At 59.4% G+C, this 115343-nt stretch carries 101 protein-coding genes (1 of these 101 running past the window's edge); 53 read left to right on the top strand and 48 right to left on the bottom strand.

The window, feature by feature from the left end; all coding sequences use genetic code 11:
* Positions 1-975, bottom strand: the 5' portion of a protein-coding gene (locus AB6803_RS02020) for an MFS transporter (RefSeq protein ID WP_371107287.1). 333 nt of this gene lie to the left of the window's left edge; the window shows 975 of its 1308 coding nt (coding positions 1-975); it begins with the start codon at positions 973-975; the stop codon falls past the left edge of the window.
* A 579-nt stretch (positions 976-1554) separates the two neighbouring features.
* Between AB6803_RS02020 and AB6803_RS02015 the strand changes: the two genes are divergently transcribed.
* The 4 genes from AB6803_RS02015 to AB6803_RS02000 all read left to right on the top strand — a co-directional run bounded on the left by AB6803_RS02015 (position 1555) and on the right by AB6803_RS02000 (position 6617).
* Positions 1555-2691 (top strand): acyltransferase family protein, encoded by a 1137-nt coding sequence (locus AB6803_RS02015; protein WP_371107286.1) that lies wholly within the window; start codon positions 1555-1557, stop codon positions 2689-2691.
* Positions 2691-3794: a glycosyltransferase family 2 protein gene (locus tag AB6803_RS02010; protein ID WP_371107285.1), complete on the top strand. Its 1104-nt coding sequence runs from the start codon at positions 2691-2693 to the stop codon at positions 3792-3794. The genes AB6803_RS02015 and AB6803_RS02010 overlap by 1 nt, the downstream gene beginning before the upstream one ends.
* Before the next feature lie 85 nt (positions 3795-3879).
* A complete protein-coding gene (locus AB6803_RS02005; RefSeq protein WP_371107284.1) occupies positions 3880-4821 on the top strand; it encodes a glycosyltransferase family 2 protein in 942 nt (313 codons plus the stop codon).
* An 8-nt stretch (positions 4822-4829) separates the two neighbouring features.
* Entirely contained in the window at positions 4830-6617 is a 1788-nt protein-coding gene (locus AB6803_RS02000) for an ABC transporter ATP-binding protein (protein ID WP_371107283.1), read from the top strand.
* Positions 6618-6684: 67 nt separating this feature from the next.
* Here the strand turns inward: AB6803_RS02000 and AB6803_RS01995 are convergent, their stop codons facing one another.
* The 8 genes from AB6803_RS01995 to AB6803_RS01960 form a co-directional block, all read right to left on the bottom strand.
* The gene (locus tag AB6803_RS01995) at positions 6685-8382 is read right to left on the bottom strand and encodes a dipeptide ABC transporter ATP-binding protein (protein ID WP_371107282.1); all 1698 of its coding nucleotides are present in this window, start codon (positions 8380-8382) and stop codon (positions 6685-6687) included.
* On the bottom strand, positions 8379-9254 hold the full coding sequence (locus AB6803_RS01990; RefSeq protein ID WP_371107281.1) for an ABC transporter permease: 876 nt from the start codon (positions 9252-9254) through the stop codon (positions 8379-8381). Before AB6803_RS01990 ends, AB6803_RS01995 begins: the two co-directional genes overlap by 4 nt.
* Positions 9251-10204 (bottom strand): ABC transporter permease, encoded by a 954-nt coding sequence (locus tag AB6803_RS01985; RefSeq protein ID WP_371107280.1) that lies wholly within the window; start codon positions 10202-10204, stop codon positions 9251-9253. The genes AB6803_RS01990 and AB6803_RS01985 overlap by 4 nt, the downstream gene beginning before the upstream one ends.
* The gene (locus tag AB6803_RS01980) at positions 10182-11807 is read right to left on the bottom strand and encodes an ABC transporter substrate-binding protein (RefSeq protein ID WP_371107279.1); all 1626 of its coding nucleotides are present in this window, start codon (positions 11805-11807) and stop codon (positions 10182-10184) included. Before AB6803_RS01980 ends, AB6803_RS01985 begins: the two co-directional genes overlap by 23 nt.
* A 255-nt stretch (positions 11808-12062) precedes the next feature.
* Entirely contained in the window at positions 12063-12269 is a 207-nt protein-coding gene (locus tag AB6803_RS01975; RefSeq protein WP_371107693.1) for a KTSC domain-containing protein, read from the bottom strand.
* Between the two features lie 165 nt (positions 12270-12434).
* Complete coding sequence (locus AB6803_RS01970; protein ID WP_371107278.1) at positions 12435-13619, bottom strand: MFS transporter; 1185 nt, start codon at positions 13617-13619, stop codon at positions 12435-12437.
* Positions 13616-14212 (bottom strand): N-acetyltransferase family protein, encoded by a 597-nt coding sequence (locus tag AB6803_RS01965; RefSeq protein ID WP_371107277.1) that lies wholly within the window; start codon positions 14210-14212, stop codon positions 13616-13618. Before AB6803_RS01965 ends, AB6803_RS01970 begins: the two co-directional genes overlap by 4 nt.
* 111 nt (positions 14213-14323) lie before the next feature.
* Positions 14324-14452, bottom strand: coding sequence for a helix-turn-helix domain-containing protein (locus tag AB6803_RS01960; protein ID WP_371107276.1), 129 nt, complete (start codon positions 14450-14452; stop codon positions 14324-14326).
* A 279-nt stretch (positions 14453-14731) separates the two neighbouring features.
* Here AB6803_RS01960 and ugpB point away from each other — a divergent pair, with 279 nt between their 5' ends.
* From ugpB to AB6803_RS01885, 15 genes are all read left to right on the top strand, one after another.
* Positions 14732-16042 (top strand): sn-glycerol-3-phosphate ABC transporter substrate-binding protein UgpB, encoded by a 1311-nt coding sequence (ugpB, locus tag AB6803_RS01955; protein ID WP_371107275.1) that lies wholly within the window; start codon positions 14732-14734, stop codon positions 16040-16042.
* A gap of 67 nt (positions 16043-16109) precedes the next feature.
* On the top strand, positions 16110-16991 hold the full coding sequence (gene ugpA, locus AB6803_RS01950; protein ID WP_371107274.1) for a sn-glycerol-3-phosphate ABC transporter permease UgpA: 882 nt from the start codon (positions 16110-16112) through the stop codon (positions 16989-16991).
* A gap of 9 nt (positions 16992-17000) precedes the next feature.
* On the top strand, positions 17001-17849 hold the full coding sequence (ugpE, locus tag AB6803_RS01945) for a sn-glycerol-3-phosphate ABC transporter permease UgpE (protein WP_371107273.1): 849 nt from the start codon (positions 17001-17003) through the stop codon (positions 17847-17849).
* Complete coding sequence (locus AB6803_RS01940) at positions 17849-18901, top strand: sn-glycerol-3-phosphate import ATP-binding protein UgpC (protein WP_371107272.1); 1053 nt, start codon at positions 17849-17851, stop codon at positions 18899-18901. The genes ugpE and AB6803_RS01940 overlap by 1 nt, the downstream gene beginning before the upstream one ends.
* A gap of 141 nt (positions 18902-19042) precedes the next feature.
* Entirely contained in the window at positions 19043-19660 is a 618-nt protein-coding gene (locus AB6803_RS01935; RefSeq protein WP_371107692.1) for a DUF47 family protein, read from the top strand.
* Positions 19660-20664 (top strand): anion permease, encoded by a 1005-nt coding sequence (locus AB6803_RS01930; RefSeq protein WP_371107271.1) that lies wholly within the window; start codon positions 19660-19662, stop codon positions 20662-20664. Before AB6803_RS01935 ends, AB6803_RS01930 begins: the two co-directional genes overlap by 1 nt.
* Positions 20665-21142: 478 nt before the next feature.
* A complete protein-coding gene (locus AB6803_RS01925) occupies positions 21143-22690 on the top strand; it encodes an ABC transporter substrate-binding protein (protein ID WP_371107270.1) in 1548 nt (515 codons plus the stop codon).
* Positions 22691-22757: 67 nt separating this feature from the next.
* Complete coding sequence (locus AB6803_RS01920) at positions 22758-23729, top strand: ABC transporter permease (RefSeq protein WP_371107269.1); 972 nt, start codon at positions 22758-22760, stop codon at positions 23727-23729.
* The gene (locus AB6803_RS01915) at positions 23726-24565 is read left to right on the top strand and encodes an ABC transporter permease (protein ID WP_371107268.1); all 840 of its coding nucleotides are present in this window, start codon (positions 23726-23728) and stop codon (positions 24563-24565) included. The genes AB6803_RS01920 and AB6803_RS01915 overlap by 4 nt, the downstream gene beginning before the upstream one ends.
* A gap of 6 nt (positions 24566-24571) precedes the next feature.
* On the top strand, positions 24572-26251 hold the full coding sequence (locus AB6803_RS01910) for an ABC transporter ATP-binding protein (protein WP_371107267.1): 1680 nt from the start codon (positions 24572-24574) through the stop codon (positions 26249-26251).
* A 40-nt stretch (positions 26252-26291) separates the two neighbouring features.
* On the top strand, positions 26292-27644 hold the full coding sequence (locus tag AB6803_RS01905; protein WP_371107266.1) for an aspartate aminotransferase family protein: 1353 nt from the start codon (positions 26292-26294) through the stop codon (positions 27642-27644).
* A 16-nt stretch (positions 27645-27660) separates the two neighbouring features.
* On the top strand, positions 27661-29088 hold the full coding sequence (locus AB6803_RS01900) for an amidase (protein ID WP_371107265.1): 1428 nt from the start codon (positions 27661-27663) through the stop codon (positions 29086-29088).
* Positions 29089-29202: 114 nt separating this feature from the next.
* Positions 29203-30279, top strand: coding sequence for a phosphotransferase (locus AB6803_RS01895; protein ID WP_371107264.1), 1077 nt, complete (start codon positions 29203-29205; stop codon positions 30277-30279).
* Positions 30276-31625: an aspartate aminotransferase family protein gene (locus AB6803_RS01890; RefSeq protein ID WP_371107263.1), complete on the top strand. Its 1350-nt coding sequence runs from the start codon at positions 30276-30278 to the stop codon at positions 31623-31625. Before AB6803_RS01895 ends, AB6803_RS01890 begins: the two co-directional genes overlap by 4 nt.
* A gap of 58 nt (positions 31626-31683) precedes the next feature.
* Positions 31684-32430 carry a GntR family transcriptional regulator gene (locus AB6803_RS01885; RefSeq protein WP_371107262.1) on the top strand — a complete coding sequence of 249 codons (747 nt, stop codon included), beginning with the start codon at positions 31684-31686 and terminating at the stop codon, positions 32428-32430.
* A 39-nt stretch (positions 32431-32469) separates the two neighbouring features.
* On the opposite strand, the gene AB6803_RS01880 is transcribed toward AB6803_RS01885, so the two are convergent.
* The 3 genes from AB6803_RS01880 to AB6803_RS01870 form a co-directional block, all read right to left on the bottom strand.
* Positions 32470-33390 (bottom strand): ABC transporter permease, encoded by a 921-nt coding sequence (locus AB6803_RS01880; protein WP_371107261.1) that lies wholly within the window; start codon positions 33388-33390, stop codon positions 32470-32472.
* Complete coding sequence (locus AB6803_RS01875) at positions 33383-34393, bottom strand: ABC transporter permease (RefSeq protein WP_371107260.1); 1011 nt, start codon at positions 34391-34393, stop codon at positions 33383-33385. The genes AB6803_RS01880 and AB6803_RS01875 overlap by 8 nt, the downstream gene beginning before the upstream one ends.
* A gap of 74 nt (positions 34394-34467) precedes the next feature.
* On the bottom strand, positions 34468-36174 hold the full coding sequence (locus tag AB6803_RS01870) for a peptide ABC transporter substrate-binding protein (protein ID WP_371107259.1): 1707 nt from the start codon (positions 36172-36174) through the stop codon (positions 34468-34470).
* A gap of 622 nt (positions 36175-36796) precedes the next feature.
* On the opposite strand from AB6803_RS01870, the gene AB6803_RS01865 reads away from it, so the two are divergent.
* The gene (locus AB6803_RS01865) at positions 36797-37960 is read left to right on the top strand and encodes a M20 aminoacylase family protein (RefSeq protein ID WP_371107258.1); all 1164 of its coding nucleotides are present in this window, start codon (positions 36797-36799) and stop codon (positions 37958-37960) included.
* Between the two features lie 52 nt (positions 37961-38012).
* Here AB6803_RS01865 and AB6803_RS01860 read toward each other — a convergent pair whose 3' ends face one another.
* The 4 genes from AB6803_RS01860 to AB6803_RS01845 form a co-directional block, all read right to left on the bottom strand.
* Positions 38013-38597, bottom strand: coding sequence for a TadE/TadG family type IV pilus assembly protein (locus AB6803_RS01860; RefSeq protein WP_371107691.1), 585 nt, complete (start codon positions 38595-38597; stop codon positions 38013-38015).
* Positions 38594-39124 carry a TadE/TadG family type IV pilus assembly protein gene (locus AB6803_RS01855; protein WP_371107257.1) on the bottom strand — a complete coding sequence of 177 codons (531 nt, stop codon included), beginning with the start codon at positions 39122-39124 and terminating at the stop codon, positions 38594-38596. Before AB6803_RS01855 ends, AB6803_RS01860 begins: the two co-directional genes overlap by 4 nt.
* Positions 39121-40476 carry a TadE/TadG family type IV pilus assembly protein gene (locus tag AB6803_RS01850; RefSeq protein ID WP_371107256.1) on the bottom strand — a complete coding sequence of 452 codons (1356 nt, stop codon included), beginning with the start codon at positions 40474-40476 and terminating at the stop codon, positions 39121-39123. The genes AB6803_RS01855 and AB6803_RS01850 overlap by 4 nt, the downstream gene beginning before the upstream one ends.
* 235 nt (positions 40477-40711) lie before the next feature.
* Positions 40712-41686 (bottom strand): hydrogen peroxide-inducible genes activator, encoded by a 975-nt coding sequence (locus tag AB6803_RS01845; RefSeq protein ID WP_371107255.1) that lies wholly within the window; start codon positions 41684-41686, stop codon positions 40712-40714.
* Between the two features lie 247 nt (positions 41687-41933).
* Between AB6803_RS01845 and katG the strand changes: the two genes are divergently transcribed.
* The gene (gene katG / locus AB6803_RS01840; RefSeq protein ID WP_371107254.1) at positions 41934-44132 is read left to right on the top strand and encodes a catalase/peroxidase HPI; all 2199 of its coding nucleotides are present in this window, start codon (positions 41934-41936) and stop codon (positions 44130-44132) included.
* Positions 44133-44198: 66 nt separating this feature from the next.
* Here the strand turns inward: katG and AB6803_RS01835 are convergent, their stop codons facing one another.
* Positions 44199-45275: an alpha/beta hydrolase gene (locus AB6803_RS01835; RefSeq protein ID WP_371107690.1), complete on the bottom strand. Its 1077-nt coding sequence runs from the start codon at positions 45273-45275 to the stop codon at positions 44199-44201.
* A gap of 369 nt (positions 45276-45644) precedes the next feature.
* Between AB6803_RS01835 and AB6803_RS01830 the strand changes: the two genes are divergently transcribed.
* On the top strand, positions 45645-46799 hold the full coding sequence (locus AB6803_RS01830) for a glycosyltransferase (protein ID WP_371107253.1): 1155 nt from the start codon (positions 45645-45647) through the stop codon (positions 46797-46799).
* Between the two features lie 49 nt (positions 46800-46848).
* On the opposite strand, the gene AB6803_RS01825 is transcribed toward AB6803_RS01830, so the two are convergent.
* From AB6803_RS01825 to AB6803_RS01815, 3 genes are all read right to left on the bottom strand, one after another.
* A complete protein-coding gene (locus tag AB6803_RS01825; protein WP_371107252.1) occupies positions 46849-47781 on the bottom strand; it encodes a 1,3-beta-glucanase in 933 nt (310 codons plus the stop codon).
* Between the two features lie 49 nt (positions 47782-47830).
* Complete coding sequence (locus AB6803_RS01820; protein ID WP_371107251.1) at positions 47831-48913, bottom strand: glycosyltransferase family 4 protein; 1083 nt, start codon at positions 48911-48913, stop codon at positions 47831-47833.
* Between the two features lie 169 nt (positions 48914-49082).
* Positions 49083-50423: an FAD-dependent oxidoreductase gene (locus AB6803_RS01815; RefSeq protein ID WP_371107250.1), complete on the bottom strand. Its 1341-nt coding sequence runs from the start codon at positions 50421-50423 to the stop codon at positions 49083-49085.
* Between the two features lie 322 nt (positions 50424-50745).
* Here AB6803_RS01815 and AB6803_RS01810 point away from each other — a divergent pair, with 322 nt between their 5' ends.
* Together AB6803_RS01810 and AB6803_RS01805 are read left to right on the top strand one after the other, a co-directional pair.
* Complete coding sequence (locus AB6803_RS01810) at positions 50746-52713, top strand: hydrolase (protein WP_371107249.1); 1968 nt, start codon at positions 50746-50748, stop codon at positions 52711-52713.
* Between the two features lie 250 nt (positions 52714-52963).
* Positions 52964-54406, top strand: a complete 1443-nt coding sequence (locus tag AB6803_RS01805) for a lipopolysaccharide biosynthesis protein (protein ID WP_371107248.1) — start codon at positions 52964-52966, stop codon at positions 54404-54406.
* Positions 54407-54444: 38 nt separating this feature from the next.
* On the opposite strand, the gene AB6803_RS01800 is transcribed toward AB6803_RS01805, so the two are convergent.
* The 6 genes from AB6803_RS01800 to AB6803_RS01775 all read right to left on the bottom strand — a co-directional run bounded on the left by AB6803_RS01800 (position 54445) and on the right by AB6803_RS01775 (position 62345).
* Entirely contained in the window at positions 54445-55446 is a 1002-nt protein-coding gene (locus tag AB6803_RS01800) for a glycosyltransferase family 2 protein (RefSeq protein ID WP_371107247.1), read from the bottom strand.
* A 5-nt stretch (positions 55447-55451) separates the two neighbouring features.
* Positions 55452-57188, bottom strand: a complete 1737-nt coding sequence (locus AB6803_RS01795; RefSeq protein ID WP_371107246.1) for an exopolysaccharide biosynthesis protein — start codon at positions 57186-57188, stop codon at positions 55452-55454.
* Complete coding sequence (locus tag AB6803_RS01790) at positions 57185-59224, bottom strand: glycosyltransferase (protein ID WP_371107245.1); 2040 nt, start codon at positions 59222-59224, stop codon at positions 57185-57187. Before AB6803_RS01790 ends, AB6803_RS01795 begins: the two co-directional genes overlap by 4 nt.
* Positions 59221-60621, bottom strand: coding sequence for a hypothetical protein (locus tag AB6803_RS01785; RefSeq protein ID WP_371107244.1), 1401 nt, complete (start codon positions 60619-60621; stop codon positions 59221-59223). Before AB6803_RS01785 ends, AB6803_RS01790 begins: the two co-directional genes overlap by 4 nt.
* Before the next feature lie 125 nt (positions 60622-60746).
* Positions 60747-61439, bottom strand: coding sequence for a class I SAM-dependent methyltransferase (locus tag AB6803_RS01780; protein WP_371107243.1), 693 nt, complete (start codon positions 61437-61439; stop codon positions 60747-60749).
* Between the two features lie 180 nt (positions 61440-61619).
* On the bottom strand, positions 61620-62345 hold the full coding sequence (locus AB6803_RS01775; RefSeq protein ID WP_371107242.1) for a sugar transferase: 726 nt from the start codon (positions 62343-62345) through the stop codon (positions 61620-61622).
* Positions 62346-62613: 268 nt separating this feature from the next.
* Here AB6803_RS01775 and AB6803_RS01770 point away from each other — a divergent pair, with 268 nt between their 5' ends.
* From AB6803_RS01770 to AB6803_RS01755, 4 genes are all read left to right on the top strand, one after another.
* Positions 62614-63714: an IS630 family transposase gene (locus tag AB6803_RS01770; RefSeq protein ID WP_371107241.1), complete on the top strand. Its 1101-nt coding sequence runs from the start codon at positions 62614-62616 to the stop codon at positions 63712-63714.
* A gap of 88 nt (positions 63715-63802) precedes the next feature.
* Positions 63803-64918, top strand: a complete 1116-nt coding sequence (locus AB6803_RS01765; protein ID WP_371107240.1) for a glycosyltransferase — start codon at positions 63803-63805, stop codon at positions 64916-64918.
* A gap of 36 nt (positions 64919-64954) precedes the next feature.
* On the top strand, positions 64955-66325 hold the full coding sequence (locus tag AB6803_RS01760; protein ID WP_371107239.1) for a polysaccharide biosynthesis/export family protein: 1371 nt from the start codon (positions 64955-64957) through the stop codon (positions 66323-66325).
* A gap of 289 nt (positions 66326-66614) precedes the next feature.
* Positions 66615-66995 (top strand): hypothetical protein, encoded by a 381-nt coding sequence (locus AB6803_RS01755; protein ID WP_371107238.1) that lies wholly within the window; start codon positions 66615-66617, stop codon positions 66993-66995.
* A gap of 253 nt (positions 66996-67248) precedes the next feature.
* Here the strand turns inward: AB6803_RS01755 and AB6803_RS01750 are convergent, their stop codons facing one another.
* Positions 67249-67620, bottom strand: coding sequence for a hypothetical protein (locus AB6803_RS01750; protein WP_371107237.1), 372 nt, complete (start codon positions 67618-67620; stop codon positions 67249-67251).
* 321 nt (positions 67621-67941) lie between these two features.
* Here AB6803_RS01750 and AB6803_RS01745 point away from each other — a divergent pair, with 321 nt between their 5' ends.
* Complete coding sequence (locus tag AB6803_RS01745) at positions 67942-68961, top strand: sensor histidine kinase (protein ID WP_371107236.1); 1020 nt, start codon at positions 67942-67944, stop codon at positions 68959-68961.
* A 521-nt stretch (positions 68962-69482) separates the two neighbouring features.
* Here the strand turns inward: AB6803_RS01745 and AB6803_RS01740 are convergent.
* Complete coding sequence (locus tag AB6803_RS01740; RefSeq protein ID WP_371107235.1) at positions 69483-69674, bottom strand: hypothetical protein; 192 nt, start codon at positions 69672-69674, stop codon at positions 69483-69485.
* 26 nt (positions 69675-69700) lie between these two features.
* A complete protein-coding gene (locus AB6803_RS01735; RefSeq protein ID WP_371107234.1) occupies positions 69701-70291 on the bottom strand; it encodes a hypothetical protein in 591 nt (196 codons plus the stop codon).
* A gap of 423 nt (positions 70292-70714) precedes the next feature.
* Between AB6803_RS01735 and AB6803_RS01730 the strand changes: the two genes are divergently transcribed.
* Positions 70715-71137, top strand: a complete 423-nt coding sequence (locus AB6803_RS01730) for a helix-turn-helix domain-containing protein (RefSeq protein WP_371107233.1) — start codon at positions 70715-70717, stop codon at positions 71135-71137.
* 249 nt (positions 71138-71386) lie between these two features.
* Positions 71387-72415 (top strand): NADP-dependent oxidoreductase, encoded by a 1029-nt coding sequence (locus AB6803_RS01725; protein ID WP_371107232.1) that lies wholly within the window; start codon positions 71387-71389, stop codon positions 72413-72415.
* A gap of 29 nt (positions 72416-72444) precedes the next feature.
* Here AB6803_RS01725 and AB6803_RS01720 read toward each other — a convergent pair whose 3' ends face one another.
* From AB6803_RS01720 to AB6803_RS01710, 3 genes are read right to left on the bottom strand one after another with little or no spacing between them, the layout of a single operon-like run.
* Entirely contained in the window at positions 72445-73842 is a 1398-nt protein-coding gene (locus AB6803_RS01720) for an ATP-binding protein (RefSeq protein ID WP_371107231.1), read from the bottom strand.
* A complete protein-coding gene (locus AB6803_RS01715) occupies positions 73839-74510 on the bottom strand; it encodes a response regulator transcription factor (RefSeq protein WP_371107230.1) in 672 nt (223 codons plus the stop codon). The genes AB6803_RS01720 and AB6803_RS01715 overlap by 4 nt, the downstream gene beginning before the upstream one ends.
* Positions 74511-74512: 2 nt before the next feature.
* Positions 74513-74836, bottom strand: coding sequence for a PepSY domain-containing protein (locus AB6803_RS01710; RefSeq protein ID WP_371107229.1), 324 nt, complete (start codon positions 74834-74836; stop codon positions 74513-74515).
* A 171-nt stretch (positions 74837-75007) separates the two neighbouring features.
* On the opposite strand from AB6803_RS01710, the gene AB6803_RS01705 reads away from it, so the two are divergent.
* Entirely contained in the window at positions 75008-79051 is a 4044-nt protein-coding gene (locus AB6803_RS01705; RefSeq protein ID WP_371107228.1) for a Pls/PosA family non-ribosomal peptide synthetase, read from the top strand.
* Positions 79052-79172: 121 nt separating this feature from the next.
* Here AB6803_RS01705 and AB6803_RS01700 read toward each other — a convergent pair whose 3' ends face one another.
* A complete protein-coding gene (locus AB6803_RS01700; protein ID WP_371107227.1) occupies positions 79173-80051 on the bottom strand; it encodes a glycerophosphodiester phosphodiesterase in 879 nt (292 codons plus the stop codon).
* A gap of 292 nt (positions 80052-80343) precedes the next feature.
* Between AB6803_RS01700 and AB6803_RS01695 the strand changes: the two genes are divergently transcribed.
* Positions 80344-80814 carry a hypothetical protein gene (locus AB6803_RS01695; protein WP_371107226.1) on the top strand — a complete coding sequence of 157 codons (471 nt, stop codon included), beginning with the start codon at positions 80344-80346 and terminating at the stop codon, positions 80812-80814.
* Positions 80815-80859: 45 nt separating this feature from the next.
* Here the strand turns inward: AB6803_RS01695 and AB6803_RS01690 are convergent, their stop codons facing one another.
* Complete coding sequence (locus tag AB6803_RS01690) at positions 80860-82311, bottom strand: hypothetical protein (protein ID WP_371107225.1); 1452 nt, start codon at positions 82309-82311, stop codon at positions 80860-80862.
* Positions 82312-82730: 419 nt separating this feature from the next.
* Here AB6803_RS01690 and AB6803_RS01685 point away from each other — a divergent pair, with 419 nt between their 5' ends.
* The 4 genes from AB6803_RS01685 (at position 82731) to AB6803_RS01670 (ending at position 86054) form a co-directional block, all read left to right on the top strand.
* A complete protein-coding gene (locus AB6803_RS01685) occupies positions 82731-82940 on the top strand; it encodes a cold-shock protein (protein WP_003548109.1) in 210 nt (69 codons plus the stop codon).
* A gap of 234 nt (positions 82941-83174) precedes the next feature.
* Positions 83175-83399, top strand: a complete 225-nt coding sequence (locus tag AB6803_RS01680; RefSeq protein ID WP_371107224.1) for a hypothetical protein — start codon at positions 83175-83177, stop codon at positions 83397-83399.
* A 36-nt stretch (positions 83400-83435) separates the two neighbouring features.
* Positions 83436-83816: a DUF6481 family protein gene (locus tag AB6803_RS01675; RefSeq protein ID WP_371107223.1), complete on the top strand. Its 381-nt coding sequence runs from the start codon at positions 83436-83438 to the stop codon at positions 83814-83816.
* 381 nt (positions 83817-84197) lie between these two features.
* Positions 84198-86054, top strand: a complete 1857-nt coding sequence (locus AB6803_RS01670) for a radical SAM protein (protein ID WP_371107222.1) — start codon at positions 84198-84200, stop codon at positions 86052-86054.
* 62 nt (positions 86055-86116) lie between these two features.
* Here the strand turns inward: AB6803_RS01670 and AB6803_RS01665 are convergent, their stop codons facing one another.
* Positions 86117-87040 (bottom strand): LysR family transcriptional regulator, encoded by a 924-nt coding sequence (locus tag AB6803_RS01665; RefSeq protein ID WP_371107221.1) that lies wholly within the window; start codon positions 87038-87040, stop codon positions 86117-86119.
* Between the two features lie 107 nt (positions 87041-87147).
* Here AB6803_RS01665 and AB6803_RS01660 point away from each other — a divergent pair, with 107 nt between their 5' ends.
* From AB6803_RS01660 to AB6803_RS01650, 3 genes are all read left to right on the top strand, one after another.
* Entirely contained in the window at positions 87148-87714 is a 567-nt protein-coding gene (locus AB6803_RS01660) for a chromate transporter (RefSeq protein WP_371107220.1), read from the top strand.
* The gene (locus AB6803_RS01655) at positions 87711-88241 is read left to right on the top strand and encodes a chromate transporter (RefSeq protein ID WP_371107219.1); all 531 of its coding nucleotides are present in this window, start codon (positions 87711-87713) and stop codon (positions 88239-88241) included. Before AB6803_RS01660 ends, AB6803_RS01655 begins: the two co-directional genes overlap by 4 nt.
* A 402-nt stretch (positions 88242-88643) precedes the next feature.
* On the top strand, positions 88644-89423 hold the full coding sequence (locus AB6803_RS01650; protein ID WP_371107218.1) for a class I SAM-dependent methyltransferase: 780 nt from the start codon (positions 88644-88646) through the stop codon (positions 89421-89423).
* 63 nt (positions 89424-89486) lie between these two features.
* On the opposite strand, the gene AB6803_RS01645 is transcribed toward AB6803_RS01650, so the two are convergent.
* Positions 89487-90383 (bottom strand): sugar phosphate isomerase/epimerase family protein, encoded by an 897-nt coding sequence (locus AB6803_RS01645; protein ID WP_371107217.1) that lies wholly within the window; start codon positions 90381-90383, stop codon positions 89487-89489.
* 162 nt (positions 90384-90545) lie between these two features.
* Here AB6803_RS01645 and AB6803_RS01640 point away from each other — a divergent pair, with 162 nt between their 5' ends.
* The 7 genes from AB6803_RS01640 to AB6803_RS01610 all read left to right on the top strand — a co-directional run bounded on the left by AB6803_RS01640 (position 90546) and on the right by AB6803_RS01610 (position 98306).
* On the top strand, positions 90546-91562 hold the full coding sequence (locus AB6803_RS01640; protein ID WP_371107216.1) for a LacI family DNA-binding transcriptional regulator: 1017 nt from the start codon (positions 90546-90548) through the stop codon (positions 91560-91562).
* Between the two features lie 45 nt (positions 91563-91607).
* Positions 91608-92597 (top strand): substrate-binding domain-containing protein, encoded by a 990-nt coding sequence (locus AB6803_RS01635; RefSeq protein WP_371107689.1) that lies wholly within the window; start codon positions 91608-91610, stop codon positions 92595-92597.
* A gap of 100 nt (positions 92598-92697) precedes the next feature.
* A complete protein-coding gene (locus AB6803_RS01630; RefSeq protein WP_371107215.1) occupies positions 92698-94191 on the top strand; it encodes a sugar ABC transporter ATP-binding protein in 1494 nt (497 codons plus the stop codon).
* Complete coding sequence (locus AB6803_RS01625) at positions 94184-95197, top strand: ABC transporter permease (protein ID WP_371107214.1); 1014 nt, start codon at positions 94184-94186, stop codon at positions 95195-95197. Before AB6803_RS01630 ends, AB6803_RS01625 begins: the two co-directional genes overlap by 8 nt.
* A complete protein-coding gene (locus tag AB6803_RS01620; protein WP_371107213.1) occupies positions 95190-96236 on the top strand; it encodes an ABC transporter permease in 1047 nt (348 codons plus the stop codon). The genes AB6803_RS01625 and AB6803_RS01620 overlap by 8 nt, the downstream gene beginning before the upstream one ends.
* Positions 96233-97624 (top strand): FGGY family carbohydrate kinase, encoded by a 1392-nt coding sequence (locus tag AB6803_RS01615; RefSeq protein ID WP_371107212.1) that lies wholly within the window; start codon positions 96233-96235, stop codon positions 97622-97624. Before AB6803_RS01620 ends, AB6803_RS01615 begins: the two co-directional genes overlap by 4 nt.
* Positions 97614-98306, top strand: coding sequence for a class II aldolase/adducin family protein (locus AB6803_RS01610; RefSeq protein WP_371107688.1), 693 nt, complete (start codon positions 97614-97616; stop codon positions 98304-98306). The genes AB6803_RS01615 and AB6803_RS01610 overlap by 11 nt, the downstream gene beginning before the upstream one ends.
* 56 nt (positions 98307-98362) lie before the next feature.
* Here AB6803_RS01610 and AB6803_RS01605 read toward each other — a convergent pair whose 3' ends face one another.
* The 8 genes from AB6803_RS01605 to AB6803_RS01570 form a co-directional block, all read right to left on the bottom strand.
* On the bottom strand, positions 98363-98977 hold the full coding sequence (locus tag AB6803_RS01605) for a hypothetical protein (RefSeq protein ID WP_371107211.1): 615 nt from the start codon (positions 98975-98977) through the stop codon (positions 98363-98365).
* A gap of 134 nt (positions 98978-99111) precedes the next feature.
* Positions 99112-99927, bottom strand: a complete 816-nt coding sequence (locus AB6803_RS01600; RefSeq protein WP_371107210.1) for an IclR family transcriptional regulator — start codon at positions 99925-99927, stop codon at positions 99112-99114.
* A 57-nt stretch (positions 99928-99984) separates the two neighbouring features.
* Positions 99985-100374 carry a RidA family protein gene (locus tag AB6803_RS01595; protein WP_371107209.1) on the bottom strand — a complete coding sequence of 130 codons (390 nt, stop codon included), beginning with the start codon at positions 100372-100374 and terminating at the stop codon, positions 99985-99987.
* Between the two features lie 62 nt (positions 100375-100436).
* Entirely contained in the window at positions 100437-101207 is a 771-nt protein-coding gene (locus AB6803_RS01590) for an amino acid ABC transporter ATP-binding protein (RefSeq protein WP_007691718.1), read from the bottom strand.
* A gap of 13 nt (positions 101208-101220) precedes the next feature.
* Positions 101221-101886 carry an amino acid ABC transporter permease gene (locus tag AB6803_RS01585; RefSeq protein WP_150192279.1) on the bottom strand — a complete coding sequence of 222 codons (666 nt, stop codon included), beginning with the start codon at positions 101884-101886 and terminating at the stop codon, positions 101221-101223.
* A 4-nt stretch (positions 101887-101890) separates the two neighbouring features.
* Positions 101891-102553 (bottom strand): amino acid ABC transporter permease, encoded by a 663-nt coding sequence (locus AB6803_RS01580; protein ID WP_047464269.1) that lies wholly within the window; start codon positions 102551-102553, stop codon positions 101891-101893.
* Between the two features lie 62 nt (positions 102554-102615).
* On the bottom strand, positions 102616-103464 hold the full coding sequence (locus AB6803_RS01575; RefSeq protein ID WP_371107208.1) for a transporter substrate-binding domain-containing protein: 849 nt from the start codon (positions 103462-103464) through the stop codon (positions 102616-102618).
* 259 nt (positions 103465-103723) lie between these two features.
* Positions 103724-104722 carry a LacI family DNA-binding transcriptional regulator gene (locus AB6803_RS01570; protein WP_371107207.1) on the bottom strand — a complete coding sequence of 333 codons (999 nt, stop codon included), beginning with the start codon at positions 104720-104722 and terminating at the stop codon, positions 103724-103726.
* Positions 104723-104956: 234 nt separating this feature from the next.
* Here AB6803_RS01570 and AB6803_RS01565 point away from each other — a divergent pair, with 234 nt between their 5' ends.
* The 6 genes from AB6803_RS01565 (at position 104957) to AB6803_RS01540 (ending at position 110513) form a co-directional block, all read left to right on the top strand.
* A complete protein-coding gene (locus AB6803_RS01565) occupies positions 104957-106273 on the top strand; it encodes an MFS transporter (protein ID WP_371107206.1) in 1317 nt (438 codons plus the stop codon).
* A gap of 68 nt (positions 106274-106341) precedes the next feature.
* Positions 106342-107265, top strand: coding sequence for an L-threonate dehydrogenase (gene ltnD, locus AB6803_RS01560; protein WP_371107205.1), 924 nt, complete (start codon positions 106342-106344; stop codon positions 107263-107265).
* Positions 107266-107303: 38 nt separating this feature from the next.
* A complete protein-coding gene (otnI, locus tag AB6803_RS01555; protein WP_371107204.1) occupies positions 107304-108086 on the top strand; it encodes a 2-oxo-tetronate isomerase in 783 nt (260 codons plus the stop codon).
* Positions 108083-109363 (top strand): 3-oxo-tetronate kinase, encoded by a 1281-nt coding sequence (otnK, locus tag AB6803_RS01550; protein WP_371107203.1) that lies wholly within the window; start codon positions 108083-108085, stop codon positions 109361-109363. Before otnI ends, otnK begins: the two co-directional genes overlap by 4 nt.
* 20 nt (positions 109364-109383) lie before the next feature.
* Complete coding sequence (otnC, locus tag AB6803_RS01545; RefSeq protein WP_371107202.1) at positions 109384-110022, top strand: 3-oxo-tetronate 4-phosphate decarboxylase; 639 nt, start codon at positions 109384-109386, stop codon at positions 110020-110022.
* Positions 110023-110174: 152 nt separating this feature from the next.
* The gene (locus AB6803_RS01540) at positions 110175-110513 is read left to right on the top strand and encodes a hypothetical protein (RefSeq protein WP_371107687.1); all 339 of its coding nucleotides are present in this window, start codon (positions 110175-110177) and stop codon (positions 110511-110513) included.
* Positions 110514-110588: 75 nt separating this feature from the next.
* On the opposite strand, the gene AB6803_RS01535 is transcribed toward AB6803_RS01540, so the two are convergent.
* Genes AB6803_RS01535 through AB6803_RS01520 form a run of 4 tightly spaced genes read right to left on the bottom strand, consistent with a single transcriptional unit; the run spans position 110589 to position 115151 of the window.
* Positions 110589-111065: a response regulator gene (locus tag AB6803_RS01535; protein WP_174164988.1), complete on the bottom strand. Its 477-nt coding sequence runs from the start codon at positions 111063-111065 to the stop codon at positions 110589-110591.
* The gene (locus AB6803_RS01530) at positions 111062-113395 is read right to left on the bottom strand and encodes a PAS domain S-box protein (protein WP_371107201.1); all 2334 of its coding nucleotides are present in this window, start codon (positions 113393-113395) and stop codon (positions 111062-111064) included. Before AB6803_RS01530 ends, AB6803_RS01535 begins: the two co-directional genes overlap by 4 nt.
* An 11-nt stretch (positions 113396-113406) precedes the next feature.
* Positions 113407-114060, bottom strand: a complete 654-nt coding sequence (locus tag AB6803_RS01525; protein ID WP_371107200.1) for a response regulator — start codon at positions 114058-114060, stop codon at positions 113407-113409.
* Complete coding sequence (locus AB6803_RS01520) at positions 114057-115151, bottom strand: sensor histidine kinase (RefSeq protein ID WP_371107199.1); 1095 nt, start codon at positions 115149-115151, stop codon at positions 114057-114059. The genes AB6803_RS01525 and AB6803_RS01520 overlap by 4 nt, the downstream gene beginning before the upstream one ends.
* Positions 115152-115343: the final 192 nt, after the last annotated feature.

Here is a 115343-nt window from a genome sequence, read left to right as displayed (position 1 = left end):
GGGAATGACCGCCGAGAGCACCAGGCACACGGCGCCTGTCAGTGCGGAGATGATGATGTAGGGCGTCTTGGATTCAGCCTTGTCCGCCATGGACGGAACAATGTAGAGGGCGATCGCGACGAGAACCCAGGGAATGATGTTCAGGAACCCGTTGGTGGTGTTGCTGACCCCAAAACCCTTGACGATGGTCGGAAGCCAGTAGCTGAGGCCATAGGCGGCCAGCGGAAAGCCGACATAGCAAATCGCCATCAGCAGAACGCGCGGATTGATCAGAGCTTTGAAGCCGTCCGACGCATGCTGTTCCATGCCTGCATTTTCAGCGGCAAGCCGATCCTTGAGCCACTTCTTTTCCTCAGTACTGAGAAAGGCTGCCTTCTCCGGCAGGTCGGACAGATAGAAGAAGGTCACGAAACCCGCGATAATGGCGGGAATACCCGTGACGATGAAGACCCATTGCCATCCGGCATGACCATAGAGGCCGTCCAGATCCAGCAGAACGCCACCGATAGGCGCCCCGATGGCATTGGCCACGGCGCTGAAAATCATGAACACTCCGACCATCCGGCCTCGATAGACGGAGGGATACCAGAGGGTCAGGAGATAGAGGACACCCGGAAAGAACCCCGCTTCGCAGGCACCGAGCAGGAAGCGCAGAATATAGAACATGGTCGGGTTCTGGGTATAGGCCAGCGCCACCGTAACGATACCCCACGACACCAGGATACGCGCAAACCACTTGCTCGCGCCGAACCTGTCAAGAAGCAGGTTGCTTGGAACTTCAAACAGGAAATAACCGATGAAAAAGAGCGAGGCGCCCAAACCATAGGCATATTCACTCATCCCCAGAGCATCAACCATCTGCAGTTTCGCATAGCTGACATTCTGACGATCGATATAGGCGATAAGATAGAGAATACCCAGAAAGGGCATGAGCCTCCAAGTGATCTTGGAGATAAGCTGTTTTTCATCAACCACGTCGTTTCCTCCCTAAAAACTGCGCTGTACCACGTACATAGCGCAACCCGGCGTTTATCAATCCAAACGTGATGGAAAAAACAAGATGCCCGCGCGAGTCCTACAGCGCCATCCACCGGCAATAGAGAAAGGTGCGACAGGTCACGAAACGCACCATCGGCGACCATTAGACCACAGTGTCTCTGGCGCGGTGCCATACAGGTTGAAAACCATGGTCGTGGGTTGACCCAGAAGGATTGAGACAAGCAAGATGGTTGTGGCACTCTATTTCGCCGCGGCGTCTGAGCCGGCGAATATGGAAGGCAGACCGCCAGGCATTCGACGCGCCGCAGAGCAAAAATAACCCCGAGTGCCAAGAGGATGTTCGTATGTTTCAAACACGTGATTACCCACTCGCTAATTCAGTGGAAGTTGTCACAGTTTGGCCGGATTCGCTCCTAAACGCTCGGGAGCTTGTTTAGCGCCTCATCAATCGCACGGGGCTAAAAAGAAGGGTAAGACGCAAACAACAAGAACAGTAGTGGGGAGTTGGCGCCGTCAAGGAAGGTCTCCGACAAAGGCTGAAAGCCGGGGGTGTCTATGTCGAATACACGCGACCGCCAATTGGACGGGCTGAGAACTTTTGCCGTCGCAATGGTTCTATACGCGCATTTCGTCGCGGCGGACGGAAACTTTTGGGGGCACCTCGGTGTCCGTCTCTTCTTTGTGATCAGTGGATTCCTGATTACACGACTGTTGCTGGACGCGCGCTCCGCCGTTCAATATGAGCCGTCCGCCGCGCTGAAATCATTCTACATCCGCCGCGCGTTGCGTATATTTCCTCCCTATTTCGCGATGCTGGGCTTCGTTTGGTTCGTCAACCTCGAGGGCGCCCGCGGCAGCCTGAAATGGCACGCGCTTTATCTATCGAACTACTGGTATGCCATTCGCGATCAATGGACGCCCTGGGTTCTATGCCACACCTGGAGCCTCAGCATAGAGGAGCAATTCTATATCGTCTGGCCGCTGGTGATGCTGCTGGCTCCACGCCGGATGATCGAACGGATCTGCGTTGCCGTCATTGTATGCTCAATCGCCTACCGCCTCTGTTGGCCGCTGACGGGAACCCCTTCGCTCATGCGCGATCTGCTTCCCTCCGCGTCGATGGACGCACTGGCCGCGGGCGCGCTGCTCGCGGCCTATCGCGGCAGGACCGATGCCTGGCCGCAATGGATGCGGCTGAGCTGGATGCCGCTTACGGTCGCGGCCGTCATCACACTATGGCTGAGATCAGAACCAACGACGCCGCTGCTTGACTGGACAGTCTGGATCGGCAGCGAAGTTTTCCCGCTCGTACCGCTTGTCATGCTGGTCGGATGCTGTTCGTCAGGCCTTGGAGGCCCTATTGGCCGGCTGCTCGAGCTCCCACCTATAATGACTATCGGACGCATCAGTTACGGCATCTACCTTTTCCATCCGATCGTCCTGTCCTTGATCGTCAAGGCTCAGCCCTGGATCCCGGTGAATGTCTCAGAACAGGGACCTGCCCGCTTCGTCATCGGCAGCACGGCCACCTTGATACTCGCCTCGATTTCCTGGGCGTTCTTTGAAAAGCCGCTCAATAGTCTCAAGCGCTATTTCCCTTACGTAGTCTCGAAAAACCATGTCCCTGCTCCGTCATCCGCAACCGTGGGCGGCCCAGATCTCCAATCTCCAATAAGCATGCGAGCCGAATAATGTCCGTACCACTGGTCTCCGTTCTGCTGCCTGTCTACAATGGTGAACTTTATCTTGCCGCGGCGATCGAAAGTATCCTGCGCCAGGATTATGAGCGCCTCGACGTCGTCGCCATCGACGACGGCTCCACCGATCGATCGCTGGATATCTTGCAACGGTATCAAAAGGCCGATGATCGCGTCCGCATCGTCTCGCGGGAGAACCGTGGCCTTATCGCAACCTTGAACGAAGGCATGACCCTGGTGAAAGGGGATCTTGTCGCCAGGATGGATGCCGACGACATTTCCTATTCGACGCGCTTCTCGCGACAGGTTTCCTTGTTCGCGCAGCAGCCCGAACTTGCGATCAGTGGCACGGGCATCGATCGGCTCATCGGCGACCGCGTCGTGCGGGGCACGCAAAACCCGATCCATCTTTCCGCGGACTGGCATGTACTGTCGATGTTCTACACCGTCTTCATGCACTCGACCGTGATGTACAACCGTAATGTCGTTCCTCAAGACATGCTGATGTATGACGCAAGCTATGTACATGCGGAAGACTTCGATCTGTTCCGACGGATTACGCGAGAGTTTCCGGCCGCCATGATCGACGAGAGCCTGGTTGCATACCGCATTCACGACGAGAGCGTCACCAACAAGCATAAACGGCAAATGCGCCGTACCCATCTGAAAATCGCCGCCGAGAACCTTCTGAAAGAATCCCTGATCGACGATCCTGACGCTCTTCATGACATCGGTGTGGTGGTGACACCGGACACGGTTGGCCGCGTCGCCGACTGTCTTGTCTCCATGGAAGAGAAAATCGCGGCTCGCAGCGAGGCATCGTCGTCAAGCTATGAAGATGGCGCTTTGTGCTTCTTCTACTTCCTCTACCAGCTCATCGCTGACGAGAAGCAACCACAACTGACGCACGCATTCCTGACGCGCACTGGAAAATGGCACCTTATCCGGCGCCGGGAACGATACGGCCTTCGCGCCGGCGCCTATGCGCCATGGTGCAGCCGCATCTGGAGCGAGGCAAGCACCCAGCTGGACGCGCTGGCACGGTATCGACAATCAGTGCCTATCAAAGCGGTGCCGCCGCTTCAGGGTCTCGCATAGCATGGCCGGGGGGCGCACCGACATAGTGCGAGAGCACGAGCGGGAAGCAGTCAAGGTTCCATCCTCTTGCGGAGGCCACGATCCCGTGGCGAGCTTTATCGTCTGCACCCGCAACCGCGCCGCAGCGCTCGAAGCCTGCATCCGGTCGATCGAGGTCGCCTGCCGCTCGCATGCGACGATGGCGAGCGAACTTGTGGTGGTCGACAATGGCTCGACCGACGATACCGCCGAGCGTCTGGCCCATATCGCTGCAACCTCGAGCATGACGATCATACCCGTAACGGAATCGCGCCGCGGTTTAGCGGCCGCCCGCAATACGGGGATGGAGCAGTCGCGAGGCCAGATCTTGATTTTCATCGACGATGACTGCGAGATCGACGACCGCTATTTGCAAGACCTGGAGCGGCACTATGTAACCGGCGAGCAATATATCATTCGGGGCGGCCGCGTCGAACTCGGCAGCACCCGGGATCTGCCCTTCACGATCAAGCGATCGCCGGAGCGCGCATTTTTCAGCCCGGACGTCCATCCCGGCGGCTTCATACTGGGTTGCAACATGACCATGCCCCGCGAAGTCGCCATGCACGTCGGTCTCTTTGATGAGCGGTTCGGCGCCGGCGCCGCCCTGCAATCCGCCGAGGATACCGATTATCTGGTCCGCGCCTTCCAACTCGGCATCCCGATCGAATATGTGCCCGACATGACTGTTTTCCATTATCATGGGCGGGATACACGCGACGCGATCGAGCGGCTTCATCGAAGCTACAGCCTTGGAAACGGAGGGCTTTGCCTGAAGCACATGTTCAAGGCACCGTGGTTGCTTCGTCACTTTTGCTGGACCCTTCGGTCGGCATGGCAGGAGCTGTTGGGTGGATCTCGTTTTGACCCGGAAGTCTCTCTATCGCACTGGCCGATCATATTCATGAATTTGCTGGGCGCCGCCGAATTCGTGCGTCTCACTGTGACCGGCCGGCGGGAGCAGCCAGACGTAAACCAGATCAAACAGGCAGCTCGTTCGCTGAGGTGATATCCGCCATGCTGAAATTCTTCCTGCCAGGCCTGCAGCTATTGCGCCACGCATTGGGTCGGCAAACACGCCTGCTTCCGATCGTGATCATTTTGGGGCTAAGCAGCGCGGTGCTGGAAGGCGCAGGCATCGGCCTGATTATTCCCATGCTCGGCATCATAGGCGGCCAGAAGGATCCGTCTGGAATGGGTGGCCTCTCCGCCGCATTCCAACAGGTGGGATCCAGCCTGGATGATCGGCAAAGGTTGCTGGTCATCGCGACTGCCGTGCTTGCACTGATCACCCTGAAGAATGTTCTGGCCTTCGCAAATACCGTGCTGACCAATTTCATCTACGGCAAAGCCGGTCATGCGATCCGAAGCGCACTCGCAGACCAGCTTTTGAAGATCGGATACCCGTTCTTCCTGCAGGAAAGCCCGGGGCGGCTGCTGAACATCATTTCCAATGAATCATGGCGAGCGTCGGATGCGATACAGACAGCGCTTGCGGCCATCGTGAACGCATCGGCCGCCATCATTCTTTTGGCCTTCCTGCTGCTTCTGTCATGGCAAATGACACTCTGCGTCGCCGTTGGCCTCGTCCTAGTCCAGATCGCGCATGCGGTCCTGTCGGCCCGGCTCAAACTGCCCAGCCGCGATGTCACCTCCTTCAACAACGAGCTTGCCACCAGAATGCTTCATCTTGTTCATGCCGGACGACTCATCCGCATATTCGGGCAGGAAGAGCGCGAGAAAACCATATTCGACGGGGCGTCAAATGCCGTGCGAAAGGCGGGGTTCGTCCTCCAGACCCGGCAGGGCGTCTTGCCGCCGCTGACCGAAGTGCTGCATTCGGCGCTCTTCCTGGCGGTGGTCGTGAGCGCATGGCTCTGGGGCATAAGCTTTCCGATCATCGTTGCTTTCGTGGTGCTGCTCTACAGGCTACAGCCGCATGTGCGCGCCTTGCAGCAAGCATGGAGCCAGGTGCTGGGCTGGAGCGGTTCCCTGGAAGAGGTCCGATGGCTACTGGATTCCTCCGACAAGCCCAAGCCGCCGACGGGACACGAAGCTGCACATGAACTCCGCCAGCATATCAAATTCGACCGGGTGACCTTCAAATATCCAGGCTCCAGCTCCCGGCCCCTGGTGTTGCGCTCCGCCAGCTTCGAAATCCGCCAGGGTTGCTCGACGGCGATCATCGGCCGGTCTGGCGCCGGAAAGACGACGATCGTCAATCTTCTCAGCCGGTTTGTCGAGCCTGACGACGGCGACATTCTTATCGACGGATTGCCATTGAGCCGGATCGACCCGACCCAGTGGCGAGGTAGAATTGCGCTTGCCAGCCAGGATCTGGAGCTTGTGGACGGCACGATCCTGGAAAATATCACCTACGGACAAAATGCCTCGCTCGCCGAGGCGGAGAGCGCAGCCAGGTTTGCCGAGGCGCACGAATTCATCGAGAAGCTGCCCGACGGATATGAAACGGTCGTCGGCTACAGGGGAGCAAGCCTTTCAGCGGGCCAACGGCAGCGAATAGCGCTGGCGAGGGCGCTTGTCCGTGATCCCGATATCCTGATCCTTGACGAGGCCACCAACGCCGTGGACGGATTGTCGGAAGCGGCCATTGTTGAGACCCTGAAGTCGAGAGCCGGTCGCCGCACGACCATCGTCATCAGCCATCATCGCAGCACCATTTCATTCTGCGACGAAATCGTCATCCTCGGCGGTGGCCGCGTCCGTAACCAGACCCCGTTTGCCGCCGTCGCCTCCTTGAGCATGGATCAGCTTTACGAGCATGGGGTGCTCGAGAAGCATTAGTATCCGAGGAAGAAAATGATATCAAATGCGATGCTATGCGCGAATAGGTTCATCGGCATGCTGATCGTTATTCCCTCTCCCAGGCCGAAAGTGAGGGTACGGAGGCAATCAGGTCGCGCGTATAGAGATGTTGCGGCTGATCGAAAATCTGCTCCACCGATCCGGTTTCGACAACCACGCCATCCTTCATGACGGCGATGCGATGGCTCATATGCTGCACCACGCCGAGATCATGAGAGATGAAGACCATCGACAATCCTAACCGCCCCTGGAGATCGACCAGCAGATCCAGCACCTGGGCCTGGGTCGTGACATCCAGCGCGGAAACAGGCTCGTCGCAGATCAGCAGTTTCGGTTCGGCCGCAAGCGCCTGGGCGATGGACACACGCTGCCGCTGCCCACCTGACAAGGTGTTCGGCCGGCGCCCAAGAAGCTCCGGCGACAGGCCGACCAGTTCGATCAGCTCCGCTATCCTCCGCCGCCGCGCCGCCCAGTCGAGCTTCCCGCGCAGCCGTAGTGGCTGGTCTATGATCCGCTCCACGGTGAAGCGCGGATCGAAAGAGCTGAGAGGGTCCTGACTGATAGTCTGGATCAAGCTGCGCAGGGGCCGCCGCTTGGCTTCCGGAAGTGCGCTCCACGGCTTGCCTTCGAAGAGCACGTCGCCATTGACCGCGTGTCGCAGCCCCAGCGCCACCTTGCCGAGAGTCGTCTTGCCGGAACCGGACTCGCCGACGATGCCGAGTGTTTCACCCCGGCCAACGTCGAGCGAAACCTGCCGGACCGCTTCGAACCAGCTGCCGTCGGGTCGCTCGAAACTCACCGAGACATTACGGATCTCCAGGAGCGGCGTTTCAGCCTCCGCGACCTCCCGGCGGATGGGCGCGCCTTCGCTTGCGCTGAGCCAGCGGCCACGGGTCGCGGCCGTTGGCACGGCGGCCAGCAGGCGGCGCGTATAATCATGCAGCGGCGCGGACAGCACTTCCCGCGCCGGACCAGCTTCCACCAATTGACCGTTCTGCATCACGACCACACGGTCGGCGAGCTGCGCTGCAACCGCGAGATCATGCGTGATGATGAGAACGGCATGACCCGCCTGCGCCAGCTCCTTGAAAACCGCGAGGACCTGCCGCTGCACCGTCACATCCAGTGCCGTGGTCGGCTCGTCGGCGATCAGCAGGCGCGGCTGCGCGGCCAGCGCCGAAGCGATCAGCGCTCTTTGCCGCAAGCCGCCGGACAACTCATGCGGATACTGGGCGGCGCGAACTTTCGGATCGGGGATGCCGGCGCGGCCGAGCCGTTCTTCGACACGCTCAGCCACTTGCGATCGAGGCAGCAAACGGTGCGCCAGGATCGGTTCGGCAACCTCGCGACCGACCGTGCGCAAGGGATCAAGGGAGACCAGGGCATCCTGCAGGACAAAGCCAATCTCTCGCCCGCGAAGCTGACGCCAGGATCGTTCGGAAAGGCCCAGAAGATCCAGCGCTTGTCCATCATGGCCAACAAGCGTCATCGCTTCCGCCCGGACGTCGGCCCGGGAGCCGGCAAGCCCGACGAGCGCACGTGCCGTCACCGATTTTCCCGACCCGGATTCACCGACGAGCGCGAGGATTTCTCCGGCTGCGATTTGAAAGGAAACGTCCCTCACCGCCTGAACCCGCCCGCGCGGCGTCGGAAAGGTTACGCTCAGCCCCTTTACCTCCAATAGCACGGGGCTTGAAGGAACAGCCGCGAAATGGCCCCGCAGGATGGTGTTATCCAGGTTCAACGGGCTTCCCCCTTTGAGAAGAGGTTCTGCAGCCGGCGGCCGAGAAGGGTGATTGAGATCACGGAGATGGCGACGACCGTCGCCGGCAGCAGGCTAGTCCAGGGGGCGATGTCGAGGAAATTGCGTCCGTTTGCCAGCAACGCGCCCCATTCCGGTGCCGGCGGCACGACGCCGAGGCCGAGAAAGCTCAGCGCCGACGCGGAGAGGACGGAACTCCCGACCCCGATCGTCGCCAGGATCAGCAGCGGACGGATAGTGTTTGGTACGATATGCCGGGTGACGATCGTCCAGGGATGCTCGCCGAGCGTGATAGCGTGCTCGACATAGCCCGAAAGCTTCACCTGCATCACCTGCGAGCGGACCAGCCGCGCATAGGAGGCGACACTGGAAAAACCGACGGCAAGCAGCGTGTTCAAAGGCCCGCGTCCAAGTACGGCGATCACCAGTAGCGCCAGTAGTATTTCGGGAAAGGCAAGGAGAATGTCGATCAGGCGCACCAGAATGCGGCTGACGGCCCTCGGCGCAAGTGCTGCTGCCGTGCCGAGCAGTATACCGCCGAGAGTGGCGATCAAGGTGGCGCCGATTCCGATCGCAAGCGATAGCGATGTTCCATGTACAACACGCGAAAACAGGTCGCGCCCGAGTTCGTCGGTCCCAAACCAATGCCGCAAATCCGGCGGCATCAATATTCCATCCGTATCCACCGCTTCGGGGTCGAAAGCTGTGAACCATTGCGGCTCCCAGATGGCGATGGCGAGAACCACCACGATGGCAAGCGGAACGAGCAGGCCAGGAGCCAGCCAGGGATTGGCGCCGACACCACCATCTTTACGCCGGCGTAGCGCCACATCGAACAATTCCGCGCTGCTCATTGTGGCACTCTCCGTAGACGAGGATCGATCAGCAGATAGAGGGCATCGACCAGCAGGTTGATGATGACGAAGACGCAGGCCGACAGCATTACCAGCCCCAGCACCAGCGGCATGTCGCGGGTCTTGATCGCCTGCAGCGTGATCTGGCCGATGCCGGACCGGCCGAACACCGTTTCGGTGAGGATGGAGCCGCCGAGCGTGCTGGCAAACAAGGTGCCGGTCAGCGTGGACGCGGCGAGCGCGGCATGGCGCAGACCGTGGCGAAATCGCAGGAGGGTTTCGCCGACGCCGCGGGCGCGCACCGTCAGCGCGAAGGGTTGCGACAGAGCCTCCTCCAGGCCATCGCGCAGAACCTGGCTCAACAACGCGGTCAAGGGCAGGCTGAGCGCAATCGCCGGCAGCACGAGCGAGGCAAATCCATCGTTGCCGGTGACTGGGAACCATTGCAGTTGAAAACTGAACAGCGACAAAAGCACGATGCCGATCCAGTAGACCGGCGTGCTCAGCAGGATCAGCTCGAGACCGGAAAGCGTCACCGCCAGCCCTCGCCTGCGGCCTGCCGTCGCCAGGGCGATGGTTACCGCCAGGCTGAGCGCGATGATGATGGCACTGCCCGCCAGTTGCAACGTAGGACCGGCAGCCTCCGCTATGACGGCGATGACAGGCTGCCGGTATTGATAGCTCTCCCCGAAATTGCCGAGCAGCGCATTGCCGATATAGCGCGCATATTGCAGCACCAGCGGCTGATCTAGCCCATATTGATGGACCAAAGCTGCCCGCTCGGCCGCATCGACGACATTCTCGCCGCCGGAGAGGATCGAGACCGGGTCACCAGGAATGAGCTTGACGGCGATGAAGGCGATCGTCGCCGCGCCCCACAACACGGCGACGATCACACCCAGCCGCCTTGCGACGGCATGGATCAGGTTAGGGGTTGAGCCAGGCATCATAGAAATTCGGTTTGGCGTTGGTGGCCCAGCTAATGCCGAGAAGCTTCTTGGAGGCGCCCAGCTGATAGGCGGCGACATAGCGCGGCACCGCATAGGCCTCGTCGATGATCTCCGTCTGGATCTCGGCGTAGAGCCGCTTGCGCTCCGCATCGCTCGCGCCGATCGCCTTGCTCAGCTTTTCGTCAAGACTGCTGACGCGCGCATAATTCGCGCCGTTTGGCGGGGCATAGGCCGAGTGAAATACCGTGCGCAGAATGTCCGGTTCGGCGCGCACATAAAAGAGCGAAACAAGGTCGTAATCATTGGCATTGGCGCGAGCGGTGAAACCACCGGCATCGGTAGGATCGAGCTGTAAATCAAAACCGGCCTGACGCACCTGATACTGAGCCGCCTGCGCAAGCGTAATATCGGAGTCGCCGACCTGGGCGCTGTCATAGACGTAGTGAAGCGTCAGGCGCTGGCCGTCCTTCTTGCGAATGCCGTCGGTATCCTTCTCCTTCCAGCCGGCTTCATCGAGCAGGCGGTTCGCCTTGGCGAGATCAAAGCCCCATTTGCCGCCGAGGCGGGGCTGGTAATAGAGCGTCGAAGGCCCGAGAATATTGTCGGCCGGCTTCAACGTGCCGAAGTAGGCAGCCTTGACGGCTGCGGCGACATTTACCGCGCTCTGGAACGCCTGGCGAACCTTGACGTCCCGGAAAGGCCCCTTCGAGATATTCAGGAGAAAGGCACTGGTAACGCCCGGGTTCTCCTTCGTGACGACCTGCAATTTGCCATTGCTCTGCACGGAGCGGAAATTGGCGGGCGGAACCGCGTCGATGGCGTCGACTTGTCCGCTCGCGAGAGCACCGAGGCGAACGGATGCTTCCGGCAGGTATTTGAAATCGATCTCATTGAAATGAGCCGGCCCCTTGTGGGCGGCGTAGCCGGGTCCCCAATTGTAATCGGCGCGCCGGGTCAGCTTGCTGCCGCTGCCCTTGACAAAACTATCGAGGACAAAGGCTCCGGAGCCGACAACGGTATTGGTGGTGCTGGTCGCCTTCTGCAGATAGGTCGGGGACTGGATCCCTAGATATGGCAGGCTGAGCCCCTGCAGCAGCGGCGCGAAGGACTGGCGATAGCTGATCACGACGGTATTCGCATCCGGCGCCTCGATCTTGTCGATCGGACCGAGCAGCGACTTTGCATAGCTCGAAGTCGTCTTCGGATCGAGGATACGATCGAAATTATACTTCACCGCCGCCGCATCGAGCGGTGTGCCGTCGCTGAAGGTCACGCCCGGCCGCAGATGAAAGGTATAGACCGTATTGTCGCCGCTGATCTCCCAGCGCTCGGCCAGCCAGGGCGTGAAGCTGTTGTCCTCAGCCTGACCGACCAGCGAGTCGACAATATTGCGGGTGATGACGGCGGTAATCGAACTGCCGGTGATAGACGGATCGATAATCGCAGTGTCCGTTCCCAAGCCAACCCTAAGGATGCCACCATCGACCGGCTTGGCGCCCTCGGACGCCGCCCAGACATGGGAGCTGGCGAGCGAAAGGAAAGAGAAGGCAACGACCGCGCGGATGCTGCTTCTTAACGAAACTCCAAAGACTGCACGCCCCATATTCTAAGCCCCGATATTGGAAACGATCAAAATTGACCGGCCCTGCCAGCGTGCAAACCTGCAACGCAGCGGCAATCCCGTGCTTGGAATATTGTCTATAAAATTAGTGGACTAAAGGCATTCTGGTTCTTTTGACGCGACGTTCGCAAAATACCGTTTCAAACTTACGCCGACCATCTATCCGCCGAAGGCCGTCTGGCCTCCGGTCGCAGTGGCTTAACCTGCCACGAGGCAAGATCGAGCCAGTATCGGATTTTAGGCGACGCGCTCGAAGCGGGTACGGATATGTTCGATATAATGCTGGCCGGGCGACGGTGCCTTGACCATGGCGATAGCGGCCTTTTCCGGAACGCCGGCAAACAGGCGTTCCTCGCCGTTTTTGAAGCGAATATAAAGACGTCCGTCCTCGGGGTGGAAAGCGACGGATTTAATAATTTTCGATGAAACTGGAAACTCTTTCATAGCGCCCTCTTCTTTGAAACGGTTATGCCATGAAAATCCCAACATCGCGTGAAGTGACCTAGTTAAAGAAGAGTAGTCTGCAACCATCAGTTTTTATCGAACGGCGGAGGCGACGGCTTGACGGGCTAGACCTGACCCTATTTCGGGGCGGAATTTGTCAGTCGCCTAGATGGGGAGAACGAGCCGCCGCCTGCCCAGCAGGTGCAAGACGGCGGCCGCAATCAGCGCAACCATCGAAATGCCTGCCGACAAGTAGAGCGCACCGGCTTGTCCGAAACCGTCTATGACGAATGCATAGATCACGGGTGCCGTGGCAGAGAGAACGAAGCTCGGCGCGATCAGGCTTCCCACCACCGAGCCGTAGCTGCGGGGATCGAACAGGATGAGCGGAAGCGTGCCACGGGTGATCGTCAGCAGTCCATTGCCGATGCCGTAGAGAGCTGCAAAGACGATGGCGGCGACTATCGATTTGCCGGCAAATAGACCGGCGACAAAGGCCACCGGAAGCATCAGGGATGCCAGAAGAGTAAGCGTAAACGGATCGATCTCGCGGCCGAAAAGCACCTCGCAGAGGCGTGCGAGAGATTGCCCGACGCCGCGCGAAGCGGCGATCCAAACGGCTGCCGACGCAGCCAGACCAAGACCGGTCAGGATACCGATCATATGGGCGGACATGCCGGCGTTCAGGAAATTGGCAAGGCCGATCAGCAATGCGTAGAGCCTGCCGAAGACGATGACCTCCCGAGGATCGGTTGCGAGCGGCGGAGAATGCGCAGCGGTCTCGGACGAGGCTTCCGTCCGCTCTTCCGGGATTGCCAGATAGAGCGGGATCGTTAATAGAGCGAGGCCGCCATAGACGGCAACGGCGCCGCGCCAACCGAACGTGACGGCAAGGAAGTGACCGACCGGCCAGAAGGTGGCGGAGGCAAGGCCGCCCAACAGGGTGATCTGGGACATGGGGCGCCGGGCCCTGAGACCGCCGATCCGTGCGAGCGCGGCAAATGCCGCATCATAAAGGGTGAGCCGCATGGCGATGCCGAGACAGATCCAGGCAGCGCAATACCCCAGCAGCGTCTCGCAGATGGCGAGCGCGAAACATCCGATCGCGGTCAGCACAGCCCCCGCGACCATCACTTTTCGTCCACCCAGACGATCGATCGAGCGCCCGGCAAGCGGCGAGACCACGCCCATCGCCAACAGCCCTATCGCAAATCCGCCATGGATGATCTCGCTTGACCAACCAAGATCGGCAGCCATCAACTTGTCGAATACGCCGATCAGGTAATAGGTAACACCCCAGGCGACGAGCTGCGATAACGCAAGGCACAGGATCGTCCTGCCGGAAATCACCGATCCGTTTCCGGTTTGTTTTGCGCCGGCGTCGTCTGGTCGCCCTCCCCCAATGCCCGTTGCATCAGCACCGTATCCACCCATCGGCCAAGCTTGAAGCCGGCGGACTTGAACGTCCCGATGGGCTGGAACCCCATCCGGCGATGCAGCGCGAGCGAACCTGCATTGCCGCTATTGCCAATGACGGCCAGCATTTGTCGCCATGGCCCCTTCTCGCAGCGGGCAATGAGTTCCTGGAGAAGCGCGCTGCCGACACCCCGGCCGCCGAGACCATCCGCGACATAAACCGAATCCTCGATCGAGAAACGATAGGCGGGGCGAGGCCGATAGGCGGTCGCATAGCTGTAGCCGACGATCTCGCCATTCAATTCGGCAACGAGATAGGGTAGCCCGATGGCGAGCACGGATGCCCGACGCGACCGAAGCTCGTCGGCCGATGGTGGCACCTCCTCGAATGTCGCCAGTCCGTGGAGAACATGATACGTATAGATGTCGCGTATGGCCTCCATATCCCCATCGCTGGCATCGCGAATGACGGGCCGATCCCGCTCAATGAATATGTCTCGGTCTTCCAAGGTCTGCTCGCTTTTCATTGCTCAATCTTTTCTCAACACGCCGTTGTCTTTAACGACGCCGCATCATGGAGAACGGCAGATCATGAATGAAGCTTTTGACGATTATACGAAGCATAAGGAAAACTTTGCCTAGCGACCGACCCGGTATTGCTCCGGAGTCTTGCCGGACAGTCGTTTGAACATGGCGATGAAGGCCGAAGGCGTGCTGTAGCCAAGGTCGAAGGCGATTGCCTGTATGGACGCCGCCTGTCGAGCCATTCGACGGCGCCCAAAAATCTTTGCACGCCGCACTGTCACAAAACTGTCGTATATTCTCATTTCTCAGCATACATAGATGGATCGGATGATTCAGTCGTCGTCGCCTCCCTCCAAAGAGAGGCAAGAATTGACGAAGGGGCCAGTCGGTCTTGCCGCGGGAAATTTGTTTCAAGTCGCGGCTTTAGAATGGAACGTCCGGCATAGGGATCGAGGAGGATCCCCATGCCGAAAAATAGGGCCGGGCGTGGTCTGCGCCTGTCGGGACACTTGGGAGGAAACATGTCCGTACGTTTTATCTGCGCTTCAGCTGCGGCGATTGCCGTCTCGTTTTCCATGACATCGAACGCATTTGCGCTGACCGAGCTGCAATGGTGGCACGCCATGTCGGGCGCCAACAACGAGGTCGTCGAACAACTCGCCAAGGAATTCAACGAGAGCCAGAAAGACTACAAGATCGTCCCGGTGTTCAAGGGCACCTATCCGGAAGCGCTGAATGCCGGCATCGCCGCGTTTCGAGCCAAGCAGGCTCCGGCAATCCTGCAGGTCTTCGACGCCGGCAGCGGTGTGATGATGGGGGCCGAAGGCGCGATCATGCCGGCGGCCGATGTGTTGAAAAAGGGCGGCTATACGTTCGACAAGTCGCTGTATCTGCCCGGCATCGTCTCCTATTATTCCAGGCCCGACGGGACCATGCTGTCCTTCCCCTACAACTCCTCCTCGCCGATCCTTTACTATAACAAGGACACCTTCAAGAAGGCCGGGCTCGACCCCGAAAGCCCGCCGAAGACCTGGCCGGAAGTGTTCGATGCCGCCAAGAAGATTAGGTCGAGCGGTGCATCGGCCTGCGGCTTCACCTCCACCTGGCTCACCTGGATCCAGACCGAGAATTTTGCCGCCTGGAACAATGTCGCCTATGGCAGCAATGAAAACGGCCTCGGCGGCACCGACGTCAAGCTCGAATTCAACACGCCGCTCTTCGAGAAGCACTTCCAGGCGATCGCCGATCTCGCCAAGGACGGCACCTTCCGCTATGGCGGCCGCACCTCGGAAGCCAAGCAGCTCTTCACCTCCGGAGAATGCGGCATCCTGACGGAATCCTCCGGCGGTCTCGGCGACATCGTCAAGAGCGGCATGAATTACGGCATTGGGCAGTTGCCCTACTACGACGGCGAAGGCCGGCCGCAGAATACCATCCCTGGCGGAGCCAGCCTTTGGGTCTTCGGGGGCAAGAGCGATACCGAATACAAGGGCATCGCCGAATTCTTCCACTTCCTGTCGCAGACCAAAATCCAGGCACGCCTGCATCAGGTCTCCGGCTACCTGCCGGTGACGATGGCGGCCTATGAGGAGACGAAGAAGTCCGGCTTCTACGAGAAGAACCCCGGCCGCGAGACGCCGATCCTGCAGATGCTCGGCAAGGCGCCGACAGCGAACTCCAAGGGCGTGCGCCTGGTCAACCTGCCGCAGGTGCGCGACATCATGAACGAGGAGTTCGAGGCGATGCTGGCCGGCAAGGAAGACGCAAAGACCGCGCTCGACAAGGCCGTTCAGCGCGGCAACGCCGCCATCCAGCAGGCCATCGGCAATTGACGCATTGATGCGGTCCAGCCCGCAGCTGCTGAGGCTGCGGGCAATTTCCCTGTCCTAGGAGATCGCCGTGCAACGCGTTGTCTTTCCCAACAAGATCCTTCCCTATCTCCTCGTCGCTCCGCAGATCATCCTGACGGCGGTCTTCTTTTTCTGGCCGGCGAGCCAGGCGCTTTATCAGTCGATGCAGCGCGAGGATCCCTTCGGGCTGAAGAGCGGCTTCGTGGGGCTTGCCAACTTCCGCGCCGTGCTGTCCGACGAGACCTATCTGCATTCCCTGCAGGTGACCGTGGTCTTCTGCGTCGCGACAGCGTTGCTGTCGATGATTGTCGCGCTGGCACTTGCGACCGCCGCCGACAAGGTGGTGCGCGGGCAGACCCTCTATCGCACGCTGCTGATCTGGCCCTATGCGGTCGCACCCGCCGTCGCCGGCATGCTGTGGCTCTTCATGTTCAATCCGGCGATGGGCACCCTCGCCTATATCCTGCGTCGCAACGGCTTCGCCTGGGATCCGCTGTTGAACGGTAACCAGGCGATGGTACTGGTGATCGTTGCCGCCGCCTGGAAGCAAATCAGTTACAATTTTCTGTTCTTCGTTGCCGGCCTGCAGGCAATCCCCAAATCGCTGCTCGAGGCCGCCTCCATCGACGGCGCGCGCGGCAACCGGCGCTTCTGGACGATCGTCTTTCCGCTGCTGGCGCCGACGACCTTCTTCCTGCTGGTGGTCAACACGGTCTACGCCTTCTTCGACACCTTCGGCATCATCCACGCCGTGACCGGCGGCGGCCCGGCCAAAGCGACGGAGACCTTGGTTTACAAGGTCTACAATGACGGCTTCGTCAATCTCAACCTCGGCTCCTCGGCGGCTCAGTCCGTCATCCTCATGGTGATCGTCATTGCGCTCACGGCCTTCCAATTCCGCTTCGTTGAGAAGCGCGTGCATTATGCGTGAGGTGAGCCGATGATCGAAAAACGTCCCGTCGCCAATCTCATCGGCCATCTGATGCTGATACTTGGCGTCATCATCGTCGCCTTCCCGATCTATTACACCTTCGTCGCCTCGACGATGACTTCAGCTGAAATCCTGCGGCCGCCGATTTCGCTGCTGCCCGGCGGTCATTTTGTCGAGAACTATGGGGAAGCGCTTTCCGGCGGCGTCGAGCGCGTGGTCGGCGTCAGCCTGCCGCGCATGCTCTGGAACACATTCGTCGTGGCGGTCGTCATCGCCGTCGGCAAGATCGCGATCTCGTTCCTGTCGGCCTTTGCAATCGTCTTCTTCCGCTTTCCGCTGCGCATGGTGTTCTTCTGGATGATCTTCGTAACGCTGATGCTCCCGGTGGAAGTCCGCATCCTGCCAACCTACAAGGTTATCGTCGATCTCGGCATGATCGACACCTATGCCGGCCTGACCCTGCCGCTGATGGCGTCAGCCACCGCGACCTTTTTATTCCGGCAATTCTTCCTGACGATTCCCGGTGAGTTGCTGGAGGCGGCGCGCATCGACAATGCCGGACCCTTCCGCTTCATGCGCGATATCCTGCTGCCGCTGTCGAAGACCAATATCGCCGCCCTGTTCGTGATCCTCTTCATCTATGGCTGGACGCAGTATCTGTGGCCGCTGCTCGTCACCAACGACGCCAAGATGTCGACGATCATCATCGGGCTCCGGAAAATGGTGGATTTCGCCGATGCGGCGACGCCGTGGAATTTCGTGATGGTGACGGCGATCCTGGCGATCATTCCGCCCATCGTCGTCGTGGTGCTCATGCAGCGCTGGTTCGTCAAAGGTCTTGTGGAGACGGAGAAATAATGGCTGGGATCACCCTCAAGGATGTCCGCAAAACCTATGGCGGCGGCATCGACGTCATCAAGGGCGTGTCGCTCGATATTGCTGACGGCGAACTCGTCGTGCTGGTCGGGCCTTCCGGCTGCGGCAAGTCTACGCTGCTGCGCATGATTGCCGGCCTGGAAAGCATCACATCGGGCACGGTGTCCATCAATGATCGGGTGGTCAACGAGCTGGAGCCGTCGGACCGTGACATCGCCATGGTCTTCCAGAATTATGCGCTCTATCCGCATATGACGGTGCGCCAGAACCTGGCCTACGGGTTGAAGAACCGCAACATGCCGAAGGACGAGATCGAGCGGCGGATCGACAAGACGGCTCGCTCGCTGGAAATCGAACAGTTCCTGGAGCGCAAGCCACGCCAACTGTCCGGCGGCCAGCGCCAGCGCGTTGCCATGGGCCGCGCCATCGTGCGCGAACCGGCCGCTTTCCTGTTCGATGAGCCGCTCTCCAATCTCGACGCCAAGCTGCGCGTGCAGATGCGCGTCGAGATCAAGCGGCTGCAGCGATCGCTGGCGACCACCAGCGTCTATGTCACGCATGACCAGATGGAGGCTATGACGCTGGCCGACCGGCTTGTCGTGTTGAATGGCGGCCGGATCGAGCAGGTCGGCACGCCCATCGAACTCTACGAGCGGCCAGCCACGACCTTTGTCGCAACCTTCATCGGCTCGCCGTCGATGAATCTGCTGAAGATCACGGAGAAAAGCGGTCTCGCACTTTCTCCAGGCACAGGCTCCGTCAACAGCGACACGACCATCGGTATCCGACCCGAAGACCTTCATCTAGCCGAGGATGGAAATGCCGCCGCCTTTAGCGCAAAGGTCCGTGTGCTGGCGGTGGAGCTGGTGGGTGCGGAAAGCTATGTATATGGGGTCCTTCAAGACGGCCAGGACATCGTCTTTCGCGTTTTCGGACGATCCCAGATCGCGATCGATGCCGAGCTTGTCGTTACCGCTTCCGCCAATGCCCTGCATTTCTTCGACGGCGGAGGAAACAGAATAGAGGCCGCATAAACGGTTCAAACCTTGGGACGATGCGGTTGGAGCCTGTCGTTTCGCAGGCGTATCGGCTTTTCATGTCACGCTCCGTCATTTATGACGGATTTATGACAACGCATGTTTGGAGCGCCGACAGTGAACTGGTTTCGTAAATTGATGCCGCGAGAAGATCGTTTTTTTGATCTCTTCGCGCGGCATTCCCGCACCATCGTCGGCGCGGCCGAAGCTTTGAACGAATTGCTGGCCGGCAAGGACACGGAGCAGCATTGCCAGCGCATCGTCGCCCTCGAGAACGAGGCAGACGAGATTGCCCGCGAGGTGCTGCTCGCCGTACGGCGCAGCTTCATCACGCCCTTCGATCGCGGAGATATCAAGGACCTTATCATGTCGATGGATGATGCCATCGACATGATGCACAAGACGGTGAAGACCATCCGGCTGTTCGAACAGACAAGCTTCGACCCCAGGATGCAGGAGATGGGCGCAGCGATCGTCCAGGCCGCCAAGCTGGTGGCCGAGGCAATCCCGCTGCTCGACCGCATGGGCGCCAACTCGGCGCGCCTCAGCGTGCTCACCGAAGAAGTGGTGAAAGTCGAGGGCCGCTCGGACGAGCTGCATGAGCAGGGGCTCAAGGATCTCTTCCGCCGTCATGGCGGCTCGAACCCCATGGCCTATATCATCGGCAGCGAGATCTATGGCGAACTGGAGAAGGTGGTCGACCGCTTCGAGGATGTCGCCAACGAGATCAGCGGCATCGTGATCGAGAACGTCTGATGGAGGCCACCCTCGCCCTTCCGCTGCTGGCGGGCCTGATTGCCGTTGCGCTGTTCTTCGACTTTCTCAACGGGCTGCACGATGCGGCCAATTCGATTGCAACCATCGTCTCCACCCGTGTGCTGCGGCCGCAATATGCCGTGATGTGGGCCGCCTTCTTCAATTTCATCGCCTTTCTGTTCTTCGGACTGCATGTGGCCGAAACCCTCGGCACGGGCATCATCGACCCGGGCATCGTGACGCCGCAGGTCATCTTCGCCGCGCTGATGGGCGCCATTGTCTGGAATATCGTCACCTGGATATTCGGCATCCCGTCGAGTTCGTCGCACGCGCTTGTCGGCGGCCTGGTCGGCGCCGGGCTGGCCAAGGTGGGCACAAGCGCGATCGTCTGGTCGGGCCTGTTGAAGACGGCCGGCGCCATCGTGCTTTCGCCGCTGCTAGGCTTCGTGCTCGCACTTCTCCTCATCCTGTGCGTGACCTGGATCTTCGTCCGGCAGACACCCTTTGCCGTCGATAGCACGTTCCGCGTGCTGCAATTCGTCTCCGCCTCGCTCTATTCGCTCGGCCATGGCGGCAACGATGCCCAGAAAACGATGGGGATCATCGCCGTACTGCTCTATTCCCAGGGCTATGGCGGCGGGGAATTCCATGTGCCGCTCTGGGTGGTGCTGTCCTGCCAGTCGGCCATGGCGCTCGGAACCTTGTTCGGCGGCTGGCGGATCGTGCATACGATGGGCTCGAAGATCACCAAGCTCAATCCGATGCAGGGCTTCTGCGCGGAGACCGGCGGCGCGATCACATTGTTTGCCGCGACATGGCTCGGCATTCCGGTCTCGACCACGCACACGATCACCGGCGCCATTATCGGCGTCGGCGCTTCCCGGCGCCTTTCCGCGGTGCGCTGGGGCCTCGCCGGCAATATCGTCATCGCATGGGTGGTGACGCTGCCAGCCGCCGCGGCGATCTCCGCGCTTGTCTATTGGGTCATGAACTGGGTGGGCTGAGCGCCTACCCAAAGACTCTTTGCCTCTTCTGTAACAGCGGCTCTCTCGGCAGCACCCATCAATCGCAGCCGTAGACCTTTCGTCTACTATCTCTCCTCGCGCTCATCTCGAACATTTGCTTCTGCGCCAGCATTGAGACCGGTGCTTTTTTCGGCAACTCAAGCCTATCCCCCGCCGCCCACACTCAACATGCGCAATTAATATGCACTCCAAGAGTGCGCTCAAAACTTATGCGAAATTTCCATAGAGGCCGCTTGACAGGTCGGGCTTGGGAGGCTCTTAATGCGATCACTGATGCAAACATATACCAGTATATCGGTTGACCATCGGAGCGTCGTTCGCCCTGGCTGACACGCAAAAAGCTCCGATCCGTTGAATACGCACCGCGCCTTCTGAAAGCCCAAACCCGGCTTTCGGAGCGATGCCGCAATGCAAAGTAACGTCCGCACGCCAAACGAAAATCCATAAGGGGAACTTCATGCGACGCCTGCTTTCCATGTCCCTCGCCCTGATCCTCACCGCAAGCGCCGCCTATGCCGCGCCGGTCGAGGGCGGCAAGATCAATCTCATCGTCCAGCCGGAACCGCCGGGGCTGATGATCGGCATCACCACCAACGGCCCGAGCCTCGCCGTTGGCGGCAATATTTTCGAGAGCCTGCTGCGCTATGACGAGAAACTGCAGCCCATGCCCTCGCTGGCGAAATCCTGGACGGTTTCCAACGACGGTCTGGCCTATACCTTCACCCTGCAGGACAATGTGGTCTTCCACGACGGCAAGCCGATGACCTCGGCCGACGTGCTGTTCACCGTCAACGACTTCCTGATGAAGACGCAGCCGCGCCACCGCAACCTGATGGACCATGTGGAGAGCGTCACCGCACCCGACGACAAGACGGTCGTCTTCAAGCTGAAACAGCCTTTCGAACCCTTCATCCGCGCCTTCAATTTCAGCGCCATGCCGATCGTGCCGAAGCACCTTTACGAGGGGACGGACTACGCCACCAACCCGAACAATGAAAAGCCGATCGGGACCGGCCCCTTCAAATTCGTGGAATGGAAAAAAGGCAGCTACATCAAGCTGGCGAAGAACAAGGACTATTACCTCAAGGGCAAGCCATATCTCGACGAGATCTACTACCAGATCATCCCGGATGGCGCCGCGCGCGCCGTCGCCTATGAGACAGGCAAGGTGGATGTACTACCCGGCGGCTCCGTCGAGAATTTCGACGTCCCGCGCCTCTCGGCGTTGCCGAACACTTGCGTCACGGAAAAGGGCTGGGAATATTTCTCGCCGCTCTCCTGGCTGTGGCTGAACAACCGCGTACCCCCGATGGACAATCCGAAATTCCGCCAGGCGATCATGTATGCGCTGGACCGCGAGTTTGCCAAGGATGCGCTGTGGAACGGCATGGGCAAGGTTGCTACCGGCCCGTTCTCGTCCAAGCTTCCCTTCTATGCGGCCGCCGGGCAGCAATATGAATTCAACCCGGACAAGGCTAAGCAATTGCTGAAGGAAATAGGCTACAACGGCAAGCCGCTCCGGCTCCTGCCCCTTCCCTATGACGAAACCTGGCAACGCTGGGCGGAAGCCGTGAAGCAGAACCTCGCCGATGTCGGCATTCCCATCGAAATCGAGGCGACCGACGTTGCCGGCTGGAATCAGCATGTCGCCAACTGGGACTACGACCTCGCCTTCACCTATCTCTACCAGAACGGCGATCCCGCCATCGGTGTGGAGCGCAATTACAAGACCTCGCAGATTTCCAAGGGGTCGCCCTGGAACAATGTCGAGGGATATTCCAACCCCGACGTCGACAAGCTGTTCGAGACCGCCGCCGTCGCCTATCCGGCAACTGAACGCCAGAAAATCTACGATCAGGTTCAGGCCAAGCTTCAGGACGACGTTCCGGTCGCGTGGCTGCTCGAGCTGGGTTTCCCGACAATCTACAACTGTAAATTCCAGGACATCGTGACCACCGCCAACGGATTGGCGGAATCCCTGCGCGATACATGGATCCAGAAGTGAGGAAATTGCGGGGAGATCACTTCCCCGCTCTTCTCATCCCACGGAGAAATCGCAGCAGGAGGCTCTCATGACGCGATTCATTGCAGGAAGACTGCTCAAGGCGGTCGTCATCCTCATCTGCATAGCCATACTGAACTTCTTCCTCATCCACGCAGCGCCCGGCGATCCGGCCGCGGTGATGGCGGGCGAGGCCGGTGAAACGGACGCCGTGTTTCTACAGCAGCTGCAGGAGCGCTTCGGCCTCGACAAGCCTTTGTACGTGCAGCTGTGGATCTACATCTCCTCGATCGTGCGGCTCGATCTCGGCTATTCCTATCGCCAGCAATTGCCGGTTCTGCAATTGATCCTCGATCGCCTTCCGGCAACGCTGCTCCTCTCCATCTCAGCTTTCGTGATTTCGCTGGGTCTCGGCATTCTGGCCGGCGCCGTCTCCTCGGCCCGCCAGGGACGCTGGTCCGATACGCTGATCTCGCTGGTGACGCTGATCTTCTATGCGACGCCGCTCTTCTGGCTGGCGCTGATGGCCGTGCTGCTATTTTCCGTGCAACTCGGCTGGCTGCCGGGCTTCGGTTACGAGACGGTGGGGGCGGATTATACCGGCGTCGCCCGCATGCTCGACATTCTCCAGCATCTCGTCTTGCCCGCAATGACCCTCGGCCTGTTCTTCATGGCCGTCTATGTCAGGATGACGCGGGCTTCCATGCTGGAGGTGAACCAGCTTGACTTCGTCAAGACCGCCAAGGCCAAAGGGCTACGCCCGGCCGTCATCCAGCGTCGACATGTCCTGCGCAACGCCATTCTCCCGGTCGTGACGCTGGCTGGCCTTCAAGCTGGGCAACTGGTGGGCGGCGCAGTACTCATCGAAACGGTGTTTGCCTGGCCCGGCATCGGCCGATTGATGTTCGATGCGCTGTCGCAGCGTGACTATAACCTGCTGCTCGGCGTCTTCATCGTCTCCGCCGCCATGGTGCTGTTGTTCAACCTGATCACCGATGTGCTTTATCGCATCGTCGATCCGCGCATCCGGGTGGCGTCATGAAGGATTTCTGGAAACGTTTCTCCCGAAACCGCGGCGCCGTTATCGGCCTGGTGATCCTTGCCGCTGTGGTGATCCTGTCGATCGCCGCTCCCTTTCTCTACACAAAGTCGCCATGGGCGATGGTGCAGCGTCCGTTCCTTCCGCCTTTCACGACGGAACGCTTCCTGCTCGGAACCGATCCGATGGGGCGTGACCTTGGTGCCGGACTTGCCTACGGCGCACGCGTCTCGCTGCTGGTGGGGCTAGTCTCGACGGTTGTTTCGCTGCTGATCGGCATACCGATCGGGGCGCTGGCCGGATATTTCGGCGGCTGGGTCGATGACCTCCTCATGCGCTTTACCGAATTCTTCCAGAGCGTGCCGAGCTTCGCACTCGCCGTGGTACTGGTCGCCATCTTCCAGCCATCCATCACATCAATCGTGGCGGCGATCGCGGTGGTGTCTTGGCCGCCGGTCGCCCGGCTGCTACGTGGCGAAGTGATGTCGCTGCGCTCACGGGAATTCGTCGAGGCGGCGGTACTGTCCGGCCAGACGCACGCGACCATCATCTGGCGGCAGATCCTGCCCAACACGCTGTCTCCGATCATCGTGCTTGCCTCGATGATGGTGGCCGCCGCCATCCTCATCGAAAGCTCGCTGTCCTTCCTCGGGCTTGGCGACCGCAACGTCATGTCCTGGGGCTATATCATCGGCGCCGGCCGCACGGTGATCCGCCAGGCATGGTGGGTCAGCTTCTTTCCGGGTCTCGCCATCCTGCTCACCGTGCTCGCCCTCAACCTCGTCGGCGAGGGACTGAACGATGCCCTCAATCCGCGCCTCGCGCGCCGTGGAAAGTGAGGGAACATGATGACCGAAGAGATATCTTTCGACATCGACATCCATCCGGATCGCATCGAGCGCGGCGAACCGGTAGTGCATATCGACCGGCTGAGCATCGCGCTGCCGGAAGGTGCTGACCGGCCCTATGCGGTGGATCGCGTCAGCTTCCGGCTGCATCCGGGGGAAATGCTGTGCGTCGTCGGCGAAAGCGGTTCGGGCAAATCGATGTCGGCCAATGCGCTGATGGGGCTTCTGCCGGAAACGGTTCGCGTCGCTCAAGGGCGCATTCTGCTTGACGGCACCGACCTCTTACAATTGCCGCCGGAACAGCTCTATGGCATCCGCGGCCGCCGGGTGGCGATGATCTTCCAGGAGCCCATGTCAGCACTGAACCCGCTGATGAAGGTGTCGGCGCAAATCGAGGAAGTGTTCGAAGCGCACGGGCTGCTGAGCCCCAAGGAGCGCAAGGCGAAGGCGCTGGATCTGCTCACCGAGGTCGGCTTGCCGGACCCTATACGCGCAGCAGCCTCCTACCCATTCCAGCTTTCCGGTGGCCAGCGGCAACGCGTCATGATCGCCATGGCGCTGGCGCTCGAGCCGCAGGTACTGATCGCCGATGAGCCCACGACCGCGCTCGACGTCACCACCCAGGCGCAGATATTGCAACTGATCCGCCGCCTGCAGACCGAGCGCAACATGGCGGTGATGTTCATCACCCATGATTTCGGCGTGGTGGCGGAGATCGCCGACTATGTCACGGTCATGCAACTCGGCCGCATCGTCGAACAAGGCCCGGCGGAGGATGTGCTCTATTCGCCGCGGCATCCCTATACGAGAAAGCTGATCGCCGCGATCCCGCAGCCGAGCGGCGGCAGCGTCTCGCAGCCGCAACGCGAAACGGTGCTATCGGTCGAAAATCTCACCAAGACCTATCGCATGGGTGGCGGACTGTTTTCGAAGCCGAAATCCGTCGACGCGGTCAAGGGCGTGACCTTCACCTTGGGGCGCGGCGAGACGCTCGGCATCGTTGGGGAAAGCGGCTCCGGCAAGTCATCGGTCGGGCGCTGTCTCGTGCGCCTTCAGGACCCGGACGGCGGCCGCGTGCTGCTCGGCGGCAAGGACATGGCGCATCTGAAGGGCACGGAGCTTCGCGCCATGCGCCGGCGGACGCAGATGATCTTCCAGGATCCCTTCTCGTCGCTCAATCCGCGCGAAAAAGTCGGGCGTATCATCGCCGATGGTCCGATCGCTTATGGTGAAAACGAGAAAAAGGCGCTGTCCCGCGCCGCCGAACTGATGGAGTTGGTCGGCCTCGATCCGAAGAGCGCCAACCGCTTTCCGCATGAGTTCTCCGGTGGCCAGCGCCAGCGTATCGGCATCGCGCGAGCATTGGCGCTGGAGCCGGAGATCATCATCGCCGACGAGGCGGTGTCTGCGCTCGACGTCTCCATCCAGGCGCAAGTGCTGGAGCTGCTGGGAAAGCTCAAGAAGGAGCTCGACCTGTCGCTCGTGTTCATCACCCACGACTTGCGTGTCGCCGCACAGATCTGCGACCGTGTGATGGTGATGCAGAGGGGTCAGGTCGTCGAACTTGGCACGGGCGCGGACATCTTCACCGCTCCGAAACACGCCTACACCCAGAGCCTGATAGAGGCGATCCCCGGCCGGGACCGGGAATCGCAGATGATGTCAAAACGTGCTTGAATTTGAACGGACGGCTGAAGAGCCCAAGGAGCCACTGCACATGCGTATCGTGTCCAATTCCATCGAAGGCCGGGACATCGCCTATCAGATGCATCCCAACGTAAACCTGCGCAAATATGAAAAAACCGGCGGTCTGGTGATCGAATCCGGCGACGGCATCTATGTCACCGACAACAACGGCAAGCGCTATATCGAGGGCATGGCCGGCCTATGGTCGGTCGCGCTCGGCTTCGGCGAGAAGCGCCTGGCGGACGTCGCCAAGGCCCAGATGGAGAAGCTGCCCTACTATCACACCTTCTCCTACAAGACGCACGGCCCCTCGATCGATCTTGCCGAACTGCTCATCAAGATCGCGCCGGTACCGATGTCGAAGGTTCACTTCACCTCCTCCGGCTCCGAGGCCAACGACCTCGCCTGCAAGATGGTCTGGTATCGCTCCAACGCGCTCGGCAACAAGGACAAGAAGAAGATCATCGGCCGCATCAAGGGCTATCACGGCGTCACGATCGCTGCTGCCTCGATCACCGGCCTGCCGCGCAACCACGAAAGCTTCGACCTGCCGCTCGACCGGATGGTCCACACGTCCTGCCCCTCCTATGTGCATTTCGGAAAGGACGGCGAGAGCGAAACCGATTTCACAGCTCGGATCCTGAACGATCTGGAAGAGCTGATCCTCAAGGAAGGTCCCGAGACCATCGCCGCCTTCTGGGGCGAACCCGTCATGGGTGCCGGTGGCGTTCTGGTTCCTCCGGCCGGCTACTGGGAAGGTGTTCAGGCGATCCTGAATAAATACGATATCCTGCTCGTCGCCGACGAGGTGATCTGCGGTTTCGGCCGTACCGGCAAGATGTTTGCCTGCGAGACCTACGATATCAAGCCGGACGTGCTGATCGTCTCGAAACAGATCTCGTCCTCCTACATGCCGCTTTCGGCGATCATCATGAACGATGCCTTCTATCAGCCAATCGCCGACGAATCCGACCGTATCGGCGTGTTCGGCCATGGCTTCACGGCTTCGGGGCATCCGGTTGCAACGGCGGTCGGCCTTGAAAACCTGAAGATCATTCAGGAGCGCGATCTGGTCGGCAATGCCGCTCGGCTTGAGGAGAAATTCCTCGGCCGTCTTGCGGAGCTTGCAAAACACCCATTGGCGCATTCGTCACGCGGCGTCGGACTGATCGGCGCGCTGGAAATCAAACCATGGGGCGACGCCAAGCCCGGCGATGCGGCGGCGGCCGTTTCGGCGGCTCTTGAGGAAGAGGGTGTGATCTCGCGCAACATCGGCGAAGCGCTTTGCTTCTGCCCGCCACTGATCATCACCGCCGAGCAGATCGACGACATGTTCAATGCCGTCGGCCGCGCGCTCGACACGGTCGCCAAAACAAGAGCCTGATGGGGATTTGGTAAACATGGATACATCGGTCAAAACAGATCTCGGCGAGATGAGTTCGGCGGAACTCTCCGCGCTTTTCGCATCCGGACGGGCTTCCCCAGTGGAAGCAGCCAAGGCTTCGCTCGAACGTATCGAGCGCTTCAATCCGTCGGTCAATGCCTTTGCCTATGTCGTGCCGGAGATGGCGCTGGCAGCCGCCAGGGAATCGGAAGCTCGTTGGCAGAAAGGCGCGCCTCTCAGCACCATCGACGGCGCTCCGACCACCATCAAGGAGCTGACGCCGGTCAAAGGCATACCTTGGCGGCGCGGCTCGGCGCTCGGATCGAAGGAACCTTCCGACAAGGAATTCCTGATCATGAAACGCCTGCGCGGCGCCGGCGCCACCATTCTCGGCACCACCACCTCACCGGAATTCGGCTGGAAGGGCGTCACCCACGGCCCGGCATTCGGCAACACGCTCAATCCATGGCGCACCGATCGTGCCTCCGGTGGGTCATCGGGCGGCGCGGCGGTTGCTGCCGCGCTCAATATGGGCGTGCTGCATGAGGGCTCCGACGGTGCCGGATCGATCCGCATTCCCGCATCTTTCTGCGGCGTCTTCGGCATCAAGCCCACCTATGGCTGGATACCGTCCGATACGCCCTCGCCGCTGTTCGAACTTGCCCATCGCGGCCCGCTGACACGCACCGTCGAGGACGCCACGCTGTTCCTTAATGCCACCACCGGTCCGACAGCCGATGCCATGTATGGCTACTGCCCGACGCCGGTTCCGAACTGGCGGCAAGCCATAACAGACGCCGACGTCCAGGGGCTGAAGATCGGCTACAGCCGTAATCTCGGCTACGCGCAAGTCCAGCCGGATGTCGCCGCTGCCATCGAGCAGGCGGCATCCCGCCTGGCCGAGATGGGCGCCATTGTCGAGGAGGTCGATCCCGTTTTCTCCAATCCGCAGGACGCGCTGCTGGCGCTCTGGTATGCGGCGGAGGCGCGGACGGTGGATCTTGCCAATCCGACCGAGGAACAGAAAAAGCTAATGGATCCCGGCCTCTTGCGCATTCACGCCAAGGGCAGCGCCTTGACCGCCATCGACTATGTAATCGCGGAACAGGTGCGGGCCGATCTCAAGGTGAGGATGGCGCAGTTCCACGAGACATATGATGCGCTCATGCTGCCCACCATGCCGACGACAGCCATCGAGGCCGGCGTCGATTTTCCTGGCGGCATCGAAGGCAAGGATTGGTCGGACTGGTCACCCTTCACCTATCCCTTCAACATGACGGGACAGCCGGCCGTTTCGGTACCCTGCGGCTTCGACGCCGGCGGCTTGCCGATCGGGCTGCAATTCGTCGGCCCGCGCTATCGTGACGACATCGTGCTGAAACTCGCCGCCGCCTATCAGGCGGCTTTTCCGGAAAAATTCCCTTCGGCACCTCGCGCGCTATAGTGGTATTTCAGCAGACAGACTTCCCTTTCACAATCCTGGAGAGGAAGGCCGGTCGGGCGCGGATGTGGGGCATCCGCGCCTGACCCAGAACACACAAGAAAACAGAGGAAACCCATGTTGCACAGTTCCACCCGCGATGCCGGGATCGGTGCCGAACTGAAAACGGGCGCGGCAGCCGTGCCCGCCGATGAAGCCGAAGCCATCGCCCGCGACAAATATGGGCTGGACGGCCATGTCGAATGGCTGTGGGGAGAAAAGGATTCGAATTATCGGCTGACGCTGGCGGACGGACGGGACTATCTCTTCAAGGTTCTCAATCCCGCCGAAGATCCCGGCATGACCTCGATGCACAGCCAGGCGCTACTGCATGTCGAGGCTGTCGATCCCGGCATCCCCGTGCAGCGCATCATCCGCACGCTGGATGGAGAGGCGGACTTCCGCATGACCGACGCGGACGGCGGCACACGCGGCGTGCGGATGGTGACCTTCCTGCCGGGCATCGCCCAGAAGGCTGCATCGCATTCGCCGAGACAACGCCGCAATGTCGGTGCGCTGCTGGCGCGTATGCAGATAGCACTTTCCAGCTTCACGCATCCGGCGGCCGGGCACCGCATCACATGGGATATGCAGCACGCCCTCGGCGTGCGCGATCTGCTGCCGGTCTTTACCGATCCGGTACAACGCCGCCGGCTTGAAGCGGCAATGGACAATTTCGAAAAACAGATCATGCCCGTCATGGCCTCGCTGCCCGCGCAGGTGGTGCATAATGATTTCAACATGGAAAACATCCTCGTCGATCCCAAAACACCGGAGACGATCAGCGGCATTATCGATTTCGGCGACATGGTACATGCGCCCAGGGTGTTCGATGTCGCCGTTGGGGCCGCCTACCAGATGGGCGACGCTACCGAACCTGTCGAGGCCATCTGCGATTTCCTCACGGAATATTCGACGCTTGTCAGCCTGAGCGAACAGGAGATTGCGGTGCTCTATCCCGCCATCCTCACCCGTATGGTCATGCGCCTTGCCATTCCACAGTGGCGGGCCGGGCTTTTCCCCGAAAACCGGGATTTCTATGTTCGAAACAGCCCGACGGTCTGGGCACAATTCGCCCGCCTTGACGCCATTCCGACCGAAACAATCGTCGCGCGGCTTACCGCTGCCTGCCAGCAAGGAAACCGGAAGCCATGACCTCGCCTAAAACCGCACCGACTGCTCCCAGCATGATCAACGGTTTCGACGCAACGAAACTGGCCACCTTGCCCGAACGCGAACGCCGGATGGTGGAACGCCGTCAGGCTCTGCTCGGGCCGTCCTACCGGCTGTTCTACGACAATCCGCTACATCTGGTGCGGGCCGAGGGCGTATGGCTCTACGACGCCGATGGCGAGGCACACCTCGATGTCTACAACAACGTGCCCTCCGTCGGCCACTGCCATCCGCGCGTCGTGGAAGCGATTGCCCGGCAGGCAGCCATCCTCAACACCCACACGCGGTATCTGGACGACACCATCCTCGACTATTCCGAGCGCTTGCTGGCCACCTTCCCGGATGAAATCGAGCGGGTAATGTATACCTGCACCGGCAGCGAGGCGGTCGATCTGGCCCTGCGCATTGCCCGCCACTATACCGGCGGAACGGGTATCATCATCACCGAGAACGCCTATCACGGCGTCACCGCTGCCGCCGTTGAGATTTCACCGTCGCTGGGCTCGGGCGTTCCCCTCGGTCCGCACGTCATCACGGTTCCCGCGCCGGATGCCTATCGCGCCGAAGGCCGCGACGTGGCGGACGCGCTTGCCGAAGACGTGAGCAAGGCAATCGCCTTCATGCGCCGCCACGGCATCCGCCCCGCCGCCTTCATTGCTGACAGCATCTTTTCGACGGATGGCATCCTGCCCGATCCGGAAGGCTTCCTGCAGAAGACGTTGGAAGTGGTCCATGAGGCCGACGCGCTTTATATCGCCGATGAGGTCCAGCCGGGCTTTGGTCGCACCGGCTCGCATATGTGGGGCTTCATGCGCCATGGGATCGTGCCGGACATCGCCGTGATGGGCAAACCGATGGGCAATGGCATGCCGATTGCCGCCGCCGTGATGAAGGCCGAGATCCAGGAGCGGTTCGGCAAGGATGTCCGCTATTTCAACACCTTCGGCGCCAATCATGTCTCGATCGCCGCGGCAAGCGCCGTGCTGGATGTCATCCGCGACGAGAAGCTGATGGAGAACGTCGCCGCCACTGGCGAATATATGCTGACGGGTATGCGGGCGCTGCAAGGGACGTTCGCCTGCATCGGCGATGTCAGGGGCGCCGGCCTGTTCCTCGGGCTGGAATTCGTCAAGGACCGCGAAAGCCGAACACCGGACGGCGCGCTGGCGCTGGCGGTCGTCAACGGACTTCGCGATCGCCGCGTGCTGATCAGTGCTGCCGGAATCCACGGAAACGTTCTGAAAATCCGGCCGCCCTTGCCATTTTCGCGTAAACACGCCGATATCTTTCTGGAAACGCTGGAGAGCGTGCTCGCAGACATTGTATGAAAGACCATACCGGGTCCAACCGGGGGATAAAAATGCCAGGGAGAGGAGATCATTCCGGGTGAATGCACGCATCAAGCGGTCCGAGCTGCGGCCTGACGGCAACGGTCAGCCAAAAGCACAGTGGGCCTACAACGCCATCCGCGACGCCATCATCACCATGGCCCTCGAACCGGGGACCATGCTGAGCGAGAAGGAGACCTGTGCGAAGCTCGGCATCTCCCGAACGCCTATGCGTGAAGCCGTGCTGCGGCTCGCCCAGGAAGGCCTTGTGAATGTCGTTCCGAGCGGCGGCACCTTCATCAGCAAGATCTCCGTTCGCGGCGTCATCGAAGGGCAGATCGTCCGCTCCAGCCTGGAACTGCGCATGGTCCGCCTAGCCGCCAGGACCTATGATCCGGTCTTCGATAAGGATTTCGATCTCCTGATGTTCCTGCAGGGGGATGCTGCCAAGCGGCAGGACTACGACGAGGCCTTTTCCGTCGATAATGCCTTTCATCAGTTGGTCAGCAGGGCTGCGGGCTTTCCCAACGTCTGGCACACGATCCGCAACGCCACCGGCCAGCTCGACCGCGTCCGCCGCCGCGCTTATCCGAAGTCAGGCTATTTCGACGAGGTCGTGGAAGAGCATCGCGCTATCTACGAGGCCATCCGCGCACATAACGAGGACGAGGCCTACAGGCTATTGCGCCAGCATCTCGACGATATCGAACAGGTCCTGGCCTTCGTCGTGGCAGAAGATCCCGGCATCGTCGTGCAGGAAGAAAACGCTGGCATTCTCGACGCACTGTTGACGCCGAGGGGGTAGAGGCTGCTTCCACACAACCTCTACAAGGTCTTCCTCTCATCAGTTCTTCAGCATCCGCGGATCGAGCGCATCGCGAACCGCATCGCCGAGATAGTTGACGCTCAGCACCGTCAGCGAAATGGCAAGTCCGGGCCACAACACGCGGGATGGCGTGATCTGCAGGAAGCTTGCGCCATCGAAAAGGAGGCGCCCCCATGTCGGAAAATCCGACGGGAAGCCGAGACCCAGAAAGCTCAGCGCGGATTCGGTGATAATCGCGGAAGCAATGCCAAGCGTCGCCGACACCATGATCGAGCTCATGACATTCGGCAGAATGTGCTTCAGGATGATCCGGTATTCTCGCATGCCGCTGCTTTTGGCCGCCATGACGAAATCCAGCCGTTTCACCGCCAGCACATCGCCACGCACGATGCGAGCGGTATGCATCCAGCTCGTGACGCCGATGACAAAGACGATCAGGATAAAAATTCCGGTTTCCGGGCCGAAATAGGAGCGGAGCGTGTCGCGGAACAGCATGATGATGACCAGTAGCAGAGGCAGAAGCGGAAGCGCCAGAAACAGATCCGTCAGCCGCATCAGAGGTCCGTCGAGACGTCGAAAATAGCCCGATGTTACGCCGACCAATGTCCCGAGAAGAAGCGCCAGCAGCATGGCGGTGATGCCGACCGCCAGCGAGATGCGTCCACCTGCCATCACCTGCGCCAGCATGTCATGGCCAAGATTGTCTGTGCCGAAGGGGTGAAGGAGGGAAGGTCCCTGGTTCTTGGCGCGAATGTCGATCTTATTCGGATCGACGCTGTGGATGAACGGACCGACATAGACGACCAGCAGGATGACTATGAAAACGATCAGGCCCGCAAAGCCACCTTTATGAGCCCGGAATTGCCGCCATGTGGCGGCCATGAGCGAGCGTGGCGGCGCGGTCAAGGCCGTCGTCGGGATTGCTGTTACGTCAGTCATAGCGGATCCTCGGGTCAAGAATGCCGTAAAGCACGTCGGCAATCAGATTGAAGAGAACGATCAGCACCGCAAAGATGAAGGTCAGGGTCTGAACCATGGGGATATCCCCGCCCTGCACGGCCACGATCAAAAGCTGGCCAAGGCCGTTCACCCGAAAGACCTGCTCGGTGATGATGGCGCCGGAAAAAATCGTCGGCACCCCGAGCGCGATGACGGTTACGACCGGTATCAGGCTGTTGCGCAGCACGTGGACCAGAAGCACGGTCTTTTCCTTGACGCCCTTGGCGCGCGCGGTACGGACATAATCCTGATGCAGGTTGTCGAGCATGGAGGCGCGCACGAAGCGGCTGATATGCGAAACGTTGTAGAGCGTCAGCACCATGACCGGCAGGAACATCTGCTTGATCTGTGCCATGAGGCTGGACCAGTCCGTCACGCGCAGGTTGGTGTCGTAGACCGATGGGAACCAGTGCAGATAGGAGCTGAAGACGACGATCAGCAGCACGCCGGTGAAGAAGGTCGGCACCGAATACCCGACCATGGAGATGAATGTGCCGATCTGATCGAAGATCGAATATTGCTTGTAGGCGGAGAGAACGCCGATCGGGATCGCCAGTAACACGCCGAAGAGGTAGGAGAGGCCTACGACCCACAGCGTTTGCGGCATGCGCTGGACGACAAGATCGACCACCGGGCTGCGCGTTGCCCATGAGAGCACCCGCAATCTATGGCCGTCGCCGAACTGCCAGCCGGTGATCTGTTCGAGAATATTCAGCGGCTCGTTGACGAAGAATTGATACAGCCATCTAAGATAGCGGATCAAGAAGGGCTGATCGAGACCAAGCGCCGCTCGGATCTGCTCACGGACCTCCGGCGGGATCGTCAATGGCAGGTCGCCGGTCGGATTGTTGGGCGCGAGGTCGAGAAGAGTGAAAATAACAAAGCTGATAACAAGCAATGTCGGCACGGCAAAAAACAGCCGCCGCAGGGTAAACTTAAACATCGGAAAGTCTCCAGACCTTCAGGCGACGTAAGACGCCGGCCTCGCTCGAAGACGAAGCCGGCGTCCTCCGCGTCTTACTTCTTGCGGGACCAGTCAGCGACGTTCCAAAGTTCGGAATCCCAAGCGTTCATTCTGACACCCTCAAGTGTCGCGGAACGCGCCGAAACCTGGCCACGGTAGATGAGCGGGATATGGGCGCCCTCTTCCGTCAGCATATCATTGGCTTTCTTGGCGATTTCCGCGCGCTTGGCGAGATCGGCTGTCTTCGACAATTCGGTGACGAGCTTGTCATAGTCCGGGTTGCAGTAGCGCGGCATGTTCTGCCCCTGCCAGCCGTTTTCGGGGGCGGGAATCTTGTTGCACAGCCATTCCGCCAGGTATTTTTCAGGATCGGTGCCGTCGAAGTTGTTGGTATACATTTCCACGTCGGCATAGAACTTCTGGAACGTATCCGGGCTGGCGGGATCGCCGCCGAAGAAGACGGAGGCGCTGATGTTGCGCAGTTCCGCAGCAACGCCGATCTGTGCCCACATATCCTTCACCAGCGCCTGCGTGGCCTGGCGCACGGAGTTGGTCGACGTCTGGTAGAGGAAGGAAAGCTTCACGCCGTTCTTGGCGCGGATGCCGTCCGAGCCTTTGACCCATCCGGCTTCGTCGAGAAGCTTGTTGGCGCCATCGACATCCGGCTTCAGGCACCAGTCATTCGCCGTCGAGGCATAGACCTCGGGACCAGGCACGATATTGCAGGTCGGCTTGCCTGCAGCACCATAACCGGCCTCGTTAATGACGTCGCGATCGATCGCCATCGACAATGCACGGCGAACGGCCGGGTCCGACAATGACGGATGCGGGCCGGCCTGCTTGGTCGAGCGCTTGTCGCCGAGCGACGGATCGACGGCGTAGTGGTTGATGTTGATACGTTCGACCTGCGTGCCGAAGGCTGTCACAAGGTCGCCCTTGCCGGCGGCCAGCATGGTTGCAAGAACTTCAGGCTCGACCTGCATGTTCCAGGCATAATCATATTCGCCGGTCTCAAGCACCGCGCGGGCCGCGGACACAGCGTCACCGCCGCCCTTAAGCGTTGCCGTAGCGAAAGCAGGCTTGGCCGGATCGCGATAATTCTTGTTGGCTACGAAGCTGATGACGTCGTTCGGCTTGAACTCCTTGACGACGAAGGGACCGGTGCCGATCGGGCCGAAATTGGCGGATGTGCAGCCGGGTGCCGCGGCGCCGACGCAATCCTTGAACTGCGCCTTCTGGATGATAGGCGACTGGCCACCGACAAAGGCGCCATAGGGGTAATATTTCGGCTCGGTGAAGGTCATCTTGACGGTGTGCGGATCCACGGCTTCCACCGACTTGATGCCTTCATACTGCGCCTTCTGCGCGCAGCCGCCATCCGGCGCCGTGCAATATTTCCATGTGAACACCACATCGTCGGCCGTGAAGTCCGTGCCATCGGACCATTTGACATCCGGCTTCAACTTCCAGACCATGCTCGTCATATCCGACGAGATGCCGCCGTTTTCCAAAGTCGGGATTTCCGTCACCAGAGTCGGCACGAGCTTGCCCGTTTCGTCGTAACGCGCCAGCGGTTCGATGACCATGGACGAGCTGTAGACTTCCTTGGTTCCGCCCGAGAGATATGGGTTGAGCGTCGAAACAGCCTGCCAGAACAGGATCTTCAAATCGCCGTCGCTGCCGCGCTCGGCATGGGCGGCGGAGCCAGCCATGGCGAATGCCGCAACCACGCTGGCAAGAAGGATATTGCGTCTCTTCATCTTGATTTCCCCTATGTGATTTTTGTGTGTTGAATTATCGACGCAGCGTTTCCCATATGCCGCGGCGCAAAGGCTCATTTCCGAGAGCACCACAGGCCGAAAGGCTGTATGGGCACACGAATTTGTGCAATCGAGAGCCTGAATTCGGCCCGCCACAGGCCGATCTCGCACCGCTCGTCGATTTCAAGTTGAATGATGGAACGGGACGGTGGTTTTGCAGCGGCAAGCGCCGCCGACGGCCCTGGAAGGCGTTGTGCACCAACGGTTTCGCGACCTCACGGAGCTTTGCTCGCCTTGGTCGTCCCGAATGATTCAGGCGCGGGCCATCGGCGGTCGTCACCGGATCTTCGCAAATCGAAAGAATGATAACCTCCTGAAATTGCCCAGTTCTTTTCCAATCAGAACCCGACCATTTATGTGCGCTGAAATTCCCTTTGGCCACGGCCCGCCGTCATTGTTCCCGTTTATCGGCACGCGCGTCAAAGGCGATGCTCAAATTTTGAGCCATCTAAGCACAGGCCTATTTTTCGTTCAAGAATGAAAGTTGAAGCTTGCAAAATCAGATTTCCACAGCGCAATATACCGCCATATCTCCCTGGACCCGGACGAATGAGGACAGACCATGCCGATATTGAATCGTGCCGCCGAAATGCAGGAAGAAGTTGCCGGCTGGCGGCGCCATTTGCATGAGACGCCGGAGCTGCTCTACGATGTCTACGAGACATCGAGCTTCGTCGCGGAGAAATTGAAAGCCTTCGGCTGCGATATCGTCGAGACCGGCCTTGGCAAAACCGGTGTGGTCGGCATCATCAAGGGCAGGCATGGCGATGGGCCGACGATCGGCTTCCGCGCCGACATGGACGCCCTTCCGATCACGGAAACCAGTGGCAAACCATGGGCATCAAAAGTGCCGGGCAAGGCGCATTCCTGCGGCCATGACGGTCATACCGCCATGCTTCTCGGCGCCGCGCAATATCTGGCGGAGACCCGCAATTTCAAAGGCTCGGTCGCAGTGATCTTCCAGCCGGCCGAAGAAGGCGGCGCTGGTGCGCTGGCCATGCTCGATGATGGCATGATGGACAAATTCGGCATCAGTGAAGTCTACGGCATGCACAATTCGCCCGGCATCCCGGTCGGCAATTTTGCGATCCGCAAGGGGTCGCTGATGGCCGCCGCCGACAGTTTCGAAATCACCATCAACGGCAATGGCAGCCATGCCGCAGCCCCACATCTCTCGATCGATCCGGTGCTGGCCTCCGCCCATGTGGTGATTGCCCTGCAGTCGATTGTTTCGCGCGGAATGGATCCGCTGAAATCGCTGGTCATCTCGGTGACCACGACCCATGGCGGCACGGCCCATAATGTCATTCCGAGTTTCGTCACCCTGACGGGAACGGTGCGCACACTTCTTCCCGAAACGCGAGACTTCGCCGAAAAACGCATCAGGGAAGTCGCGCAGGCGACCGCGATGGCACACGGCGCAACGGCTGATGTCAACTACCATCGCGGTTATCCGGTCACCGTCAATCACGACAGTGAAACGGAATTCGCAATCGGCGTCGCTGGCTCGGTCGCAGGCACTTCCGCCGTCGAGGCCAACACGGCGCCGCGCATGGGAGCAGAGGATTTCTCCTATATGCTGGAATCCCGCCCCGGCGCCTTCATCTTCATCGGCAACGGCGATACCGCCGGCCTTCACCATCCCGCTTACGACTTCAACGACGATGTGCTGCCCTATGGCATCAGCTATTGGGTGACGATGGCCGAAAAAGCCCTCGCAGCCTGATGTCCCAGCGCCATCAGGCTGTGGAATCCCGCTGGGGCAGCGACGGATTGCACTACTTGTAGGTGATCGTGTTCCCGGCCCTCGGCCGATTGAAGAAGTGGCGGTCGAAACTGTAGCCGTTCGTTCCCGTGAAGCTTGCAAACAGCGCCGAGACAGGCGTCGTCAATGTGTATTGCACACGGGTCAGCACGACCTGCACGCCGGTTTCCTTGATCTGCGAGGGAACGTCGATCGGCGTTGCCGCCCCATAGGTCAAGGCAGAGGTATTGAGCGCGGCGGACCAGTTGACCGTGGCGTTGCCGGTTTTGCTGATGTCATCCACCGCAACCGTGATCGTCAGCCCTGTGGTGTCATAGGGTTGCAGGATGAAGCTGGCACCGGAGAGAATATTGGCGACGTCGGATTTCGTCCAGGTGCCTTGCTGGGAAATCATGTCGCCGGTGGTGGAGGCGATCTCATCGATCTTCCGGCTGACGGTGAGTGCATGGCCGAGATCGACGGTTCCTACAAGCAGGAGCAGCAAGATCGGGAGAACGATTGCGAATTCCACTCCGGACGTTCCAGACCGGTCACGCGCGAGACGGCGAAGGCAGAATGCGGCAAACCGATAGATGGGCAAGCTCCATTTCATGATCAGAAGGGCTCATTGCGGAACAGAGCGGAGGATCCGAGCAGATAGCGGCCGTCGGCCATCTTGTTGCTCGAAAAGGTGAAGAAGTTGACGACGGCATCCCAGGGCAAAAACGCCTGAACCAGAATGTAGTCGCTACCCTTGCCAATGTTATAGGTCTCGGTCACCGCAAGATTACCGCTGGCATTAATGGGATTAGCGCTGGTGGCGGATGACAGGTTTGAGAGTACATCGACCTTGACCAGGAGATTGCTGGAACAGCTGAACGCCAAAAGCATATCGTCGCAGATTTCGGCCTTGAAAGCGGCTTGGGTGATCTTAGACGAAGCAACCTCTCCAGTGCGGATCATTCGGGAGATCTTCTGAACCGATGCGTCCATCGCGGAATTCACGAAAAACATCACCGATATCTCGATGATCGCGAAGAGCAGCATGAACAGCGGCAGCGCCAGGAGCGCAAACTCGATCGCGGCCACGCCTTTCCGGTCAGCAAGGAGGCGACGGAACGATCCAAACGGCCCAGCTCGCATCATTGGGTCAGCCGAACGGAGGCAAGATATTGCGTGAAGAGTGCCGACAAGCCGTTCGTGATGTCCGTCGCAGACGATGCCGACATGAACAGGCTCTTCGAGGAGGCACAGTCGGACAGCGCATAGGGGATGTAGTCCCGCCGCGTGATGCTGGTTGGCACGCCGCTATCCATCGTGCCGCCCCAGGTGCTTTTCCAATTGGCGCTCGCCATGGTCGAGCCGACGGTTGCGTTGTAGCCCCAATCCGTGGTGATCGGCAGATATTCGGTGTAAAGAACCGCCATGGTGGCGGACTGCTTTTTGATATTGGCGCACCAGTCCGGATTGAACGGAGCGACCTTGTACCAGTATGGCCCAGATATCGGCTTGTTGTTTTTCCAGATCACGCCATCGGTCACCCATTCGCGCTGCGACTGGACCCCGTCCGTCAGCAGGAGAACCAATTTGAGCGGTGTCGCCGAGGAAGAGCCGTCTCCGCCCGTTCCGACTTTACTTTTTAGTGCCGCGAGGGCGACGTCAAAATAGGTATAGGTCGTCGAGGTAGCGCTTGTAAGGCCGGCTGTTGGATCGTCCAGCCGTTTACTCGCGGCTGTCGTGTCCAGCGTCGGTGCCAGAACTTCAGTAATCGTGTCGCCCAGACTATACAACCCGACCCGGATCCGCTCATGATTGGTGTCAGAGCTATTGATCATGTCGATCACTTCATGAACGGCGTCTACGGCAACATCGGCGCGCAGCTTGATTTTCTTTTCCGCGCTATAGGAATAATTGTCGGGATACGTTGTGGTACCGATGGTGTGCGAATCGCCCGTATGACAGGCGAACTGACACCCGATGCCGTTATACATGGCCTGTTGACCTGCGGTTGTCGCCGCCAGGAGCATCGACGGGGATTTGTCGATCACGATATAGACGTTGAGGTAGGACGATGCCGGCCCCTTGACGGCGCTTGCGACGCTGACGGGGACGGTATTGATATTGGCAATCTTCATCAAGGTCGTAGGGACTGTCCCGCTCGCCGTCGCCGTTATGCGATGGTTGGTCGTATCGATTTGAATATCGCCAAGGGAGTAGTTGCTGTCTGTCTGCGCATGGAACCAGTCTGAAACCTTTTGCTTGAGGGCGACCGTATCACCGGTGTCGACATTCTTGACTGCGGCGATCAGGGCCGCGTCGAGATCGCTCTGCATGCTCTGGCGGACATTGTAGGCGCGGATATAGTCAAAGCTGGCACCGACCGCGAGGAGCATCGGCACCATGGTGAGGGCAACGACGATTGCGACATTGCCGCCCCGTTCCCGTCCAAGCGCGCGAAATATTGCGAAAAATCGGCTATGTAAATAATCCAGCTTCAAGAACCACCAACACTTAAATTACGAAAAAGTGATGGGTATTACGAGCTTAATAAAGTTAATCTTTCATGGATTCCGATGAAGACTGGACAAAATTGCAACGCCGATGAATATTTTTCTGCGTAATTTGTACATTCTATCGTATTACGTATCTTAGTAATAAAATATACTTATCATCCGCCAGTAGAATTAGATATTTGAAAAATATTATCGGAGCGTGCTCTGCTGCCAAGGCCGCTTAACTTTTGTCCCCCACCAACCGCATACCATGGCCGTCAGGTCCAGGCTCTTGCGCCCAAGCTGCCGAATTATATTGCGCGCGCATGACATCGGCCGACTGGCGAACGACTTCGGAAATCTGCAGGAACTGCTTGGCCAGCGGACTTGTCTTGCGCCAGATCATGCCGATCGTTCGCGACGGCTGGGCAGTCTGGAAGCGAGCGACCGACACAGACGCCGAGCGCGTCTCCACCCCCACCGCCATTTCCGGGATCAGGGTGACGCCGATGCCGGCGCTGACCATCTGGACCAGCGTCGACAGGGAACTACCGTCCATCAGCTCCCGCGGCAGCGCCGAGTGTATATTGCAGAATGACAGGGCCTGATCGCGGAAGCAGTGCCCTTCCTCCAATAGAAGCAGCCTCATTTCACGCAACGCTTCACGATTGGGCACCGGCTTGCCTTCATCCTCGCCAGGCCGGACCAGCAAGAAATTCTCCGAGAACAACGCAACCTCGGTCAGCGAAGGTTCAGAGACCGGCAACGCGACAATTGCCGTATCGAGCCGGCCCTCCGCCAGCTCCTGGACCAGTTTCGAGGTCAACGTCTCGCGCACATGGATCTCAAGCCCGTCATGCATGCGGGTGAGATTGCCGATGATGGCGGGCAGCAGGTAAGGCGCGACTGTTGGAATGATGCCGATCCGCAGCCGCCCCACCAGCCGGTCCTGCGATGCGCGCGCCAGATCGCCCAACTCATCGACCGAGCGCAGGATATCGCGCACGCGCAGAGCAAAGGCCTCTCCGAAACTGGTCAGCCGGACCTGACGCGCGCCTCTTTCGAAGAGCTCCGTGCCCAGCGTTTCCTCCAGTTCCTTGATCTGCATCGACAAGGCGGGCTGCGAGATCGCGCAGGCATCGGCCGCGCGTCCGAAATGGCCCTGTCGTGCCAAAGCCTCGAAATAGCGAAACTGTTTCAGTGTCAGATTTGTCATAACTCCACCTTATCGTCGCGATCAGAAAATCCAACTTAAATTAATGATGAGGCTTGGATATAGTGCTCGAAGCAGAGGTGAGATGCGTCATTGTCATATGCGTCATATGCGGCCCATATAATCGTCGCTGACAGTGCGCAGTTCATCGATGTCCAGACTATCCAGAACGCCGACGCCCCAAGCTCGCTGGCTTCAGGACGGTTTTCCTTAGACCAGCTCAATTCAAAGAATCTCAAGGGAGAGAATTATGGATACGAAAGTCGACAACGCGGGCAAATGTCCCGTCGTGCATACGCACACGGCCCACGGCGGCAGGTCGAACCGGGACTGGTGGCCGAACCAGCTCAACCTTAGGATTCTCCATCAGAATTCCTCCCTGTCCAACCCCATGGGCACGGCGTTCAACTATGCTGAAGAGTTCAAGAAGCTCGACCTGCAGGCCGTGAAGCAGGACCTCCATGCCCTGATGACCGATTCGCAGGAGTGGTGGCCGGCCGACTTTGGCCATTACGGTCCGCTTTTCATCCGCATGGCCTGGCATAGCGCCGGTACATACCGCACCGGCGACGGCCGTGGGGGCGCGGGAGCCGGTCAGCAGCGTTTCGCACCGCTCAACAGCTGGCCTGACAACGTCAATCTCGACAAGGCGCGCCGGCTGCTCTGGCCGATCAAGCAGAAATACGGCAACCAGATTTCCTGGGCCGACCTGCTGATCCTCACCGGCAACGTCGCCCTGGAATCGATGGGCTTCAAGACCTTCGGCTTTGCCGGCGGCCGCGCTGACGTCTGGGAGCCGGCGGAAGACGTCTACTGGGGCGCCGAGGATACCTGGCTTGGTGACAAGCGCTACTCTGGTGATCGTGATCTCGAAAAGCCGCTTGCCGCCGTGCAGATGGGCCTGATCTACGTCAATCCGGAAGGCCCGAACGGCAACCCCGATCCGCTTGCCGCGGCCCGTGACATCCGCGAGACCTTCGCGCGCATGGCCATGAACGACGAGGAAACCGTCGCCCTCATCGCCGGCGGTCATACCTTCGGCAAGACCCATGGTGCCGGCGACGCCGCACATGTCGGCGCCGATCCCGAGGGAGCCGGCATCGAGGAACAGGGCTTCGGCTGGAACAGCAGCTTCGGAACCGGCAAGGGCGGCGACACGATCAGCAGCGGCCTGGAAGTCATCTGGACCACGACACCGACAAAGTGGAGCAACAACTTCTTCGAAAACCTGTTCGGCTTCGACTGGGAATTGACGAAGAGCCCGGCCGGTGCACACCAGTGGACGCCGAAGAATGCCGCCGGTGCCGGTATCGTACCGGATGCGCATGATCCGTCCAAGCGTCACGCGCCGGCCATGCTGACCACGGACCTTTCGCTGCGCTTCGACCCTGCCTATGAGAAGATTTCCAGGCGCTTCTTCGAACATCCGGATCAGTTCGCCGACGCCTTTGCCCGCGCATGGTTCAAGCTGACCCACCGCGACATGGGTCCGCGCGTACTCTATCTCGGCCCGGAAGTTCCGGCCGAGGAACTGATTTGGCAGGACCCGCTCCCGGCTGTCGACCACGCTTTGATCGATGTCAAGGACATCGCTGATCTCAAGGACAAGATCCTCGCATCGGGGCTGCCCATCTCGCAGCTGGTCTCGACCGCCTGGGCTTCGGCGGCAACCTTCCGTGGTTCCGACAAGCGCGGCGGCGCGAACGGTGCGCGCATCCGTCTTGCGCCGCAGAAGGATTGGGAGGTCAATCAGCCGGCCCAGCTCGCAACCGTGCTCGCAACGCTTGAAGGCATCCAGAAGGCATTCAACGACGCCCAGTCTGGCGGCAAGAAGGTGTCGCTCGCAGATCTGATCGTGCTTGCCGGTTCGGCGGCTGTCGAGAAGGCTGCAAAAAATGCCGGCCACGACATCGAAGTTCCGTTCTCGCCGGGCCGTACCGACGCGACGCAGGAACAGACCGATGTCGAGTCCTTCGCCGTTCTGGAGCCGATCGCCGACGGGTTCCGCAACTATCAGAAGGGCGAATATTCGATTTCGCCCGAGGAATTGCTGATCGACAAGGCTCAGTTGCTGACGCTGACCGCGCCGGAATTGACCGTTCTAGTTGGTGGCCTGCGCGTCTTGAACGCCAATGCCGGACAGTCGCAGCATGGTGTCTTCACCACGCGCCCTGAAACGCTGACCAACGATTTCTTCGTCAACCTGCTCGACATGGGCACCGCATGGAAAGCCTCCCCGGACTCGAAATATGTATTCGAGGGACGCGACCGCAATACGAATGAAATCAAGTGGACCGGCACCCGCGTCGACCTCGTCTTCGGCTCGAACTCGCAGCTGCGGGCGCTGGCCGAGGTCTACGGCCAGGGCGACGCGCAAGGGAAATTCGTGCGCGACTTCGTGGCGGCCTGGACGAAGGTGATGAACGCGGATCGCTTCGATCTCGTCTGATCCGGACGGAAATCTACTCGGGCGCGGCTGAATCCCAGCCGCGCCCAGTTCCATATATTGCAAGCTTTACTGCGGGTTGACCGCGCGGCTAGCCAGTCGGAAGGGGCTGGATATTGTTGCGCCGATGGCATCGAAGACGAAGGCTCCGGCCTGTCCGACCGCGTTCGTTTTTCCATTCGTGCCGGCGTCAAAATTCGGATTCATCGACGCCAGAGCGATGAAGCGATCATGATTGCCTGGATCGGACGCTTTGAGCTCCGAAATGTCGACCAACCGGACACCGGCCTTGACTGCCGCCTCCTGGACGAATTCATCCCTGACATCAAGCGCACCGACGCGGGGCACACCGCTTCCCAGAAATGTCGACGCTTCCAGCGCGCGATCATCCCGCGAGACGAGGACCGTGAGAGGGGGAGACATTTTACCGATGACATTCAGCTGCGAGATAAACACATCTGCATCGATATCCGGGGCCGCCAGCACCACCGTGAGCTTGGCCAGCACATCCTCGCGGCCCTCCAGCTTCAATTGCCTGAGGGCCTCGGTGGTCAACCAGCCGCCCATACTATGACCGAACACCATAACCTCGCCGCGTCTGCGATCCCTGGTGAGATCGATGAGAAGCTGCGCCAGGTTATCCCGGGAAAATGTCGCTGAATCCTTGTCGGCTACATAGCCTGCCAGAGCGGCTTGCGAGGGCCATGCGAACAAGATCGGCACGGCCGGAAGCTTTGAATCCGCTCTCAACTGGGCAAGCCGAAACAGGGATTCCTGAAAGTTGTAGTTATAACCGTGGACGAAGACGACGACCCGGCGCTCTTCGCCCTTGTCGGGAAACGTCTTCAAAAAACTCTCTCGGTTAAGGACGGCCTGCTCGGTAACCGCGAATGTCTTCTGCGGATCCGGTTTCGGACGGGGCCATTCTATCTGACCGCTCTTATGCGTCGGAGGGATGGAGATCGTAAAGCGGGCGTAGTTCGTTGAAATCGAGCGCCCATTCGTGAAAATATTCTGCGCCGGATCTTTTCTTGGCCTGGTCGTTGCCGAATAGACCGTGATCGTATTCGTCGTTGCGGGGGCTTTGGAGACCGTTTCCAATACCTCAGGTCCTGGGCGGCCCGCACACGACGTGAGCACAGCCATTATCAGAAACAGGCTAAATCTTTTCATTCCGCGGCCTCTGCGCCAAATTGCCAACGCGAGGGCATTAGCACGCGCATGGCTGCCACTCAAACGATTCATTGACTCCAGCGTCAACGAATTGAAGGCAGGCCGAGATACGGTCCCTCTAATCAAACCCGTTGCAAGGCGCCGGCGAGGCTTTCATCATTTTCCAAGCCGCAGCAAAATCCACTTTATAGCCTATTCAGATGAGGGAGATACTTATCGAATTTCAAGTTTCGAATATTATTATTTCTCTTCCGATTAATACTGAAGGCACTCGCCATTTATTATTAATGCTGTACTCTGCATCGTGCCATCAAGACCTGTCAGCTCGAATAGGACGCGCGCATGCAAATGAAAGCTGAATTGCCGGGCGGGAAAGAACAAGCACCAGCTCACAGCCGCATAAAAATTCTTTATATTCAACCCGGTACCAGCTCTTTTGCCGGCATTGAGCGCGTAGTCGATACGATATGTTCCGCCCTGTCCGAAAAATACGCGGCCGATTTCGAGATCGACGTCCTCTACACGTCTCACCACAAAAACCGACCGGTCGGAAAGCAAAGCTATAATACGATCGATAGAATTGCTCACAATAGACGAGAGTTGGTCTCTATCTTAAGAAGCGTGTTCAAGAGCAAGGACTACGGCCTTATCGTCGTCCCGCAGATCGAGCCGACAGTTATCTGCATGATGGCTTGTCTCGGAATCCGAAGGAATTTCGCCATGCATCTGCATGGCAATCCACGGCTGGAACCGAGCCACCTGAAGGCCAAGATCCTGTTCTTCCTGATGAGGATCTATTTTATCAAGCGCCTCTCCTATGTCTTTGGCACATCGCCGAAGCAGCTTGAATCATTCAAGGCAATGTTTGCCAGCAAAACCCCACAATATTGGCTGCCAAATCCCGTCAGAAAATTCGACGCCGGGAGAATAAAACCTCTTAAGGACGCAAACTGCGTTACCTTTGTGAATGTCGGCCGATTTTCCTATCAAAAGGGGCAGGACATCCTGCTAGACGCATTTGCCGAGCTTTGCAAAGTTCGCAAGAACGTCAGACTGAAGGTGGTGGGCTATGGCGCCGGAGAGGCAGAACTGCGTGACCAGATCAAACGGCTGGCGCTTGAGGACGTGGTGAGCATTGAGCATCATCCCGATAATCCGCAGCCGGCACTGTCCACCAGTGACGTCTACGTATCGACATCGCGCTGGGAAGGTTGGTCTCTGGCGATATGCGAGGCCTTGAGGTTCGGCCTGCCGGTCATCTCGACCGACTGCGAATTCGGTCCGAGCGACATTCTCGTCGACAAGCGTCTCGGACGCCTCGTTCCAGTGAGCGGCGGCAACGAACTGGTCAAGGCGATGATTTATTACTGCGACAACCTGCAGGACGAATTGTCCCATGCGGAATTCAGGCAGAGCTTCATAGACAGCTTCGACACCGAGCGGGTTGTCGATGTGCATGCGGATGCCTTGCGGGTGGCCGCGAAGGAGATTTCCTAGGCCGTGGCGACTGCGCCGCTACTCGCCCGCGGCGGCAAATCGGCGGGCATCACGCATAAACCTGCATGTAGTCGACCCGCATATGGGTTAGCCGGTCTTCCGGCTTCAGCGGATTGGGGAACGGCACGTCTGATCGCAAGGCGAGCGTGAGCAGTGGCCAGAACACGTCATTGCCCGCATCCATCTCCGCCGCGCGTCCCAGTGTCCAATCGATGGGCTGCTGGGTTTTCGGGTCGCGGATCTGTTTGCGCTCGAAGTAGAAGCGGCAGCGGGCGCCCTCGATGAGCAGGCCATAACGGAAATAGCCTGTGGTGATGTCGACATTGGTCGGGACGCCGATGCCCTCATGATGCTCACCGGGCATGCCCCATTCGTGCAGATATGCGCCATATAGATCGTGTTCCCAACCCTTCTGTTCGACGACATCGAGCTCGATGCTTGTATTCGGAAAGAGAATGCTCCTGCCGTTCATCAGCCAGAAGGCGGGAAAGCTCAAGGGATGGGCGGGAAACCACATCCGCGCCTCGAAATAGCCCTGCCGCCACCCTTTTATGATCGTGCCGTCGGGCTTGGCGGTCTGGATATTGCCGGAAATCCATTGGTATTCAGGCAGCTCATTGCCGTAATAGCTCGGCACATTCATCTGGTGTCCAATGTACTGGGCCGAGATTTGAAGCGCCTTGCCATTGCTTGCGGATGGGTCGTCCACGATCGCATAGGGATTGAAGCCCTCTTCGCCGTCGATCCGGCTGAAGGCGGATCGCCCATAGAAACCGGTATCGAAGGTCGTCGCCTTGGGGCCTGCATGCCAGATCGTCGTATCGAGCGACGTAAACCCTTCGTCGAAGACAAGGCTGCGACCTTCGGTCGGATCGGGAGCCTCTCCGGCGGCAGGCCGATTGTTCGTCAAGAGCAAACCGCCGGCAGCGGCGAGCGAGGCGGCCCCGATCAGGACATTGCGCCGAGATGTTGCCGTCATCATTTCCCGTCCTTTGTTCGCTTTGCCGTCAGTTTCGATGGCACGTCATCATTCAGGCGGCGGCTTGTGCGGCTTTCGAACTCGGTTCAAGGGCGCCCGCATAGACATCCATGGTCTCGCGAGCGACACGGTCGATCGTCATGCGTTCGATCCGTGTCTGGCTCTTGTCCTGCCATTCCGCGATGCGGCTGGGATCTTCAAGCAAGCCGCAGAGTGCCGCCGCCAACGCCGGCGGATCGTGTGGCGGCACGAGAATTCCGGCCGCGCCATATTCCAGCAGTTGCGGAATGCCATCCACCTTCGTCCCGATGACGGCGCAGCGTGCCTCGCGCGCCTCGGAGAGCACCAAGGGGGCCGGATCGGCATGCGACGGCAATACGAAAATGTCTGCGCCCACCATCCAGGGAAAAGGATCTTCCTTTGCGCCCAGGAATGTGACGGCCGTCGCGCAATCCATTTTCGCGACCGTTTCCTGATACTCTGCGTGGAACGGCCCCTCCCCGACGATATAGAGTCTCGCCGTAGGATGCTTCTCATATGTGAGACGGAAAGCTTCGAAAAGATCAGGGAGCCCCTTGCGAGGATGCAAGCCGCCGACAAAGAGGATGCTCGGAGAGCCGAGAACGACGGGCAACGGACTGCGGTTTTCGATGCGTGCCGAACCGATCGTGCCGTTGAGGACGACACGAAGCTTCGACGCCGGTATCCCGCGCTTCAGCATCGACGCGCCGACAGCCTCGCTCACCGCGATCACGCGCGTTCCAAGACCCATCAGGATCGCGCTTTTCTCGAATTCATTGTGGACCGTGGTAACAAGAGGGATGCCGGCGACTTTGCAGATCGGCCAGGCCAACACGGCGCTCGTCATCATATGGGCATGAACGATCTCCGCCCGCCATGCGCGAACATGTCTGCGCAAGGCGTACGAGGATTTCAGCAGGATGAACGGCTTTCTCTGATGGTCGATCGCCACTGTTGTAACGCCGTGCCTGTGGAGCAACTGATCGAAATCGCCCCCACCGCTCGCAACGCAGACATCATGACCAAGCTTGGCTTGCGCACAGGCCAGATCGACCGCAGCATGGACATGTCCATTCAGCCTGTTGGTGTGATTGAGAATGTGCAAAATTCGCATGAAACGCACCCAATACAACTGTCAAAAAAATACAAAATTCCTGATGCCGGACAGAAACTGAGACTTCACCCTGTATTTCAAAATATATTCAGTAAAATCTCAAACATTATCGATATTTTTACTCATCTCCAGCATATATTTACTCTCCACTGCCCTCGCAGGCGACTCCCTAAACAACCTGTTTGTCGCGCAGCGCGGCTTCGGCCTCCACCGTGGAAGCACGTGCGGTCGGCTGATAGTTGAATCCGCCTTGACGTCCGAGAGATTCAAGGCCGAACGCCCGAAGTTGCCGGATCGCCTCTGCCGCATGTTGCGCCGCGCCGCGGCTATAGATCGGGTACGCCTCCCCCAAGACGTAGCTGCCCTCCAGCCTGAGATCGCCTTGGAATAGACTGTTAGCGTGGACGTGTTCCCTGAAATCGCTTTCGGCCTGCTGCACCGAGCCGCCGGCGTGATTGCCGATGACCTCAGCCGTGAAATATTCACGACCGTCGACGCGACCATAGAAATCGGAATACATCGTCAGACGCTTCCAGGCGCCCTCGTGGGAGAAATTATAGATGATCGACTGGCGAAAACCGCGGTCGCCGGAAAAGCTGAAATAGAGGCCGATGAGCGTGATCGTGTCGAGCTTCCGCCCGGAATCAAGCCCGCATAACTCTTCCGCCCTGTGAATGGGAATGGTCGAGATAATGCGGTCGCATGCGACAAGTCTGTCCTTGAGCTGCAAATGAAATTGGTCTTGAACCTTGTAGATACTCAGCATCTCAGCGGACAATTGAAACACGGCGCCGTCTTTTTCCAGTCGATCGGCGGCGGCCTTATAGAGAAACCGAAAGCCTTCCTTGGGACGTGCCATCTGCCGATTGATCCGCCCCGGCCGCTTGGGCTTCAACAGGCGCGAAATGAGGTTCTGAATAGACGCATGCTCGCTGATCCAGAGCATTCGCTTTCGAGCGAGATCGATATCGATCCCATCCGTCGCCACCCCATAGAAACGCCTCATGTAGGATTCCAGCCCGGAACGATGGAGCAGGCGTCCGCCAATCCAATAGCGCGCAAACTCTCGCGCATTGCGCATTTTCCGCTGGAACAGGCGGGCATATATCACGGACGCAAAAATCCGCGCGGTTTCCAGCAAGCCGGCGCCGACAATATCGTCCCGGACTGAGATCGGATAGGTGGTGATCATCCCTTGAGGGTTCAGCCGCGCCCATTGCGGATCGATCGGCACATATAAAGGCAGCAGCTCGGGAAAGTGTTCAAGCAGAGGAGAATCGTCCTGGAAGATCAGGCTGCCGATGTCGAACGTGTATCCCCCTGAGGACCAGTCGATATGGTTGCCGCCGATATGGTCATATTCATCGACAACGAGAACCCGGCCGTAGCCCTGCCGCAGAAGAACCGAGGCGGAAACCAGCCCTGAGATACCCGCCCCAAGGACGACGGCATCAAACCGCTCCGCCTCCGTGACGGGGTCGATGATGGTCTGATGGCCTGCATCATTCATGGAGTCACCCTTACCTCCAACTGTTTTACGAGCGTAGATTATATTTACAAATATTGGAAGTTGAATTCAAACATATCACCTAAATAATTTGGACATTACAGCGTGATATAATCTTCTCAGCGAGGAAAATGGAACAGAAATTCAAGTGATTTCTTTTATAAGCTTGAACTGTACTTGATATATTTTGCTATTATTTACTATTTATGCTTCAAATTGATATCGAACCATGATTATAATCGTTTCGATATCGAAAATTATATCTCGCATAGAACAATTGACTGAAAACAATTGACTAAATCGGTGCACGCCGAGGGGGTGTTTAGTGTTGCGACGAAACCTCGACGATTTCTATCAGCATGCCGACGAAATCGAGCTGATTTCGACTGACGTGTTCGACACCTTGTTGCTGCGCCATGGAAAGTCGCAGCGTTCCCGCATTGCGGCCGGTGAAGCGCGATTTGCCCATCTCCTGAAGGCACAAGGTCTGGCCATCGGCAAGGGCGAGCTTGCGAGGGCTCGCCTTCTTGCCCAAAAATTCGCCTATCGCGCGCTCAATGTAGGGGGCGGCGCGGGCGAGGTGCGCCTGAGCGATATTATTCGCAGCCAGCTGGCGTTGCTCGGGCTGCCGGAGGACCTCGTGGAGGAGCGTCTCGCCATAGAGCTGGCCGTCGAAAAAACGGCGCTTTCCGCAAACGCGGCGCTAGCCACCGAGTTAAGGCGATATCGACAGGCCGGTGTCCGCATTGTCGCAGTAAGCGACACGGGGCTTTCAGCGGACCGGCTTGCGGAATTGATCAACCATTTCCACGGTCCAGGACTTATCGACGGGATCTATTCGAGCGCGGATGCCCAGGCGAGCAAACGCTATGGTGGGCTGTTTTCCGCCGTGCTTGAAGCCGAGGCTGTCTCCCCATCCCAAATGCTGCACATCGGCGACGATCTGACGGCCGACGTTCGGGTACCCAGTGCGATGGGGATCAAGACGGTTCATCTCCCAAGAAGCCGTTTTGATCGCTACGCTTCGCGCGCGGACGGCGCAGCCACCGAAGCGGTCAGGCAGATCCAGCAGCGCCTAGTGCACCACGGCCGAGACATTCCCGCGCCAAACGACAAAATCTCTTTCGGCCGGGACGTTTTCGGGCCGATCGTCGCGGAATTCTGCCTGTTCATCTGGCTGTATGCCACGCAGGCGAAAGCCGGTGGCGACACCACATTGTTGTTCTGCGCCAGGGGCGGCATTGGTATCAGGGAGGCTTTCGAGCGGGTTTTGCAGGCGCTCGGCCTGCCGCTCGACCTCAAGCGCGACAACATCTTGATTTCAAGGCTTGTCGCCGCGCGTTCGGCGGTCGTCACCAGGAGCCCGGCGGTGCTGGACGAACTCGGCCGCGAGTTCCAGCGGGCAAGCTTCGCGGACGTTGCCCGCGCATTGGGTGGACAGAGCTACGAATTGCCGGAGACCTGGCAACAGACATTCGACCCAAAACGGTTTTTCTCGCTGCTCGATAGCAGTGTCGGCCAGGTGGTGCTGGATGATGTTCGCAAACAGAACGACCTGTTCATTCGCCATCTCGATCAGATTTCGGGCCAGGCAAAACGCATCGTTCTTTGCGATACCGGCCTTTACGGCAGCACCCAGCGACTGCTGGCCGCCGGCCTTCCCGATCGCCGGTTCGAGACCATTCAATTCGCGCGCTGCAATTACAAGGGATTGAGCGAGGACCATTTTCCGATGGTTGCGGGCCTCGTCGTCGAGCAGAATCTTTATAATCCATTCAAGGTGGAAACCGTGATCCTGCGCTATTGGCAGATCATTGAAAGCCTGTTCGAGCCTGCCTTGCCGTCAGTCCGCCAGTTCAGCGAGGATGCGGATGGTGCTATCGCCGCCAATTCCGGTGATATCCGATATGGCAAGCTGGATCCGGCCGCCGGAAATCCGCTTTTGTCCGGCGCCCTCCAATATATCGATCGGATTAAAAGCGGCGCCCAGATCTTACGCGACGCCGACTGTGCCTGGGTGCGCCTGAAGCAGGCCATCACCAATCCGAGCCAGGTCGATATCGTGGCGCTCGGCGTCGGCGCCCGCTCGGTCGATTTCGGCCGTTCCGACGTGGTGCATGTGCTCAATCGTCCGCAAAACGCGGATCTCTCCAAGAAGCTGATGTCGGTAAAATCGCATCTGTGGCGCGAAGGCGCAATTGCGCGCGATTTCCCTCTGCTCAAACCGCCGCTGCTTGCCGCGCTCGAAATGGCGCATGTGCTGCGAGGGGTTTCGGCTCGCCTATATCGTTGAATCATTGAGTATGCCAAGGACAGTTTCATGAATGCTGCGATGCGTCTCAACTGCGGTCCCGTCACAGGATCTCCAGGCTTCGGGCGGGAACAAACCCCGCGGGCTCCGTCAGATCCAGCTCAGAAAGCAAGGCAGCCGTCTCAACCTCTTGGTCCGGTCGAGGCTCAACCCGAAGAACTTCGGCGCACCATAGAAGAGCGTGGCGCCTATCTTCGACGCCCACGACAATGGACGGGAGCTTAGGTTCAGAATGCTCGCGTTCAAAGCCTTTAAGGGAGCCGGCTGGCTCATTGTGTCGCGCTTTCTCGGCCGCATCATCGACTTCTTCACGCTTCTGTTCCTCGCTCGCATCCTCACCCCCGCGGACTTTGGTCTGGCGGCGCTGGCGATGTCGCTTGTCGTCGTCGTCGATACCGTCCTCGAGGTGCCGGTTACGCAGGCACTTGTCCGGCTGAACGTCATCGACAAAAGCCATCTGGATACCGGCTTTACACTGAGCGTCATGAGGAGCGGATTGATCGCGATCATCGTTATGACTGCCGCCTGGCCCTTCTCGATGTTCAATCACAACCCGCAGCTGATCCCGCTGATTGCCATGTTGGCATTGGGTCCGATCGTTAAGGGTTTCTACAGTCCGGCAATGGTGCATTTCGCCCGGGATATGGGCTTCCAGCAGACCTTCCTGATGGAATTTTGCGGCAAACTATGCGCCTTCGTCGTCGCCATCATCACCGTTTTTTCCGGAGGCGCTTATTGGGCCATCGCGGCCAACTTCGTTACCAATTCGATAGCGGCCGTCGCCATGTCCTACGTCCTTGCCCCATACCGGCCCGCGCTCTCGCTGGCGCGTCTGTCGAACTTCGCCGGCTTCGTCGGCTGGTTCAGTTCCGCGCAACTGATCGCGGCGCTGAATTGGCAATTCGACCGCTTTCTGATCGGCGCGGCCACCGACAGCACCACGCTCGGCCGCTACGCGGTTGCGAGCGATGTGGCTGTGGTTCCGACACAAAGCCTGATCGGCCCGGCATTACAGCCGGTGATGGCGGCCTTTTCGCAGATCAACTCGGATCCCCAGCGAATGAGGCTGGCCTTTCTCAAGGCCGCTCGTTTTGCAATGCTGATTTCAGTGCCGGCCTGCGTCGGGATATCGCTGACGGCGGATCTGGTCACCGATTTGCTGCTCGGAGAGAAATGGAAGGATGCTGCTCCGTTGCTGAGCATGCTTTCATTGGCGGTGCTCCCGATCCCCTATTTTCAGACCCTGTACTCGGCGAGCATTGCCCTCGACCGCCCCCATATTCTCTTTCGGTTGAACGCCATCGATCTAAGTTTCAGGATTGTTCTGATCTCGATCGGTTTCTACTTTTTTTCGGCCGGCGGCGCCAGCGTGGCGCGCGTTGTCCTCTCGACGATCATGTTCGGATTCTACTTGAACGACGTCCGGCGGCTATTGGAGCTTGGAATCTGGACGCAGTTGAAAAATATATGGAAGATCGCTCTTGCCGCAATCGTGATGGCAGTGTGGGTTCTCATGCTGCGGGAAGAATTGGCTGGGCGATCCTGGAACCATGTGCTGGAGCTTGCTCTCGTCGTGGCGACAGGAGCCGCAGCTTATCTCGGGACGCTCTTTGCCCTCGGCGTACGACTGATCGCCGGAGGTGGACGGCTCGAACTGGCTGACCGTCGTCGGTGATCGTGTGCCTGCCCGATCCGCCGTCAGACTTGTAGCTGTTACAGCAGCGACTGAATCAGACCAAGGGTCGAGCGCTTGCCTCCATTCAGCCGATAGGCAAGCCCGCTGCGTGCCCGTCGGTTTGGAAGCACCATGGTCAGCAACCAGAATGCTGCAACCGTCGCCTTGGTCTTCATGGGATAGGTTTCCCGCCAAAGCTGGCGGAGCAGTTCAAGGAGACGTCCGATCGGTGGGCGCCGTCCTTCGGCTATCGCCAGATAGAAGCTGCGCTCAAGGTAAAAATAGGCCCGCTCGGGCTGAACCAATTCGTCCGCCCGGTCATATTTCGCCAAAATCCGCCGCAGGTGGCTTATCCGCTGGACAAAGAGGCTCAGTTCCCCACGCAGCGATGCCGGCTCGACGGCACGTCCCAGCCCGGAGATATTCCGGCCATGGACGCGATAGCGTCCGAGTTCTTGCGATAGGCTCACGACATCGCCCATGAACGGCGCAGCAAACAGGATCACGCCGTCCACCGCGCGGTCGTAAGTCATCTCACGAAGGTGTTCGCACAGGTCGCGCCTGAACACGTTTCCGGATGTCGGCGGGGTGGCGTAAACGCCCGTGCGCAACACGCGATCGGCAAGCGTTTGGCGTTCGCGGAATTCCTCCAGAGGTGTCGCGGCGCTGGTGACCACTCCCTGAGCATTGATACGGGTGAGCGAGAATTGAAGCTTGGCGACGTCGCTGTCCAGTTTCGCTATGATCGTTGCGAGTGAACCGGGAACCAACTCATCGTCCGCATCAAGAAACAGGATGAACGGCGCCTGCGTCCGCTCTAACCCATAAAGGCCGGCCGCCCGCTGTCCACCGTTTTCAATACGATAGGCTGTTACGCTCTCGCTCTGGATTATCTCCCAGGAGGAGTCGGTCGAGCCGTCATCAATGACAACGAGTTCGCAATCGTCCCGGCCCTGCGAAACAACACTGCGGATCGCCTTCGCCACATAGGCTTCATAATTCCAGCAAGTGATGACGATGGCGAGTTTAGGAACTTCCATTCTCGTCATACCTTCGCCCGATTGATCACGGTGCCAATTACGTTGGCACCGGAGCGCCGCAATTGTTGTAGAGTGTCGTTGATCTGCTCGGTCGTTGTCCTCCCGGCGCTGGCGACGATCAAGACGGCGTCGGCGTGAATCGCCAGTGCCTGTGCATCCGTCGAGCCGCTGACAGAGGGCAAACCAAGAAGCACGTCGCCTCTGCTGCGAGCTGCTTCGACGATCCGCGCGACACGGCGATCACGGAAATCGACATAGAGGTTTGTCAAGGCGTTTGCGGAATGTATGGGAAGCACGGCAATGCCGTCACCGTCTCCGCGCCCGTTCCCGAAGATCACCTGTTCCGGCCGCATGTCGGCAACGAGCGCATCGGCCAGCGACGTTGTCGGCAAAGCATCGGGGCCATCGTCGCTGAGGTCAATCTGCCCCATCTCGGCATTGAAAAGTGTCGTATGCCGACCGCTCCGGCTAATGAATTGCGCCAGACTCAAGCAAAGCGTCGACACCCCGGTGCCCGCCTCCCAGCCAGCGATCGCGATCACGATGCCTCGCTCATTGCGAATTGCGGAACAGGCGATCTCTATCGATGTCCTGAGATCGCGTATCGCCACGGCATAAGCACTGCCAGGCAAGTTGACGACCACGGAAGTTCTTCTGTTATGCGAGCCTCGCCTGAGGTCAACTCGGCTTGCCGCGTCTGGCAAGGTTCCGAGACAAGGTATCCCCGTATCTCGCGCCAGGTCCTTGGCATTGCGGACCTTCCGATCGAGCGCAAGATTGAGCCCAATCATGGAGAAGCCGGCAAGCAGGCCGAGAACGCCTCCAAGCGCAGTAATCAGAGATGGCCGCGGTGCCGATGGACTTAGTGGCGGTAGCGCTGCGCCGATAATCCGCGCATCACCGTCCGGCGTAGGAATAGCGGGCAGCTTTCCCTGCTTCATGGCATTTGTCGCAGCATCGACCTGCGAGGCCAAGGCATCGAGGCGCCATTGAAGCACCTCTGTCCCGGCCTGAGCCATTTGCGCCTTGAAAGAGACCGCCTGCAGGATATAGCCGGACACGGCCGCATTCGCGACACGCGCGGCGAGCACCGGATCCGAGGAAGAGTAGCTGATTTCCATGACGTAGGACTGGCCAACCCGACGGACGTCGAGACGCTGTGCAAAATTCTGAAACGCCGCTTGACGCGCATCGGTGGGAGGGGCCGCAATATCGCTTGCCGCGGCCACCCCGTCGGACCGGGCTGTTTTGCCGGTCTCCGATGTCACCGCACCAAACTCTGCTTCAGACATGTTCAAAATGTGTCGCACATTGCTGACGAAAAAATCGGTCATACGGGGTGGTTGGGGACCAAGTTCGGGGCTGTTCTCCAGATGCAAGCTATCGAAAACCGCCGAGAGCAAGCGTTCAGAGCGGATAATCTGGAGCTCGCTGTCGGCCCTGTTCAGGTCGAGATTCTGCGTACCACTCGCATCCTGCCCCGAAGCCGCGGTCGGGCGGCGCGGTTCAAGCAGCAGAGACGCTGTCGCCGTATAGATCCGCGGCAGGGAATGGGCATGGAATGCCGCCAGACCGATCCCGACGGCCGTGCATAGGATAAGTTTGGTTTTGTGCTGCAGGGCAAGCATGCTCATCGATCGCAGTAGAGCGACCGGCCCTTCATTGGGGTTCTCCACAGGCGCGTCATCGAGCCGCCAAAGCCGGGACGAGCGTTCCAAAAGAGACGGATTGTTCTGCGTCATCTGGTCGTCACCTCTGACTTAAGTTGCCCTGTGTTATTCTTAGCCGTCAGCCTTGCCGCACGCTCGGGTTCCAGGCGGCCGCGAAGAAGATCGGCGATTGCGATCAGGTTGCCCCTGGCCCGTCCGCGCCTGTCGACGAAAGGTTCGGGCCATGCCGCCCGCGTGAAGTTCATGGCCATGTTGCAAAAGATGTGGTTGGCGACCTTTGCGCCTGTCATCGTGCCTTTGCGCAGCATGTAAATGGGATTGACGATCTGCGAATAGCCGAAGCGCTCGCCGCTGATCCGGCCGTTCTTCACCCCCATATGCACGCCGAAGGCTTCCGCGCATTTGACGAAACGACCACCGCGCTTGGCAAGCGCTGCGGCAAAATCGCGATCCTCCAGCCAGCCGTAGAGCACGAGACGCTCGTCGAAACGGGTCTCCTCGATGGCTTGTGCCCGAAATGCCATATTGCAGCCATAGGGGCTATAGGGCTCGATCCAGCTCCAGTCGCTCGGCGTAGCGGCCTCCACAAGACGCAGCGCCTCTTCGAAACCGATACCTGGGCCGTTCACGCCGTCCGCAAGGACACGCCCGGTAAAGCCGACGATCTGGCTGTCGTCGCAAAACGCCCTCGCCGCGGCGGCAAGCCAATTCTTGTCCGCAATGAAGTCGTCGTCGAAGAAGGCGACGATCTCGGTCCCCTCGGGCAAGCTCAGAAGCGCTGTATTCCGCTGCGTGGTCAGGCCCGGCAAACCCGTCACCACCGTCACCTCCGAATGCCCGACCAGATCGCCCGCATCCGCAAGATCGATGCAGGAAACGATCACGGCCTCGGGCTTTAGCGTTTGCGTGGCGAGCAGGTGGCGGACCGTGGCGCTGACAATACCGGGGCGCCCGCGCGTGGCGATGACGACAGACGTGCGCGGCACGCTCGTGGTAGCGGGCCTGTAGCTTTTCGGGCGCGCGGCGGGCCGTTCGAGCAGCTCCATATAGCCGGCTGCCGTCTGTGACCAGGAAAAGTGCCGGACCTGGTCGTATCCCTTGCCAATGAGATCGGCACGGAGTTCCGGCGTCTCCTTGAGTGCGCGGACGTGCCGGATCCACGCGGCCGGATCGGAAGGCGATGCGAGCAGCGCAGCATCGCCGCAGACCTCGGGCATGCTCGCGCTGTAGGATGCGACGACCGGGCAGCCGCGTGCCATGGCTTCCACGATCGGGAGGCCGAAACCTTCCGTCAGCGACGGAAATGTCAGGCAAAGCGCTCTTTCGAGAAGGTAGGCCAGATCGTCGTCCGACACGCGGCCGATCAAGTGGACGTTCGATCGCTGCTTCAGAGCGCCGGGAACGAAAATATCAGCCCCCCCGCCGGCGATCACGATATCCACACCGATGTCGTCAAGACCCGGAGCCGCGTCGACGAGGAGCGCCAGATTCTTGTGACGAGCCCTGGACCCCAGAGCCAGAATGAACCGGCGATCGCTCTCTCCGAAGGTTTCGGCAATAAAACCCGGCGCCGTTTGCGCCAGCGTCGGATCCCAGCTCAAGGCGTGTTCATGTCCGTTCGGAAGCACGGCGATGTCTTCGATCCGGATTGGCAAATGCCGGGCAATCTGTCGTGCCGCGGCGTGCGAGACCGTGGCGATCCGCGCGGAGCGACGCACGAGAAGCGGCTGCAATGTCCGGTAAACCGTCCGAAAGGCGCGGTTATAGCTTTCGGGAGCCGAAAATACGTTGGCATCATGAATACAGACGATCTGATCAGCCTTGGAGGCTGGCGCGGTATTGCAAAGGTTGAGCAGCCGACCGTGCCATTGGGCCGGCAAAGTGATCTGCTCCCAAGGATGGCCCGAAAGGGGGCCTGACTGGATCAGGGGCATATGGCTGAACCCTGGATTCGGAGTTCCCGACGGCGCGATGATGGCCGCTCGCGCATCCGCTACGGCGAGCGCCTTATCAAGTGCGCGCACGACATTCGAAGCGTAGCGCTGCACCCCCGTTGCGTTCTGCGAGAAAAAGCGGCCATTGACCGCGAAAAGGGCGGCAGCACTCATATGATCGCTCCTATTGGGCGGCTGGCGCGCACGACCTGTGTACCGCGCTCCGGTTGGGCCGAGGCCATGGCGGCCAACATGCAAAAGAACAGGCCCTGGTCGATAACCGGGCTCACCAGCATGTCGCCGACCAGCAGCCCTAAACAGCCGTTACGCGCCGCGAGGCGCGCGTCGGTTATGAAACTTCCCTGAACGCCACGCTTTTTGATCAATGCTCCGAATGCGAACGCCAAATAGAAGATTGTTCCGGGAATGCCGACATTCGCGAGAAGAGCCAGCAGGAAGCTGGAGGTACGGACAGTTCCGAGACCGACACCCAGTCCCAGACTGTCGAAGATGTTCTGGATCGCGGCCATGTTCCAGGAATTGCGCTCAATCCCGGAATCGGACGTCGATTTGCCGAGGGCCACGATGTCAATGTAATTGTAGATAAGCTTCGACATGTCGGGGTCGATCGCGACCGAGAGGACAACCGCCAACGACACCAACGGTACAAAGACGATCGCTGCCGTGGCGGTGCGGCTGGTATTCGTCCGCCCGCTGACCGACAGGGCAGTCACAAAAAGGATCAGCAGCATGACCGGCGCGCCGACAAGCCCGGTCGACGATGTCGACATCACAACCAGCACCAGGGATATGGCAGCGATCGAGCCGCTAATATAGGGCCGGCGGCCACAAAGCCAAAGGGTTCCGGTAAAGGCGAAGACGCCGAGCGTTGAGCGGGCAAAGGAGGATGCCTCGGTGAACGACCCGACGATGCGCTTCACCCCGGCAATCTGGTCGTCGGTATGAAGCGTGTATTGGGCGTTTCGTATGAAAGCGAGAACACCTTGCGAGCCAGTCGAATAGGTAACGATGTCGAGCAGCGCGAAGGCCGTGTTGGCGACACTATAGGCGAGCAGTCCGGCGAGAACGGCATAGAAGCCGCGATAGTTTGATGCGACCGCAACCGTCATTGCGAAGCAAATGAGGTTGCCGATCATGTAGACGCTTTGCGTGAAGTTGCTCGATACCGGCACCAGCGGCACGGTGGAACGCGTATCGCCAAAGACAGTGGTTCCGAGCGGCACGATCTGCGTCACGCCCGTCAGGAGCCGCGGGGCAAAATAGGCACTCATCACGCCATAGACAACCAGAAGCGCAAACCAAAATCCGGGCTCACCAAGACGCAACGCATGAACAAATGCCCCCGCTGTCCGTTCGCGCGTGATAACGCCAAGCACGAGAAAGCCGAGAAGAACATGGCCCGGCTGGATATTCGCGGCGCCGACGAACATCGCCGCCGCCGATCCGAGTACAGCCATCACCGCCAGTGCCACGATCGTGGCGCCGTTGCCGAGAAACAGGCAAAGCAACCCGCACAAGATCGCGACTATGCCAATCGGCTCGATGCTCATGGTATCGCCTCACCATGATCGGATCGAGCCTCGGCGGGCGGACAAAGGAAGGCGCCGCCGGGATGGGAGTTCCGGCGTAGTACGTGGCGAGCCGCAGCATTCGTCCCGGGCAGCGACATGAACGTCTACTCTGCCAGAACGAGGAGCGAATAGCCGCCGAGCAACCTTACGGCCAAATCCGGATTAATGGAGAAGAGAAGCTTTCGCGGCAGGCGCATCAACGCGCTGGTAAATGCCTGATTGGGCAGCTCCAGACGACTTGCCGTGTATTTATAGTCGATGACCGTGTATCCGCAGTCCTTGAGGGTGGCAATTGCCGTATCCTTGAAGAAGTAATGCAGATGCCCGACATTGGCGCGGAGCTTTGCAATCGGCCATGCGCGCAGCACTGACTGCACCGAAAGATCGAGTGGGATGTGGAAGATCTTGTAGCGGCCGCACGGCCGCAAGTCTTTGATGAAGGAAATATAGTCTTCCACATGTTCTATAACGTCGGCAATGACGACCACGTCGTAGTGGCTGTCTTTTTCTTCGACGACGTTCGCTAGATGAAAGGAAACATTGCTTTTCTCTTTCGTCTTGGCTCTCTGATAGGCGTGCGGAGAAATCTCGTAGCCCGCAAACTGAACCTTCGGAAAGGCACGGGACAAATTGAGAAGAATCTCGCCCGTGCCGCAACCGACTTCGCAGAGGCTGTCAAAGTGCAGCCCGTTTTTTCTGATGATCTCCTCGATCTGGCGTGCCTTCCAAGGAGAATCCTCCTCGTGCCAGGTCGGGTTCAATTCAGCGTAGTGATCGGAAACATAAATGTCCTGCAAAACTGATTATCCTTATACTGAGACACAGATACTGAGATACAAAGTTCAGTTCTGGCAGACCGTCACGGCAAGAAGCAGCGCGGCTGCGAATAGCTGCCGGGCGCTCCCGATGATCAACGGCGTACCCTTTTAAGTATTTCCCCGGTCATTTCGGCGTCGCGAACGAACCCGCGCGACGGCTCAATAACTGCCTCGCGACGACAGGACCGCTGGAATGGTCCTGACCATAATCATCATATCGCCCCAAAAGCTCCGCTCGGCCACGTAACGCGCATCGAGTTCGACACGCGCATTGTAGCTGGTGTCGCTGCGTCCGCTCACCTGCCAGAGACCGGTCAGGCCAGGACGCACCTTCATGTAATCGGCAAAGTACGCGCCGTAGAGTTCGGCCTCGCTCGGAACGATCGGACGCGGACCGACAAGGCTCATTTCACCCCGAAGTACATTCAGGAGTTGCGGGACCTCATCGACGCTATTCTTACGCAGAAGCTTGCCAAACGGCGTAACGCGAGGGTCATCCCTGAGCTTTCGCGTCGCGTTCCACTCGGCCCTGGCGGCGGGATTGGCATCGAGATGCCGGGCGAGCACCTCTTCACTGTTTTTGACCATCGTCCTGAATTTCAGGCAGGAGAACAAAACCCCATTCTTGCCGATGCGTCGGTGGGCAAGAAAGATCGGCCGCCCCTGTGTCACCAAGAGGATAGCCGCCACCATCAGGAGCATTGGCAGCAATACGACCAAGCCGATCCCGGCCAAAGTGCTGTCTATGCAATACTTGATGGAATCCGAGGCGACACGAGCGGTCGAATTCCTTGAAGTCCCCAAGCCGCCGGACACGCCGGCTCGCCGTCGTACCCGTAGGTTATCCAATGTGTCCAATTGGCTTCTCAGATCAATTTCCCTCATCTGCTTGCTCCATACTCGAAAGATATAAAGAAATACCGCCTGATATGCTCAGACATTGATGCAACGGAATGTAGAGTTAAGTTAACAAATAATAAATAAATTGACAATGTCTTTATTGCGACGCAATATGTATGTACCAAATGACGAAATTCGATGTTATTAAGCCTAATTCTATAGTCTTTAATTTTTGTATATTTGATAATATTAATATTTAACTGGAACTTAAGTTCGCATCATTGTTCTGTACTTGTTTTGGGGGATCGTAGCGATGACAAGCATAATTGGGCGACCTACGACGCCCTTGGTTTTGACCAAGGAAGAACGGGACTATCTGGAGCAGCAGGTTCGCCTCGAAGAGGCGGTCTCTCGATCCATGTTCGAGCGATGCCGGATCATCCTTCGCTGCGCCGACGGCATTGCCAGCAAGATGGTGGCCGCCGAATTGGGCGTTCATGAAAACACCGTCGGAAAGTGGCGGCGTCGCTTCCTGCAGGATCGCATCGAGGGGCTCTTCGACGCGGATCGTTCAGGCAGGCCGCGCACGATCGACGACGATCAGATTGCGGCCGTAATCGAACGCACGCTGCAATCGACACCGGAGGACGGGACCCAGTGGTCAATCCGCTCCATGGCGGCGGCGACGGGCTTTTCGCACACAACGATCCGGCGAATCTGGGCCGCATTTGGGCTGCAGCCACATCATGCTCACCCGTTTCAGCTGTCAAACGATCCACTATTTGTCGACAAGGTCTGCGATATTGTCGGGCTCTACCTGGCCCCACCGAACCGTGCGCTGGCATTAAGCGTCGACGAAAAGGGCCGGAAACGGGCGCGCAACCACGGGCAATCCGCCCTGTCGATGATGCCGGACATGCCCGAGCGGCAATTACATTCCCGACGCGGCGAGACCCCGCTGTTTGCGGCCCTCGATGTTATTTCCGGCTTCGTAATCGGCAATTACTATAAGCGGCGCAGGGCGGCGGAGCTTCTTGATTTCCTCCGGCAGATCGATGCGAGCGTCGCCACCGATCACGATGTTCACATCATCATGGACAACCATGCGACCCACAAGATTGCGGCGGTCCGGTCCTGGCTGGCGCGCCATCCTCGTTATCATGTCCATTTCACCCCGACGCCGACATCATGGTTCAATCAAGTGGAAATCTGGTTTGCCGAATTGAACCGCAAGCATCTGCAGCATGACCTCCGCACCTCAACCAGCGAGCTGGAGTCCGACATCCGCGCCTTCATCGAAAGTCACACCAAAAGCCTCAAACCTTACAAATGGACAAAGTCAGCCGCTGACATCGGTTCCTCGCCTAAAATCTTCCGCAAGAAGCTTGATCAATCACAATATCGCGAAATTTAGATTGATGAAAAGGCAATCATTACATTAATCACTCACCCTATTCATGCGGGCATTTGGTAATTAATCAGTTTTGTTCCCGGAGTACTTCATGCGCGTTGCAATCATACATTATTGGCTGGTTGGAATGCGTGGAGGAGAGAAAGTTCTGGAAGCCCTTTGCGGAATGTATCCGTGTGCCGACATCTTCACGCATGTATACGATCCATCGGTTGTTTCCGACGTCATCAAGAAGCACAAGATCCATACGACGTTCATCGACCGGCTTCCCGGGGCAAAGAAGCTCTACAAGAAATATCTGCCTTTGATGCCGATGGCATTGGAGCAGATGGACTTGAATGAATATGACCTGGTCATCAGCAGCGAGTCCGGCCCCGCCAAAGGTATAATACCGAGCCCGGCGGCATTACACGTTTGTTACTGTCATTCGCCGATGCGATACATATGGAACATGTATAACAAATACTATGACAGTTCGGGCCTGATGACCCGGCTGATGATGCCGCCGCTTGCGCATTATTTGAGAACTTGGGACGTTGCGACGGCCAATCGGGTGGATCATTTTGCTGCAAATTCAGCGACGGTTGCCCAGCGGATCAAGAGTTACTACCGGAGGGACTCAGAGATCATTCATCCGCCGGTGGACACCACCGCCTTTCATCCCATCCCAGCTTCTGAGGTGGGCAGCCACTATCTGATGGTAGGCGAACTGGTGAGCTATAAGCGACCCGATCTTGCGGTGGAAGCTTTCAATCAGATGAAGGCGGAGCTCGTCGTCATCGGTGGCGGCGAGATGCTCGATCGGTTGCGCAGGATAGCCGGGCCGACCGTAACGATCATGGGGCCTCAACCGTTCGATGTCCTGAGAGATCAGTATTCGCGCTGCAAGGCGCTGATCTTCCCCGGTGAAGAGGATTTTGGGATCGTGCCCGTGGAAGCCATGGCGAGCGGTCGTCCGGTCATCGCATTCGGCCGCGGCGGCGCGACCGAGACAGTGGTATCGGACAAGACCGGGGTGTTTTTCGAGACACAGACGACCGAAGCCATAATCGACGCTGTCGAGCGCCTGGATCGAATCGATTTCAATCCGGCTGATGCGGTTGCGCGCGCGGCGGAGTTCAGGACTGAGGTTTTCACCCAGAAATTCAAGTCTTTCGTCAGCAAATCAATCGTCGAACGCGCCAGTGCCAGTGCCGGCTATCGGTAGAAGGTCGCGGCTGGCGCCGGACAGGAGTGGAACATCATGCGATCAGAGGCTGCTTTAAATTGCTGGCAAACGAACCCCGCGCCGGTTATCGCCCGTGCTGGGCGCCGTCGCCTTTCAACTTGCCGGCTCTCCTTTCTGGCTGCGATCGCCCTGTTCGAAATACTGGGTATCTCCGGCGCCATGGCGGACGATTATATTCTCGGCCCCCAGGACAGGCTGAAAATCCGGGTGTTCGAATGGCGGCCGATGGCCGGGGCGGCCGTCGAGTGGGCGCCGCTCACCGGGGAGTTCGTCATATCGACGGCGGGCAACCTGTCTATGCCTATCATAGGGACAGTACCGGCCGCCGGCATGACCCTGGAGCAGGTCGCCGACTCCATCGGCGAACGCCTGAAAACGCAAGTCGGCATGCAAAAGCGTCCCAACGCGTCTGTCGAGGTGGCCGAGTATCGCCCGTTCTTCCTGACGGGGCTGGTGACCAGGCCGGGCAGATATAGCTACAGCCCCGGCCTCACGGTCGTTCAGGCCTTGAGCATGGCGGGGGGAACCTTTGGATTGATCGATCCCAATCTTGTCGGCCTGCAGCGCGATGCCCTGGTCGCTCGCGGTGACCTGCGGGCCCTGGAGATCGAGCGCTTCAGCCTTCTCGCCCGACAGGCGCGTCTGGACGCCGTTACACAGGACAAGACAGCGATCACCTTTCCGCCCGAGTTGACAGCGCGGGCGGGTGACGCGACCATCGATCGTATGATGCGGGAGGAACAGGATCTTTTCAATACACGCCAGCGCTCTCTAAGCACCGAGATCGACGCCCTCAATCAGGCCAAGCTGCTTGCATCGAACCAACTAGAGGCGCTGAATTCCAAGGCCGTTTCGCTTGCAAAGCAGATCGAGCTCGCCAACAAGGATGTCGGAACGGTCAGCAAGCTGATTTCGCAAGGGCTGACAGTGTCGTCCCGCGAGATGGGAGCCAACCAGAACCTGGCGCAACTCCAAAGCCAGAACCTCGACGTCGCGCTCGCCAATCTCAAGGCACGGCAGGACATTGCAAAGGCAGATGGCGACATTGCTGATGCCAGCAACCGCTACCGCGTCCAGGCATTGACCGAGGCGACGGAAGTGCGCGACCGCCTTGCATCCAATCGGGAGAAGACGGTAACAACGCGTGGGCTGCTTGAGAACATCCAGGCCCGCGCTCCGGCGGCTGCGGCAAGCCTGGCTGCGGATGATAGCCAGCGCACGCTCGTAACGACGATCGACCGCATCGTCGACGGCACCTTGCGGACCATCGCCGTCAGCGACAACGACCTGGTTGCGCCGGGAGATGTCATTCGCGTGGAAGATCAAAAGGCGACGCTTTCCGAACAGGCAACGAACAGTAGCAGCAAGCCCACCAATACGCCCTGAGCACCGATAATTCCTTCTGAAGATCGCACTCATTCAGCGGCGGCGCGGGAGCAGGAATATCATGCGGTCGCAACAATTCACGTCTATCGTGTAATCAACCTAACGCCCACTTCGCCTTATGATAGCGATGGCTGCTTCGAGGTGGAATATTATCGCGAGAAAGTCCAGTAACTTCCCCGAATTACTGGGCGAGGCAATGATTCCGACTTGTCCTACGAGCAGAGATAAATGATACTGGCAACAATACCAAATCTTGATTCTGGATTGGATGCTCGGAGTTGAACGTTTGATGGCATGGGGCCTCGTTCTTTCATTTGCAGTCGGCGCTTTATGCGCCCTAAGAGTGCCGATCCTTCACTTCACTATTATAGTACTGGCTATCATGGTGGGTTATGCCGCCATGCAAATCGGCACCGGCAGCTCGGTGACCGATATTCTCCTGTGGTCTGCTCTTTTGGCTGTCGTCCTTGAGGCCGGCTACGTTTTCCCTCACCTGCTATTTTACGTCGTCTATGTAAAATTGCTCGGACGTGATCGCCGGAGGTCTTCTGATATTGGATCGGGTTTTTTTAGCTATAGCCCGTTTCGAGGACACCAAGACAAGATGTTGCCATCGGCGCCGGAAGGTGTGAAGGCCGAGACGAAAGCTGGACCGCGAATTCAAGATTAAAACGGTGAGCTTGCTCGGCGAATGGAAACGGTGCGCAACCCGACACGAAGGGCAAGTATCAGGATTTACCATGAATTGCCGCAACGGCGGCGATCTCTTTGTAGCGTTTTATGCCCTCCTCCAACGCAATGATTAAGCACGGCGATCCCTAAGAAGCACATCTTTGTCCGATAGCTTCCGTTGACCTGAACACAAAAGCTCCGCGACAGAGGACGATCCGAGGACCGCCCTCTCCAGATCTATGCCGACCCGGCTATTTGGCTACGTGCCAAACCTTGCCAACGCCGTCCCCGTTCATGTCACCAGACTTTTTATCTCCGGCAAAGGTGTAAAGCGGCTTGCCGCCATAGGCCCACATTTGCTTGCCGTCTGCGTCCTTGACTAGAGACCACTCACCTTCTGCCTTGGCCTTGTCGGCAGCGTGAAAGGCTGGCCACTTCTTGAGGCAATCCTTATCGCAGTTTGATTGTCCCTGAGTATCCTTGTCGAAGGTATAGAGGGTCATGCCCTTTTCGGTAGCCATGACCTTGCCCATTTTGGTCTCGACCATCTTGACGGGCTCGGCTGCCAGAGCCGGCAAAGTTGTTGCGGCCAGAAGGCCGATCGCGATTAGCAGCGTTTTCATGTTTTTTCCTCCCATTCGGGAGTGCCGGCGAAATGCCTGCAGTGCCCGATATAGCCCAATAGAAACGTCCGATCGCGGACGTAGTTCCATTGAGCGGCCGCACAAACGACACGACGGAAACCGCCGCCCTGTCCGTAAAGGATGGTATTCTATGAAAGATCCGCGCCATCACGAGCACGTGCAAGGAATTCTTATCACCGCGCCATCGATCCATGCTATTGTCCGCAAACGTGCATAACAGCCGGCGCTGTCTTGAACGACGACGTCCGTACCGGGGAAGGCTTTCGCACCGCGAGCCTCCGGCCCTGAGGACATCAAACCATGGCCACTCTCTCACCCCTGCCGCCCGAAGGCGCGCTTAATCTTGCCTTGGCGGTGGTTGCCTCGTCGAGCGCGCCGCTATTGCTTCTGGACGGCGATCTAACGGTGATTGCCGTGAGCGATTCTTTCTGCCGCGAATTCCAGATCGAGCCGGTCGAAGTGCCCAGCCGACGGCTGTCGAGCTTGGGCAATGGAGAATGGAATGTGCGGCAATTGTCCTCTTTGCTGCACGCCACCGCTGCCGGGGCCGCCAATATCCATGCCTATGAGATGGACCTCGACCGTAACGGCCAGGCATCGCGGCGCCTCGTGTTGAACGCGCAGAAACTCGATTATGGAGACCCGGACCATATCCGGCTTCTTCTCTCCGTTTCCGATGTCACCGACGCTCGTCTCGCCGAAAAGCTCAAGGATGATCTCTTGCGGGAGAAAGAAATCCTTTTGCAGGAGGTCCAGCACCGGGTAGCGAACAGCCTGCAGATCATTGCCAGCATCCTGATGCAAAGCGCGCGAAAAGTGCCATCGGAGGAAACCCGCACACATCTGCAGTCGGCACACAACCGGGTGCTGTCGATCGCTGCCGTCCAGCAGCAATTGGCTACGTCCAGACTGGGCGACGTTCGGCTCCGGCCATATTTTGAGCAGCTCTGCAAAAGCCTTGGCGCATCGATGATTCAAGATCCGAACGAGCTTTCCATTGAAGTCAATGTCGATGACAGCATGACCAAAGCCAATGTCTCGGTCAGCCTCGGCCTGATCGTCACGGAATTGGTGATCAATGCTCTGAAGCACGCCTTCCCCGGCCATCGCAACGGCAAGATCATCGTCGACTATCACTCGAACAAGACGCAATGGTGGATGTCGGTAAGCGACGACGGTGTCGGCGTTCCTGCAGATCCGGCAAGCTCGAAGCCTGGTCTGGGAACGGGAATCGTCGAGGCGATGGCAAAGCAACTCGAAGCGGAATTCACGACTGTTGCCGCCAAGCCTGGAACGAAAGTGTCCATCGTCCACATATGATCAATATCAGCCCGCCAATTGCGGTCAGTACTGAGCAGCCAGGATTTCCCTAGAGAGAAAGGTCAATTCATGACAATCGCGAGTGAGGCTCAATCTCCCTATCGTTGGTGCCCGCTTGAGTTGGCGCCGGAAAACGACTTCGTGGGATTTTCGGGTGACAGGATGATCGGCAGGGTTTTCCTCGAGCCGCGGCCGCGTTTCAACGGTCTCTGGCATTGGTCGAGCACCACCGGATCCGATCCCAGTTTCGAGGCTCTGCGCCAAGGTTATGCCGCATCGGCGCAATTGGCCATCGAAGCGGTCCAGGCCTCATACGAAAATGCAATCAGCATGGGACTGGTTTCTGTGTCGGATGACAGGGCTAGAAAGAGCGCCGGATCATAGCGATCTCGTGCTCCCTCGTAGCGCAACGTTGAAGAAGGGTCGTCTTCGTGATGACGCCCGGCATGTCGCAGAGATCAACCGTACTACGCCTGCCTACCAAGCGTACCTGATTTCGGATACCTGCGTCACATGCATGCTCAGGGTTTCACCACTTCGGCAAGCTCGCTTTGCGTAAGTCTCACCTCGGTCTCTCCCGGCCTTTCATCAGGATGTGAAAATTCCATACCCTCTGTTTCAGGCATGTCGAGTGCTTGCTTTGTGTTCATTATTCCGACCGCCACGCGCCGGCCGCGTTTCTTGACGGTTGCTTCGACCATTTTCTTGGACATCGGTTTATAGCTCCATTGGCTAAATCTCAGGGATGCGCGATCGTGATGGTTCCATACTCGCCCTCTGCGCCCTTACCAGGAGGGATAGCGCCACCTTCGTTGTCCCATCGCGCCAGCGATCCAGGCCCAGGCGACCTGCCGTCACGAAGACGCGCATCGAAATCGGCCCTCAAGGCGTCGCTAGCAATCAACACAGTATCGGAGATCTCGATTACCCCGCGATCCAGATCGCGGCGGTCTCTATCGATTTCTACGACCGTATAGAGTTTCTCGTTTCGGAATGCGCTTGCCCCCATCGTAGCGACGCTCTCGCCTGGCATGGGTGCAACTTTCATGCAGTTGCCTTCAAAGGCGGCGGCCACCACACGCGCATCGCCCGTCGTCCGTGCCGCGACCAACATTTTGCCGCGCCAGGGCGCAATATCCCAATTGGGATCGTTGAAGGCTGCAATCGGCAGCAATTCGTAAACGCCAAGCGTCTCGTCAGGTCTCACAAACGTCGATGACTCGATGGCCGCATCGCGCAATTGAGCCTGGCTTTCAACAGATTGCCCGACAGCCCTGACGCCGGCGTCTTTGAACGGTTTGTTTCCTGCCGTCTCGACGTTGTTTGACATCCACATGCTCCTTATGCAGCACCGCAATTGGTCACGATGTCTGAGGAAACGAATGGGCGGGCCGGATAGTTCCGCTCAGGTCCAAAGCATGATCTGGCGTGGGAGCTCGTCCTAGTCTGAGGGAGCCTTGGCAAGATGATGCGCTTTCGCACAATTGCCGTGGTGGTCAGTTTTGATAGCTTTCAGGCATGATAACGCAGAATCCCTCCACCTCGAGTAAATAAAAGGCGGAATTCAAGGAAAGTAAACTTGTTATTCTTGAATAAATCGGTATCTATATGGTATATTATGTTTAATTTACTATTATCACACGAATATACGGTCACGACTTATAATATAAACGAATAAAAAGCAGAGCCTGACTTTATCCATGCGGTGCCGCTCGCCACCTATGTGCGGGGGCAGAATTGGTCGGACACTGATATGAATGGCATTATCACAAGCGAAAAACCTTACAACGCACCGGCTAATGGATCGGGATGTCATCCCGTGGATATCTATGTTGGCCAGCAAATTCGTCTTGCGCGCAAAAAGCAACGAATGTCCCAAGAGGCTCTCGCGAAATGTCTCGGGCTGACGTTTCAGCAGGTCCAGAAGTACGAAATGGGCGTCAATCGCGTCAGTGCCTCGAAGCTGTTCGAAATAGCGACGGCCCTTCATCGGTCCGTTTCCTATTTCTTTGAAGGCTTTGCCGATGCCCCCCAGAGAGATCCCACGGATGCGGAACAAGAAAGTGTCATGGTCATCCAGAACACTGCCGAAGGCCGGCGCCTGGCGAAGGCGTTCGTCGCGGCTATGCCGCAGGTTCGCAAGGCGGTCATAGGACTTCTGGAATCGACAGGGTAGCTCCAAGAGATTTGGCTGCTACCCTTGGGGCGATAGCTCCAGGGTCGGAGGCAACCCTATACGGATCTTTCCACCCAGTCGCCGGGTGCACCAAAAGCATGATGGGCATCGCAATCATATCCATTCTCATCAACCCTCCCCGCCAAAGACGTCGGCATCCCGAACCGAGACAAAAGTGAATGTGTGCTGGCATATTGTCGCCGGTGATGCTTCAATCGGACGCAAAAGTCAGAACGAGGACACATTCCCATGGCCAGCCAGCCCATCTCCACCCGCATTGTTCTTACGTCGCGCCCATCCGGAACACCGACGGCGGCGAACTTCCGGTTCGAGCAGGAACCGGTCCGGGATCTTGCAGAGGGCGAGGTTCTTCTCCAGATTCTGTATCTTTCCCTTGATCCCTATATGCGGGGCCGCATGGACGATGCCAAATCCTATGCCAAGCCGGTCGACATCGGCGGTGTGATGGAAGGCGGCACGGTCGCGCGGATCGCACGCAGCCGCAACTCGGCATTCAACCCGGGGGATATCGTCCTCTCGCATTCCGGCTGGCAGAGCTATGCGATTTCCGACGGCACTGCATTGCGCAAGCTCGATCCCGACGCCGCACCGATCACGACAGCGCTCGGCATTCTAGGAATGACCGGTTTCACCGCCTATGCCGGACTGCGCAATATCGGCAAACCCAAAGCAGGAGAAACGCTTGTGGTTGCCGCGGCAAGCGGCGCAGTCGGTTCCGCCGTTGGCCAGATGGCCAAGATTTTCGGCACAAGGGTCGTTGGGATCGCCGGTGGGCCTGAGAAATGCGACTACATACGCCAAGAACTCGGCTTCGATGCCGCGGTAGACCATCATTCGAGCAATTTTCCCGCACAACTCGCCGCCGCCTGCCCGAAAGGAATCGATGTCTATTTCGAGAATGTCGGCGGCCACGTCTGGAGCGCGGTGTTTCCGTTGCTGAACGACTTCGCGCGCGTCCCGGTTTGCGGGCTGATCGCGCATTACAATGAAGGTCCTTCCGTCTCGAGCGGACATGATCAGCTCCCGACCGTCATGCGTGCGATCCTGCGCCAAAGTCTCACCATCCGAGGCTTCATACAGCGTGAATTCGCCGACCAGCGGCCCGATTTCTATCGCGAAGCTGGTGCATGGATTGCCGACGGCCGGCTCAAGTACAAGGAAGATATCGTCGATGGGCTTGAAAACGCTCCGGAGGCTTTTCTTGGCCTGCTGGAAGGCAGGAATTTCGGAAAGCTGATCGTGCGTGTCGCCGCGTGAGCGGATCGCGCCGGCCTGTTAGACCATCTCTATGTCAACATGCTCGCTGCCGGCTGCCTCTCTTTGATCAGCCGTGCCGGCAGGCTGACATTGACTGACAATCCACCAAGATCCGAACGGGCGAGTACAAGCTTGCCGTCGTAGGCTTCGACCAGATCCTTGGCGATAGCGAGGCCAAAGCCGGTTCCCGCGATGCTCTCGTCAAGTCGTTTGCCGCGCCGAATGAACGCGTCTTTCACACCGTCCGGCAAACCGGGTCCATCGTCATCGATGATCAACTCTACACCCCCATGCTCCTCCAACACCGTCAGACGAACCCTCACCTTTCCCCTCGCCCATTTCCGGGCATTGTCGATCAAGTTGCCGGTGATATCGGCAAAATCCGTCTCGTCTATTGCCAGCCACACCTCCGGCTGTTCGGAGAGTTCGAACTCGATCTCCCTGTCAACCGTCAGGCGTTGCATGACGGAGACGATCTTCTTCAGATCGGCGCTTGCGTTGAGGACACCAACCGTATGAGCAGCCGCCAGGCTTGCCCGGGTCTGCGCCAGCGTACGCTTGATCTGCGCTTCCATCCGGCCAATCTCGTTGCGGATCGCAGTCGCTCGCGCCGGCATACCCTCTTCCGCAAGCGCGCGGGCCGTCGCTTCAAGCGCCGCCAGCGGGGTCTTCAGACCATGCGCCAGGTCGCCTGCACGGGCTCGCGCTTGCGCCAATTGCGTCTCGCGAGAGGTCAGCAGGCCATTGAGATCGTCGACGAGAGGCTGGACTTCGTGCGGGAACTGGCCCGTTATCTGCCGCGCGGATCGTTCCTGCACCGCCATCAACGCGATGCGAAGATCATGCAGCGGCCGCAATCCATATCGCAGAAACGCCACGACCGCGCCGATCAAGGCGACCGACAACACCCCGAGAGAAGGCGCCATGGCATAGAAGAAGCGCCAGCGCGCCGGCGCAAGTTCACCGTTGTCGAGCGCCATCACGATATCGACCGTCTGGTCGCCGGTTGCCGACGTAATCGAAACCGACCTCTCGACTGCCAGGAGCTGGCTGCCGTTGGGGCCTGCCATATCTGTCGCGCGACCCGCTTCTCGTGGACGAGAGCGAACCCAGGGCAGATCCTGTTCCCAAAGCGATTGAGAGCGCAGCTCCACCGTGCCGTTGCGGCCGACCTGCCAATAGAAGCCGCCATTGGGCACGCCAAAGCGCGGATCCGTCGGCATCTCGTCGAGGACCAGCTGGTTGGAGGCGTTTATGTCGACCGCCGCCAGCAGGACCCGCAATTCCTCGTCTATTTCGGAAAGCGCCAGAGCCCGCACGGCCAGCCCGGAAATGGCATTGATGCCGATGCCGGCAAGAAAGGTCGCAACGATGATCGCCACCGCCGACCCCAGCAACAGCCGCCCTCGCAGCGAGAATGGCGTCATACCGGCGGCACCTCGCTTGGAATGAGATAGCCCTGGCCTCGGCGGGTCTCGATCACCGTGCCATCGAATTTGCGCCGAAGGCGGGCGACGACGACTTCGAGCGCGTTCGACAGAAGCTCCGTCTCCTCGTCATAGATGCTGTCGGCAATCTGCGAGCGGGAGAGTACCGTGCCGGCATTGTGCAGGAGATAGGCAAGCAGGCGGTATTCGAGCGCGGTGACCTGCACCGGCTGGCCGCGAAACGACACCGTCCGCTGGCGGGTATCGAGCTCCAATACGCCGTTGGAAAGAATGGGCGAGGACTGTCCCGCCGCCCGGCGCATCAGGGCGCGCACGCGCGCCAGAAGCTCTTCCATACGAAAAGGCTTGGTGAGGTAATCGTCCGCGCCGGCATCCATGCCGTCCACCTTGTCGCGCCAGCTGTCACGGGCGGTCAAGATGATCACCGGCATGCCGCGCCGACCGGCGCGCCAACGCCGCAAAACCGTCAAGCCGTCGAGTTTCGGCAGGCCGAGATCGAGGATGACCAGGTCAAAATGTTCGACATCGCCGCGATACCACGCCTCTTCGCCGTCGGTGACGGCCGAGACGATATAGTGCTGGTCCTCCAAGCAACGGCGCATGTCGGAGACGATAGTGGGCTCATCCTCCGCGATCAGGATACGCATCGTCAGTGTCTTTCAATCACGGCGAGCGTAGAGCCATCCAGCACGATGTCGCCACGTTTTCCATCCGCTCTCAGCACGCGCACCGCATAGGCCTGATGCCCCGCGCGGCGTATCCGTTTGATGCGTAGCACCCGGCCCGGCATTTCACGTGCGACGACGGCATATATGTCACGCAACGGTCGGAGAGCCTCCGCCGCTTCAACCGAGACATTGTTGTGCGGATTGGCCGAGGCATTCACGCTTTCGAAGCACAGCAAAGTCGCCGCCAAAAGAACAGCCAGCCAGCGGGGCCAGCCGGCTCTTTGCCCATAGATGCACAACGCCATTCATCCTTCTTTCGACACTGCCGCGCAGGCAAGGCCCGCGGCTACCCTAGCATAGCTGCGCCAACCTTACAGTTCGCTGACAGCGCCAGTAAGAGAGCTGCAAATTGAAAGGTATATAAGCATCGACGGATCGAGTCCCGATCGTGTCAACACAAGTGTCGCAGAAGTTACATGACTATCCAGATGTCGTCGATTACCTCAAATGCCAGCCTCTCCGTATTCTCCGGCAATATCCGACCTGAGTTCATTCGCGACGAGACACTGGTGGATATATTCAAGGCGACGGTCGCCCGCGCCCCGGACAAAACGGCACTTGCCTTGATCGGAACCGATCAAACCTTGACCTATGCCGAGCTTGACCGGCTGTCGGATCGAGTTGCCCGCGCCCTCAGCTTGCGCGGCATCGGCCCGGGCGACTTCGTCGGCCTGTGGTTTCAACGCTCTCTCGAACTGCATGTCGCGCTTCTCGCGATCCTCAAGGCGGGCGCTGGCTATATTCCATTCGATGCCGCCGCACCCGCGGACCGTGTGGCGACGAGCCTTGTGGATTGCGGTGCCAAATGGCTGTTGACCCATGACGGGCCGGCGGAGTTCGCGCCGGCTTTTGACGGTGAAACTCTTCTGCTTGAAACGCTGCTTGCCGAAGATATCACGGACATTGTGCCGCGCGCTGCTACCCATAACGATCCCGCCTACGCGATCTACACGTCCGGCTCCACCGGCAAGCCAAAAGGGATCGTCATTTCGCATCGAAATATCTGCCACTATCTCAGGGCAGGCAACGATATCCTCGGGATCAACGGATCGGATATCGTTCTTCAGCAGGCGTCGATTGCCTTCGATCTCTCTCTGGAAGAGATATTCGTACCCTATCTGGTCGGTGCGACCCTGAAGGTGGCGACCGCGGCTGTCATGGCCGAACTGGATCGGCTTGCAGACGTTCTCGAAGCGGAAAAGATTACAGTCATCGACACGGTACCGACGCTGCTCACCATGCTGGAGCGGGATGTCGAAAGCCTGCGCATCATCATCGTCGGCGGCGAGGCATGTCCGCCCGCGATCGTCAGCCGGTTTTCGCGGCCCGGCCGTCGCCTGATCAATACCTACGGTCCGACCGAGACGACAGTCGTGGCGACCTACGCCGAACTCGCCCCATCGCGACCGATTACGATCGGCGGCCCGATCGCCAACATGACAGCCTATGTCGTCGACGAAAACCTGGCGCTCGTTCCGCGTGGTGATGCCGGGGAACTGCTCATCGGTGGGCCGGGTGTCGCGGCCGGATACCGGAACCTGCCGCAGCTTACCGCCTCCAAGTTCGTGGCGAACCCCTTTGCCCCTCATGGCGATCCGGTACTCTATCGCAGCGGCGATGCCGTGCTGATGGACGAGGAAGGCCAGCTTCACTTCCTCGGGCGCATCGACGATCAGGTAAAGATACGCGGATACCGCATCGAACTCGGCGAAATCGAAACCGTCATCGGCGAACTCCCGGAGGTGAAGACGGCCTCGGTCGTGGTTCACCGCACACCCGACGGCGAAGACATGCTGGTTGCCCATGTCGTGGCGTCGGGCAACGCTTTCGATCGCGAAAAGGCGCGTGCCGCCTTGGCAACCAAGCTGCCGCCCTACATGGTTCCCGCCGCATGGCAGAGCCATGTGTCGCTGCCACGGCTGGCCTCCGGCAAGATCGACAGGAAGACGCTTGCCGCCATACCGCTGGCGAACGATCAGACGACCCAAGCCCAGGAACCGCCCCGCAGCTGGGCCGAGGCACAGCTCCTGAAGGCAGCAATCGAAGTGCTGCGCGTCCGCGTGGTCAACTTCGAAGCCGATTTTTTCACCGAGCTCGGTGGCCATTCCATGCTGGCCGCCCGGTTTGTATCCGAAGTCCGCAAGATCAAGCCGCTTGCGGGCATCGCGCTGCGCGACGTCTATGCCGGCCGCACTCTCAGAGGCATCGCAGCGATCCTGGAAGCGGGTATCGATCCCTCGTCCGAGCCGGATCGCGTCGATTTCACGCCCGTTCCCTGGCGCCGGCGCTTCCTCTGCGGTCTGGCTCAGGCTGCCGTGCTGCCCTTCATCATCGCGCTTGCCACGCTGCAATGGATCGGCCTGCTGCTGGCCTCTATCCTGCTCATTCAGGATGGCACTCCGATGTGGGATGAGATGCTCATTCTCGGCGCCATCTATGTCGGCCTGAACCTTGGCGAGAAGCTGATGGTTGTCGGCCTCAAATGGCTCATCATCGGCCGCACACGTCCCGGCGTTTACCCCTTGTGGGGTAGCTATTACTTCCGCATCTGGCTGATGCAGCGCATCGTCCAGCTCACGGCGCCCAAATTCCTCAAGGGCTCACCGCTGATCCGCCTCTATATGCGCGCGCTTGGCGCCGATGTCGGCCGCGACGTGATGATCGATGAATTCGAGGAAGGTGCAATCGATCTGGTGCGTATCGGCGCCAGGTCTAGCCTTGGCGTCAAGCTCAAGCTCGCGAACGTCGAAGTCATCGGCAACCAGATCCATGTCGGCACCATCGATATCGGCGAAGGTGTGCAGATCGGCAATGGCTGCGTGATCGGCCACAACGTCAAGATCGGCGATGGCGCTGAAATCGGCGATCTGACGGCCATAGCGGCAGGCACAAATGTCAAAGCCCATACGCGTTGGGATGGTTCGCCAGCTCGCCAGACCTCGGAAGTGGAGCCCTCCTCCGAACCCGCCCATCCCGAACTCGGGGCCGTGGCGCGCGCGTTCCAGTTCGCAAGCTATTTCGTCGCCTACAATCTGAGCCTGGTCATTGGGCTGCTGCCGATCTTCCCGGCCTTCTTCCTGTTCTCTGCCGTGCAGCAGATGCTGTCGCCCGGCACTGATGAACCTCTTTCCTGGTGGATGGTCACCACCCTCGCCTGGCCCGCGGCCCTTGTGCTGATCGTCGTGTCGATGGCCGTCGTCGTCTTGTTGCGCTGGGTGCTGCTGCCCCGTGTTGTGCCCGGCCGCTATTCCATCTTCGGCAATCTCTATTTCCGCAAATGGGTCGTCGGCCTGACCACGGAGGCGATGCTCGAAACCCTCAATTCGCTCTATGCCACCGTCTTCATGCGCAACTGGTATCGCCTGATGGGCGCCAAGATCGGCAAGGGTACGGAAATTTCGGCAAGTTTCGCCGGTCGCTACGACCTTATCGAGATGGGCCGCGATAATTTCATCGGCGACGAAACCGTCTTCGGCGATGAGGAGATCCGCAATGGCTGGATGATCCTTGAGCGCCTCAAGACCGGCGACCGCTGCTTCTTCGGCAATTCCTCCGTTATCTCGCAGGGCGCGGTGATTGAGGATGATGCGCTGGTGGGCATCAAGACGAGGCTGCCCGATAGCCTGCATGTCAAGGCCGGTGAAACCTGGTGCGGCAGCCCGGCCTTCCAGTTGCCAACCCGCCAGAAGCTGCAGGCAGCGGCGGCTAGCACCTATGCGCCACCGTTGCGCATGCGCCTCGTGCGTGTGGCGTTCGAAGCCATGCACACCTCGTTGCCGACGGCCATCCTCATCGTGATGGCGATGGCAACCGCCAATCTCCTGGCGAATGCGATCGATGACGGAGCCTGGGGCCGGTTGTTCTGGATGCTGATGGCAACGGGACTGGCAACGTCCGGCATCCTCTATCTGGTGGCGGTCGCGTTCAAATGGACCTTGATCGGCACCTACAAGCCCATGAACAAGCCGATGTGGTCCTGGTGGGCGATGCGTACGGAGGCCGTCGCAGTCTTCTATGGCGGACTCGCCAGCAAAGCGCTGCTGGATTATCTGCGCGGCACGCCTTTCCTACCGTGGCTGCTGCGCCCCTTCGGCACCAAGATCGGCCGCGGCACCTGGATCAACACGACCGATATCTGCGAGTTCGATTGCACGGAAATTGGCGATCACGCCGTCCTCAACATGGGCTCCTGCCCCCAGACGCATCTCTATGAAGACCGCATCATGAAGGTTGGCAGGATCAAGATCGGCGCAGGGGTGACGATCGGCTCCGGCAGTACCGTGCTGCATGATGCCAGCGTCGGAGATTTCGCCGAAATCGGTCTCCTGACCTTCGTGATGAAAGGCGAGACCATTCCGGCAGGCACCGCCTGGGCCGGCACGCCCGCCCAGGCGGTTCATGCCACGCAAGACGCAACGCCGGCGAACCACAACGAGGCTCTGCCCTCTGCCGCGGCGTGAGCACCTACCGCGACAACGCCTCTTCACCGGGGCGGCCTATAAGACGCCAACGCCGTCCTTGCCCATCCGGTTCCGGTTGGGCGGGACGCGCCGCTTTAGGTTAGTCCAGAACAGCCTAGATTTATTTCCCTGAGTTTTCTGCTGCTACCAGCACTTCCAGCCCTACCGGATCGTCAGTGGTGATCTGGTCCACCCGAAGTGCGAGAAGCCGCATCACTTTCGGCAGCATTTCCTTTGTTGCCGCGCGAATGGTGTAGGCGTCCACCTCCAGGCCATGGGTGTGAAATGCTCCAATCAGGTCAAACCCTTCAGCATCAGCGAATAATATCAGCTCGTGGGCGAGATATATCATCTCCGCGCGCGGAGATGCAGCAATGGCACCGGCAACAAAGCCTGAGAAATCCCGGTTTTCACGTAACCGTTCGCTCGCGCCATTATGGCAGGGGTCGTAGCCGATCGGCATATCAGGAACGGCTTCCGACAGCCGTTCGACCGCTTCGGCATCGCCGGCGGAAAGGATGACGGAACGTGTAACCGGAGCAATCGCTTTCGCAAAGGCGGCAATATCGCCTTCGCCTATGCTGGAGGACGGCGCTTTCAAATCCAGTTGCAGCACTGCGTCCGGCGAACAACCGTCATCACGGATCAGAGCCGCCAGGTCTTCAAGCAGCAGAATCGGGTGAGCCGTCTGGTTTCCGTCACTATCGCGAAGATGTAGATGGGCGAAATCTTCGCGCGTGGCACGGAGGACCGAACCGCTGCCAGTGGTCGCCGGATGCAGATCCTCGTCATGCAGCACAACGAAGCCGTCGCCGCCATAGCGCTGCAGGTCGATTTCCATGCTGGCCCCAATCGTCATCCCTTCGACGATCCGCTCTCGGGTGAAGGCGATGTCACCCGCAAAGCGCCGTCCGCGATGCCATTTGAGGAGGCAGCGGTGATCACCCGACTGAATGTGGAGGCCGCGACGTTCGGGCATTGTGGAACTGCTTTTCATCATTTTGATCCGGCTCCCCAATCGTTCGACGAGCGAGCCTGCTATCACGGAAATTGTGACAGAACGACGTCGCCTGTGCCGAAAATGCCATAGAACGCATCCATTCGCACGACACGGTCGGCGATAACGTTTTCGGCGCCGCAAATCGACCTACGAAGGTCTTCCCTATTTGGCGCCAGGAAGTTAAGTCGCTCTTTTTCTTATCAGAAGCCGAATGTTTATGTTTCGTTAACCCGCTTGCCTTAGCAGCCCACACCCCGGCGTTCACGCCGCGTCGCATGCAAGGAATTCATGAATGGCCCCCTACCAGCACCCCTCCACCCCAGAGATCTTCCAGCGCAAGATTTCTGACTTCTGTACATTGCGGCTGGCGCCATTGCTGCAACAGCGGACGTTCGAAAACGTCCGGGCCTACATGGTCGGCCTTGTTCAGTTTCGATCGCATCCCCCCACAAGAGCCGGCAAGATCGACTGGCAGGCGATCGCCCTCGCCTGCGACATGGAGAACGAACTCACGGCCGAGGTGAAGCGCGCGGTTCAACCGGGTTTCGATGCCATCGCCCGCCATTTGGGAGCGAGCAAGCCAAACAAACCGAGCACCAGCACCGTCCCTCCCCGCCGCCCTCCGAGCAAGCGGGGCAAGAGTACCGGCGCGAGCAAGTCTCAGACCCCGACCATATCTCTGCGAAAACCGACGACCACGTCTTCAGACCGGCGGTCTGCTCCGCCCGCAACAATACCAAACCGCAGCCGGTGGGCTCCATAAGGTCAAAGAACAAACGGAGCGGGCGCTCACTTTCGAATATGTAAGTCAGTTGACGGTGACGCTCTTCCAACCGCCGTCATATATCCAGAACTTATGATTGGTCGTATCGTATTGCATGGGCACCATACCGTTCACTGGAGTAGGTACGCCTGTGGGAGCGCCGGCTGTCGCAGGTATATACGGGAAGCCGGTAGAGGCATTGGTGGGCAATGATTGCTGCCCCATCTGGACGCTGCCTCCAGACGGATTAAGCGCCAGCGGCTTTGCGAGACCGCCCGCCTCAATGCTTTGCAAAACAAAGAGATCGTTGACTGGATCATACCCCATGCCGAGACGTTTTCCCGGAGAGGCAAAGTCGGCGATATAGACATTGCCGCTGTTGGTACAGGTGTTGTCCCCATAGGCGCAGGTTTTCCAAGAGGCATTTGCGGCGGATGCCTGCGCTCTCAGCGTTCCAGCGAAATCCCATGGGTAAGCGGCAAAGGGGGTTCCATATCCAACGCCATGCGCACCTTTGCTGACGATCTGCAAGCCAGTAATCGCACTGTCGATGCTGTATGCGGCCTTGACGCCGCTCAAGGGACCGGCCGTAATCAGGCCCGTCATGTTGTTCTTGGTGGTTCTGCTCGTTGCCTGGATGGCGACGCTCTGATTTTTCCCCGACAGGCTGAAGTTGTTTATGGTCAGACTCTGGACCCACGGCGCTCCCGAGGTATCGATGAGCAGTGCGGGGTATGCCGCCAATCCGGCAGCACTGGGGTCCGTGCATTGTAGATTATTGAATGTCGCCGGCCCCTTGAAGTTTACGCAGTATTTTTTTGGATTCTTGACCAGGACATTCGACCATACGGAATCATCAGCATGGAAATCGCTCCATATCCCATAGTTTTCAGGATTATAGACTGCGATGTTGGTGTAAACCGAATTCGGAGAAAAAGTGGCAAAACCAATTCCGGATTGATCTAGATGACCGTTTCTGGGGTCGCTTTTGGCACCATATGAGGAGATATTGCTCCAGGTCCCGTACGCTCCTCCGCCGATGTCATTGATGAAGCCGACATAGGATTGAACATCAATTGCGTTGGAGATAATGGCGCCGCTGCCGCCTCCATTGTCTATCCCCGCGCCGTTGTGCCCCTGGATAATGGTTCCGGCACCTTGTCCCTGGATTTCCGTGGTGGAAGCAATTTTCAAAGTACTTGTTGCCGTGTTCAGGCAAAAGGTCCCCGAAGGTAAAATGATTTTTCTGCCAGCGGCTGCCGTGACAGCCGCGTTCAGCGATTTCGTCGCGTCAATCGCACAGGAGGGGTCACTCACGAGGCCATAATCCAGCGCGTTCACTGTTCCCGTGGGTGGTGAAACGACACGCTGAATCTCAGCCGCATTTGATAGCCTGCCGGAATTCTGCATATCCTCGGAGAAACCATTGGAAGGGGCGATTGCGCAAAACAAAATGCAGGCATGGGAGAATTTGAAGTGGAGAAGTGTATTTCTCATGAAAATCATCTCCCCATGGGCAAACGGTTCGCTCCCACATCCTCCATAATTCCAGCCAGTGCACGGTATTGCGGGGTGTAATATCCGCAATACAGACGGCGTCACTCCTGTACGATATAATGCGGGCTTCGCGAGATCGATGCTGCTGTCAACGGAATCAAAGCGGACCGCCATTGATCCTGGCTGAATTGTAGGGCCGAAAAATACAACCTTATAATGCAATCAAACGTGACAAAAACTAAAAGTTGACAAACGCGATTGGCAAGCCTAGGGTGAATTTGTCGATATTTGCTTGCTGAGCTTTGGTTACCGCGCGTTTAGCACCGCGCCCTGAACGAACCTTCCTTTCAAAAATCGCTGTCATCATCCGCGACGCATTGGCGCCGTGGTTCTTTAATATTGCTATGAAAGGGTTCATCATGACCACTGGCACAGTTAAATGGTTTAATTCCACAAAGGGCTTCGGCTTCATCCAGCCTGACGACGGCGGCGCTGACGCCTTCGTTCACATCTCTGCCGTCGAGCGCGCCGGAATGCGCGAAATCGTCGAAGGCCAGAAGATCGGCTACGAACTTGAGCGCGACAACAAGTCGGGCAAAATGTCCGCTTGCAACCTCCAGGCTGCTTGAATTGAGATCTGCTTTCCTTTGACCGCGGATGTACCGGCACTGTCGAGAGCATGATACCAACGAGGTCAGGCAAGTTGCCTGGCCTTTTTTATTGATGCCCGCCTACAGCGTCGCGCGTCATATGTGACGCGCATAGGTCGCTGTAGCACTTTAAATCTGCTGCATAATTTTATCCTTAAATCGCTACCGATTTAAGGAATTATGCAGTAGCGGCCCCCAAATCCAGGACGTGCCATGACAGAAAAACACAGCAAGTCTCGCCAGCAGGCGGAAATTGCGTTCGGTGACGCGCAGTCGCAGTTCTTTGCTCGCAACAGCGCGGTCGACGAACTTGACTCGCTTGTCCGCGCGCGGCAGGAAAAGACCGTGCGGCTGCGGGAGGCCCGCGAGGCAAAGGAATCCGAGACGCGGCTGAAAGTGGCCACTGCCCTCGCCGCAAAACGCGCAGGAAAAATCTGAGCTTCGGCTTAGAAGACAAACAACCAGGACCGAGCATTGAAAAACGCCAGAAACAACGAACTTTCCGATCGCCGCGGCGCGGCCAAGGAAGCGAAAGCTGCTCTTCTTAACGCCTTTCGCGCTGCAAAAGACAGCAACGATCCCGCCAAACTTGCCAAGCAGGCGGAGCGCCAGGCCGTTGCCGCCGCCAGGGAAAAGCGACACGCCGAGCAGCAGCGGGCAAAGATCGAGGAACGCGAGCGCCTGAAGGCTGAGGCCATAGAACATCAGGCTGCCGCTGAAGCCGCCGCTAAGGCCGAGATCGAGGCACGCGAGACGGCGGAGAAAGACCGCATCGCTCGCGAGATCGAGGACGAGGCAGCCCGGAAGGCTGAGCGCGACCGTCGCTATGCCAGCCGCAAGGCGAGACAGGCATAACGCCAAACAAGCGGACCGGCCGCGGCTCACGCCGCCGAGCCGTTGCCCCTGGAGCACGGGTTTCCCCGCGCTCCAGTTACTACCGAATCCGGTGACATTCACAACCGCCCGCAGCCGACAAGCCGTCGCTCCGGTCGAGCTAAAGGTTACACGGCCGGTTTGCGATCCAGCCCCTTCGCGAGTTGGCCACCCATAGGCCGCCGTCCTGTGACGATCCTGCGCACTCAGGTTTAAAGCGCTTCCAGTGTCGCACATTGGCCAGCGCCCCTATATTCGCGCCACTTTGGCGTCCGCCACATAAAGATCTTCTAATATCCCCTTGACGTAGCAAGAGGAGTGCATAAAGCTAAATTAGAAGTAGCTGGATTTTGGGGGCATCGCATGCGGGGGCATCCACTTATCGAGTCGACGAATGACGGTCTTTCTCCAGCAGTCCCGATAAGCCGTGTCGACATATGGCTTATCAAGGCCACGCGGTATGATGATAACGGTTATCCGATCCGCTGGATCCGCTCGGCGATTCCCTCCAATTCGCTCGCCTGTGTCTGGGCTTTGGTCGACGATGCAGCATCGCGCGGCGTGTTCGGTGCGGGGGTTGATGTACAGGTCCATGCCATCGACGAAACAAATACGCGGGTCGACATTCCAGCCATCCTGAAGAGCCATAGCACTGAGGGAACACGGGCTATTGTCATGCTCGTCGGCGTACAGACCAACCAATATCCTCGGGCAATGGACATTGCGCGGCCTTTGCGTCAAGCCGGCGTGCCGGTCTGTATCGGCGGTTTCCATGTGTCCGGCTGTGTCGCCATGCTCGGCGAAGATGCGGAGGAGCTGGCTCTGGCCCGCGAATTGGGCGTCAGCCAATTTGCCGGCGAGGCCGAGCCCGACCGCCTGGATGCCGTGCTGCAAGACGCCTTGGCCGGCACGCTGAAGCCGCTCTATAACCACCTCAAGAAGGAGCCGGTCCTGCCGGGTTCGCCGGTGCCGCTCCTGCCGGGGCCGATCGTGCGGCGCTCCTTCACGCATTGGTCGAGCTTTGATCTCGGTCGCGGCTGTCCGTTCGAATGTTCCTTCTGCACCATCATCAATGTGCAGGGTCGTCATAGCCGCTTCCGCACGGCAGACGAGCTTGAGAAAATTGTTCGCCTGAACGCAGCAGCCGGCGTCACCAAATTCTTCGTGACCGATGACAATTTCGCCCGCAACCGCAACTGGGAAGCCTATTGCGACAGGCTGATCGAACTGCGCGAGCGGGAGGGGCTGGAGGTTCGACTGCTGATACAGGTCGACACCATGGCGCACCGCATTCCGGGCTTTATCGACAAGGTGGTGAAGGCCGGGGTGAGACTGATCTTCATCGGGCTGGAAAACATCAACCCCGACAATCTGGAAGCCGCCAAAAAACGCCAGAACCGCATCGAGGAATATCGCGAAATGATGCTGGACTGGAAGCGGCATCCCGTCGTGGTCAGTTGTGGCTACATCATCGGCTTCCCGGCCGATACCCGGGAATCCATCCTGCGCGATGTCGATCTGATCAAGCGGGAACTGGCGATCGACGTCCTCTATTTCAACATCCTGACCCCGCTGCCCGGCAGCGAGGATCACAAGAAGATGAAGGATGCGGGCGTATGGATGGACCCCGACTTCAACAAATATGACCTCAATCACCGGGTCACCCATCATCCACGCATGAGCGACGCCGAACTCGACGCCGTTTTCCACGAGGCCAGCGCGCGCTATTACGACTTCGAACATATGGAGCGGGTGTTTAAGCGCCGGGTACAGCTCAAGAACGGCATGCGGCTGACGACTCTGTACAATCTGATTGCCTATCGCGAGGGACCACGGCGCGAGGGCGTTGCTTTCGCTGAATTCGGGCTCGGCCGTATCATCGATCGCCATGAGCGGCGCTATGGCATGCCGCTCGAAAATCCGATTCCCTTCTATGCCCGCTATGGCTGGCGCTTCGCGCGCACCATTGCAGCCTATGCCTATACCTATATCCGGCTGCGTCTCACCGTCGCCAAAGCCTGGCGCGCCTGGGGCCGTCAGGATCTCTTTCCCTATACCGACGAAGCCATCGCCGCCGTCGACATGCGCAATGATCCCCTGGTGCAGGAGACCGCGGCGCGCAGCACGGCCTATACCAAGCGTCGTCAGGAAAACCGGCTGAAGGCTCGGCTTGGTGAAGTTACATACACCGACCAAGGTACCGAAATCGCCGGTCGCTGAATTAGACCGCTTCCGCGAGGGTGCCGATCCGCGATTCACGCGGCCGGTCGGTTGCGCCCGCATTACCGATGCTGCCGCACGCTCTCGATAAAGCGCCTGACGACCCCGAACGGCGCCTCGTCCCTATAGGCAAGATGTAGCGGCGCAACCAGACCGGCCGCCTTCTCGATCCGAAAATAAACGATGCCATTCGCTTCCAGACGCGCCATGGATTCAGGGATGATCGAAATCCCGAGGCTGGCGGCGACGAGGCTCAGAGTCGATAGCAAGCGCGGCGCCTCCTGCCCGATTCGCGGGCTGAAACCGGCAGCGCGGCATGCCGCAATGATGCTGTCGTATAATCCGGGGCCTGACGGACGCCGGTAGAGAATGAAGGTCTCGTTCGCCAGATCGAGAAGCGGGATGCGCCGCGAGGATATGCCGTGCCTGCGGCGTGAGACTGCCCCCGTCACCAGAGGATGCTGATCCGGCAGCGCCACTAGCATTTCCTCGTCAAGAATGGGTTCGATCACCAGTCCCGCCGAAGCGTCGACCGGCGAACGGACGAAGGCGACGTCAAGCCGTTCTGCGCGCAGGGCCTCGATAAGATCTCCTGTACTCCCTTCATCAAGAGCAAGCGCCACGTCCGGCGCCGATTGCTTGAGGGAACGGACCAGCGAGGACACCAGCGGATGAAATGCAGCCGAACTGGTGAAGCCGATGGCAAGATTGCCCTGCTCGCCGCGCGCCGAACGTTGCGTGGCCTCAATGGCGAGATCCACATCCGCCAGAATAATGCGCGCCCTTTCCACCAGGGTCTGCCCAGAGGCGGTCAGCGCCATTCCACGCGGCAGGCGGTGGAACAATGGCGTGCCGATCATGGCTTCCAGCGCGCGTATTTGCTGGCTAAGCGGCGGTTGCTGGATACCCAACTGCTCGGCGGCGCGGGTAATATGCCCGGCGTCGGCAACGGCGACGGCATAGCGGAGATGGCGAAGTTCGATCATAAGCATATGCATAACATATGGGAACGCCGTTATCCATATATTGGACGTTAGCTCGCGCGAGGCTTATCCTGCTGGGAGACTTCAAAGACGAAACGACAGGATAGATTATGGCAGTTTCTGCTCCCCCTGATATCGTCGAGCGCAATACGCCGACATCGACCGAACTGTTCACCGGCTTCCTATTTCTCGGCCTGATCGGTTTTGGCGGCGTGCTGCCCCTGGCGCGGCGGATGGTGGTCGAAGAGCGCCGCTGGCTGAGTGGCGAAGAATTCACCGATCTTCTCGGCCTGTGTCAGTTCCTGCCGGGCGGCAACATCATCAACATGTCGGTCGCCATCGGCCTTAAATTTCGCGGTGTTATCGGTGCCTTCGCCGCGCTTCTCGGGCTCATCGCCGCTCCGACCGTCATCGTCATCGCGCTGGGCATGCTTTATGACCGCTTTTACGATGATGCGCATGTCCGGCATCTGTTCGCCGGGCTGGCCGCCGCTGCCGCCGGTCTCCTGGTGTCCATGGCGATCAAGATCGTCTTGCCCTTGCGCCGCAAACCCGCTGCCATCGCCATTGCCGCCCTCTGTTTCCTCGCTATCGCGGTTCTGCGACTGCCCCTATTGCCGACCATGCTGGTGCTTGCGCCGCTCAGCATCCTGCTCACATGGAGGCTGCAATCATGATGGCCACGCTTCTTGCCTTGGTCGTGATCTTCACGCAGCTCTCGCTGCTCGCCTTCGGCGGCGGCAACACCATCCTGCCCGAGATGCAGCGGCAGGTCGTCGATATCCATCACTGGATGTCGGCCCAACAATTCGGCGCGATGTTCGCTCTCGCGCAGGCCGCCCCCGGTCCGAACATGATGATCGTGCCGCTCGTCGGCTGGCATGTGGCAGGCTGGCCCGGCGTGCTTGTGACGTCGCTGGCCAAGTTCGGACCGTCCTCGATTCTGACCGGGATTGCCCTACATGTCTGGGAACGCTTCAAGGACCGTCCCTGGCGGCGCATCGCGCAGGCCGGGCTCGTGCCCATGACGGCGGGCCTTGTTACCGCCAGCGCGTCCGTCATCACCGAGGCGTCGGCCCAGGAATGGATACTGGCGGGCATTGTCATACTCGCTGCCTTGGCAACCACCATGACCCGCATTCATCCGCTGATCGTACTGGCCGCCGGTGCGCTCATAGGCCTGAGCGGCATCGGGCAGATGTGAGGGCTGACAGCATAATACATCCTGAAAGCACCTTCGCATGTAGCTAGTCTGCATCGCAGCACACAGGCGATGCGCTAATAATGTCTGGAACCAGTTATGTAATCACGCCTGCGTTCATATCCGAACCGGCGGCTGGCGCCCGGCGCAACCCTCCGACGACAATATCCAACCTGCGCAACCGCGATACGCAACGCGCCAGAAAAACCGGATTCTACCCTGACTGCGCTCGCATTGGCGTGTGTACGCCCCAATTTCGCGAGGTTTGCAACAAACAGGAGATATCCAGCAACATTTCAGAAATGTTTTGGAGAGGATCTGCATTTCACTTCCGATCCGCGTGCGGACCGAAAGGCAGGCAACGATCTGCGCGATGCATGACGATAATCAGCGAGGTTTTGGATTTTGAAGTCGAACGTTCGGAAATTTGTGTTTCACGATCTGCAGAAAATCGATGGCTACATTGATCCGCCAGACGCCCTGGTCTTTTTGTCGCTGATAGAGAAACAAAGGGAAGAGAACCTGTCCGGCGGTCTTGCCGAGATCGGCGTCTATTATGGCCGCTCCTACTTTCTGCTGCGCAAACTCAGCGCGCCGGACAACAACGTTCTGGCCATCGACCTTTTCGATATCGAGGAAGATGACGCGCAGTACCGACGTTTCCTCGACAACGGCAAATCGCTGGGCATCCCCGTTGACGAGGAACTCGTCATATCCGGTGATAGCACCAGGCTCGATCCAGAGGCGATCACCGACAAGATCGGCAAGGTTCGCTTCTTTAGCATCGACGGAGGGCATCTGCTCCATCATGTGGTCGCCGATAGCCGCCTGGCGAAAAACGTTCTGGCTGATCACGGCATCATCGCTTTCGACGACACGTTCAATCCTGCATGGCCGGAAGTCACCATCGGTGTCTCGGATTTTCTGCGCAGGAACAGCGATACATTCGCGGCCTTCTGCATGACGAAATATAAGACCTATGTCTGCCGCCGAGAGTTTCACGATCTCTATCAGACGGCAGTCCGGGAGGCCGCGCATCTCAAGCCGTTCGAGCAGGCCGAGATGGATTTTCTGGGCTCCAAGGTCATCCGGCTGCACAATCCCATCAACCGCCGGGTTGCCTATGAACTCATGCAACGATTGGGCATGAGCGCGCTATCCGAATGGGCCTATCGCCATGGCTAGGCATTAGGGGCCGCGTGAACGACATGCGGCCTCGGGATAAACGAAAAAGCCTCTTGTGCCGGCCTATGCGGGCAAGCGGCTTCGTGCCTTCTGGTTTTGCGCCTCCTGCGCCGCCTTCAGCTGCGCCTTGGTATACATGAGGGCATGGGCCGCGAGATCCTCGCTGTCTTCCCAAAGGTTGCGCCAGATGCCGAGGATCCCCTCAAGCGGCTGGCCGACGACACGCGACGAGAAGGATTCGAACGTGATCGGCCCCTCGTAATTCGCCTTCACCAGCGCCCGAAATACGCTTGCCAGATCGATCGAGCCAGACCCCATATAGCCGCGATGGGAATCGCCGGTGTGGAAATAGCCGAGGTAATCGCCCGTCTCGATGATCGCCTGCGAGATATCCGATTCCTCGATGTTCATGTGGTAGACGTCGAGATGGACTTTGACGTTCGGCGCGCCGATGCGCTTGCACATCTCGACGCCTTGGGCGGCCGTGTTGAGGACATTGGTCTCATAGCGATTGACCACTTCCAGCCCCAGCGTGACGTTGCTAGCCGCTGCCTTCTCCGCTACGCGGCGAAGGATATCGACGGAATGGCTGATGCCGTCGGCAGTCGGCGGCACGGCATATTTCTGGAAAGCGGAATAGAGAATGCCGGCAATGTGGGTCGCGCCGAGATCCCGGGCGAGCGCCACCGCGCGCTCCAGCTTGGCTTCGCCCCGCTTCATCTTATCGGGATCGTTGCTCGAAATATCCTCCTCCGCGCCCATCCCGAACGAGAACGTGCATCCCAATCCATGCTTATCCAGCTCTGCCCGCGTATGGGCGGGATCGATCTCGTTCATATCCATCGCCGAGACTTCGATCAGGTCGTATCCGGTCGCGGCAGAGCGGGCGATCGCACGCGTGCTCTCTTCCCTGCTCCAGCCCTTTTCCCAGACGAATGCATGCACACCGAGCTTGTTCATTGAATGTCTCCTCCTCCATCTCCGACGGCGCCTCAGGTTCCACGCCGCACGATCAGCCACCCCAAAAAAGTGCTAACCGGAGCAATATTGACACGCTCGAACGGAAAGTCTAGCTTTTCATAAAACGTTTTACGGGAGGCTCGGCACCGCCGGGAAAGCACGTTGAAGCGCAGACCACCGGTTTCGATCAAGACAGTTGCCGAGCGCGCGGGGGTCTCTCCCGCGACGGTTTCGAACGTCTTGAACGCAAAGCCAAGCGTGGCGCCCGAATTGATCGAACGCGTCCGCAGCGTGGTTGCCGAACTCGGTTATGTGACCGACAGCAACGCCTCCCGACTGCGCTCCGGTAAACATTCGCTCGCCGGCGTTGTGGTGCCCGATCTTTCCAACCCGATGTTCGGCACCTTCGTTTCCACCCTTGAAACGCTCGCCAGAGAGGATGGCTTCGATCTACTGGTCGTCAGCGCCGCGAACGACGTGGAGCAGGAAAAGGAGCGCCTGCACGCCATCCGTTCCTGGCGGCCCGCCGGCCTGATCGTCATTCCCTGCGACGGCGCGCTCAGTCATCGGACGCCCTCATCCATGCACATGCCGATCGTCGTCGTGGACCGCTTGCCGGACGAGCCGGATTTCGACCTCATCGCCGTCAACAATGCACAATCGGCAGCCGCAATCAGCGCCCATCTCTCGGAGCAAGGCTATCGGTCTTGCACGGTTGCCGGCAGCATGCTGTCGATCAGCAACATTCGCGAACGCTGGGAGGGCGCGGCCTCGGCCGCCGGGGGCATGGCTCTCTCCATGCTTGAAGTCGGGCTGGAGACGAAAGGCATTCGCCAGCGACTGCACGAGATGCTGACCCAGCGGCGGCCGGAAGCGCTTTTCGCGCTCGATCACATCACCGCGCTGATCGCCTATCAGACGATGACCGATCTCGGTCTTTCCGCGCCCGGCGATCTCGCATTTGCCTGTTTCGACGAGGCCGAATGGATGCGCCTTGTTCGACCCGCAATTACCACCGTCCGTCAGCCAATTGAGGAAATGGCAACGGCCGCCTGGCAGCAGCTCTCCCGTCGAATGGGAGGGAATGCCGATCCCGTCAGGACTTTGCGCCTGGCGTGCTCGGTGGAGGTTCGCGGCTCGACGCTGCGAGAAGGAGGGCGGTCGAGCACGGCTGCTTGAAATAAAACGGAGGAGGAGAACATCATGAAAATGACGAGACGCAGTATGCTCGGCACGCTGACCGGCGGAGCCGTGGCGGGGGTCTTCGGCTTGCCGAACCTGACGCTGGCGCAGGCGAAGCAGGTTCAGGCCGGCATCGTTGTAAAGATCGGCGGCATCCCCTGGTTCAACGCCATGGAGATGGGCATCAAGAAGGAATCCCAGGCCCTTAAGGCGAATGCATGGATGATCGGCCCGACACAGGCCGACGCCGCCCAGCAGGTCCGCGCCATCGAGGATCTGATCGCCCGCAAGGTGGATGTCATCGGCGTGGTGCCGAACGACGCGGCGGCCCTGGAACCGGTGCTCGGCAAGGCAAAGGCGGCCGGCATCAAGGTGATCTCGCATGAGAGCCCCAACCAGAAGAACAATGATTGGGACTTCGAGCTGACCACCGTCGAAGCCTATGGCGAGCAGCACATGGATCTGATCGCCAAGGAGATGAAGGAGGAAGGCAAATACATCGTCTATGTCGGCTCCCTGACCGTGCCGCTACACAATGCTTGGGCCGACGCGGCGATTGCCTACCAGAAGAAGAAATATCCGAAGATGGAGATGCTCGGCGACCGCTTCGGCGTTGCCGAAAGCCTCGATGACTCGATCAAGACGACACAGGACCAGCTGCGTGCCCATCCCGATCTGAAGGGCATCCTGACCTTCGGATCGCAAGGGCCGATCGGCGCCGCGAAGGTGCTGGACGATCGCGGCAAGGCGAAGTCCATCGTACTCGTCGGTGGCTTCTCGCCCGGACAGGGGATCAAATATGTCAAAAGCGGCGTGATCCGCGGCGGCTATATCTGGAATCCGCTGATCGCGGGCCAGGTCTTCGTGCAGCTCGCGACCTTGCTCGCGGCCGGCAAGGAGATCACCGACGGCATGGAACTCGTCGAGGTCGGACCGGTGAAGGTCTTCCCCGACAAGCGCCTGATCCAGGCACAAAAGCTCGAGTCCCTGGACAAGGAAAACATCCAGCGATTGGCAGATCTGGGGCTTTAGGCCCCCGCCTTGCCAAGAAGGCGACGCCGCCGGAGGGGTTTCAACGCCCTTCCGGCCGGTGTCTCCTACGCGATGACCGAGCCGAACATGGGGCTTTCCGATGAGTGCACAGGATCCTTTTTTGCGTCTCAGCAAGATCACCAAGCGCTTCGGCGGCGTGTTGGCGCTCGACGATATCGATTGGGAGGTCCGGGCGGGTGAAATCCATTGCCTGGTCGGCGAAAACGGCTGCGGCAAGTCCACTCTGATCAAGACCGTGGCCGGCGTGCATCCGCCGACATCGGGCGAGATCGAGATATCAGGCAAGTCCGTTCTGCCGCTCACCCCGTCTTCGGCGCGCGTGCTCGGCATTCAGGTCATATTCCAGGACCTGTCACTTTTTCCGAACCTCACAGTCGCTGAGAACATCGCCATCGAAAGCCATCTGAAAAGCGATCTTCGGCCAGTCTCCTACACCAAGATGAGAAAGCTCGCGCTTTCGGCTTTGAAAAGGCTGGATTTTCATCTTGATCCCGATGCCGCGGTCGCCGACCTCTCCGTCGCCGAAAGGCAGATCGTCGCGATATGCCGCGGCATTGCCGCCGAAGCGCGGCTGATCTTCATGGACGAGCCGACGGCGTCGCTGACACGCAGCGAGGTCAGGCGGCTGCTCGCCATCGTCGCCCGATTGAAGGCCGATGGCATCGCCGTGGTCTTCGTCTCGCATCGGCTGGATGAGATCGTCGAGATCGCCGAGCGCGTCACGGTGATGCGCGACGGGCGCAAGGTGGGGACTTATCCGGCATCCGAAGTCGATCAGCGTCGCATTGGACACCTGATGACCGGGATCGATATTTTCCAGTCCGTCGTCGCGCGCGACATGTCCGCCGAAAAGCCGCTGCTCGAGGTCTCCTCGCTCAGCCGCCGTGGCGAATACCAGGACATCAGTTTCACCATTCGCCAGGGCGAAGTGCTCGGCATCACCGGCCTGCTGGGTGCCGGTCGCACCGAACTTGCGCTCAGCCTCTTCGGCATGACCCGGCCGGACGGTGGCACGATGATGCTTGATGGCCGTAAGCTGTCGCTCCGCTCCAACCGCGACGCAGTGAGCGCCGGGATTGCTTATGTCTCGGAGGATCGGTTGAGCCTCGGCGTCATTCTCCGCCAGTCGATCGGCGACAATCTCATACTGGCAGTGCTGAAGAGCCTGCGCGGTCGATTGGGCCTGATCCCGGACCGCAGCCGGCGAGCGCTCGCCGCCGAATGGGTGAGCCGCCTGACGATCAAGATACCCGGCCTCGACAGGCCGGTCGGAACATTGTCCGGCGGCAACCAGCAGCGCGTGGTCCTGGCAAAATGGCTGGCGGCAAAGCCCAAGATCCTGATCCTCGATAGTCCGACGGTGGGCGTCGACATCAAGAACAAGCAAGGCATCTACAAGGTCGTCGCCGACCTCGCCCGGCAGGGCGTTGGCATCCTGATCATTTCTGACGAAGTCGCCGAGGTCTACGCGACCTGCGATCGCGTTCTGCACATGCGCGCTGGCCGCATCGTCGGCGAGGTCGTGCCCGGCCAGACCAGCGAACATGAGTTCGAGGAGAAAATCTATGCCTGAGATGCCGGACATCAGAAAGCTGCAGCGCCGGCCCGAGGTCTGGCTCGCTTTGGTGATCATCGTCGCCATCATTGCGCTTAGCGCGACCGCACCGGGTTTCCTCACGCTGGCCAATGTCGTCGACCTGCTGGAGACCTATAGCGTCCAGTCGATCATGGCGATGGGACTTTTCGTCGTGCTGGTCTCCGGCGGCATCGACATTTCCTTTGCGGCAACGGCGTCGGTCACCCAATATGTGGCCGCGCTTCTGGCGACACAGTCCGGATTGCCGCCCTTCGTCTGCATCGGGCTGGGCCTATCGGTCGGCATCCTGCTCGGCTGCATCAACGCGCTGCTGATCCACTTCATCCGCATCACCTCGATTATAGCGACTATCGCCATGATGAGCGTGTCGTTCTCGCTGCTGATGTATTTCTCACAAGGGAAATCCATCTACACCCTGCCCGATTGGTGGACCGAGCGTATCGTCTTCTGGGAGCATGAGGCTCCGAATGGTGACCTGACGCGCATTACCCTGCCGATCGTGGTGATGCTGGCGGCAACCCTGTTTACCTGGTTCTTCATGACCCGGACGAAGACGGGACGGCAGCTCTATACGATGGGTGGCAATCCGGAGGCCGCCCGCCGCATCGGCGTCAATATCGCAAAACTGCAATTCATCGCCTACGGGTTTCTCGGCTTCATGGCCGCGGTCGGCGGATTGTTGCAGGCACATCGCGTCGGCGAAAGCGTGCCCAATGCCATGTACAATACCGAGCTTTCGGTTCTGTCGGCGGCCGTGCTCGGCGGTGCCAGCCTGACCGGCGGCATCGGCACGGTGCCGGGCGTGCTGCTGGGCATCGTGCTGCTCGCCATCCTGCAGAACGGCCTGAACCTTCTCGGCGTCTCCTCCTATTTCTTCCAGATTGTCATCGGCCTGACGATCCTGATCTCCACCTCGATCACGGTGATCAGCGCGCGCAAGCGCCGCCGCCTCAATCCGATAGGAGACGTGGCCCATGGCTGACTCGACCCATTCCGCAACCGATAACCTGTCCGCTCTCGTCGGGAGGATAAAGGACGGCAAGCCCGGCCTGCTCGGATTACTGCTGGCTCTGGTGATCGCCTTCTCGCTGACGATCCCCGGCTTTGCCAGTTGGGGCACCCTGAATTCCTTCGCGGTGCAACTGCCCATCCTCGGGCTTCTTTCGCTGGCGATGGTCGTGCCCCTCATCACCGGCGGCCTTAATCTCGCGATCATCGCGACGACCAATCAATGCGCGCTGCTGATGGCCTGGATTATGCGCAGTATGACGACGGCGGACTCGTCTTCGGCGCAAGTCCTCGGCGTTATCCTCCTGGCGCTTCTGTCCGGCCTGCTTCTTGCGCTCGTGATCGGCGTCGTGACCGGCACGATCGTCGCCTATACCGGCGTGCATCCCATCCTCGTCACGCTCGGCACAAAATCGCTGATCGACGGGATCAGCATCTATATGACGCGCGGCGAAGCCCTCTCCGGCTTTCCCCGGTCCTATTCGATCGTCGGCAATTCGGCGATCGCGGGGATACCGGTGACATTCATCCTGCTCGTCGTTGTCGCCGTGATCGTCGGCATCATTCTCCGCAAGACGCCGTTCGGCATCAGCTGCGCCATGATCGGCTCCAATATGGAAGCCGCCCGTTTTTCGGCGATCGACACAAGGCGTGTTCTGGTCGGCGTCTATACGATGTCGAGCGTGCTGTGCTTCGTAGCAGCCGCCGTCTCGCTTGCCGTCTTCAATTCGGCGAGCGCCGACTATTCGCAATCCTACCTGCTTGTGACCATCCTTGCCGCCGTGCTTGGCGGCGTCGATCCCTTCGGGGGCTTCGGCAAGGTCTCCGGCCTGATGATCGCGCTCGCCATCCTACAAATCATCTCCTCGGGTTTCAACCAACTCGGCATTAGTCCTTATCTAACGACGGCCATCTGGGGCCTCATCCTCATTCTCGTGATGGCAGTGCAGACCGCCTATCCCTACCTCACCTTCCTTTTCTGGCCACGCAACAGACGGGCGAACCGCCCATGAGAACCATTGCCGTTTTCGATACCGGCAAGACAAACATCAAGCTCTCGGTCAGCGACGAGGCCGGCGGGCTGATCGAGACATTGTCGACACCCAATGTCGTCCATGACGGCCCGCCCTACCGCCATCATGACCTTGCCGTCATCGAAGCTTGGCTGCTCGACGGGCTCGCCACATTGGCAGACCGCCACGACATCGCCGCCGTCGTCTGCACCGCACATGGCTCCGGCGGGGTACTGGTCGATGACGAAGGGCCGGTCATGCCGATGATCGACTATGAGCAGGCAGTCCCATCGGAGATCGACCGGGAGTATCGAGAGATCGCGGGATCGTTTCGCGAGCGGGGCAGCGCCGTCATGCTGGGCGCCGCCCATCTGGCGCGACAGATGCTCTGGCTGGAGCGCGGCTGGCCGGATGCCTTCACGCAAGCGCGGCATTTTCTGGCCACTCCGCAATATTGGGCCTGGCGGCTCTCAGGCGTCGCTGCCTCCGAAGTGACAAGCCTGGCAGCGCAATCGCATCTCTGGTGCTCGGCGGATGGCAGACCAGCGAGGCTGATCGAAGCGAGAAACTGGCAACGGCTGATACCGCCGTTGCAGCCGGCCTGGTCAAGGCTTGCCGACATCAAGCCGGAGATTTCCGGACGGACGGGATTGAAGCCGACAACGGCAATTTTGTGCGGGATCCACGATTCCTCCGCGAACTTCTATCAGTATCAGGCGGCCGGTCTCAGTGATATCACCGTCGTTTCCACCGGCACCTGGATCGTGGCGATCAGCGACCGCTCAGGCCCTGATTTCGATGTCGAACGCGCCGGCCTTTGCTGCAATGCCGATATCGAGGCCAAGCCCCTTCCCGGCATGCTGACCATGGGCGGCCGAGAATTCGCGATGGTAGCGGGGGAAGATGATCGGCCGACAACTGAGGAAAACCTCGCACGCCTGATCGAGACGCGCACGATAGCGCTCCCCTCCTTCGGCAGCGATGATGGCCTGTTTCCGGGAACGTCACAAAGAGGCCGTCTCACAGGTCCGCTTGCCGACCATCGGGACTTGCGCCATTCGCTCGCCCTGCTCTACGCCGCGCTTCTCACGGACAGATGCCTTCAGCTTGTCCAAACGTCGACGGTAGTTCTGGACGGTTCGTTCGTTCGCGACCCGCTTTACGGCGCGCTTATCGCTGCCCTCAATCCCGACCGTCGCGTCTTCGTCAACGCCGATCAATATGGAACGGCGACGGGGGCCGCCCTGTTGGCATCGCATGAGACCAGGCAGGCGCCCGCCCCTTTGGCCCTCAGAGCGGTAACACCCTTTTTACACCCCGCCCTTGATGAATACCGCGAGCACTGGTTGCGCGCGGCCCACACTGGAGGACAAGATGATGGACTATGACGATCGCCGTCAAAGGGAGGCCATGGTTGAAACTTGCCGCAAGATGAACGCAAGCGGCATCAATCAGGGAACCGCCGGAAATGTCTCGATCCGCAATCCCATGGGTTTTCTGATCACGCCGACTTCTCTGCCTTATGATGAGATGAAACCCGACGATCTCGTGCAGATGAATTTTGACGGCACCTATGAAGGCCGCCGTCGCCCGTCGTCCGAATGGCGCTTTCATCGCGATATCCTCGCCGCGCGCGATGACATCGATGTCGTGCTGCATTGCCATTCCGTCTACGCGACGACGCTCGCCTGCCATCACAAGACGATCCCAAGCTTCCATTACATGACGGGTGTTGCGGGTGGCACCACGATCCGCTGCGCTAAGTACGCGACATTCGGCACGCAGGCTCTGTCCGACAATGCGCTGGAAGCACTTCAGGATCGCCTCGCCTGCCTGCTTGGCCAGCATGGCCAGATCTCGCTGGGCAAGACCCTGTCATCTGCATTGGCGCTCGCCATCGAGGTCGAAACGATTTCGCGGCTCTACGTGCAGGCCCTGACGCTCGGCGAACCACCGGTCCTGCCGGACGAGGAAATGGCGCGCGTGCTGCAGCAGATGAAGAACATGAGCTACGGCCAAGCGCCGGATCTCGACGGCGTCAACGACATCGCGCGGCCAAAGCGAGCCTGACCACCTCTGTCTGGATTTTCAGTTAGCCCCATTATGAAGTCGCCTCGTAGGCGACTTCACCACTCCAATTGACGCACGCCGTCAATCGCATCCCGCCCTTTCCGGATGGCAAAGGCCGGAGCTTCCGCGGCGCGGCTCAGGATATACCGCACGCCACGCACGGGTGAGCGATCCTCTGGCGGCTCAGGCACATAAAGCGCCTGCTCCTGCAGATCCTGCGGCGGCCGATCCGCCTCGGAAAGTCCGACGATCATCGGATCGCGCGTATCGCATTGCGGCATGCAACGGTCGAACTGCGTGACGTCCGAGGAGGTTACAGTTTTGACACTCGTAACTTTGGCATGGGCTGCAACGCGCTTTGCCGTCGTGCTGGCTTTCGCGGCCGCCGACTTGTTCGCGGTAGCCGGTCTGAAGATCGGCGTTGGCAACACAGCCGGGCTCGCATCAACGGCCGATTGAAGATCATTCGCCGTCGCAAAGTTCCTGGCATCTGCAACTTCGATCGCGCCGCTTCTGGTGACATCGACCGACGACATCAGCGGCGCTTCCGCCTCTGTGCGGGCAACCGCATAAAGTCCTGCGACCGTCACTCCGCAGACGAAGAGGCCGACGCCAACTTTTCGGGCCAGCTCGCCTGCGGCACCAGGCACTTTGGTTTGCTGCATGCTCATTGCTCTCTCCATTCGACATTTGTCTGAAGTGAGAGTTCACACCACAATTGCGGCACCCCTTTTGCCGAAAAGTGGCCGAGAGCAGGCGAATTGCAAAGAAATGTTGTAGGCGCGCCTAGGTCTGGCCCATTCGCTTAGGACGACCGGCCCTGCCTCATATTGGCGCGGTCGGAAACACTGAAGCCCAGCCGCTCCGAAATCTCACCCACGGCGCGAAGAAGGCTATCGAGATAGCTTTCCCGGTTTCGCAAGCCGTCCTCTTTCGGCGCCACCAGACAAAGCGTGGCGATGCATCGCCCGTCTTCCTGCTTGATCGGCGCGGCAAAGCAATGGGTAAAATTTTCCACCTCGCTATTGAAGGTGAAATAGCCGTCGATCGACGCTTGGCGAACTTCGCCGATGAAACGGCTCGGGTCGAGCTGCTTGCCATTGGGCAGAACGAAATCCTGCGGCGGGATGAAATCGAGTATTTCAGCATCGCTGAGGTGGGAAACCAGCAGGCGGCCGGACGCCGTCCAAGGAATTGAAACGAGCTCGCCGACATTCGAGGAAATGCGGAACGGACGGATCCCCTCGCGCATCATCGCAACCGTGTATTTGTTGCCTTCCAGCATGCACATCTGCGCCGTTTCGCGCGTTTCCTCGGCAAGCCGGGTCAACAGGGTGTCGGACTCGCGCATTAGGTCGAATTGATCCGCATAGGCCGTGCCGAGGAAATAGAGCTTGCGGCCAAGGAAGACACGGCCGTCGCCTCCCTGATAATCAAGCATGCCGTGGCGCAGGAGAAGATTGACGAGTTCATAGATCGACGAGCGCGGTGCGCCGATCTCGACTGCGATTTCGTTCGGCCTCATCGGCTGGCGCCTGGTGCGCAGAAACTCAAGAATCTCAAAGGCACGATCAAGGCCGCGCGTCCGTCGCGATACGATATCGTCTGGGCCTTCAGCCATCAAACATGCTCCATTTCCGGGGAATAGGCGCGACTGTGACAGTCGCGCCCCAACAACTCAACCTCTATCGGCGCGATAGGCGACGCAATCGACTTCCACCTTGCAATCGACCATCATCCGGGACTGAACACAAGCGCGTGCCGGCGGGTTATTGCCGAAATACTCCGCATAGACGCCGTTGAAGCTCCAGAAGTCGCGGGGATCGTCGAGCCACACGCCGATGCGAACCACATCCTCGATGCCATAGCCGGCTTCGTGCAGGATGGCGATCAGATTTTCGATCGCCTTGCGGGTTTCCGCGATAATGCCGCCACCGACGATCTCGCCTTTCTCCATCGCGACCTGGCCGGAAACGTGCAGCCAGCCATTGGCTTCGACCGCGCGGGCAAAAGGCAGGGCTTGCCCGCCGGCTCCGGTTTCGCCGGCACCGTAACGCTTGATAGTCATATGACCTCTCTCTTTTCTTCTGGATTCTATGTGTCAGTAGGCGGCACAAGGCCGCCTGTCGTTCAGTTGAAGCTGGACGTCTTCAGGAATTCGGCCAGCCGCTCGGTCTTCGGCCTGACGAACATCTCCTTGGGATCGCCCTCCTCGCCGATAAGGCCCTGGTTCATGAAAATGACCCTTGACGAGACTTCATAGGCAAAGCGCATCTCGTGGGTGACGAGCAGCATGCTCATGCCATCGGCGGCAAGTCCCTTGATCACCTGCAGCACCTCGCCGACCAGTTCGGGGTCGAGCGCCGAGGTCACCTCGTCGAAGAGCATCAACCGAGGGGTCATGGCAATGGCGCGGGCGATTGCCACACGCTGCTGCTGACCGCCGGAAAGCTGACCCGGATAATGATCGGCGCGGGACGCCAGGCCCACCCGATCGAGCCATTTCTCAGCAACCGCGCGCGCCTCGTCGCGGTGCATCTTCTTGACCTTGATAAGCCCGAGCATGACGTTGCGGGCAGCCGTCATATGCGGGAAGAGATTGAACTGCTGGAAGGCCATGCCGGTCAGAGCCCGCTGGCGAGCAATGTCCTTCTCGCTCTTGCGCCGGCGCGCGCCACCGGCATCGTCGTAGCCGATCGGCTCGCCTTCGAGCAGGATGCGCCCGCCCTGGAATTCCTCGAGCATGTTGATGCAGCGGAGCATCGTCGTCTTGCCCGAGCCGGAGGAGCCGATGATCGAAATGACCTCGCCCTCCTGCATGGTGCAGTCGACGCCCTTCAGCACCTCGAGCGGGCCATATTGCTTACGCAGCCCCTGTATTTCGAGAAGTATCTTGCTCATGATGATCGAGCCCTCACGACGGAACGGCGGTCTTGCGCTCGACATATTTGCCGAGGCGCTCGATGCCGTAGTTGATGACGAAGTACAAAAGCCCCGCGAAGAAATAGAACTGTAGGCTCATGAAATTACGCGAAATGATTTCCTGCATGCGCAGCAGCAGCTCGGCGACGCCGATGACGGAAAGCAGCGTCGAGGCCTTGACCATCTCGGCCGCGGTGTTCACCCAGGCCGGCAGAAACTGGCGCAGCGCCTGCGGCCAGAGCACATAGGCAAAGGTCTGGCGGAAGGTGAGTCCGATCGCCTTTGCCGCTTCGGTCTGCCCCTTCGGGATCGCCTGCAACCCGCCACGCACGATCTCGCCGACATGCGAGGAGCAGAAGATCGCGAGCGCGAAAACACCGGCCTGGAATGGGCCGAGATCGATCCCGATGGTCGACAGGACATAGTAGCTGGCCAGAACCAGAACCAGGACCGGTGTTCCCCGGATGAAGTCCGTATAGGCTCGGACGAAAAAGCGCAGCACCGGATTGCCATAGACGAGGCAAAGTCCGACGAGAACGCCGAGCAGCGAGCCGACAACGATCGCAAGCAGCGAGATGGACACCGTGAGGCCAAGTCCCTTGAGAATGGCGAGGCGCGCGATCCAGAGCTGATCGAGAAAAGCGGTAAAATCGGTCATGACATTACCTCGGAACGGCAAGGCGGCGCTCGACGACGCGCATCAGCGCGGCCAGCACGACACAGGTGAAAACGTAGAGGCCGGAGGTGACGAGCCATGTCTCAATGACGCGAAAGCTCTCGACATTGATCTTGCGCGCCTCGAAGGTCAGCTCCGGCACGGCAATCGCCGCTGCGAGAGACGTATCCTTGAAGAGCGAGATCACCGTCGATGAAAGCGAAGGCAGCACGTTGCGGAACATTAGCGGTGCAATGATCGAGACGCGGATCTGCATCGGCGTCAGGCCGATGGCAAGCCCCGCCTCCGACAATCCCTTCGGAATGGACAGCAGGCCGGCACGAAAGACCTCGGCCAGATAGGCGCCCGAATAGATCGACAGCACTGCGATGAAACTCTGGACCTTACCGATGCGGAAGCCCATCTGCGGCAAGGCGAAATAGGCAAAGAGCACCAGCACGAGGATCGGCAGATTACGGATGACCGTCACGTAAAGTGCTGCGGGCCGCCGGACCCAGCCGCTTTTCGCCGTCAGGGCGAAGGCGACGAGCAGGCCGATCAGGGCACCGATCAGGATGGAAATGAAAGCCAGCCCGAGACTGAGCAGCAGACCTTCGAGAAGCTGGTCGAAGCTGCGCCAGACGGCGGCGAAATTGAGCGTATAACCCATGGCGCAATCCTGCAATCAAGGGTGAGGAAAGGACGGAAGGCAACCTTCCGTCCTCGACGACATCACTTGTATTCGACCGGGAAGCCGATCTGCGGCGGCGTCAGATCCTTGCCGAACCACTTCTTGTACGAGGTGGCATAGAAATCGAACTCGACGCCGGTCATCGCCTCATGCAGGGCGGTGTTGACGAAGTTCAGCCAGTCCTGGTCACCGCGCTTGACACCGCAGGCATAGGTCTGCGGGTTCCAGCCGTAGCCGGCATCCTTGTAACGGCCGGGGTTCTGCGTCATGTACCAGGCCAGCGACGACTGGTCGGTTGCAACCGCGTCGGCGCGGCCGGATTCCAGCGCCTGATAGATCAGATCCACCGATTCATACTGGTCGACGGTCGCGTCCGGCAGGGCGGCATGCACCATCGCCTCGGCATAGACGTTCTGGAGCACGGAGATAGTGACGGACGAACCGGCGGCCTTGAGCGCGGCATAATCCGGATACTTGCCATCGGCCTTCAGCATCAGCCCGACGCCCTCGCGATAATAAGGGATCGTGAAGGCGATCTGCTGCGCGCGTTCGCCGGTGACGGTCATGAACTGGCAGGTCAGGTCGACCTTGTCGGTGGTGATGTTCGGGATACGCGCATCGGAAGACTGGTTGACGAATTCGATCTTGTCGGGATCGCCGAACAGCGCCTTGGCGACGATGCGGCCCATGTCGATGTCAAATCCCTGAAGCTTGTCATCGGCGCTCTTGAAGTGCCATGGCGCATTGGTGCTGCCGGTGCCCATGACAAGATGGCCGCGAGCGAGCACTTCGTCGAGCTTGCTTTTGGCCTGCTGGGCGACGGCGGGCATTGCGGAGATAAGGAAGGCGGTGGCCAGCGAAAGCAGGCTGGCGCGAAGTGAGACGGTCATGACGTTCCCCTGTTGGATGGTTGTTTCTGATGTCCAATATTATGGACATATGTCCAGTTTACTGGATTTACGTATTGAGCTACGCGATTTGAGAATTGTCAAGTGTCAGGACGCGCAGAATCAGCGCGCGTCGATGCAACCGCGCCGGCGCCCACCCATGAGCGCCCTCGGCGACAGCACGAGAGACGCTCGGAGCGCGCCGACTTCAATCGATAGTCAGAGGTGGTTTGCAGACGACGCGGATTACATCCGCCTGCCGTCAGGCGGTCTCGCCTTCGATCAGCTCAAAGCCGAGATCGATGGTTTGTGATGGCGCATCGTCAAGCACAAGCTGAGCGGCAACCTGCCCGATCGCGACGCGCGGGGTGCGGATGGTCGACAATGGCTGCGGCGTCACCCTAGCGATATCAAGGCCGTTATAACCGAAAATGGCCAGTTGCGACGGAATGGAAATACCACGCGCCATGCAGTGGAAATAGCCACCCAAGGCCATGTCGTCGTTGGAGAAATAGATGGCGTCGAGGTCCGGGACACGCGCGAGCAGCCTTTCGAGCCCCAGCCGGCCGGCTTCGACCGAGGACGCGCCCGCATGGATTTCGCGGCCCACGAGCGGCTTGCCTTCGGCTTCGAGGGCGGCGCAAAACGCTGCGAAACGTTTGCCCGCGCGCGTGTCGCGCACCAGATCATGGCCGACATAGCCGATGCGGCGATAGCCGCGCCGCAGCATGAATTCCGCGCTTGCGCGCGCCGCCGCGGCGTTTGAGAATCCGACCGCGAGATCGAGCGCCGTACCGTCGAGGTCGAGCAACTCCACGACACGGCAACCGCTCGCGCGCAGCATTTTCGCCGTCCCCTCGCTGTGCTCCAGCCCGGCCAGCATGACGGCCGACGGCCGCCAGGCGAGCATGGCCGCGACCATCGCCTCCTCCCTGCCGGGATCATAGTCCGTTACCGCGAAGACCGATTGGTAATGGCTTGCCTCAAGCACGCCGCCCGCGCCGCGCAGCACGTCCGGAAACACGATATTGGAAAGCGACGGGATGACGAAGGCGACGAGGCGCGATCCTGCCGAGGCGAGCGCTCCGGCGATACGGTTGGGCACGTAGCCAAGGCGCTCGACTGCCGCCATGACGCGGTCATGCGTCTTCTGGGAAAACGAACCATGATTGCGAAGCACACGCGAGACCGTGCTTTCGCCCACCCCGGCCGCTTCGGCAACCTCTGCAAGCGTGACCGTGGTCTGAGGTTTGACGTTCATGTTCCCTGAAAAATCCATATGCGGTTCCGCATTATAGTCGCGCGGAAGCTCGTATTCCCGTGGCCGTTTCCACTTCCGCTCCTTTAACACAAGATTTTTGGCAGCGCCGCCAAATTCCTATTGGCAGCGCTGCCAATATGCAGTAATGGAAATTGGCAGCGCTGCCAATTTTGGAGCGTTTGGCCGGATCGAGGTTCTGGAGGGACCCCGGCTTTCCATTCGGAGGAGGACATCATGACGTTTCAAGCGCAGGCCACAGCCCAGGGCGAGCGCGCCGCCAATCCGGTCGAAGACCGTGCATACAGCAAGGTGTTTTGGAGAATCGTACCCTTTCTGGTGCTTTGCTATATCGTCGCCTATCTCGACCGCGTGAATGTCGGCTTTGCCAAGCTGCAGATGTCGAGCGAACTCGGACTGTCGGAAGCAGCATACGGGATCGGCGCAGGCATCTTCTTCATCGGCTACTTCCTGTTTGAAGTCCCGAGCAATGTCATCATGAACAAGGTCGGGGCGCGAGTTTGGATCGCTCGCATCATGGTGACCTGGGGCATCGTTTCAGCCGCCTTCATGTTCACCACCTCGGAAACCGTCTTCTATATCCTGCGCTTCCTGCTCGGCATTGCCGAAGCCGGCTTCTTCCCGGGCCTGATTTTCTATCTCACATCATGGTATCCGGCTCGCCACCGCGCCAAGATCATCACGACCTTCATGTCGGCGATCCCCGTATCCGCCATCTTCGGCAACCCGCTGTCCGGTTTCCTCATGGATAGCTTCCACGGGACGCATGGCCTTTCCGGCTGGCAGTGGATGTTCCTGATCGAGGCCGTTCCGGCAGTATTGCTCGGCGTGCTGGTCTTCTTTTATCTCGATGACAGGATCAGCGATGCCAAATGGCTGACTACAGACGAGAAGGCTGTCCTGACGGCCAATATCGAGGATGAAGACCGCAGCAAATCGTCAAGCCCGCATGATGTTGCAAGCACCCTGCGCGACGGCCGCGTCTGGTTGATGTGCCTGATCTATTTCTGCTTCGTCCTTGGGCAATACGGCCTGAACTTCTGGATGCCGACCATCGTCAAGGCGAGCGGCGTTGTCGGAAACTTCAATATCGGCCTGGTCTCGGCCATCCCCTATATCTGCACCTTCGTCGTCATGATCGCGCTCGGCCGCTCCGCCGACCGGCATCGCGAACGCCGTTGGCACCTGATCGTGCCTGCCCTGATTGCCGCGGTCGGCTTTATCGCCGCCACCGTCAGCACCAGCACGACATTTTCGATCATCGCGCTTTCGCTTGCCGCGGCAGGCGCCATCAGCTGCGCACCCCTATTCTGGTCGCTGCCGACGGCCTTTCTTGCCGGTACCGGGGCGGCGGCAGGCATCGCCTGGATCAACTCGGTCGGCAATCTCGCTGGCTTCCTTGGCCCATTTCTGGTTGGCTATCTCAAGGACTTCACCGGCAGCACCTCGGCGGGCATGTATCTCCTGGCGGCAGCGCTCGTCATCGGATCCATCGCCGTGCTGACCATTCCGGCAAAAAGCGTCAATCGCTAGAATGAAAGGTCCTCCGGCATCAATCGTCGGAGGATCGAACACCCTCAAGACATTGCAAGGATATAGAGATGTCATCCCTAGCTGAAAACTCGCATCATCAGCTTGTCGCCGCCGTGATCGGTCTGGGATCCATGGGCCTCGGCATGGCGCGGTCCATGAAGCGCGCTGGCCTCGACGTCATCGGCTACGACATATCGACCGCCGCAGTCGATCGTTTCGTCAGCGAGGGCGGACGGGGCGCCGCGAGCCCGGCATCGGCGGCAAAGGATGCCGATATCGTGGTCTCCGTTGTCGTCAACGGCGCGCAGACCAGGGACGTCCTCTTCGGCGCCGGCGATGTCGCAGGCACCATGAAGCCCGGAGCAGTGTTCATCTCGTCGGCAACCATGGATCCGGCCGTTGCCCGCGATCTGGCGGAGCGTTGCACGGCGCTTGGCCTGCATTATCTCGACGCGCCGATCTCAGGCGGCGCGGTCAAGGCTGCCAGCGGCGAGCTGACCATCATGGCGTCTGGCACGAAGTTGGCTTTCGATGCTGCACGCCCCGCGCTCGACGCTATGGCCGGCAAGGTCTACGAATTGGGCGACGACGCCGGCACCGGCGCGGCCTTCAAGATGATCAATCAGCTTCTGGCCGGCGTGCATATCGCCGCCGCCTGTGAGGCGATCACCTTCGCGGCCAAGCAGGGTCTCGATCTCGACAAGGTCTATGAGGTGATCACCGCCTCGGCCGGGAATTCCTGGATGTTCGAAAACCGGGTGCCGCACGTTCTCGAGGGAGACTACTCGCCGCGCAGTGCCATCGAGATTTTCGTCAAGGATCTCGGTATCGTGCAGGACATGGCCCGCACGGAGCGCTATCCGACCCCGCTCGCCGCCGCCGCGCTACAGATGTATCTTGCCGCGTCAGGTGCCGGCATGGGACGCGACGACGACGCCTCGCTTGCCCGGCTCTATGCGCAGCTTTCGGGCACGGTTCTGCCAAACACCTGAGCGACGAAACGCGCAAGCTACAAACGGAGACAATCAGCATGCCCGTCTTTGCGGCCAATCTGACGATGATGTTCAACGAGTGGCAGTTTCTCGACCGTTTCGACGCGGCGGCGGAAGCCGGCTTCACCGCCGTCGAATACCTCTTTCCCTATGAATTCGCGCCGGAAGCAATCGCGGAACGGCTAGAACGCAACGGATTGACCCAGGCGCTCTTCAACATGCCGCCCGGCGATTGGAACGGCGGCGAGCGCGGACTTGCGGCCCTTCCCGATCGCTTTGAGGAGATGAAGTCGAATGTGGAAAATGCGCTCGACTATGCCGAGGCAACCGGCGTCAAGCGCCTGCACCTGATGGCCGGTCTCGCCAAGCCCGACGACGAGGCGGCTCTCCGCGCCTATCGCCGATCCGTCGAATATTGCGCATCACGGCTTGCCGAAAAAGGGCTTGACCTGGTGCTCGAACCGATCAACGGCCGCAACATGCCGGGCTACTTCCTCAATGATTTCAATCAAGCACGGGCACTGATCGAGGAATTGGGTAGACCCAATCTCAAGCTTCAGTTCGACATCTACCATCGGCAGATCATGCATGGCGATGTCGCGATCGCCTTGCGCGAGATGATGCCGGTCATCGGCCATATCCAAACCGCTAGCGTACCCTCCAGGCAGGAACCATGTAGTGAGGAGCTCAACGACACCTATCTCTTCGCCGAGATCGACCGGCTCGGCTATGAGGGCTTCATCGGCTGCGAATATATTCCGCGAAACCACACGCTCGACGGCCTCGGCTGGTTTGCACCGTTCAAAAGGATAAAGGGATGACACTCTTGCTCGGAGCGATTGCCGACGACTACACCGGTGCGTCGGATCTCGCCAACACGTTCACGAAGAACGGCCTGCGCACGGTGCAGACGATCGGCATTCCCGATCCTGACCTGCCTCTACCGGATGTGGATGCGGTCGTCGTCTCCCTCAAGATCCGCTCGGTTGCAGCGCAGGATGCCGTTTCCGCGGCACGCAAGGCCGAAGCATGGCTGCGCGCCCGCGGCGCGATCCATGTCCTCTACAAGATCTGCTCGACCTTCGATTCCACCGACGCCGGCAATATCGGCCCGGTGACGGACGCGTTGCGCAAGGCGGCGGGCGGCGACCCCATCATCGTCACCCCCGCCTTCCCGGAAACCGGCCGCACCGTCTATGCCGGCCATCTCTTCGTCAACGGGGTGCCGCTCAACGAGAGCCCGTTGAAGGACCATCCGCTCAATCCGATGCACGACGCCAATCTCGTGCGGGTTCTTGCCCGGCAATCCTCCGGTAGCGTCGGGCTCGTCGATCTCGCAACCGTTGCCGATGGTCCGGACGCTGTTAGCGCAAGGCTTGCCGCTCTTCGAGACACCGGCGTGACAGCCGTCATCGCAGATGCCGTGTTTGAAAGCGATCTGGAAACCTTGGGTGCCGTCGCACTCGAAATGCCGCTGTCGACAGGTGCTTCCGGCCTCGGCCTTGGCCTGGCGCGAGCGCTCGTACACTCCGGCAGGATCTCGCATCCGGCGCAAGCGGCCGGAGATGCAATCGGCCCCGTCGGCGGTCTCGCCGCCATTATCGCCGGCAGCTGCTCGATGGCAACGCTGCGCCAGCTTGCCGAAGCCGAGCGTTCGATGCCCGTTCTGCGTCTCGACCCAGAAAAACTGCTTTCGGGACCCGACGAGCTTGCCACCGCAATCTCCTGGGCGGGCGACAGGATATCGGCAGGGCCGGTGGTCATCGCCGCAAGCGCCGACCCGCAAGCCGTCGGCCGGGTGCAGGCGCGCTATGGTCGCGAGGCCTCCGGCCATGCCATCGAACATGCCACATCGGTGATTGCCGCCGAGCTGGTGTCTCGCGGCGTGCGGCGTCTGGTCGTGGCCGGTGGCGAAACATCCGGTGCTGCCGTCGACAAACTCGGCATTCCCGCTTTCCTGATCGGCCCGGAAATCGCACCCGGCGTGCCCGTTCTCCAAACGGTGGGAAATATCCAGGGGAACATGCTGCTCGCCCTGAAATCCGGAAACTTCGGCGGCGACGACTTTTTCGCCGCAGCACTTTCCATGATGCATTAGGCAACCGAGGTAAGGACACCATGACCGAAGAAGCGGAATTGCGCGACAAGATCGTCCGCATGGGCGCGCTGCTCTATAATCGTCAGCTGGCACATGGCAGCGCCGGTAATCTCTCCGTCCGCCTCGACGACGGTTCGATCCTGGTGACACCCACCAATTCAAGCCTCGGATTTCTGGACCCCGCTCGGATATCCAAAGTTTCTCCCACAGGTGAGCTTTTGGCCGGCGATCCGCCCTCAAAGGAGGCTTTCTTCCATCTTGCTGTCTATGAGGAGCGTCCCACAGCGCGCGCCGTGGTGCATCTTCATTCCACTTATTCGGTGGCCGTTTCCTGCCTGTGCCACGACAATACCGACAATGTGCTGCCGCCGCTCACCGCCTATCATGTCATGCGGGTCGGCAAGCTCCCGCTGCTGAAATATTTCCGACCGGGCGACAGAGCCCTGGCGGAAGCCGTGCGTCTTGCCGCCCGTGACCATCGCGCCATGCTGCTCGCCAATCACGGACCGATCGTTTCGGGCAAGACATTGGAAGAAGCAATCTACGCCTATGAGGAGCTGGAAGAGACATCCAAGCTATTCTTCCTATTGGGAGACCGTAAGACGTCCCCCCTTTCTCTCGAAGAGGTTGCCGAACTCAACGCGGCCTTTCCAAGCTGATTTCAGCCCCCGAGAACAAAGAACCTCCCAGCCGAATTTAGGTGAACGGCGTATTCACGCCATGTTCACCTGCAAAGAGTCATTGTGGAAACACTCGATTAACCGAGTCGAAGATTTGCATTTCAAGACGCATCGCGTCGGAGGTGATCATGATGAAGAAGACAATTCTCACGGTTTTGCTCGCAGCTACGGTCGCCGGCAGCGTGTTGGCCCCAGCTGGCTTTGCCCAGGCACAGGAATATGGTCGTTATCGCGATTGGAACGATGGCCCGAGGCGTCATCATCACCATAATGGCGGCGCCATCGCTGGCGGCGTAGCAGCCGGGCTTATCGGTGGCTTGATTGGTGGTGCTATCGTCAACGGCGGTGGCGGCGGTTATGGTTATGCAGCTCCTCCTCCGCCTCCGCCGAGATGCTGGACAGAGAGCCGTCCGGTTCAGAACGAATATGATGACGGCTGGCATTACGAGCGGATGCGCGTCTGCGATTAACGACCGCAAATCTCCGAGTCTGAATATGAGGCGCCGACACCATCGGCGCCTTTGTCGTTTACAGCCTCTCTTCCGTCAGCGGCTGGTGGGATCGCCACCGCGCCGGACGAACGGGGATTGCCCCGTCAGCTCGGTCAGCGCCCGAAACAGGAAGCGTGTTTCGAGCAGATTGAATATCCTCAAAAGAGTTTCCACCGCGTCGATCGGCTTCACCAGGAAGTCCTTAGCACCGAGCGACAGCGCCCTGCGCCGGGTTTCGATCGAAATATCGGCTGTCAGCACGACGATGGGGATAAAGGACGTCGGACCCGTCAGTCGGGAAAAAGCGTCCAGAAGCGCAAAACCATCGATATGGGGCATCATCAGATCGAGCAAGATGATATCCGGGCTGACCTCGTTGAAAAGCCGGACGGCCTCCCTCGGATCGGTCGTCGTCGTCACCTTCTTGAAGCCTTCACGGCGCAACAGTCGCTCCAGTAGAGCGACATTGGCGGCCTCGTCGTCGATGACCAGTACGCTCGCCTCGGCGGCGATATCGATTTGCGGGTTCATTGCGCCATAACCTCGTCGAGCGTCTGAAGGAACTGTCTTATGTCGAGCGGCTTCGCGAGAAAGCGTGTTGCCCCCTCCTGCAGCGCGCCCTGCCGCGTCGCTTCCGTCGCATCGGCACTGATGACGATCACCGGTATGGCCCGCGTATCACTGTCAGCCCTTAGACTTTTCAATACCTCCAGGCCACTGATATCCGGCAGATTAATGTCGAGCAGAATGAGATTAGGACGATGCTCGCGCGCCAGCGTCACTCCGAGACCGCCCAGCATGGCCGGAATGACCGTGGCACTGCAATATCGCGACAGCACATTTTCGATCAGGCTCAGGCTGGCGGGATTGTCCTCGATGCAAAGGACGACATCCAGTTCACGCTTGCCCGCGAGAGGAGCCGGAGACTCAGCGGCAATACGCGGTGCGACCGACGACGACGGCGCAGCCGGCGCAAAGACGGTGAACGTCGTGCCCTCGGTGCCGGTAGAACCAAGCTCCAGTTTTCCGCCCATCGCTTGCATCAGATGCTGCGACAGTGCGAGCCCCAACCCGGTCCCCGACGTGGCGTTGCTGTCGGCCCCAAGACGCTCGAAGGGCTGGAATAGCCGCTCCCTCTTGTTCGGAGCGATACCGAAACCGGTATCGGTAATGTCGATGGCAAGCATATCGCCGTCCACAAGCCTGGTGGACACACGCAGCGTTCCTCCTTCGCGATTGAATTTTATTGCATTCGACAGAAGGTTCAGAAGCACCTGGAGGAACCGGCGACGGTCGACGGTGACGGCGGCGCCGGCGGCATGATCGATCTCGACGACAATGCCGACCTTGCGAGGCGCCGCCAGCGGGCGGGCAAGGTCGACCGCCTCCCCGACGATTTCGCCAGCATCCAGCGTTTCGATATAGAGCTCCATCCGCCCGGCATCGATGCGGGCCAGGTCGAGCAAATCGTCGAGCAGGCTGAGAAGATGCCGGCCGGCCCTCAGAATCTGCGCCAGGCTTGCCTGCGTTTCAGGCTCGTTCAGATCCATCTCCAGAATCTGGGCAAAGCCGAGGATAGAATTGAGGGGTGTCCTGAACTCGTGGCTCAAGCGCGAGTGAAAGGCGCTTCTGGCCTCGCTCGCCTGCTCGGCCTTGTATCGGGCGGCTAGCAGCTCCTCTTCGTTGCGTTTGCGATCGGTGATATCGCGGGTGATCTTCGAAAAGCCCCGCGGATTGCCGTTCTCGTCGTGCAGCGCGGTGACCACGACATTGGCCCAGAAACGCGAGCCGTCCTTGCGCACCCGCCAGCCCTCGTCTTCGACGCGGCCATCGGCCTGCGCGCGCTCAAGCTCCTGGCTTGGCAGCGTATCGCGAACCTCTGGCGGATAGAACCGGGAGAAATGTTCGCCAATGATCTCGTCGGCCGCATATCCCTTGATCCGCTCGGCGCCTGCATTCCAGCTGACCACTCGGCCCTGCTGGTCAAGCCCGAAAATTCCATAATCGTGAACGCCATCGACGAGGAGACGGAAGCGTTCTTCGCTTTCACGAAGCGCGTTCTCGCGTTGCTTGAGGAGAAGACTTGCCTCCTGAAGCGCCCGCGAGAGCGCGCCGAGTTCGTCGCGCGCATGTTCTCCCGATGTCACCGGCTGCCCCATCGCCAGAAGACGAGCCGTCTTTTGCAGCGAGGCAACCCGCCGGACGATGCCGTTCGACATCAGAATGATCGCCACGACACAACCGACCAGACCGACGATAGCGCCGATGATCGTGATCCACTGGGCTCTGTCTCGGATGGCATCGGCCTGCTTCGTCCGCTCTTCAAGCAGCGCATCCTCGCGCTCGCGCATCTGCTGAATGCGGGCGCGCAGCTCATCCAGCACCACCTTGTTGTCCACCAGCGTGCGGCGCATGTCGTCATTGATCGACTGATTACTCTCGCGGCCCTTTTCCAAAAGGTCGTTGAGGCCCGCGAGTTTCTGAAAGACAAGCGGCTCCATGCCATCGAGGCGTGCGCGCTGCCCGGCATCTGTTATCAATGGCCGCATGGCGGCAAAGACACCGGGGAGTTCGGCGTTGGCCTTTTCGAAGGGCGCCAGAAACGCGGCGTCCCCGGTCAACAGATAGCCACGAACGCCCGAGGCGCCCTCGGCCAGGAGCGCATGCAGCTCCAGAATGTCGGACTGGATGGCGAAGGTCACGCGCACATAATCCTCGGCGCGGCGGCTTTCCCGATCCGCCAGGAACACCGATCCGAGAGCGATCAGCAGGCAGATCAATGGAAGGGCGATCACGATCACTCCCTTGCGGGCGAGGGGCTGATCGAGGAAGCGAAGGGACAGGCCCGTCTTGTCGGTCATGTCGCCACTCGTCAAAGCTCGTCCTTTCGCAGCAGACCCGCCTGGATCGCCAGAACCGCCGCTTGGGTGCGATCATTGACGCCGAGCTTGCTCAGGATGCGCTCGACATGCACTTTCACTGTTCCCGGTGAAATCGACAGTGCTCTCGCAATGCCTTTGTTGGTTTCGCCAGTGGTCAAGCTACAAAGAATTTCGCGCTCCCGGTTCGTCAGTCTCTCAATGACCGTCTCCGCCGGCGATTCACGATCTATGCGTGCCAGCATCTTGCGCATCAGATCCGCGTCAAAAAACGCCTGTCCGTCCAGCACGATGTCGATGGTGCGCAGCAGTCCGTCGCGGCTGACATCCTTGAGGAGATAGCCGCTCGCCCCAACCTTGATCGCCGCACTGAGGTAGTCGATGCTCTCATGCATGGTGAGCATGACGATCTTGGTGTCCGGAGCGATTTTCCGGATTTCCGCGGCGGCACCCAGACCATCGAGCGGTGTCATGCGGATATCGAGAAGAATGAGATCGGGATGCAAGCGATCGCACAGCTCGACCGCCTCCAACCCGTTCTTTGCCTGGCCGACGATGTCCAGGCTCTCCGATGTCGCAAGGACGGCGGCAATCCCCGAGCGTGCGAGATCATGGTCGTCGGCAATGACGATCGATGCAGTCTTCATGGAGACGATTCCCGGTTCAAGTCAGTTTGCACTTCCGCCAGCAGGCGGGTTCCGGCACCCGGCGCGCTGTCGATCGACAGGGTTCCGCCGACCAGCGCCAGGCGCTCGCGCATCGCCGGCAAGCCGACCCCGTGTCCCCTCTCCGGCCGATGATCGCTCACTGCGAAACCGCGCCCATCGTCGGATACCGTCAGCGTGACGATCCCACCCGCGTTTTCGGCAAGCTCAATGCGAACATGCTTGCAGGCCGCATGCTTTTCGGCATTGGCGAGCGCCTCCTGTGCGACACGATAGAGGACGATCTCGACCGCACGCGGAAGCCGGGTCTCTCCAAGCTGATCCGAGAAGGAGACATGTTCGATCCGCATCGAATCCAGCTTCGCCCGGATCGCCGCGGCAAGACCGAGATCGTCGAGCTCGGCCGGCCTGAGATCGGCGATGGCGAGCCTGATATCACCGACACAGCGACGGGCGAGATCGATACAGTTGGTCAGCTTCTGTGCGGTCTGCTGGTCAATATCCTGACCGACCGTTGCTGCTTCCAGATGAAGCAACAAGCTGACGAGGCTCTGGGCGACGCCGTCATGCAGATCATAGGCAACGCGGGCGCGTTCCTTCTCCTGGGCGCTGATCATTTCCCCGACCAGATGGGCAAGCATGGCCTCGCGGCTCCGCAGCGCCTCGGTGAAAGCTTCACGTTCCTGCCGGCGCCTCTTGTCGTTGAGAGCCGCCAGAAATTGGTCGGCAACGATTTTCAGCGTTTGCTGGTCGTCGTCGGTCGTAAGGGTCTGCATCTCAGACGCAAGCGACAGAGAGATCCTGGGATCGTTTCCTTCAAGGTTGACGGTAAAAACGATTCCCAAGGATGGTTGCGACGCACCGCGTTCGTATCGAATGGCTTCAACTGCCGGATCGTCGGAAAACTCGATCCGCGCGGCGGATGCGCCGCAGAAGGAACAGACAAGGGCGAGCACCTGTCGGGCGGCGATCTCGAAGTCCATCGTGTCGAGAATGGTTCGCACCTCGACGATCAGCCTCAGGCGTGCGGCTTTTGCTTCGGACTCCCGGTAGAGCCGGCGCAGTTCTCTCACGGGAGATTCTAGGTTTTCCACTGTCTCTGGTCTCTGGCATGGGCCGGCGCCCGATGCTCCGGTGTCGTCTTAGATAAACATTCCGTAAGCCGATGAACATACGCCAACCGGCATATCATTTCACCGCCGACCGGCAGATCGTTTCAGCATTTGAGCGGACTTATCTTCAGGCTACCGGCGATGAGGCCGGAG

The organism is Rhizobium sp. RCC_161_2, from assembly GCF_041355235.1.
Lineage (GTDB): Bacteria > Pseudomonadota > Alphaproteobacteria > Rhizobiales > Rhizobiaceae > Rhizobium.
The sequence above is the reverse complement of the archived record's forward strand: the minus strand, read 5'-3'. Positions and strand labels throughout refer to the sequence as shown.

Excerpts from the sequence above, each read along its gene's own strand:
- AB6803_RS01620 (WP_371107213.1), top strand. The coding sequence starts at position 95,190 with ATGGCTGACTCGACCCATTCCGCAACCGATAACCTGTCCGCTCTCGTC.
- AB6803_RS01590 (WP_007691718.1), bottom strand. The coding sequence starts at position 101,207 with ATGAGCAAGATACTTCTCGAAATACAGGGGCTGCGTAAGCAATATGGC.
- ugpB (WP_371107275.1), top strand. The coding sequence starts at position 14,732 with ATGTCCGTACGTTTTATCTGCGCTTCAGCTGCGGCGATTGCCGTCTCG.
- AB6803_RS01700 (WP_371107227.1), bottom strand. The coding sequence starts at position 80,051 with ATGATGAAAAGCAGTTCCACAATGCCCGAACGTCGCGGCCTCCACATT.
- AB6803_RS01855 (WP_371107257.1), bottom strand. The coding sequence starts at position 39,124 with ATGATGCGAGCTGGGCCGTTTGGATCGTTCCGTCGCCTCCTTGCTGAC.
- AB6803_RS01875 (WP_371107260.1), bottom strand. The coding sequence starts at position 34,393 with ATGTTTAAGTTTACCCTGCGGCGGCTGTTTTTTGCCGTGCCGACATTG.
- AB6803_RS01975 (WP_371107693.1), bottom strand. The coding sequence starts at position 12,269 with ATGAAAGAGTTTCCAGTTTCATCGAAAATTATTAAATCCGTCGCTTTC.
- AB6803_RS01710 (WP_371107229.1), bottom strand. The coding sequence starts at position 74,836 with ATGGCGTTGTGCATCTATGGGCAAAGAGCCGGCTGGCCCCGCTGGCTG.
- AB6803_RS01705 (WP_371107228.1), top strand. The coding sequence starts at position 75,008 with ATGACTATCCAGATGTCGTCGATTACCTCAAATGCCAGCCTCTCCGTA.
- AB6803_RS02010 (WP_371107285.1), top strand. The coding sequence starts at position 2,691 with ATGTCCGTACCACTGGTCTCCGTTCTGCTGCCTGTCTACAATGGTGAA.
- AB6803_RS01790 (WP_371107245.1), bottom strand. The coding sequence starts at position 59,224 with ATGAGTGCTGCCGCCCTTTTCGCGGTCAATGGCCGCTTTTTCTCGCAG.
- AB6803_RS01930 (WP_371107271.1), top strand. The coding sequence starts at position 19,660 with ATGGAGGCCACCCTCGCCCTTCCGCTGCTGGCGGGCCTGATTGCCGTT.
- otnC (WP_371107202.1), top strand. The coding sequence starts at position 109,384 with ATGACCGAAGAAGCGGAATTGCGCGACAAGATCGTCCGCATGGGCGCG.
- AB6803_RS01735 (WP_371107234.1), bottom strand. The coding sequence starts at position 70,291 with ATGTCAAACAACGTCGAGACGGCAGGAAACAAACCGTTCAAAGACGCC.
- AB6803_RS01760 (WP_371107239.1), top strand. The coding sequence starts at position 64,955 with ATGCGATCAGAGGCTGCTTTAAATTGCTGGCAAACGAACCCCGCGCCG.
- AB6803_RS01585 (WP_150192279.1), bottom strand. The coding sequence starts at position 101,886 with ATGACCGATTTTACCGCTTTTCTCGATCAGCTCTGGATCGCGCGCCTC.
- AB6803_RS01920 (WP_371107269.1), top strand. The coding sequence starts at position 22,758 with ATGACGCGATTCATTGCAGGAAGACTGCTCAAGGCGGTCGTCATCCTC.
- AB6803_RS01980 (WP_371107279.1), bottom strand. The coding sequence starts at position 11,807 with ATGGGGCGTGCAGTCTTTGGAGTTTCGTTAAGAAGCAGCATCCGCGCG.
- AB6803_RS01535 (WP_174164988.1), bottom strand. The coding sequence starts at position 111,065 with ATGAACCCGCAAATCGATATCGCCGCCGAGGCGAGCGTACTGGTCATC.
- AB6803_RS01575 (WP_371107208.1), bottom strand. The coding sequence starts at position 103,464 with ATGACCGTCTCACTTCGCGCCAGCCTGCTTTCGCTGGCCACCGCCTTC.
- AB6803_RS01730 (WP_371107233.1), top strand. The coding sequence starts at position 70,715 with ATGAATGGCATTATCACAAGCGAAAAACCTTACAACGCACCGGCTAAT.
- AB6803_RS01665 (WP_371107221.1), bottom strand. The coding sequence starts at position 87,040 with ATGATCGAACTTCGCCATCTCCGCTATGCCGTCGCCGTTGCCGACGCC.
- otnI (WP_371107204.1), top strand. The coding sequence starts at position 107,304 with ATGCCCGTCTTTGCGGCCAATCTGACGATGATGTTCAACGAGTGGCAG.
- AB6803_RS01935 (WP_371107692.1), top strand. The coding sequence starts at position 19,043 with ATGCCGCGAGAAGATCGTTTTTTTGATCTCTTCGCGCGGCATTCCCGC.
- AB6803_RS01910 (WP_371107267.1), top strand. The coding sequence starts at position 24,572 with ATGATGACCGAAGAGATATCTTTCGACATCGACATCCATCCGGATCGC.
- AB6803_RS01695 (WP_371107226.1), top strand. The coding sequence starts at position 80,344 with ATGGCCCCCTACCAGCACCCCTCCACCCCAGAGATCTTCCAGCGCAAG.
- AB6803_RS01525 (WP_371107200.1), bottom strand. The coding sequence starts at position 114,060 with ATGAAGACTGCATCGATCGTCATTGCCGACGACCATGATCTCGCACGC.
- AB6803_RS01870 (WP_371107259.1), bottom strand. The coding sequence starts at position 36,174 with ATGAAGAGACGCAATATCCTTCTTGCCAGCGTGGTTGCGGCATTCGCC.
- AB6803_RS01770 (WP_371107241.1), top strand. The coding sequence starts at position 62,614 with ATGACAAGCATAATTGGGCGACCTACGACGCCCTTGGTTTTGACCAAG.
- AB6803_RS01715 (WP_371107230.1), bottom strand. The coding sequence starts at position 74,510 with ATGCGTATCCTGATCGCGGAGGATGAGCCCACTATCGTCTCCGACATG.
- AB6803_RS01670 (WP_371107222.1), top strand. The coding sequence starts at position 84,198 with ATGCGGGGGCATCCACTTATCGAGTCGACGAATGACGGTCTTTCTCCA.
- AB6803_RS01925 (WP_371107270.1), top strand. The coding sequence starts at position 21,143 with ATGCGACGCCTGCTTTCCATGTCCCTCGCCCTGATCCTCACCGCAAGC.
- AB6803_RS02000 (WP_371107283.1), top strand. The coding sequence starts at position 4,830 with ATGCTGAAATTCTTCCTGCCAGGCCTGCAGCTATTGCGCCACGCATTG.
- AB6803_RS01615 (WP_371107212.1), top strand. The coding sequence starts at position 96,233 with ATGAGAACCATTGCCGTTTTCGATACCGGCAAGACAAACATCAAGCTC.
- AB6803_RS01605 (WP_371107211.1), bottom strand. The coding sequence starts at position 98,977 with ATGAGCATGCAGCAAACCAAAGTGCCTGGTGCCGCAGGCGAGCTGGCC.
- AB6803_RS01595 (WP_371107209.1), bottom strand. The coding sequence starts at position 100,374 with ATGACTATCAAGCGTTACGGTGCCGGCGAAACCGGAGCCGGCGGGCAA.
- AB6803_RS01835 (WP_371107690.1), bottom strand. The coding sequence starts at position 45,275 with ATGGCTGTGCTCACGTCGTGTGCGGGCCGCCCAGGACCTGAGGTATTG.
- AB6803_RS01610 (WP_371107688.1), top strand. The coding sequence starts at position 97,614 with ATGGACTATGACGATCGCCGTCAAAGGGAGGCCATGGTTGAAACTTGC.
- ltnD (WP_371107205.1), top strand. The coding sequence starts at position 106,342 with ATGTCATCCCTAGCTGAAAACTCGCATCATCAGCTTGTCGCCGCCGTG.
- AB6803_RS01940 (WP_371107272.1), top strand. The coding sequence starts at position 17,849 with ATGGCTGGGATCACCCTCAAGGATGTCCGCAAAACCTATGGCGGCGGC.
- AB6803_RS01865 (WP_371107258.1), top strand. The coding sequence starts at position 36,797 with ATGCCGATATTGAATCGTGCCGCCGAAATGCAGGAAGAAGTTGCCGGC.
- AB6803_RS01690 (WP_371107225.1), bottom strand. The coding sequence starts at position 82,311 with ATGAGAAATACACTTCTCCACTTCAAATTCTCCCATGCCTGCATTTTG.
- AB6803_RS01645 (WP_371107217.1), bottom strand. The coding sequence starts at position 90,383 with ATGAACAAGCTCGGTGTGCATGCATTCGTCTGGGAAAAGGGCTGGAGC.
- AB6803_RS01720 (WP_371107231.1), bottom strand. The coding sequence starts at position 73,842 with ATGACGCCATTCTCGCTGCGAGGGCGGCTGTTGCTGGGGTCGGCGGTG.
- otnK (WP_371107203.1), top strand. The coding sequence starts at position 108,083 with ATGACACTCTTGCTCGGAGCGATTGCCGACGACTACACCGGTGCGTCG.
- AB6803_RS01630 (WP_371107215.1), top strand. The coding sequence starts at position 92,698 with ATGAGTGCACAGGATCCTTTTTTGCGTCTCAGCAAGATCACCAAGCGC.
- AB6803_RS01805 (WP_371107248.1), top strand. The coding sequence starts at position 52,964 with ATGCTCGCGTTCAAAGCCTTTAAGGGAGCCGGCTGGCTCATTGTGTCG.
- AB6803_RS01830 (WP_371107253.1), top strand. The coding sequence starts at position 45,645 with ATGCAAATGAAAGCTGAATTGCCGGGCGGGAAAGAACAAGCACCAGCT.
- AB6803_RS01655 (WP_371107219.1), top strand. The coding sequence starts at position 87,711 with ATGATGGCCACGCTTCTTGCCTTGGTCGTGATCTTCACGCAGCTCTCG.
- AB6803_RS01815 (WP_371107250.1), bottom strand. The coding sequence starts at position 50,423 with ATGAATGATGCAGGCCATCAGACCATCATCGACCCCGTCACGGAGGCG.
- AB6803_RS01755 (WP_371107238.1), top strand. The coding sequence starts at position 66,615 with ATGGCATGGGGCCTCGTTCTTTCATTTGCAGTCGGCGCTTTATGCGCC.
- AB6803_RS01800 (WP_371107247.1), bottom strand. The coding sequence starts at position 55,446 with ATGGAAGTTCCTAAACTCGCCATCGTCATCACTTGCTGGAATTATGAA.
- AB6803_RS01685 (WP_003548109.1), top strand. The coding sequence starts at position 82,731 with ATGACCACTGGCACAGTTAAATGGTTTAATTCCACAAAGGGCTTCGGC.
- AB6803_RS01660 (WP_371107220.1), top strand. The coding sequence starts at position 87,148 with ATGGCAGTTTCTGCTCCCCCTGATATCGTCGAGCGCAATACGCCGACA.
- AB6803_RS01745 (WP_371107236.1), top strand. The coding sequence starts at position 67,942 with ATGGCCACTCTCTCACCCCTGCCGCCCGAAGGCGCGCTTAATCTTGCC.
- AB6803_RS01570 (WP_371107207.1), bottom strand. The coding sequence starts at position 104,722 with ATGAACGTCAAACCTCAGACCACGGTCACGCTTGCAGAGGTTGCCGAA.
- ugpE (WP_371107273.1), top strand. The coding sequence starts at position 17,001 with ATGATCGAAAAACGTCCCGTCGCCAATCTCATCGGCCATCTGATGCTG.
- AB6803_RS01985 (WP_371107280.1), bottom strand. The coding sequence starts at position 10,204 with ATGATGCCTGGCTCAACCCCTAACCTGATCCATGCCGTCGCAAGGCGG.
- AB6803_RS01915 (WP_371107268.1), top strand. The coding sequence starts at position 23,726 with ATGAAGGATTTCTGGAAACGTTTCTCCCGAAACCGCGGCGCCGTTATC.
- AB6803_RS01725 (WP_371107232.1), top strand. The coding sequence starts at position 71,387 with ATGGCCAGCCAGCCCATCTCCACCCGCATTGTTCTTACGTCGCGCCCA.
- AB6803_RS01820 (WP_371107251.1), bottom strand. The coding sequence starts at position 48,913 with ATGCGAATTTTGCACATTCTCAATCACACCAACAGGCTGAATGGACAT.
- AB6803_RS01530 (WP_371107201.1), bottom strand. The coding sequence starts at position 113,395 with ATGACCGACAAGACGGGCCTGTCCCTTCGCTTCCTCGATCAGCCCCTC.
- AB6803_RS01965 (WP_371107277.1), bottom strand. The coding sequence starts at position 14,212 with ATGAAAAGCGAGCAGACCTTGGAAGACCGAGACATATTCATTGAGCGG.
- AB6803_RS01890 (WP_371107263.1), top strand. The coding sequence starts at position 30,276 with ATGACCTCGCCTAAAACCGCACCGACTGCTCCCAGCATGATCAACGGT.
- AB6803_RS01580 (WP_047464269.1), bottom strand. The coding sequence starts at position 102,553 with ATGGGTTATACGCTCAATTTCGCCGCCGTCTGGCGCAGCTTCGACCAG.
- AB6803_RS01895 (WP_371107264.1), top strand. The coding sequence starts at position 29,203 with ATGTTGCACAGTTCCACCCGCGATGCCGGGATCGGTGCCGAACTGAAA.
- AB6803_RS01750 (WP_371107237.1), bottom strand. The coding sequence starts at position 67,620 with ATGAAAACGCTGCTAATCGCGATCGGCCTTCTGGCCGCAACAACTTTG.
- AB6803_RS01905 (WP_371107266.1), top strand. The coding sequence starts at position 26,292 with ATGCGTATCGTGTCCAATTCCATCGAAGGCCGGGACATCGCCTATCAG.
- AB6803_RS01990 (WP_371107281.1), bottom strand. The coding sequence starts at position 9,254 with ATGAGCAGCGCGGAATTGTTCGATGTGGCGCTACGCCGGCGTAAAGAT.
- AB6803_RS01785 (WP_371107244.1), bottom strand. The coding sequence starts at position 60,621 with ATGAGCATCGAGCCGATTGGCATAGTCGCGATCTTGTGCGGGTTGCTT.
- AB6803_RS01825 (WP_371107252.1), bottom strand. The coding sequence starts at position 47,781 with ATGATGACGGCAACATCTCGGCGCAATGTCCTGATCGGGGCCGCCTCG.
- AB6803_RS01740 (WP_371107235.1), bottom strand. The coding sequence starts at position 69,674 with ATGTCCAAGAAAATGGTCGAAGCAACCGTCAAGAAACGCGGCCGGCGC.
- AB6803_RS01600 (WP_371107210.1), bottom strand. The coding sequence starts at position 99,927 with ATGGCTGAAGGCCCAGACGATATCGTATCGCGACGGACGCGCGGCCTT.
- AB6803_RS01765 (WP_371107240.1), top strand. The coding sequence starts at position 63,803 with ATGCGCGTTGCAATCATACATTATTGGCTGGTTGGAATGCGTGGAGGA.
- AB6803_RS01680 (WP_371107224.1), top strand. The coding sequence starts at position 83,175 with ATGACAGAAAAACACAGCAAGTCTCGCCAGCAGGCGGAAATTGCGTTC.
- AB6803_RS01565 (WP_371107206.1), top strand. The coding sequence starts at position 104,957 with ATGACGTTTCAAGCGCAGGCCACAGCCCAGGGCGAGCGCGCCGCCAAT.
- AB6803_RS01845 (WP_371107255.1), bottom strand. The coding sequence starts at position 41,686 with ATGACAAATCTGACACTGAAACAGTTTCGCTATTTCGAGGCTTTGGCA.
- AB6803_RS01795 (WP_371107246.1), bottom strand. The coding sequence starts at position 57,188 with ATGACGCAGAACAATCCGTCTCTTTTGGAACGCTCGTCCCGGCTTTGG.
- AB6803_RS01960 (WP_371107276.1), bottom strand. The coding sequence starts at position 14,452 with ATGGCTCGACAGGCGGCGTCCATACAGGCAATCGCCTTCGACCTTGGC.
- AB6803_RS02015 (WP_371107286.1), top strand. The coding sequence starts at position 1,555 with ATGTCGAATACACGCGACCGCCAATTGGACGGGCTGAGAACTTTTGCC.
- AB6803_RS01625 (WP_371107214.1), top strand. The coding sequence starts at position 94,184 with ATGCCTGAGATGCCGGACATCAGAAAGCTGCAGCGCCGGCCCGAGGTC.
- AB6803_RS01775 (WP_371107242.1), bottom strand. The coding sequence starts at position 62,345 with ATGAGGGAAATTGATCTGAGAAGCCAATTGGACACATTGGATAACCTA.
- AB6803_RS01635 (WP_371107689.1), top strand. The coding sequence starts at position 91,608 with ATGCTCGGCACGCTGACCGGCGGAGCCGTGGCGGGGGTCTTCGGCTTG.
- katG (WP_371107254.1), top strand. The coding sequence starts at position 41,934 with ATGGATACGAAAGTCGACAACGCGGGCAAATGTCCCGTCGTGCATACG.
- AB6803_RS01900 (WP_371107265.1), top strand. The coding sequence starts at position 27,661 with ATGGATACATCGGTCAAAACAGATCTCGGCGAGATGAGTTCGGCGGAA.
- AB6803_RS01880 (WP_371107261.1), bottom strand. The coding sequence starts at position 33,390 with ATGACTGACGTAACAGCAATCCCGACGACGGCCTTGACCGCGCCGCCA.
- AB6803_RS01540 (WP_371107687.1), top strand. The coding sequence starts at position 110,175 with ATGAAGAAGACAATTCTCACGGTTTTGCTCGCAGCTACGGTCGCCGGC.